The 111,146-nt window shown below is 62.1% G+C and carries 113 protein-coding genes and 1 pseudogene (2 of these 114 only partly in view); 69 read left to right on the top strand and 45 right to left on the bottom strand.

Translation table 11 applies throughout. The annotated features are described in order from the left end of the window. Positions 1-510: the 5' portion of a response regulator transcription factor gene (locus tag FSY45_RS06540; RefSeq protein WP_003068182.1), read on the bottom strand. It extends 177 nt beyond the left edge of the window; 510 of the gene's 687 nt are visible here — the first part of the coding sequence; its start codon is at positions 508-510; the stop codon falls past the left edge of the window. 12 nt (positions 511-522) lie between these two features. Continuing rightward, positions 523-1,716, bottom strand: a complete 1,194-nt coding sequence (locus FSY45_RS06535) for a sensor histidine kinase KdpD (protein ID WP_046461574.1) — start codon at positions 1,714-1,716, stop codon at positions 523-525. A 388-nt stretch (positions 1,717-2,104) separates the two neighbouring features. Between FSY45_RS06535 and FSY45_RS06530 the strand changes: the two genes are divergently transcribed. The 8 genes from FSY45_RS06530 to FSY45_RS06495 all read left to right on the top strand — a co-directional run bounded on the left by FSY45_RS06530 (position 2,105) and on the right by FSY45_RS06495 (position 10,596). Next, positions 2,105-3,040 (top strand): LysR family transcriptional regulator, encoded by a 936-nt coding sequence (locus tag FSY45_RS06530; RefSeq protein ID WP_003060536.1) that lies wholly within the window; start codon positions 2,105-2,107, stop codon positions 3,038-3,040. A gap of 84 nt (positions 3,041-3,124) precedes the next feature. Continuing rightward, the gene (locus tag FSY45_RS06525) at positions 3,125-3,571 is read left to right on the top strand and encodes a DUF2214 family protein (RefSeq protein WP_003068186.1); all 447 of its coding nucleotides are present in this window, start codon (positions 3,125-3,127) and stop codon (positions 3,569-3,571) included. Positions 3,572-3,948: 377 nt separating this feature from the next. Continuing rightward, positions 3,949-5,658 (top strand): arginine--tRNA ligase, encoded by a 1,710-nt coding sequence (gene argS, locus FSY45_RS06520; RefSeq protein WP_003068188.1) that lies wholly within the window; start codon positions 3,949-3,951, stop codon positions 5,656-5,658. A gap of 101 nt (positions 5,659-5,759) precedes the next feature. Next, complete coding sequence (locus tag FSY45_RS06515; RefSeq protein ID WP_046461575.1) at positions 5,760-6,464, top strand: SPOR domain-containing protein; 705 nt, start codon at positions 5,760-5,762, stop codon at positions 6,462-6,464. A 168-nt stretch (positions 6,465-6,632) separates the two neighbouring features. Continuing rightward, on the top strand, positions 6,633-7,283 hold the full coding sequence (locus FSY45_RS06510; protein WP_012840180.1) for a thiol:disulfide interchange protein DsbA/DsbL: 651 nt from the start codon (positions 6,633-6,635) through the stop codon (positions 7,281-7,283). Between the two features lie 130 nt (positions 7,284-7,413). Beyond that, positions 7,414-8,070: a lipopolysaccharide transport periplasmic protein LptA gene (lptA, locus tag FSY45_RS06505; RefSeq protein WP_046461690.1), complete on the top strand. Its 657-nt coding sequence runs from the start codon at positions 7,414-7,416 to the stop codon at positions 8,068-8,070. After that, the gene (gene lptB, locus FSY45_RS06500; RefSeq protein WP_003068196.1) at positions 8,067-8,849 is read left to right on the top strand and encodes an LPS export ABC transporter ATP-binding protein; all 783 of its coding nucleotides are present in this window, start codon (positions 8,067-8,069) and stop codon (positions 8,847-8,849) included. Before lptA ends, lptB begins: the two co-directional genes overlap by 4 nt. 145 nt (positions 8,850-8,994) lie before the next feature. Further along, the gene (locus FSY45_RS06495; protein ID WP_148747972.1) at positions 8,995-10,596 is read left to right on the top strand and encodes an RNA polymerase factor sigma-54; all 1,602 of its coding nucleotides are present in this window, start codon (positions 8,995-8,997) and stop codon (positions 10,594-10,596) included. A 189-nt stretch (positions 10,597-10,785) separates the two neighbouring features. Here the strand turns inward: FSY45_RS06495 and FSY45_RS06490 are convergent, their stop codons facing one another. The 3 genes from FSY45_RS06490 to FSY45_RS06480 all read right to left on the bottom strand — a co-directional run bounded on the left by FSY45_RS06490 (position 10,786) and on the right by FSY45_RS06480 (position 13,470). Then, positions 10,786-11,706, bottom strand: coding sequence for an aspartyl/asparaginyl beta-hydroxylase domain-containing protein (locus FSY45_RS06490; RefSeq protein ID WP_080746150.1), 921 nt, complete (start codon positions 11,704-11,706; stop codon positions 10,786-10,788). Between the two features lie 135 nt (positions 11,707-11,841). After that, a complete protein-coding gene (locus FSY45_RS06485) occupies positions 11,842-13,074 on the bottom strand; it encodes a DUF711 family protein (RefSeq protein WP_046461577.1) in 1,233 nt (410 codons plus the stop codon). A 57-nt stretch (positions 13,075-13,131) separates the two neighbouring features. Next, positions 13,132-13,470: a tRNA-binding protein gene (locus FSY45_RS06480; protein WP_003068205.1), complete on the bottom strand. Its 339-nt coding sequence runs from the start codon at positions 13,468-13,470 to the stop codon at positions 13,132-13,134. Positions 13,471-13,649: 179 nt separating this feature from the next. Here FSY45_RS06480 and FSY45_RS06475 point away from each other — a divergent pair, with 179 nt between their 5' ends. Both FSY45_RS06475 and FSY45_RS06470 read left to right on the top strand, forming a co-directional pair. After that, positions 13,650-14,948 (top strand): class I SAM-dependent RNA methyltransferase, encoded by a 1,299-nt coding sequence (locus FSY45_RS06475; RefSeq protein WP_046461578.1) that lies wholly within the window; start codon positions 13,650-13,652, stop codon positions 14,946-14,948. Next, the gene (locus FSY45_RS06470) at positions 14,945-15,436 is read left to right on the top strand and encodes a putative toxin-antitoxin system toxin component, PIN family (protein WP_046461579.1); all 492 of its coding nucleotides are present in this window, start codon (positions 14,945-14,947) and stop codon (positions 15,434-15,436) included. Before FSY45_RS06475 ends, FSY45_RS06470 begins: the two co-directional genes overlap by 4 nt. A 120-nt stretch (positions 15,437-15,556) precedes the next feature. Here the strand turns inward: FSY45_RS06470 and fos are convergent, their stop codons facing one another. Together fos and FSY45_RS06460 are read right to left on the bottom strand one after the other, a co-directional pair. Continuing rightward, positions 15,557-15,967 carry a fosfomycin resistance glutathione transferase gene (gene fos / locus FSY45_RS06465; protein WP_046461691.1) on the bottom strand — a complete coding sequence of 137 codons (411 nt, stop codon included), beginning with the start codon at positions 15,965-15,967 and terminating at the stop codon, positions 15,557-15,559. A 52-nt stretch (positions 15,968-16,019) separates the two neighbouring features. Further along, the gene (locus FSY45_RS06460; RefSeq protein WP_046461580.1) at positions 16,020-16,823 is read right to left on the bottom strand and encodes an SDR family NAD(P)-dependent oxidoreductase; all 804 of its coding nucleotides are present in this window, start codon (positions 16,821-16,823) and stop codon (positions 16,020-16,022) included. Between the two features lie 239 nt (positions 16,824-17,062). Between FSY45_RS06460 and FSY45_RS06455 the strand changes: the two genes are divergently transcribed. After that, a complete protein-coding gene (locus tag FSY45_RS06455; protein ID WP_003068215.1) occupies positions 17,063-17,380 on the top strand; it encodes a multidrug efflux SMR transporter in 318 nt (105 codons plus the stop codon). Between the two features lie 122 nt (positions 17,381-17,502). Beyond that, positions 17,503-18,639 carry a 3-deoxy-7-phosphoheptulonate synthase gene (locus FSY45_RS06450; protein ID WP_012840171.1) on the top strand — a complete coding sequence of 379 codons (1,137 nt, stop codon included), beginning with the start codon at positions 17,503-17,505 and terminating at the stop codon, positions 18,637-18,639. A gap of 100 nt (positions 18,640-18,739) precedes the next feature. Here the strand turns inward: FSY45_RS06450 and FSY45_RS06445 are convergent, their stop codons facing one another. The 5 genes and pseudogenes from FSY45_RS06445 to ureE form a co-directional block, all read right to left on the bottom strand. After that, the gene (locus FSY45_RS06445; protein WP_003068219.1) at positions 18,740-19,255 is read right to left on the bottom strand and encodes a GNAT family N-acetyltransferase; all 516 of its coding nucleotides are present in this window, start codon (positions 19,253-19,255) and stop codon (positions 18,740-18,742) included. Positions 19,256-19,880: 625 nt separating this feature from the next. Next, positions 19,881-20,540 carry an urease accessory protein UreG gene (ureG, locus tag FSY45_RS06440; protein WP_003068221.1) on the bottom strand — a complete coding sequence of 220 codons (660 nt, stop codon included), beginning with the start codon at positions 20,538-20,540 and terminating at the stop codon, positions 19,881-19,883. Positions 20,541-20,572: 32 nt separating this feature from the next. Further along, positions 20,573-20,905: an antibiotic biosynthesis monooxygenase gene (locus FSY45_RS06435; protein WP_046461581.1), complete on the bottom strand. Its 333-nt coding sequence runs from the start codon at positions 20,903-20,905 to the stop codon at positions 20,573-20,575. Between the two features lie 13 nt (positions 20,906-20,918). Continuing rightward, positions 20,919-21,635 carry an urease accessory protein UreF gene (locus FSY45_RS06430; RefSeq protein ID WP_046461692.1) on the bottom strand — a complete coding sequence of 239 codons (717 nt, stop codon included), beginning with the start codon at positions 21,633-21,635 and terminating at the stop codon, positions 20,919-20,921. Next, positions 21,622-22,140, bottom strand: a pseudogene (gene ureE / locus FSY45_RS06425) (urease accessory protein UreE); the annotation flags it as partial. The pseudogene ureE and the gene FSY45_RS06430, both read right to left, overlap by 14 nt. Before the next feature lie 109 nt (positions 22,141-22,249). Here ureE and FSY45_RS06420 point away from each other — a divergent pair. Then, positions 22,250-22,756 (top strand): gamma-glutamylcyclotransferase, encoded by a 507-nt coding sequence (locus tag FSY45_RS06420; RefSeq protein ID WP_003068229.1) that lies wholly within the window; start codon positions 22,250-22,252, stop codon positions 22,754-22,756. Here the strand turns inward: FSY45_RS06420 and ureC are convergent. From ureC to FSY45_RS06395, 5 genes are all read right to left on the bottom strand, one after another. After that, positions 22,741-24,483, bottom strand: a complete 1,743-nt coding sequence (gene ureC, locus FSY45_RS06415) for an urease subunit alpha (RefSeq protein ID WP_046461582.1) — start codon at positions 24,481-24,483, stop codon at positions 22,741-22,743. The two genes, FSY45_RS06420 and ureC, sit on opposite strands and share 16 nt — an antisense overlap. A gap of 23 nt (positions 24,484-24,506) precedes the next feature. Continuing rightward, the gene (locus FSY45_RS06410; RefSeq protein WP_046461583.1) at positions 24,507-25,178 is read right to left on the bottom strand and encodes a LysE family transporter; all 672 of its coding nucleotides are present in this window, start codon (positions 25,176-25,178) and stop codon (positions 24,507-24,509) included. 6 nt (positions 25,179-25,184) lie between these two features. Next, positions 25,185-25,508, bottom strand: coding sequence for an urease subunit beta (locus FSY45_RS06405; protein ID WP_003068236.1), 324 nt, complete (start codon positions 25,506-25,508; stop codon positions 25,185-25,187). 54 nt (positions 25,509-25,562) lie between these two features. Next, positions 25,563-26,180 carry a HupE/UreJ family protein gene (locus FSY45_RS06400; protein WP_046461584.1) on the bottom strand — a complete coding sequence of 206 codons (618 nt, stop codon included), beginning with the start codon at positions 26,178-26,180 and terminating at the stop codon, positions 25,563-25,565. 64 nt (positions 26,181-26,244) lie between these two features. Beyond that, entirely contained in the window at positions 26,245-26,547 is a 303-nt protein-coding gene (locus FSY45_RS06395) for an urease subunit gamma (RefSeq protein WP_003068240.1), read from the bottom strand. Positions 26,548-26,612: 65 nt separating this feature from the next. Between FSY45_RS06395 and FSY45_RS06390 the strand changes: the two genes are divergently transcribed. From FSY45_RS06390 to urtE, 9 genes are all read left to right on the top strand, one after another. Further along, positions 26,613-26,843, top strand: coding sequence for a hypothetical protein (locus tag FSY45_RS06390; protein WP_012840162.1), 231 nt, complete (start codon positions 26,613-26,615; stop codon positions 26,841-26,843). Further along, positions 26,836-28,905, top strand: coding sequence for a TonB-dependent receptor (locus FSY45_RS06385; protein ID WP_223305680.1), 2,070 nt, complete (start codon positions 26,836-26,838; stop codon positions 28,903-28,905). The genes FSY45_RS06390 and FSY45_RS06385 overlap by 8 nt, the downstream gene beginning before the upstream one ends. Positions 28,906-28,919: 14 nt before the next feature. Next, positions 28,920-29,651, top strand: a complete 732-nt coding sequence (locus tag FSY45_RS06380; RefSeq protein WP_046461694.1) for a DUF4198 domain-containing protein — start codon at positions 28,920-28,922, stop codon at positions 29,649-29,651. Then, complete coding sequence (locus tag FSY45_RS06375) at positions 29,651-29,881, top strand: hypothetical protein (protein WP_046461585.1); 231 nt, start codon at positions 29,651-29,653, stop codon at positions 29,879-29,881. Before FSY45_RS06380 ends, FSY45_RS06375 begins: the two co-directional genes overlap by 1 nt. Before the next feature lie 256 nt (positions 29,882-30,137). Then, positions 30,138-31,406, top strand: a complete 1,269-nt coding sequence (gene urtA / locus FSY45_RS06370; protein WP_046461587.1) for an urea ABC transporter substrate-binding protein — start codon at positions 30,138-30,140, stop codon at positions 31,404-31,406. 106 nt (positions 31,407-31,512) lie between these two features. Continuing rightward, positions 31,513-33,126 (top strand): urea ABC transporter permease subunit UrtB, encoded by a 1,614-nt coding sequence (gene urtB, locus FSY45_RS06365; RefSeq protein ID WP_046461588.1) that lies wholly within the window; start codon positions 31,513-31,515, stop codon positions 33,124-33,126. A 165-nt stretch (positions 33,127-33,291) separates the two neighbouring features. Beyond that, complete coding sequence (gene urtC / locus FSY45_RS06360) at positions 33,292-34,500, top strand: urea ABC transporter permease subunit UrtC (protein ID WP_046461589.1); 1,209 nt, start codon at positions 33,292-33,294, stop codon at positions 34,498-34,500. Then, the gene (gene urtD / locus FSY45_RS06355) at positions 34,497-35,372 is read left to right on the top strand and encodes an urea ABC transporter ATP-binding protein UrtD (RefSeq protein ID WP_046461590.1); all 876 of its coding nucleotides are present in this window, start codon (positions 34,497-34,499) and stop codon (positions 35,370-35,372) included. The genes urtC and urtD overlap by 4 nt, the downstream gene beginning before the upstream one ends. Positions 35,373-35,532: 160 nt before the next feature. Continuing rightward, complete coding sequence (urtE, locus tag FSY45_RS06350) at positions 35,533-36,225, top strand: urea ABC transporter ATP-binding subunit UrtE (protein WP_046461591.1); 693 nt, start codon at positions 35,533-35,535, stop codon at positions 36,223-36,225. Positions 36,226-36,302: 77 nt separating this feature from the next. Here urtE and FSY45_RS06345 read toward each other — a convergent pair whose 3' ends face one another. Together FSY45_RS06345 and FSY45_RS06340 are read right to left on the bottom strand one after the other, a co-directional pair. Beyond that, positions 36,303-37,292 carry a TauD/TfdA family dioxygenase gene (locus FSY45_RS06345; protein WP_046461592.1) on the bottom strand — a complete coding sequence of 330 codons (990 nt, stop codon included), beginning with the start codon at positions 37,290-37,292 and terminating at the stop codon, positions 36,303-36,305. 27 nt (positions 37,293-37,319) lie between these two features. Beyond that, complete coding sequence (locus FSY45_RS06340) at positions 37,320-38,387, bottom strand: tripartite tricarboxylate transporter substrate binding protein (protein WP_223305681.1); 1,068 nt, start codon at positions 38,385-38,387, stop codon at positions 37,320-37,322. A 166-nt stretch (positions 38,388-38,553) separates the two neighbouring features. Here FSY45_RS06340 and FSY45_RS06335 point away from each other — a divergent pair, with 166 nt between their 5' ends. Continuing rightward, complete coding sequence (locus FSY45_RS06335; protein ID WP_046461594.1) at positions 38,554-39,384, top strand: urease accessory protein UreD; 831 nt, start codon at positions 38,554-38,556, stop codon at positions 39,382-39,384. Between the two features lie 28 nt (positions 39,385-39,412). Here the strand turns inward: FSY45_RS06335 and FSY45_RS06330 are convergent, their stop codons facing one another. The 3 genes from FSY45_RS06330 to FSY45_RS06320 all read right to left on the bottom strand — a co-directional run bounded on the left by FSY45_RS06330 (position 39,413) and on the right by FSY45_RS06320 (position 44,251). Continuing rightward, positions 39,413-40,720 (bottom strand): hypothetical protein, encoded by a 1,308-nt coding sequence (locus tag FSY45_RS06330; RefSeq protein WP_046461595.1) that lies wholly within the window; start codon positions 40,718-40,720, stop codon positions 39,413-39,415. 89 nt (positions 40,721-40,809) lie between these two features. Then, complete coding sequence (locus FSY45_RS06325) at positions 40,810-43,161, bottom strand: cytochrome P450/oxidoreductase (RefSeq protein ID WP_046461596.1); 2,352 nt, start codon at positions 43,159-43,161, stop codon at positions 40,810-40,812. A gap of 103 nt (positions 43,162-43,264) precedes the next feature. Next, positions 43,265-44,251, bottom strand: a complete 987-nt coding sequence (locus tag FSY45_RS06320) for a tripartite tricarboxylate transporter substrate binding protein (RefSeq protein ID WP_046461597.1) — start codon at positions 44,249-44,251, stop codon at positions 43,265-43,267. Positions 44,252-44,481: 230 nt separating this feature from the next. Here FSY45_RS06320 and FSY45_RS06315 point away from each other — a divergent pair, with 230 nt between their 5' ends. Further along, on the top strand, positions 44,482-45,324 hold the full coding sequence (locus tag FSY45_RS06315) for an IclR family transcriptional regulator (protein WP_255443205.1): 843 nt from the start codon (positions 44,482-44,484) through the stop codon (positions 45,322-45,324). Between the two features lie 3 nt (positions 45,325-45,327). Here FSY45_RS06315 and FSY45_RS06310 read toward each other — a convergent pair whose 3' ends face one another. Continuing rightward, the gene (locus FSY45_RS06310; RefSeq protein WP_046461599.1) at positions 45,328-46,155 is read right to left on the bottom strand and encodes an IclR family transcriptional regulator; all 828 of its coding nucleotides are present in this window, start codon (positions 46,153-46,155) and stop codon (positions 45,328-45,330) included. 147 nt (positions 46,156-46,302) lie between these two features. On the opposite strand from FSY45_RS06310, the gene FSY45_RS06305 reads away from it, so the two are divergent. From FSY45_RS06305 to FSY45_RS06285, 5 genes are all read left to right on the top strand, one after another. Continuing rightward, positions 46,303-47,259: an MBL fold metallo-hydrolase gene (locus FSY45_RS06305; RefSeq protein ID WP_003068272.1), complete on the top strand. Its 957-nt coding sequence runs from the start codon at positions 46,303-46,305 to the stop codon at positions 47,257-47,259. 254 nt (positions 47,260-47,513) lie between these two features. Then, a complete protein-coding gene (locus FSY45_RS06300; RefSeq protein WP_034362896.1) occupies positions 47,514-49,184 on the top strand; it encodes an FAD-dependent oxidoreductase in 1,671 nt (556 codons plus the stop codon). Positions 49,185-49,351: 167 nt separating this feature from the next. After that, positions 49,352-49,618 (top strand): DUF2783 domain-containing protein, encoded by a 267-nt coding sequence (locus tag FSY45_RS06295; protein ID WP_003068276.1) that lies wholly within the window; start codon positions 49,352-49,354, stop codon positions 49,616-49,618. A 96-nt stretch (positions 49,619-49,714) separates the two neighbouring features. Then, positions 49,715-50,689 (top strand): tripartite tricarboxylate transporter substrate binding protein, encoded by a 975-nt coding sequence (locus FSY45_RS06290; protein ID WP_187427536.1) that lies wholly within the window; start codon positions 49,715-49,717, stop codon positions 50,687-50,689. A 107-nt stretch (positions 50,690-50,796) separates the two neighbouring features. After that, the gene (locus FSY45_RS06285) at positions 50,797-51,435 is read left to right on the top strand and encodes a response regulator transcription factor (protein ID WP_003068280.1); all 639 of its coding nucleotides are present in this window, start codon (positions 50,797-50,799) and stop codon (positions 51,433-51,435) included. A 126-nt stretch (positions 51,436-51,561) separates the two neighbouring features. Here the strand turns inward: FSY45_RS06285 and FSY45_RS06280 are convergent, their stop codons facing one another. From FSY45_RS06280 to FSY45_RS06265, 4 genes are all read right to left on the bottom strand, one after another. Then, entirely contained in the window at positions 51,562-51,963 is a 402-nt protein-coding gene (locus FSY45_RS06280; protein WP_003068282.1) for a GFA family protein, read from the bottom strand. A 40-nt stretch (positions 51,964-52,003) separates the two neighbouring features. Continuing rightward, positions 52,004-52,417, bottom strand: a complete 414-nt coding sequence (locus FSY45_RS06275; RefSeq protein ID WP_223305684.1) for a hypothetical protein — start codon at positions 52,415-52,417, stop codon at positions 52,004-52,006. A gap of 112 nt (positions 52,418-52,529) precedes the next feature. Then, positions 52,530-53,066, bottom strand: a complete 537-nt coding sequence (locus tag FSY45_RS06270; RefSeq protein ID WP_046461601.1) for a DUF2867 domain-containing protein — start codon at positions 53,064-53,066, stop codon at positions 52,530-52,532. Positions 53,067-53,244: 178 nt separating this feature from the next. Further along, positions 53,245-55,908: a PAS-domain containing protein gene (locus FSY45_RS06265; RefSeq protein ID WP_003068288.1), complete on the bottom strand. Its 2,664-nt coding sequence runs from the start codon at positions 55,906-55,908 to the stop codon at positions 53,245-53,247. Between the two features lie 215 nt (positions 55,909-56,123). Here FSY45_RS06265 and FSY45_RS06260 point away from each other — a divergent pair, with 215 nt between their 5' ends. Continuing rightward, positions 56,124-57,440, top strand: coding sequence for a dicarboxylate/amino acid:cation symporter (locus tag FSY45_RS06260; RefSeq protein ID WP_003068289.1), 1,317 nt, complete (start codon positions 56,124-56,126; stop codon positions 57,438-57,440). 114 nt (positions 57,441-57,554) lie between these two features. Here the strand turns inward: FSY45_RS06260 and FSY45_RS06255 are convergent, their stop codons facing one another. Beyond that, positions 57,555-58,373: an RIO1 family regulatory kinase/ATPase gene (locus FSY45_RS06255; protein ID WP_046461602.1), complete on the bottom strand. Its 819-nt coding sequence runs from the start codon at positions 58,371-58,373 to the stop codon at positions 57,555-57,557. 68 nt (positions 58,374-58,441) lie between these two features. Continuing rightward, positions 58,442-60,190, bottom strand: coding sequence for an FMN-binding glutamate synthase family protein (locus tag FSY45_RS06250; RefSeq protein ID WP_148747971.1), 1,749 nt, complete (start codon positions 60,188-60,190; stop codon positions 58,442-58,444). A 194-nt stretch (positions 60,191-60,384) separates the two neighbouring features. Between FSY45_RS06250 and FSY45_RS06245 the strand changes: the two genes are divergently transcribed. Then, positions 60,385-61,182 (top strand): YecA family protein, encoded by a 798-nt coding sequence (locus FSY45_RS06245; protein WP_003076152.1) that lies wholly within the window; start codon positions 60,385-60,387, stop codon positions 61,180-61,182. A gap of 284 nt (positions 61,183-61,466) precedes the next feature. Here FSY45_RS06245 and FSY45_RS06235 read toward each other — a convergent pair whose 3' ends face one another. Further along, entirely contained in the window at positions 61,467-61,775 is a 309-nt protein-coding gene (locus FSY45_RS06235; RefSeq protein ID WP_148747970.1) for a helix-turn-helix domain-containing protein, read from the bottom strand. An 83-nt stretch (positions 61,776-61,858) separates the two neighbouring features. Between FSY45_RS06235 and FSY45_RS06230 the strand changes: the two genes are divergently transcribed. The 22 genes from FSY45_RS06230 (at position 61,859) to FSY45_RS06120 (ending at position 81,310) form a co-directional block, all read left to right on the top strand. Further along, positions 61,859-62,179: a hypothetical protein gene (locus tag FSY45_RS06230; protein ID WP_148747969.1), complete on the top strand. Its 321-nt coding sequence runs from the start codon at positions 61,859-61,861 to the stop codon at positions 62,177-62,179. Then, entirely contained in the window at positions 62,176-62,445 is a 270-nt protein-coding gene (locus FSY45_RS06225; RefSeq protein WP_148747968.1) for a hypothetical protein, read from the top strand. Before FSY45_RS06230 ends, FSY45_RS06225 begins: the two co-directional genes overlap by 4 nt. A gap of 208 nt (positions 62,446-62,653) precedes the next feature. Then, positions 62,654-63,754, top strand: a complete 1,101-nt coding sequence (locus FSY45_RS06220; protein WP_187427535.1) for a phage/plasmid replication protein — start codon at positions 62,654-62,656, stop codon at positions 63,752-63,754. Further along, the gene (locus tag FSY45_RS06215) at positions 63,751-64,059 is read left to right on the top strand and encodes a hypothetical protein (protein WP_148747966.1); all 309 of its coding nucleotides are present in this window, start codon (positions 63,751-63,753) and stop codon (positions 64,057-64,059) included. Before FSY45_RS06220 ends, FSY45_RS06215 begins: the two co-directional genes overlap by 4 nt. A gap of 157 nt (positions 64,060-64,216) precedes the next feature. After that, complete coding sequence (locus tag FSY45_RS06210; protein WP_148747965.1) at positions 64,217-64,441, top strand: hypothetical protein; 225 nt, start codon at positions 64,217-64,219, stop codon at positions 64,439-64,441. Positions 64,442-64,459: 18 nt separating this feature from the next. Then, positions 64,460-64,657 (top strand): hypothetical protein, encoded by a 198-nt coding sequence (locus FSY45_RS06205; protein WP_148747964.1) that lies wholly within the window; start codon positions 64,460-64,462, stop codon positions 64,655-64,657. 49 nt (positions 64,658-64,706) lie between these two features. Beyond that, positions 64,707-66,143 carry a virulence factor TspB C-terminal domain-related protein gene (locus FSY45_RS06200; RefSeq protein WP_148747963.1) on the top strand — a complete coding sequence of 479 codons (1,437 nt, stop codon included), beginning with the start codon at positions 64,707-64,709 and terminating at the stop codon, positions 66,141-66,143. Next, complete coding sequence (locus tag FSY45_RS06195) at positions 66,140-66,427, top strand: DUF2523 family protein (RefSeq protein WP_148747962.1); 288 nt, start codon at positions 66,140-66,142, stop codon at positions 66,425-66,427. Before FSY45_RS06200 ends, FSY45_RS06195 begins: the two co-directional genes overlap by 4 nt. Positions 66,428-66,430: 3 nt before the next feature. After that, on the top strand, positions 66,431-67,489 hold the full coding sequence (locus tag FSY45_RS06190) for a zonular occludens toxin domain-containing protein (protein ID WP_148747961.1): 1,059 nt from the start codon (positions 66,431-66,433) through the stop codon (positions 67,487-67,489). Positions 67,490-67,762: 273 nt separating this feature from the next. Then, positions 67,763-68,422: a recombinase family protein gene (locus FSY45_RS06185; RefSeq protein WP_255443204.1), complete on the top strand. Its 660-nt coding sequence runs from the start codon at positions 67,763-67,765 to the stop codon at positions 68,420-68,422. A gap of 674 nt (positions 68,423-69,096) precedes the next feature. Beyond that, on the top strand, positions 69,097-69,276 hold the full coding sequence (locus FSY45_RS06175) for a Flp family type IVb pilin (protein WP_046461604.1): 180 nt from the start codon (positions 69,097-69,099) through the stop codon (positions 69,274-69,276). Positions 69,277-69,288: 12 nt separating this feature from the next. Beyond that, the gene (locus FSY45_RS06170) at positions 69,289-69,717 is read left to right on the top strand and encodes a prepilin peptidase (protein ID WP_179627014.1); all 429 of its coding nucleotides are present in this window, start codon (positions 69,289-69,291) and stop codon (positions 69,715-69,717) included. 22 nt (positions 69,718-69,739) lie between these two features. Next, positions 69,740-70,276 (top strand): TadE/TadG family type IV pilus assembly protein, encoded by a 537-nt coding sequence (locus FSY45_RS06165; RefSeq protein ID WP_046461605.1) that lies wholly within the window; start codon positions 69,740-69,742, stop codon positions 70,274-70,276. Between the two features lie 48 nt (positions 70,277-70,324). Beyond that, positions 70,325-71,314, top strand: coding sequence for a Flp pilus assembly protein CpaB (cpaB, locus tag FSY45_RS06160; RefSeq protein ID WP_046461606.1), 990 nt, complete (start codon positions 70,325-70,327; stop codon positions 71,312-71,314). A 3-nt stretch (positions 71,315-71,317) separates the two neighbouring features. Then, entirely contained in the window at positions 71,318-72,682 is a 1,365-nt protein-coding gene (locus FSY45_RS06155) for a type II and III secretion system protein family protein (RefSeq protein WP_046461607.1), read from the top strand. Positions 72,683-72,710: 28 nt separating this feature from the next. Continuing rightward, positions 72,711-74,054 (top strand): histidine kinase, encoded by a 1,344-nt coding sequence (locus FSY45_RS06150; protein ID WP_223305685.1) that lies wholly within the window; start codon positions 72,711-72,713, stop codon positions 74,052-74,054. Then, a complete protein-coding gene (locus FSY45_RS06145) occupies positions 74,051-75,385 on the top strand; it encodes a CpaF family protein (protein ID WP_039050191.1) in 1,335 nt (444 codons plus the stop codon). The genes FSY45_RS06150 and FSY45_RS06145 overlap by 4 nt, the downstream gene beginning before the upstream one ends. Next, positions 75,378-76,346: a type II secretion system F family protein gene (locus FSY45_RS06140; RefSeq protein WP_046461697.1), complete on the top strand. Its 969-nt coding sequence runs from the start codon at positions 75,378-75,380 to the stop codon at positions 76,344-76,346. Before FSY45_RS06145 ends, FSY45_RS06140 begins: the two co-directional genes overlap by 8 nt. Beyond that, entirely contained in the window at positions 76,346-77,299 is a 954-nt protein-coding gene (locus tag FSY45_RS06135; RefSeq protein WP_046461610.1) for a type II secretion system F family protein, read from the top strand. Before FSY45_RS06140 ends, FSY45_RS06135 begins: the two co-directional genes overlap by 1 nt. After that, entirely contained in the window at positions 77,296-78,960 is a 1,665-nt protein-coding gene (locus tag FSY45_RS06130; protein WP_046461611.1) for a tetratricopeptide repeat protein, read from the top strand. The genes FSY45_RS06135 and FSY45_RS06130 overlap by 4 nt, the downstream gene beginning before the upstream one ends. Before the next feature lie 17 nt (positions 78,961-78,977). After that, positions 78,978-79,403 carry a DUF3613 domain-containing protein gene (locus tag FSY45_RS06125; RefSeq protein ID WP_046461612.1) on the top strand — a complete coding sequence of 142 codons (426 nt, stop codon included), beginning with the start codon at positions 78,978-78,980 and terminating at the stop codon, positions 79,401-79,403. A 20-nt stretch (positions 79,404-79,423) separates the two neighbouring features. Further along, positions 79,424-81,310 carry a TadG family pilus assembly protein gene (locus FSY45_RS06120; RefSeq protein ID WP_080944462.1) on the top strand — a complete coding sequence of 629 codons (1,887 nt, stop codon included), beginning with the start codon at positions 79,424-79,426 and terminating at the stop codon, positions 81,308-81,310. Positions 81,311-81,316: 6 nt separating this feature from the next. Here FSY45_RS06120 and FSY45_RS06115 read toward each other — a convergent pair whose 3' ends face one another. From FSY45_RS06115 to apaG, 6 genes are all read right to left on the bottom strand, one after another. After that, positions 81,317-81,808 carry a CinA family protein gene (locus tag FSY45_RS06115; protein WP_046461613.1) on the bottom strand — a complete coding sequence of 164 codons (492 nt, stop codon included), beginning with the start codon at positions 81,806-81,808 and terminating at the stop codon, positions 81,317-81,319. 23 nt (positions 81,809-81,831) lie between these two features. Continuing rightward, on the bottom strand, positions 81,832-82,425 hold the full coding sequence (locus FSY45_RS06110; protein WP_080944463.1) for a phosphatidylglycerophosphatase A: 594 nt from the start codon (positions 82,423-82,425) through the stop codon (positions 81,832-81,834). A gap of 22 nt (positions 82,426-82,447) precedes the next feature. Continuing rightward, positions 82,448-84,064, bottom strand: a complete 1,617-nt coding sequence (locus FSY45_RS06105; protein WP_046461614.1) for a DUF4139 domain-containing protein — start codon at positions 84,062-84,064, stop codon at positions 82,448-82,450. Between the two features lie 187 nt (positions 84,065-84,251). After that, entirely contained in the window at positions 84,252-85,229 is a 978-nt protein-coding gene (gene thiL, locus FSY45_RS06100) for a thiamine-phosphate kinase (protein WP_046461615.1), read from the bottom strand. A 62-nt stretch (positions 85,230-85,291) separates the two neighbouring features. Then, positions 85,292-87,259 carry a site-specific recombinase gene (locus FSY45_RS06095; RefSeq protein ID WP_012840120.1) on the bottom strand — a complete coding sequence of 656 codons (1,968 nt, stop codon included), beginning with the start codon at positions 87,257-87,259 and terminating at the stop codon, positions 85,292-85,294. A 19-nt stretch (positions 87,260-87,278) separates the two neighbouring features. Further along, the gene (gene apaG / locus FSY45_RS06090; protein WP_003068330.1) at positions 87,279-87,686 is read right to left on the bottom strand and encodes a Co2+/Mg2+ efflux protein ApaG; all 408 of its coding nucleotides are present in this window, start codon (positions 87,684-87,686) and stop codon (positions 87,279-87,281) included. Positions 87,687-87,717: 31 nt separating this feature from the next. On the opposite strand from apaG, the gene rpe reads away from it, so the two are divergent. The 3 genes from rpe (at position 87,718) to speE (ending at position 90,682) form a co-directional block, all read left to right on the top strand. Beyond that, a complete protein-coding gene (gene rpe / locus FSY45_RS06085) occupies positions 87,718-88,398 on the top strand; it encodes a ribulose-phosphate 3-epimerase (RefSeq protein ID WP_012840118.1) in 681 nt (226 codons plus the stop codon). A gap of 196 nt (positions 88,399-88,594) precedes the next feature. Then, complete coding sequence (locus tag FSY45_RS06080) at positions 88,595-89,278, top strand: phosphoglycolate phosphatase (protein ID WP_046461616.1); 684 nt, start codon at positions 88,595-88,597, stop codon at positions 89,276-89,278. Between the two features lie 138 nt (positions 89,279-89,416). Beyond that, positions 89,417-90,682, top strand: coding sequence for a polyamine aminopropyltransferase (gene speE / locus FSY45_RS06075; protein WP_046461617.1), 1,266 nt, complete (start codon positions 89,417-89,419; stop codon positions 90,680-90,682). Between the two features lies 1 nt (position 90,683). Here the strand turns inward: speE and FSY45_RS06070 are convergent, their stop codons facing one another. Beyond that, positions 90,684-91,289: a chalcone isomerase family protein gene (locus tag FSY45_RS06070; RefSeq protein ID WP_046461618.1), complete on the bottom strand. Its 606-nt coding sequence runs from the start codon at positions 91,287-91,289 to the stop codon at positions 90,684-90,686. Positions 91,290-91,734: 445 nt separating this feature from the next. Here FSY45_RS06070 and trpE point away from each other — a divergent pair, with 445 nt between their 5' ends. The 6 genes from trpE (at position 91,735) to trpC (ending at position 96,252) form a co-directional block, all read left to right on the top strand. Continuing rightward, a complete protein-coding gene (gene trpE / locus FSY45_RS06065; RefSeq protein ID WP_046461699.1) occupies positions 91,735-93,234 on the top strand; it encodes an anthranilate synthase component I in 1,500 nt (499 codons plus the stop codon). Continuing rightward, positions 93,231-93,560 (top strand): chorismate mutase, encoded by a 330-nt coding sequence (locus FSY45_RS06060; RefSeq protein WP_003068340.1) that lies wholly within the window; start codon positions 93,231-93,233, stop codon positions 93,558-93,560. The genes trpE and FSY45_RS06060 overlap by 4 nt, the downstream gene beginning before the upstream one ends. Positions 93,561-93,564: 4 nt before the next feature. Further along, a complete protein-coding gene (locus FSY45_RS06055) occupies positions 93,565-94,146 on the top strand; it encodes an aminodeoxychorismate/anthranilate synthase component II (RefSeq protein WP_046461619.1) in 582 nt (193 codons plus the stop codon). Between the two features lie 111 nt (positions 94,147-94,257). Further along, positions 94,258-95,301 carry an anthranilate phosphoribosyltransferase gene (gene trpD / locus FSY45_RS06050; RefSeq protein WP_122974798.1) on the top strand — a complete coding sequence of 348 codons (1,044 nt, stop codon included), beginning with the start codon at positions 94,258-94,260 and terminating at the stop codon, positions 95,299-95,301. Next, positions 95,298-95,459 carry a hypothetical protein gene (locus FSY45_RS27780; protein WP_187427534.1) on the top strand — a complete coding sequence of 54 codons (162 nt, stop codon included), beginning with the start codon at positions 95,298-95,300 and terminating at the stop codon, positions 95,457-95,459. The genes trpD and FSY45_RS27780 overlap by 4 nt, the downstream gene beginning before the upstream one ends. Further along, positions 95,452-96,252: an indole-3-glycerol phosphate synthase TrpC gene (gene trpC / locus FSY45_RS06045; RefSeq protein WP_003068349.1), complete on the top strand. Its 801-nt coding sequence runs from the start codon at positions 95,452-95,454 to the stop codon at positions 96,250-96,252. The genes FSY45_RS27780 and trpC overlap by 8 nt, the downstream gene beginning before the upstream one ends. 21 nt (positions 96,253-96,273) lie before the next feature. Here trpC and FSY45_RS06040 read toward each other — a convergent pair whose 3' ends face one another. Beyond that, entirely contained in the window at positions 96,274-96,678 is a 405-nt protein-coding gene (locus tag FSY45_RS06040; RefSeq protein ID WP_046461700.1) for a winged helix-turn-helix domain-containing protein, read from the bottom strand. 172 nt (positions 96,679-96,850) lie between these two features. Between FSY45_RS06040 and FSY45_RS06035 the strand changes: the two genes are divergently transcribed. Then, positions 96,851-97,588, top strand: coding sequence for a uracil-DNA glycosylase (locus tag FSY45_RS06035; protein ID WP_046461620.1), 738 nt, complete (start codon positions 96,851-96,853; stop codon positions 97,586-97,588). A 20-nt stretch (positions 97,589-97,608) separates the two neighbouring features. Here FSY45_RS06035 and FSY45_RS06030 read toward each other — a convergent pair whose 3' ends face one another. From FSY45_RS06030 to FSY45_RS06015, 4 genes are all read right to left on the bottom strand, one after another. Then, positions 97,609-98,535, bottom strand: coding sequence for a DMT family transporter (locus tag FSY45_RS06030; protein ID WP_223305687.1), 927 nt, complete (start codon positions 98,533-98,535; stop codon positions 97,609-97,611). Positions 98,536-98,638: 103 nt separating this feature from the next. Continuing rightward, positions 98,639-99,493: a Wzz/FepE/Etk N-terminal domain-containing protein gene (locus tag FSY45_RS06025; RefSeq protein ID WP_046461621.1), complete on the bottom strand. Its 855-nt coding sequence runs from the start codon at positions 99,491-99,493 to the stop codon at positions 98,639-98,641. A gap of 126 nt (positions 99,494-99,619) precedes the next feature. Beyond that, positions 99,620-100,708 carry a tRNA preQ1(34) S-adenosylmethionine ribosyltransferase-isomerase QueA gene (gene queA, locus FSY45_RS06020; RefSeq protein WP_046461622.1) on the bottom strand — a complete coding sequence of 363 codons (1,089 nt, stop codon included), beginning with the start codon at positions 100,706-100,708 and terminating at the stop codon, positions 99,620-99,622. 87 nt (positions 100,709-100,795) lie between these two features. Continuing rightward, a complete protein-coding gene (locus tag FSY45_RS06015; protein WP_034362846.1) occupies positions 100,796-102,007 on the bottom strand; it encodes an HD-GYP domain-containing protein in 1,212 nt (403 codons plus the stop codon). 148 nt (positions 102,008-102,155) lie between these two features. Here FSY45_RS06015 and recG point away from each other — a divergent pair, with 148 nt between their 5' ends. The 5 genes from recG to ubiA all read left to right on the top strand — a co-directional run bounded on the left by recG (position 102,156) and on the right by ubiA (position 107,930). Then, positions 102,156-104,339: an ATP-dependent DNA helicase RecG gene (recG, locus tag FSY45_RS06010; RefSeq protein ID WP_148747960.1), complete on the top strand. Its 2,184-nt coding sequence runs from the start codon at positions 102,156-102,158 to the stop codon at positions 104,337-104,339. 142 nt (positions 104,340-104,481) lie between these two features. After that, on the top strand, positions 104,482-105,447 hold the full coding sequence (locus FSY45_RS06005; RefSeq protein ID WP_003068373.1) for a LysR substrate-binding domain-containing protein: 966 nt from the start codon (positions 104,482-104,484) through the stop codon (positions 105,445-105,447). Positions 105,448-105,513: 66 nt separating this feature from the next. Beyond that, complete coding sequence (locus FSY45_RS06000) at positions 105,514-106,050, top strand: Dps family protein (RefSeq protein ID WP_003068377.1); 537 nt, start codon at positions 105,514-105,516, stop codon at positions 106,048-106,050. Between the two features lie 99 nt (positions 106,051-106,149). After that, complete coding sequence (locus tag FSY45_RS05995) at positions 106,150-106,998, top strand: phosphatase PAP2 family protein (RefSeq protein ID WP_046461624.1); 849 nt, start codon at positions 106,150-106,152, stop codon at positions 106,996-106,998. A gap of 50 nt (positions 106,999-107,048) precedes the next feature. Beyond that, entirely contained in the window at positions 107,049-107,930 is an 882-nt protein-coding gene (gene ubiA, locus FSY45_RS05990; RefSeq protein ID WP_046461625.1) for a 4-hydroxybenzoate octaprenyltransferase, read from the top strand. Between the two features lie 85 nt (positions 107,931-108,015). Here the strand turns inward: ubiA and proC are convergent, their stop codons facing one another. Together proC and FSY45_RS05980 are read right to left on the bottom strand one after the other, a co-directional pair. Next, positions 108,016-108,855: a pyrroline-5-carboxylate reductase gene (proC, locus tag FSY45_RS05985; protein WP_046461701.1), complete on the bottom strand. Its 840-nt coding sequence runs from the start codon at positions 108,853-108,855 to the stop codon at positions 108,016-108,018. 70 nt (positions 108,856-108,925) lie between these two features. Further along, positions 108,926-110,104, bottom strand: a complete 1,179-nt coding sequence (locus tag FSY45_RS05980) for an esterase-like activity of phytase family protein (RefSeq protein WP_046461626.1) — start codon at positions 110,102-110,104, stop codon at positions 108,926-108,928. A 100-nt stretch (positions 110,105-110,204) separates the two neighbouring features. On the opposite strand from FSY45_RS05980, the gene aqpZ reads away from it, so the two are divergent. Beyond that, positions 110,205-110,903 carry an aquaporin Z gene (gene aqpZ / locus FSY45_RS05975; protein WP_003068393.1) on the top strand — a complete coding sequence of 233 codons (699 nt, stop codon included), beginning with the start codon at positions 110,205-110,207 and terminating at the stop codon, positions 110,901-110,903. 110 nt (positions 110,904-111,013) lie between these two features. Here aqpZ and glpK read toward each other — a convergent pair whose 3' ends face one another. Next, positions 111,014-111,146, bottom strand: the 3' portion of a protein-coding gene (glpK, locus tag FSY45_RS05970; RefSeq protein WP_046461627.1) for a glycerol kinase GlpK. It continues 1,364 nt past the right edge of the window; only the last 133 of its 1,497 coding nucleotides appear in the window; its start codon lies off the right edge, out of view; it ends in the stop codon at positions 111,014-111,016.

Raw genomic sequence — 111,146 nt, 5'->3', positions numbered from 1 at the left:
GCTGACGGTTTCGCCCTGGGCCTGCAAAAAGCACTCCATCAGCATCAGGTCGGTGGCGCCCAGCTCTACGCTCTGGCCATCGGGGGCGGTCAGCAGACTGCGGCGACTGTCCAGCTTCCAGGCCGTGGCCGTCCGGGCCGTGGTCATGATGCGCCGGTGCACTGCGCGCACGGCCAGTTCCACCTGCTCGAAGGTCACGGGTTTGGTCAGATACATATCTGCACCGGCGTTGATGACCTCGGCAAATACTTCGGGCCCCAGGCGCCCCGAGACAATCAGCACGCCGGCCTGGCTGCGCTTGCGGATGATGCGCAGCAGCTCGGTGCCAGCCACCCCGGGCAGCATCAGGTCCAGTACATAGAAATCAAAGCGATAGGGTGCGTCGTCGGTCAGCAGGTCGCTGCTGTCGCTGTATGCCGTGACCTCCACGCCCTGGCCGCGCAGATGCTGGGCCAGAAATTCGCAGTACTCGGTGTCGTCGTCGACCAGGGCAAGAGTGGCAGGCAGCATGGGCGGCGGACCTCATTCGGCAAGACCTTGGGGAATGACCAGGCGCATGATCGTGCCATGCGGGCTGTGCGGCAGAGCTTGTACTGTACCTTGGTGCAACTGCAAGACCGAATGCACGATGAACAGGCCCAGGCCGGCCCCGGGGCGGCTGTGGTTGCCGCGCGAGCCTTTTTCGAACAGACGCGGGAGCAGCTCCTCGGAAATGCCGGGACCCTGGTCCACGACTTCCAGAATCAGCGCCAGCGGCTCGTCGGACTCGGAGATGCGCAGCTGCACCCGGGTATCTGCGGGCGCATAGGCCAGGGCGTTGTTGAGCAGATTGCGAAGCGTCAGCCGCATCAGCGCCGGATGCAGCTGTACGGTGCGTGCCGTGGTCAGCCATTGCACATCGATGCGCGGGCGCAGGTCGGCCGCAATATCGTGCAGCACCAGCTTGATCAAGGTCGGCAGATCGGTCTCGCTGGAGGCTCCGGCCTTGCCGCCCGCGGCCAAAATCGTGCCGGCGGTCAGGGTGTTGTCCAGTGTGCCTATCACCTGCTGCAGCACATGCTCGGCGCGCAGCAAGGCCCTGGCGGCGGGCGCGGCATCGGCCAGATGCAGATCTTCGATGGCCTTGAGCGTGGCCTGCATGGCAGCCGAGGCATTGTTCAGCGGCTGGCGGATTTCATGGGAGAGCAGCTGAAGCATCTCGTTGTGTTCGCTCAGCATGGCCGTGCGCCAGTCCAGCAGGGTACGCAGCCTGTCGAGCTCGCCCGCGTCCTGGCGGCTGCTGCGCAGTTGCTCGTGCAAGGCCTGCAGCTGCTCGCGCTGGCGTGCAATGACTTCGCCACACGCATATTCGCGTCCTATGTCGCTGAGCTGCATCAGCACCTCGTGCCGGCCCTGGGCATCGGCTGAGCCGGGCGTGAGCTGTATGCGGCGGTGCTGCTGCGAACCGGAATCACCGGGCCGTATGTCGTCATATTCCTGGTGCAAGCCCTGGGCGGCGGCGGTAAAGCGCGGGCCGTGGACTTGCCAGATCTGGGCTGGCAGCAGACCCTGCAGCGGCTGGCCGATGGGGCTTGCGTCCTCGGGTATATCCAGCCATTGGCACCAGGCGGGAGTGGCCATGAGCAGCAGCCCTTCGGCATTCCAGAGCGCACAGCCCTGGCCGGAGCGGCCCAGCAGATCGGCCAGATGGGCGGCAGAAACGGGTGAAAAGCTCATGACGGCGGGCGGCAGCGGATTTGTAAATGTGTTTTGCAAATCATAGGTTTAACGTCTGGCTCTGCCCAAGAGCTCATGGCGCCGGCGAATAAGCGATATTCCTGCCTCAGGGAAAACGGTAAATTTTGATATAAACATATATAAACATCAAAGATTCACTGTCAACTTGTGACTTCTAAGTAAGATATATCGCAATGAAGTCGCATGCGGGACAGGCATGCAGCGCTGATTGATGACTTTTATAGTGATAGCAGTCAGCGCTCTTGTTTAAAGAACTTTCGATAAAAACATTTGAGAAATCAAGACTGCTTGTGCGGTATGTGCTCTTGTATTAATAGTGCACGCTACCGCAGCAGGAGACAACACGGACCAGACAGGAGCAGCGGTCATGGACAAACTCAAGGCATTTGAGTCTTTTGTATCGGTAGCGACCAGGGGCAGCTTGACGGCTGCCGCCAAGGCCGAAGGTGTGGCGCCCGCCATCATGGGGCGCCGTCTGGACGCTTTGGAAGAGCATCTGGGCGTCAAGCTCATGGTGCGCACCACGCGTCGCATCTCGCTGACCCATGAAGGCAGCGCCTTCCTAGAGGATTGCCAGCGCCTGCTCTCCGATGTGTGCAATGCCGAGGCCAGCGTGTCGGCCGGCGGTGTCAAGGCCACGGGCCATCTGCGCATCACGGCGCCTGCCGGTTTCGGGCGCCGCCATGTGGCGCCGCTGGTGCCGCGTTTTCGCGACCTGCATCCCGATGTCACCATCTCGCTGAACCTCAGCGACCGCGTGGTCGATCTGGCGGGCGAGGGCTTCGATTGCGCGGTGCGCGTGGGGGATCTGCCGGACTCGGCCCTGGTCAGCGTGCGCATTGCCGACAACCGCCGCCTGTGCGTGGCCACGCCCGGCTATCTGGAGCGCCGTGGCACGCCCAAGCATCCTAGCGAGCTGACCCAGCATGACTGCCTGACGCTGTCGTCCGACGCCTCGCAGACGCGGGGCTGGGCCTTCCGCATCCCGCATCCCGAAAGCGGCACCAGCGAGGTCGTGCACTTCAAGCCGGGCGGCCCGCTGGACTGCTCCGATGGTCAGGTGCTGCACGACTGGTGCCTGGGGGGCTGGGGCATTGCCTGGCGCAGCACCTGGGAGGTGGAGGCCGAGATCGCCGCCGGCCGCCTCGTGCCCGTGCTGGAAGAGTTTGCCGCGCCTCCCAACGGCATCTTCGTGGTCTTCCCCCAGCGCAAGCACATGCCGCTGCGCGTGCGCATGTGGATCGACTACCTCAAGCATCACTACAACCAGCCGGACTTCTTTCGTCTCGGCGTGGATCTCTGAGCGGGCCTGAAACGGTAGACAATGGACCGGTCGCCGTGGCCTGATCGGGGCCGCTGAACCCGTCCTTTTTTCTACTGTGAAGCCATGACCTTTGAAGCTGTTCTTGCCAGCGCCCATCTGCTGGCGATTCTGACCCTGGTGGTGTTTCTGACCAGCCAGGCCGCCCTGTGCCGTGTGGAATGGATGAATGCCGCCGTGGTGCAGCGCCTGGCCAGGCTGGACATGATCTACGGCATTGCCGCCGTCATCCTGCTGTTGACCGGTATTGCGCGCCTGGTCTGGGGCGTCAAGGGCATGGGGGCCTATATGGCCTCGCCGCTGTTCCACCTCAAGATGACGCTGTTCGTCATCGCCTTTTTGCTCTCGCTCAAGCCCACGCTGACCTTCCGCCGCTGGAAGAAGGCGTTGGATGCGAGCGGTCAGCTGCCGGCGCCCGAGGAGGTCAGGCAGACGCGCAAATGGGTGATGTGGCAGGGCCATGTGGTGCCGGTGATCGCCGTGGTTGCCATCTTCTGGGCGCGCGGCATGTAGGCTGCGCTAGGCAATTCGAAAGGCAAAGGCCGCTGCAAAGCGGCCTTTTTCATGTCTGCGGTAGGTGGTCCAGAGGCGCAATATGTGCTTGGGCGTGTAGGTATTGATGCCAGATCCTGGTGGTTGATGTCGCGCTCGCAGGTGTTGCAGTTGAAGGTGTAGCCGGCAAACAGGTTCCAGCCGCAGCTGAGCTCGCCGCTGAACGTGGGCATGGTCTGCATTCGGGGTTCAAGCGAGAATGACTTCCATTTGCGCAATGACTGGGTGTGGCCGGCGAAACATGCGGATACCGCCCTGCAGCCTGTGAACCGGCCCTGGAACAAGGGTGTGGCGCCAGCGATTCGGCAGGACTTGAATCCGGCACGTAAAATCCCGCGATGCTCTCCGTCAAACAGGAATTGCTCGCAGCCCTGGCTGCTGAGCTCGAAACACTCTCGCCCGGCGCCGGCGCACGCGCTGCGTTTGAAAACCCCAAAGTGGCAGCCCATGGCGATTTCGCCTGCACGGCGGCCATGCAGCTGGCCAAGCCTCTGAAGGCCAACCCGCGCGCCCTGGGCGAGCAGCTCAAGACCGCGCTGGAGGCTACAGCCGCCTTCCAGCAGTGGGTGGATGCGATCGAGATCGCGGGTCCGGGCTTTCTCAATATCCGCCTCAAGCCTGCTGCCAAGCAGGAGGTGGTGCGCGAAGTGCTGGCGCAAGCCCAGAAGTTCGGCTACCAGGCCGATCGCGGTGAAAACATCCTCGTCGAGTTCGTCTCCGCCAACCCCACCGGCCCTCTGCATGTGGGCCATGGCCGCCAGGCTGCGATTGGCGACGCCATCAGCAACCTCTATTCCACCCAGGGCTGGAAGGTTCACCGCGAGTTCTATTACAACGACGCGGGCGTGCAGATCGACACCCTGACCAAGAGCACCCAGCTGCGCGCCAAAGGCTTCAAGCCTGGTGACGAATGCTGGCCCACCGACAGCGAAAACCCGCTGGCCAAGAATTTCTACAACGGCGACTACATTGCCGACATCGCCAAGGCTTTCCTGGCCAAGGAAACCATCAAGGCCGATGACCGCGAGTTCACCGCCAACGGCGATGTCGAGGATTACGACAACATCCGCCAGTTCGCCGTGGCCTATCTGCGCAACGAGCAGGACAAGGACCTGCAGGCCTTCAACCTCAAGTTCGACGAGTACTACCTCGAGTCCAGTCTCTATGAAAACGGTCATGTCGAAGCGACGGTCAACCGCCTGATCGCCAACGGCAAGACTTATGAGCAGGACGGCGCGCTGTGGCTCAGGTCCACCGACTACGGCGACGACAAAGACCGCGTGATGCGCAAGACTGACGGCGGCTACACCTACTTTGTGCCCGATGTGGCCTATCACATCCAGAAGTTCAAGCGCGGCTTCACCAAGGTGGTGAACATTCAGGGTACGGACCACCACGGCACCATTGCCCGCGTGCGTGCCGGCCTGCAGGCTGCCGATGTAGGCATCCCCGAGGGCTACCCCGACTACGTGCTGCACACCATGGTGCGCGTGGTGCGCAACGGCGAAGAGGTCAAGATCAGCAAGCGCGCCGGCTCCTACGTCACGCTGCGCGATCTGATCGAGTGGACCAGCAAGGACGCCGTGCGCTTCTTCCTGCTCTCGCGCAAGCCCGACACCGAGTACACCTTCGACGTGGATCTGGCCGTGGCCCAGAACAACGACAACCCCGTGTACTACGTGCAGTACGCCCATGCGCGCATCCAGTCCGTGCTGCGTGCCTGGCAGGAGGCCGGTGGTGCAGGCCTGGCGGCACTCAAGGATGTGGACCTGTCCGCTCTGGAAGGCCCGCAGGCCCAGGCGCTGATGCTGCTGCTGGCCAAGTACCCCGAGATGCTGACCGCTGCGGCCGAAGGCAACGCACCGCACGACGTGACCTTCTACCTGCGCGATCTGGCCTCCAGCTATCACAGCTACTACGACGCAGAGCGCATTCTGGTGGACGACGAAAAGGTCAAGCTCGCACGTCTGGCCCTGGTCGCTGCCACGGCCCAGGTGTTGCACAATGGTCTGGCGGTGCTGGGTGTGAGCGCACCCGAGCGCATGTAATCCCAGTTTCCTGTCCATCGATCACCTTGCCGGCCTTGCCTGTCAGGGGTCGATGGATCTGAGAATGGAATAACTGAAGCAGAAAGCGTTAAGCGACTGATATGAAGAACCAGCAACGCGGTGGAACCATCCTGGGGCTTATCTTTGGCATGGTCATCGGTCTGGCTGCGGCCCTGGCCGTGGCCATCTATGTGACCAAGGTGCCGGTGCCCTTCCTCAACAAGGGTGGAAACAACACTCAGCGCGATGCGGCCGAGGCCGAGCGCAACAAGAACTGGGACCCCAACGCACCGCTGCAGAGCCGCCAGCCGGCACCGCCCCCGGTGACACCACCAGTTCCCCCGAGCGACGTGACGGTGTCGCCGCCCACGCCTGCGGTACAACCTACCGCAACCGGCGGAGTCACCACGCCGCCGCCACCCTCTGCGCCGGAGAAGCCTGCCAAGCCTGCATCGGGTGATCCGCTGGGTGATCTGGTCAAGGAACGCTCCGCCGCAGCCGACAAGGCAGACAAGGCGCGTGCAGACAAGGAAAAGGCGGCCGCGCAGACGGCATCCTCTTCGGACTCTGCGTTCAACTACTTTGTGCAGGCCGGTGCTTTCCGCGGCCAGAGCGAAGCGGAAGCGCAGCGTGCCAAGCTGGCCATGCTGGGCTGGGAGTCGCGCATCAGCGAGCGTGAGCAGAACGGCATCACCGTTTTCCGCGTGCGCGTGGGGCCGTTCAGCAAGCGTGACGACGCCGAGCAGCTCAAGGGCAAGCTCGACGGTGCGGGCGTGGACTCGACTCTGGTGCGCGCGGCCAGATAACAAGGCCCTGAGACGCGGAGCGCCTTCCCCTCGGAACGAGGGCACCTTAGGTGCGAGGCAGCCCTTGCTTGAGGCCTCTGGCTTGTGCCATTGGTAGTTTTGACAAAGCTGAACTTTTTTGGGCCTGTTGGCTCTGATACTGCAGACCTGATACAGGAGTTTGTTTAGATGAAACGTCGCGAATTCTCTCTGGCTGCCTCGGCAGCTGCTGCCGGTGCCCTGAGTCTGGGTGCCTCCTCCAGCTGGGCCCAGGGCGCTGCGCCCAAGGAAGGCAAGGACTACATCAAGCTCGGCAAGCCCGCCAGCGTGAGCGCGCCGGCCGGTAAGGTCGAGGTGGTCGAGTTCTTCTGGTACAGCTGCCCGCATTGCAATGCCTTCGAGCCCCAGTTCGAAGCCTGGGCCAAGACCCAGCCTGCCGATGTGGTGGTGCGCCGCGTGCCCGTGGCCTTCAATGCCTCTTTCGTGCCCCAGCAAAAGCTCTACTACGCTCTGGAGGGCATGAACCTGCTGCCCCAGCTGCACGCCAAGGTGTTCCGCACCATCCACGTGGATCGCAATCTGCTCAAGACCGACGACGCCATCTTTGACTGGGTCGGCAAGCAGGGCGTGGATCTGGCCAAGTTCAAGGAAGTCTACAACTCCTTCACCGTGGCCAACCAGGCGCGCAAGGCCGCTCAGCTGCAAAACGAATATGACGTGGAAGGCGTGCCCGCCATGGGTGTGGCCGGCCGCTACTACACGGACGGCACCAAGGCCGGCAATATGGACAATGTGCTGCGCGTGGTCAATGCGCTGGTCGCCTCCAGCCGCAAGGCCTGAGATCAGCCGGCAGACGTCAGTGACGTTTGACGCCCAACAAGCCCGCCGTCGTGCGGGCTTTTTTGTGGGTGTTTTTTACGCAAGTTGCAAAAAGGGAATGACTACAATGGATGCAAGAAACGTGCCTTCCATGAAAAAAACACTCCTACCTCTTGCGCTGGCCTGCGCCCTGGCAGCAGCGACCGGCATTGCCCATGCCGAAAAAGCCGACAGCGCCAAGCCCATGAATATCGAGGCGGATGCGTTGCGTCATGACGAGCTGCAGCAGACCAGTGTCTTTACTGGCAATGTGGTGATGACCAAGGGCTCCATCGTGCTGCGCGGTGCTCAGCTCGATGTGCGGCAGGACGCCGAGGGCTATCAGTACGGTGTGATCAAGGCCGAGGCCGGCAAGCGTGCCTTCTTCCGCCAGAAGCGCGATACCGTGGCCGGTCAGCCCGAGGAGTTCATCGAGGGCGAAGGCGAAGTCATCGAGTACGACGGCAAGGCCGATATCGTCAAGTTCATCCGTCGTGGCGAGATGCGCCGCTACCGTGGCGGTCAGCTCAGCGATCAGGTCACGGGCTCCATCATCGTCTACAACAACATTACCGACGTCTATACCGTCGATGGCCAGAAGACCAGTGGCGGCCTGCCGAGCTCCTCCGTGGGACAGGGTGGCCGTGTGCGCGCCATCATGGCGCCCAAGGATGGAACGCCGGGAGCCCAGCCTAAGCCTGCAACACCTGCCACGCAGCTGCGCCAGAGCATGACGCTGGGCGGTGAGAAAGCCGACGAGAAGAAATGAGCGAGCCGACTTTCTCCAGCAGCCGCAGCGGCGAGTCCGACAGCCGCCTGGAGGCCAAGCATCTGGCCAAGTCCTACGGCAGCCGCAAGGTGGTCAAGGATGTGTCCCTGTCCGTGCAAAAAGGCGAGGTGGTCGGTTTGCTCGGCCCCAACGGTGCGGGCAAGACCACATCGTTCTACATGATCGTGGGCCTGGTGCGCAGCGACGGCGGCGAGATCTTCATCGACGGCCAGCCAGTGGGCGGCATGCCGATTCACCAGCGTTCGCGCCTGGGCCTGTCCTATCTGCCCCAGGAAGCCTCCATCTTTCGCAAGCTCAGCGTGGAAGACAATGTGCGCGCCGTGCTGGAGCTGCAAAAGGACGAGCAGGGCAAGACGCTGACGCAGGGCGAGATCGAAAAGCGCCTCACGGGCTTGCTGCAGGAGCTGCGCGTAGAGCATCTGCGCCAGTCGCCGGCGCTGGCGCTGTCCGGCGGTGAGCGCCGTCGCGTGGAAATTGCCCGCGCCCTGGCCACGCAACCGCGCTTCATTCTGCTTGACGAGCCGTTTGCAGGCATCGACCCGATTGCGGTGATCGAGATCCAGCGCATCATCGGCTTCCTCAAGGAGCGCGGCATCGGCGTGCTGATCACCGACCACAACGTGCGCGAGACGCTGGGCATCTGCGACCACGCCTTCATCATCAGCGACGGCCATGTGCTGGCCGAAGGCACGCCCGAGGAGATCGTGGAGAACGCCGATGTGCGCCGCGTCTATCTGGGCGAACATTTCAGAATGTGATGACCCCCACGCTCCCTCACTTTGTGTGGTCGCTGCCCCCGGAAGGGACCCTGACCGGCAGCGCCGAGGTTTGCCTTGGGGCAGCCCGGCGGCAAACCCATAGCACTGCGCGCGTTTGCAATGATTGTCTGGGGGCCGCGCCTCGATGAAGCCAGGTCTCTCGCTACGCGTTTCGCAGCATTTATCGCTTACGCCGCAGCTGCAGCAATCCATTCAGCTGCTGCAGCTCTCCACCCTGGAGCTGGCGCAGGAAGTCGAGCAGATGCTGGTCGACAACCCTTTTCTGGAACGTGCGGGCGATGAGGCAGAAACTGCGGGAGATGCTCCTGTAGATGTAGCTACTAGCGCCAGTGAATACAGTACTTCAGATGGTATTCATGTTGAAAGGGATGCATCGCAAGCGCAACAAGCTACTGAAACGGTAGCGGAGACATCAAGCCCCGAAACCCCTGAAACGCTGAACTGGGAGGCCGAGGGCATGGACGGCCAGGACGGGGAATGGGGCGGCGAATCCAGCAGCGAGTGGGATACGCCCTCGGCCAGCAGCTCCACGCGCAACCGCGATGGCGACGACGAAACCGATGCCATCGATCTGGCGCGCGAGCACCAGAGCCTGACCGACTTTCTGCACCGTCAGGCGCTGAGCCTGCATCTGGGCGCGGCGGACATGGCGGCGCTGCGCTTTCTCATCGAGTCGCTCAGCGACGACGGCTATCTCGAGGATTCCCTGCAGGAGCTGGCGCAGAGCCTGGCCGGCGACGACCTGGAAGAGCGCGAGGAGCTGGAGCAGCACTTTGCCATTGCGCTGAAGCTGCTGCAAAGCCTGGAGCCCGTGGGAGTGGGCGCGCGCGATCTGGCCGAGTGCCTGCAACTGCAGCTGCGCGATCTGATCCGCACGGCCGAGGACGAGGGCACGACCGAGGCGCATATGAACCGGCTGCTGCTGGCGCAGGCCATCTGCGCGCAGCCCATGGACTTGCTGGCGCGGCGCGATCTGCGCAAGCTCACCAGCCTGTGCGGCGCGCGCGAGGAACAGCTGCGCGAAGCCATGGCCCTGATCGCCAGGCTGGAGCCGCGTCCGGGTCGGCGCTTTGTCGATGTGGAGCGCCATATCGTGGTGCCCGATGTCATCGTGCGCCCGCTGCGGGCCGGCTCGGGCCGGGTGGACTTCTCCGTGCAGCTCAACCCCGAGGTCATGCCGCGTCTGCGCGTGCACGACATCTATGCCAGCGTGCTGCGCCGCCACAAGAACAGCGACGGCCATGCGGCGCTGCAGCAGCAGTTGCAGGAGGCGCGCTGGTTCATCAAGAACATCCAGCAGCGCTTCGACACCATCTTGCGTGTTTCCGAAGCCATCGTGGAGCGGCAGAAGAACTTCTTTGTGCATGGCGAGCTGGCCATGCGCCCGCTGGTGCTGCGCGATATCGCCGACACGCTGGGCCTGCACGAGTCCACCATCAGCCGCGTGACCACGGCCAAGTACATGGCCACGCCCCAGGGCACTTTCGAGCTCAAGTATTTCTTCGGCTCGGGCCTGGGCACGGAAACCGGGGGCAGTGCCTCCAGCACGGCCGTGCGTGCGCTGATCAAACAGTTTGTCGATGCCGAAGATGCCAGAAAGCCGCTGTCGGACGCCAAGCTGGCCGATATGCTCAAGGAGCAGGGCATTGAGTGTGCGCGCCGCACCGTCGCCAAATACCGCGAGCAGCTCAAGATACCCACGACCACGCTGCGCAAGGCGCTGTAGGGCACCGCAGAAACAAGAAAGCCGCTGATGCATCACACAGCGGCTTTCTTGTTCTGTATTTAGGGCGGGAGCCTTGATAAGGCATTCCTCAAGCAAGGGGCAGCGAGCAAGAGCCGCCCTTGCGGCGATGCTGCCGTCCCCCTTGGGGGCGCCCGGCAAGGGGAAGGCGCGTAGTGCCTCAGGGGGTTATCAAGAAACCAACCACCAGATAAACCAGACCAGCACGCCGATCATCAGGCCGAACTTGAGGATCTTGTAGAAGGTCGGATTCCAGTCGCGGAAGGCACGGCGGTACTTGCCCGCATAGAACGAGATCTTGAACAGCTTGCTGATCATGCCGCGCGGATCGCCCTCGTTGTTGGGCGAGCTGGCGGCGGCCACCACGTTCTTGCCCAGCCAGTGATTGAGCCACTGGGCAAAGCCATTGGTCATGGGGCGCTCCACATCGCAGAACAGCACGATGCGGTTGCCTTCCGAGCGGTTCTCGGCCCAGTGCATAAAGGTCTCGTCGAAGATCACGCCTTCGCCTTCGCGCCAGCTATAGGGCTGGCCGTCGACCTCGATCATGCAGCGGTCGTCGTTGGGCGCCAGCACGGCCAGGTGATAGCGCAGCGAGCCCGCATAGGGGTCGCGGTGCAGATTGAGCTTGGCGCCGGGCGGCAGCTCGGCAAACATGGCGGCCTTGACGCTGGGAATCGATTTCACCAGGGCCGTGGTCTTGGGGCACAGCTCCATGGCCGAAGGGTGGGCGTCGCCGTACCACTTGAGGTAGAAGCGCTTCCAGCCGGTCTTGAAGAAGGAGTTGAAGCCTGCGTCGTCGTTGTTGGCGGCGGCCTTGATCTGCATGTTCTTTTGCAGATTGACGGCTTCCTCGCGGATCTCGCGCCAGTTGGCCTGCAGCGGCGCCAGCTCGGGGAAGGTGCTGGTGGGCAGATAGGGCGTGCGCGGCACCTTGCTGAACATCAGCATGAAGACGTTGAACGGCGCTGTGAACGTGGAGTGGTCAAACAATTGCTTGACCACCTTGTGGCGCACCTTGCCGCGCAGATGCATGTACAGCCCGCAGCCAAAGAAGAGCAGCACCAGTGCCAGAACGATAATTTTTGCCATAAGGGCCAATTTTACCGGGGGCACCCCGGCGGCCACCATGGGGGCAGGTCAAACAGAACCGGGGTAGGGGAATATCAAAAGCAATAGCTGCCGGCGCTTGACGGCCAAGCGCAGCAGCCGGTCGGGATCAGATACTCAAGGCAGGGCCAGTACGGCGCAGTTGCACAGATCGGCGCTCTCGAAGGCCGTTGTGTCGCCCGCTTTGAGCCCCGGCACGGGGAACAGGCGCACCGTCAGCGGCTTGTTGAGGCGAAAAGCCATGGTGCCCGTATCGCGCATGACGGCAGCGATCTGCTCGGCGCTGCTGTCGCCCGGCACGGGCACGGTATCGAGGCCGATGCCGCAGACGCTGCTGTAGGTCAGCAGGGCGCGGATATCGAATTCATCATTCAGACTGGCCTGGGCCAGGCCTTGGTCCTCGGTCACGGCCAGCATCAGGCCGCTGAAGCCGATCTGTGTCACGCCGTTGACCGATTTGAAGACGCGGGTCAGCAGGGCCGAGGCTTCCACCGTGCCGCTGGCGCCGAAATAGGGCACGCCCAGCAGTTGGTAGACATCGACCATGGAGGCGCAGGACTTGGATGGCGCGGCCGAGGTGTCCATGCCAGCGATATGCCAGCCCTCGGCCAGCGTCACGCCGTCGGCGCAGCGCTGGATGGCAGTGGCATGCTCGTTCAGGGTCTGGCTCAGGCGATCGAATGCGAGCTTGAACCACGCCGCGTGATCGAGCTGCTGGCGCTGCTGCTGCAGCTCCTGCAGTTCAGCCACCATGAGGTCTGGCGTTTCCAGGCCCAGCACCAGGGCGCCGTGGTGCTTGCCGCGGTGGTAGCTGGCCGGGAAATAGGGAATGCCGGGCGCGCAGTTGAAATTGACTGTGAAGTTGAAATTGCCTTCGCCGCGCGGCGTGGTGCGCGCGATTTGCTGAATCGCCTGCACGCTGTGGGCCAGCAAGTCGGTCTGCAGAAAGCCATGTTCATCCAGATCGATGTTCACGCAGGCATTGCACAGGTCGCCATAGGCGGCAATCAGCTGCGGCAGCAGCGCCACTTCCTGCGCATTGCGCGCTTCGCCCACGGCAAAGCGGATGCGGCGTTTGCCAGTGTTGATGGCCTTGAGCGTTTCGGCAATGCGCTGCAGGCCGGCGAGGGCGCTGTCTATGCCGTGGACGTCTAGGTATTCGCCGAACGGGTTGCTCACAATGCGGATGGACTGCACCTGATAGCCCCGGGCCTCGATGGCATCGGCCACGGCATCGCATTGCTGCTTGGCCTGGGTCAGGCCGGCCTGCCACTGTGCCTCATCGGCGCTCAGGTTGACAAAGGCGGTGACGGTGCGCACGCGCACCAGCGGGTTGAAGCTGATATTCATAGCAGTATCCATAGGCAGGAGAATGGCTGGCGGCCATTTTGCCTCTGAATATGCCGATCACAGCAGGCGTGTGCCCAGCGGCACCTCCTTGTCGGGCACGCACAGGGCCACGGCTCCCGTGGCGTCGTGAAAACCGGTCACAAGACATTCGCTCATCAAGGGCCCAATCTGCTTCTTCGGAAAGTTGATCACGGCCACCACCAGCCGTCCTATCAGCTCCTCGGGTTGGTAATGCTCGGTGATCTGCGCGCTGGACTTGCGCTGGCCCAGCTCGGGACCCAGGTCCACCAGCAGCTTGTAGGCGGGTTTGCGGGCCTCGGCAAAGACCTCGGCCTGCAGCACGCGGCCCACGCGCAGCTCCACCTTCATAAAGTCGTTCCAGCTGATTTCTTCCATGTCGTCATTGCTCCTTGGCCTGGCATCATGCCTTGGGTCCTGCGAGCATCTGTAGAGCAACGCTTGTCGTGCGCGGGCACCGGAAAAGGCCTAGCGCGTATGCTTATGCCCTGTAAAGCGCACAACAGGCTCCCGTGAGCGTCCGGCGCCTGCGCCGTTGCTGGCGCGCACTGATTTCTATGAACCAACTGCATTTGTTTCTGCCCTGCGCCGCCGGCGTCGAGGGCTTTCTGGCCGACGAGGTCCACGCCATCACCGGCGCCAGCGGGCAGGATCTGCTCGTGGGCCGGGGCGGCGTCATGCTGCGCGGCATGTGGCGCGATGCCATGCTGCTCAATCTGCACAGCCGTCTGGCCCAGCGCGTGCTGATCGAGCTGTCGCACACCATGTACCGCAGCGAGAACGATCTGTACCGTGCCGCCAGCGAGGTGGCCTGGGAGATCTGGTTCACGCCCAAGGAAACCTTCAAGATCGAGGTCACGGCCCAGCACAGCCCGCTGACCAGCCTGAACTTTGCGGCGCTCAAGGTCAAGGACGCGATCGCCGACCGTTTTCGCGCCAAGCGCAACGGCGTGCGTCCCAGCGTGGAGACCCACCACCCCGATGTGCGCGTGCACCTGCACCTGACGACCGACGGCGCGACCATCTATATCGACACCTCGGGCGAGGCGCTGTTCAAGCGCGGCTGGCGCGAGGACAAGGGCGATGCCCCGCTCAAGGAAACCCTGGCCGCGGCCATGATTGCTGCCTCGGGCTGGAACCCGCATGGCGACAATCCCCAGCCGCTGTACGACCCCTGCTGCGGCAGCGGTACCCTGGTGATCGAGGCCGCGCAGATCGCGCGCAGGATTCCGGCCGGCATTCTGCGTCGCTTTGCGTTCGAGAAGCTCGTGCCCTTTCAGCGTCATGTCTGGGAAGCCATGCTGGATGAGGCCGAGGGCCAGATCCTGCCCGAATCGCCGGTGGGCATTTACGGCTCGGACATCGCTTTTCGCATGGTGGACTTTGCCCAGCGCAATGCCGAACGTGCGGGTGTGTCCGATACCGTCAGCCTGCGCGGCGGCGATGCATTGCAGCGCATGCCGCCCAGCGAGCAGCCCGGCATGATGCTGCTGAACCCGCCCTATGGCGAGCGTATCGCGGCCGCCGGCAGCGCAGGCCGCAATGCGGCCGAGCGCATGGGCCAGGTCGAACGCGCAGGCCGTGAAACCGCGCAGACCGAGGACGGCGGCGAATTCTTCAACCAGCTGGCCAGCCACTGGAAGAAGAACTACAGCGGCTGGAGTGCCTGGATGCTGACGCCCGACCTCAAGCTGCCCAGCAAGATGCGCCTCAAGGAGTCGCGCCGCACGCCCATGTGGAACGGCCCTATCGAGTGCCGTCTGTTCCGCTTCGACATGGTCAAGGGCGCGGTCAAGCCACGCAGGCCCGCGGACGATGCTGCTCAGAGCGGCAAGCCGGAAGGCCGGCCTCAATGAAGATCGCTCCCCTGCGCTGGCCGGCCTGCAACGCCGGCTACGACGGCCCTTTGCCGCGTCCCATGATTCTGGACACCAATGTGGTGCTGGACATGCTGATCTTTGACGACCCGTATATTCCCGCCATCCGTGAGCTGGTCGCCCGTGGCGAGGTGCGCTGGATTGCCGATGAGGCCCAGCGCATCGAGCTGGGTCGTGTGCTGCACTACAGCCAGATTGCGCCGCGCGTCAGCTACTACGGCAAGACGCCCGAAGGCGTGATGGCCGCTTTTGATGCAGCCGTCGAATATGTGTCCGCCGCACCCAAGATTCGCTTCACCTGCACCGATCCCGACGACCAGCATTTCCTCGATCTGGCCAGCCAGCACAAGGCCTTGCTGGTCAGCAAGGACAGGGCCGTGCTCAAGCAGCGCAAGCGCGTGGCAACGCACTATGGCGCGACGGTGGGCAATGTGGTGGTGATGGAAGAGGAGCGGCTGGCCGCCTAGTGTGGCGAAGCAAGGCGTGCACCCCGGTATTGACTGGCAGCGCTACTTGGAGCTGCTGTGTCAAACAGGCTCTTGCACCTGTTTTGGCCTGAGTATTGCCTCCGTTGCCTGCTTGTTGGCTCAGTCGAAAAACCGCATGCCCGCATAAGGCCGCAAGCGGCATTGCGCCAGGCGGCTTTCCAGCGAACCGACATGGGCTTCGAGCTGGTGGCCGTCCGGGTCCAGAAAGTAGAAGGAATCGCCTTCGCTGTGGTTGCTCTTCCACTCCCGGACCCCGCATGACCTGGCATGCTCCACAAAGTGCGCGAAGTCCTGCTGAGCGATGGTGAATGCGTAGTGGGTGTAGTCAGAGCTGCAGGCCTGTCTTCGCTGTTCGTCTGACGACAGGCACAGCCACAGATTGCCGAGTCCCAGATAGGCACCCGTATCCCACTGCGCGCGTAGACGAAATCCCGGCACCTGCACGTAGAAGTCAACGCTGCGCTGCAGGTCCGCGACGGCAAGCGTGAGGTGATTCAATCCGGTAAGCATGGTGGCGATGGGCATGGGCAACACAAGGCGTGGAGTGTGCCATTGCCGTGCATCACTTCGTTCTGGGCAGCCACGGCACGCCGTTGATATGGCTGCCGCCATCGACAAACAGCGTATTGCCCGTGACATAGCGGCAGTCTTCGCTGGCCAGGAATAGGGCCGCGCCGCCAATGTCCCGCTCGGGATCGCCCATATGGCCCATGGGATTCAGGCGCAGCATGTCGGCTGCGTTCTCGGGCTGGCTCGCCGCAAATCTTTGATAGGCTTCGGTGGCGGCGCCGGGACACAGGGCGTTGCAGCAGATGCCAAAGGCCGCCCATTCGCGCGCGGCAGAGCGGGTGAGCGTGCGCAGCGCTTCCTTGGCCATGTTGTAGTCCACAGAATAAGGGTGGGCGTTGACGCCGTTGAGCGAGCACATATTGATGACCCGGCCCCAGCGCCGCTCCTTCATGCCGGGGAAGACTGCCTGCATGGCCCAGAGCGCCGATTGCGCACCTATGCGCCAGGCCCAGTCGGAATCGAGATCGCCGAGCGTTTCGACCCTGGCAAAGCCGGGCTGGCTGCCGGGACGCCGACCCCAGGCATTGTTGACGAGGATGTCGATGTGGCCGAACTGCGCCAGGGCGGCATCGACCATGCTCTGCACGGCGATATGCTCGCTCACATCGGCCACGGCATGTCCCACCTGAACGCCAAATTCGGCGCGGATTTCTGCGGCGACCCTGGCACAGGTTTCGGCATTGATATCGGCCAGCCACAGGCTGGCGCCTTCCGCCGCAAAGCGGCGTGCCACGCCTTTGCCAATGCCGGCACCTGCGCCCGTGATCAGGGCTACGCGGTCTTGCAGTCGGGTCATTGTTCAGCTCTCGTCGTTCCATGGACGAGTCACTGTGCGGTGCCGCCGGCGTTGCGGCATCGTCGAATCGGACGAGAAATCGGCCCATGATTGTGGCGGCCGAACCACCCATGGCTGGCCCGGATTTGCCCATGCGGATTAGGATTCATGCCGCAGGGACGACCTTGCCGGACCATGCGATGCATGGCCTGTATTCCTGCCGGGACGGCCTGGCCATTCGATCTTCAAAGAGGTTTTCTATGGCTTGGGTTTATCTGCTGGTGGCCGGCGTTCTGGAAGTGGTCTGGGCCTTCACCATGAAGCAGTCCCATGGTTTCACCAACCTTAAATACAGCGCCATCACCATCGTGGCCATGATCGCCAGCTTCGGTCTGCTGTCGGTGGCCATGCGCACGCTGCCCCTGGGCACGGCGTATACGATCTGGACCGGAATCGGCGCCGTGGGTGCATTCCTGGTGGGCGTCACGGTGCTGGGCGAGCAGCTCAGCGCCATGCGCGTGGGAGCGGCCGTCCTGATCGTCAGCGGTCTGGTGCTGATGAAGCTGTCAGCGGAGTGAATGCCCGGGCTTCGTCCCGGACAGAGCTGCAGTTCCATGCGGAACTCGCTCTCGATCTCCTGGTGTGAATGGCTGCGGGGGACGAACGCGTGGGGTGAAGCGCATGGCGCGACAATAACGGGATGACATCCTCCACGACGCCCCTGCATCCCAGCGCAGCTTCGGCCCGCAAGGCCCAGCCCAAACTGACCACGCTGGACAAGACCCGCATTGACGACACACGCATCAAGATCGTGCGCCCGCTGCTGACTCCGGCACTGCTGGAAGAGTGGCTACCCGTGACCGAAGAGGCGCAGCAGCTGGTCGAATCCAGCCGTGCCGCCATCTCGCGCGTGCTGCATGGCCAGGATGACCGGCTGGTGGTGGTGGTCGGACCCTGCTCCATTCACGATCACGATCAGGCCATGGATTACGCGCGCCAGCTCAAGGTCCAGGCCGATGCGCTCAAGGACGATCTGCTGATCGTGATGCGGGTCTACTTCGAGAAACCGCGCACCACCGTGGGCTGGAAGGGCTATATCAACGACCCGTACCGCGACGGCAGCTTTGCCGTCAATGAAGGGCTGGAGCTGGCGCGCCGCCTGCTGCTCGATGTGCTGGCGCTGGGCCTGCCTGCGGGCACGGAATTCCTGGATCTGCTGTCGCCGCAGTTCATCAGCGACCTGGTCAGCTGGGGCGCGATTGGTGCGCGCACCACGGAGAGCCAGAGCCATCGCCAGCTGGCCAGCGGTCTGAGCTGCCCTGTGGGCTTCAAGAACGGCACCGACGGTGGCGTGAAGGTGGCCAGCGATGCCATTTTGGCCGCCCAGTCCTCGCATGCGTTCATGGGCATGACCAAGATGGGCCAGAGCGCGATCTTCGAGACACGCGGCAATCAGGACTGCCACATCATCCTGCGCGGCGGCAAGGCTCCCAACTACGACGCTGCCCATGTCCAGGCTGCATGCGAAGTGCTGGAAAAAGCGGGCTTGCATCCGCAGGTGATGATCGACTTCTCGCATGCCAACAGCAGCAAGCAGCACCGTCGCCAGATCGATGTATCAGCGGATGTGGCCGAGCAGATTGCCGGGGGCGACACACGCATCACCGGCGTGATGATCGAAAGCCATATTCACGAAGGCCGTCAGGACATTGTCGAAGGGCAGGAGTTGCAGTACGGTGTCTCGCTCACCGATGCCTGCATCAGCATGGAGCAGACGACGCCGGTGCTGGAGCAACTGGCAGCCGCCGTGCGCGCACGGCGCCTCAAGGCGGCCTGAGGCCGGGCACACGAAGCTGGATGAACAAGAGGCGCCGCGGCGCCTCCTGTTCTTTTCAAGGGGAGAGTCCTTTTGGACATCGGGCGGAATGCCCGTATCTTCAAAGCTCCAGCGTCAGCTTGAGCATGTCCTTGTGCTGCACGCCACGCTCCCACAGCGGGGTGGTGTAGTTCTGCAAAAAGAAGTCGCGCTCGATGTCGGTGACGCGAAAACCCAGGCGTTGATAGAACAGCAGCTGGTCGCCAAAGCTGCCAGTTCCCACTTCCAGCTGTTGTACGCCGCGTTCGCGCATCTCACGGATGGCGCGCTGCAGCAGGGCCGAACCTATGCCCTTGCTCTGCCAGGCCGTGGATACGGCCATATTCATCAGCTCCCATCGGTGAAGGCCGTCGCCCTCGGGGACCAGCACGCATACGCCGATCAGGGCGCCGAGGCCGCTGGGCGTGAACTGGGTCGTCTGGCGCGCTCCAAAACAGGTGGAGCCGGGCAGATAGCGCTTGACGCGCTCGCGCGAGGGGTCGGCCAGCAGCAGCAGATGCCAGGGGGCTTCTGCGGGGTTCATGGTGGTGATATGCCAGGAGTCGGTCGTGCCCGGGCCGGCCAGCGTGGAGCTCATGCGCGCACTCCCTTGCGGCGGAAGGCGGGCGCTGCATATCGGCCGGGCTGGATGTCGGCATTCACTCGATGGGACGAAAGCCCGTCCATCTGCTGCAAACCACAATCTCGCGCCATTTCCACTTTCCACCTGCGGGAGTTGTGAGCCCGCCACAAATATTGTCAACAGGCCATAGCGTAGCAGTCGGCGGACAAATTCGGTGACGTACTGGTGAAAAGTACAGCGTACTGCGGCAATTTTGATGCAGGAATCTCGCAAATATTGATTTGCACAGGCCTCGCAACCGCGTGAGCGAGCACTTCAAGGCAGTGCACTGACGAGCCTGACGCCCTTTGCGCAGGACGGGCTTTGCAAAAACAAAGATCGTGGTTTATACTTAGTCGCAAGGGTTAACCCTTAAGGTTTAACCCGCGAATGACAGTACATGAGATGCGTGCTGTCCATCGCTTGAAGTGCATCTCTTGATTTCATAGAAAGTTCATCATGCGCCAAGCTATCAACTCCCTGATCGAATTCATCCAGGAAGCTCGCGAGTTCCATCTGGACCTGGCCAACCAGTAATCACGTACTGGTTAGAGAAACAGCCGCCGCTCTAGGCGGCTTTTTTTCGTCCTGAAAGAGGTGCTCAGGCCGCCAGCAGGCCCTGTTTCTCTATGAAGGCCACCACCTCGTCCAGACCTTCCAGTGTCTTGAGGTTAGTCATCACAAAGGGCTTGAGACCCTTGGGCGTGGTGCGCTGCTTGATGGTGTCGCTGCGCATGATGTCCAGATTGGCGCCCACATGGGGAGCGAGGTCGGTCTTGTTGATGACGAAGAGATCGCTCTTGGTAATGCCGGGGCCGCCCTTGCGTGGAATCTTCTCGCCTGCTGCCACGTCGATCACGTAGATGGTCAGATCGGACAGTTCGGGGCTGAAGGTGGCAGCCAGGTTGTCGCCGCCCGATTCGATGAAGACGATGTCGGCATCGGGGAAGTCCTTGAGCATGCGGTCGATGGCTTCCAGGTTGATGGAGGCATCCTCGCGAATCGCCGTGTGCGGGCAGCCGCCGGTCTCCACCCCCATGATGCGCTCGGCGGGCAGGGCGCCGCTGATGGTCAGCAGGCGCTGATCCTCCTTGGTGTAGATGTCGTTGGTGATGGCAACCAGGTCCCATTTGCCGCGCATGGCCTTGCAAAGCATCTCCAGAATCGTGGTCTTGCCCGAGCCCACGGGCCCGCCTATGCCCACGCGCAGCGGCGGCAGCTTCTTGGTGCGGTTGGGGATATGGTGCAGTGCGGTCGACATGGTGAGTTCTTTAGTGAATGAGAGGGTTGCGATCAGCGGGCCTTGCCGTAGGCACGCTCCACCTTGGCAATGCGCAGCTCGAAATGCTGGTACCAGGTGGTGTGACCTTTTTCCTGGGCGATCTGGTGTTCGGCGTTGTGCTTCCATTGACGGATGGCTTCCTCGCTTTCCCAGTAAGACACGGTGATGCCGAAGCCTTCGGCATCGCGGGTGCTTTCTGCGCCCAGATAGCCTGCCTGCTGGCCGGCCAGCTCCACCATGCGGTCGGCCATCTCGCCATAGCCCTGGTCCGTCTGGGTGCGCAGGGAGGTGAAGATGACGGCGTAGTACGGTGGCTGGGGTGTGGCGGCAAACAGAGCAGACATGGCGGATGGAGGTTCAGCTACGGAAAAGTCGAGAATACTGGTGTTCATGCTGGGCCGAGAGAATGGCCAGCATGGGCGAAAAAGCCTGTCTTGCGTTGTCCGGCAATGCCAGCGCGTATTCGACGGCGGCGGGAATCTCGGAAGTCAGTCGCGCCAGGATGCGCTGGCCGGCGCTCTGGCCCAGGGGGACGGCCTTGATGGCGGCCTGAACCATGTTCTCGGCCCAGCCAAAGGCATAGGCCAGCAGCGCATCGCGCGGTGTGGCGCCGGTGCATTGGGCTGCCAGCGAGAAGGCGATGGGGTAGCTGGCATCCTGCGCGGCCAGCCAGTGGACGCAGGCCAGCGGGACTGCTTCGTCGGCGTAGCGGTTTTTCAGCCACTCGGTCAGCGAGCGGCCCATCTGCTCGGTCTGTAGGCGCAGCTCGCTGGTTTCGCGCGTGACTCTTACCCACTGGTTGAGGCTGGCAATGCGCGCCAGATCCTCGCTTTTCCAGGCCGGCATGGCCTGCGCAATCACGGCCATGTCCCCGCGAGACTGGGTCAGATGCAGCTGCTGCACCAGCCAGCCGGCGGCCTCTGCCTCCGTTGTGACCAGCGTCGCATTGATGGCCGCTTCAAGCCCTTCCGAGTAGGAAAAACCGCCGATGGGCAGGGCCGGCGAGGCCAGCCACATCAGCTGCAGAAAGCTCTGCGCGCCCAGAGCCAGCAATGGCTCAGTGGGCGTGGTCATGCGAGTGTCCATGGCCGTGATGATGGTGGCTGTGGCCATCATTGGTCACATGGCCGCCATAGGCGCCTCCTTCGGGCTCGAAAGGCAGGTCGGCTTCGACCACCGTCATATGCATGCTGCGCAGCATATCGGCCAGAACGTGGTCGGGTTCGATCTTCAGATGGTCGGGCTGCAGCTCTATCGGCACATGGCGGTTGCCCAGGTGGTAGGCCGCGCGCATCAGGTCAAACGGCGTGCCATGCTCGGCGCAGGCCGTGATCTGCAGCACTTTTTGCGGTGCGGCCAGCACGCGGATCAGGCTGCCGTCTTCGGCCACCAGCACATCGCCGCCGCGCACGGCCTGGCCGCGTGGCAAGAAGACGGCCAGCTCGCGACCCTGGCTGTCGGTGGCAGCAAAGCGGCTCTTCTGACGCACGTCCCAGTCCAGTTCCACGGACGCGGCGCGTTTGAGGATGACGGTGGAAAGGCCCTGGCCCTGGAGCAGCAGTTTGTTGGCAGTGAGCATGGTGAATTCACAATGAAATAAAAGGCCCGAACCAGATTGGCGCGCATGTTGCATGCCCTGCGCATATCAGTGATTTTGATGGACAACTCTTTTGGAAACTTCGACAGAAATGGCAGCCCCGACCTCTTTGCATGATGCGCCTGCCGACTGGCAGGGCTGCGGCGCAGCCTATGTGGCGGTGTATGGCACTTTGCGTGCCGGTGGCATCAACGATATTGCAAGGCTCCAGCCAGGCGTTGCCTGTGTCGGCAGGACCCAGCTGACCGGCACTTTGCATGACCTTGGCTGGTACCCGGGCCTGAGGCTGCAAGGCTCGCAGGCCGTGCTGGCCGAGGTCTACCCCATGGACGCAGCGCTGGAGCGGGCCATGGACCGCATCGAAGGCCTGTGGCCCGAAGACCTGGGCGAATACGCCAAACGCATTCTGACCCTGCCCGTGATGCTGACCCAGGGCGGTCAGCAGTCCATCACCGTGCTGGTCTACGAAGCCTTGCCCGCCACCGTGAGCGCTGCGCCGGAGCTTGCCGTCAGTGACTGGCTGGCCTGGTTTGAGGGCAAGGGCATGCAGCATCCGGATTCGGAGTTTCAGCTCAACACCGCTCAGAACAGAAAATAGCGCTGTGCCATGGGCAGGCTGACCGCAGGCTCGCAGGTCAGCAGATCGCCATTGGCGCGCACGGCATAGGTCTGGGCATCCACCTCCATATGTGGCGCCAGATCGTTGTGGATCATGTGCTGCTTCTTCACATTGCGTATGCCCTTCACCGCCGACAAGGTCTTTTGCAGCCCGAAGCGCTGGCCGATGCCGGCGGCAAGCCCTGCCTGGGAGACAAAGGTCAGCGAGGTCCTGGCAAGCGCCCCGCCAAAGCTTGCAAACATGGGGCGGTAATGCACGGGCTGAGGCGTGGGAATGGAGGCGTTCGGATCGCCCATGGCCGCCATGGCGATGCTGCCGCCCTTGAGTATGCAAAACGGCTTGACGCCAAAGAAGGCGGGCTTCCAGATCACGATATCGGCCCACTTGCCCACCTCGATGCTGCCCACCTCGTGGCTGATGCCATGGGCAATCGCGGGATTGATGGTGTATTTGGCGATATAGCGCTTGACGCGGAAGTTGTCGTTGCGCGCGCCGTCGCCGCTCAGGGCGCCGCGCTGCAGCTTCATCTTGTGCGCCGTCTGCCAGGTGCGCAGAATGACTTCGCCCACGCGACCCATGGCCTGGCTGTCGGAGCTGAACATGCTGATCGCGCCGATGTCGTGCAGGATGTCCTCGGCCGCAATCGTTTCCTTGCGGATGCGGCTTTCTGCAAAGGCCAGGTCTTCGGCAATGCCGGCGTCCAGGTGGTGGCAGACCATGAGCATGTCCACATGCTCGTCCAGCGTGTTGATGGTGTAGGGGCGCGTGGGGTTGGTGGAGCTGGGCAGCACATTGGCCTCGCCCACCACCTTGAGGATGTCGGGCGCATGGCCGCCACCCGCGCCTTCGGTGTGGAAGGTGTGAATGGTGCGCCCCTTGAAGGCGGCCACGGTGTCCTCCACAAAGCCGGACTCGTTGAGCGTGTCGGTATGGATGGCGACCTGGGTGTCGGTGTCCTCGGCCACATCGAGACAGTTGCTGATCGCTGCCGGCGTGCTGCCCCAGTCCTCGTGCAGCTTGAGGCCGATGGCACCGGCACTGATCTGCTCGTGCAGGCCGCCGGGCAGGCTGGCATTGCCCTTGCCCAGAAAGCCCAGATTCATGGGGAAGGCGTCGGCGGCCTGCAGCATGCGTTCCATATGCCAGGGGCCTGGCGTGCAGGTGGTGGCGAAGGTGCCGGTGGCCGGGCCGGTGCCTCCGCCGATCATGGTGGTCACGCCGCTGGTCAGCGCTTCTTCGATCTGCTGCGGGGCAATGAAATGGATATGGGTGTCGATGCCGCCTGCGGTGACGATATTGCCTTCGCAGGAGATGATCTCCGTGCCCGGGCCGATGATGATGTTCACGCCCGGCTGGGTGTCGGGGTTGCCGGCCTTGCCTATGGCCACGATGCGGCCGTCCTTGAGGCCGATGTCGGCCTTGACGATGCCCCAGTGGTCCAGGATCAGTGCGTTGGTCAGCACGGTATCGACCGCGCCACCTCCGTCAGGGCCGGTTCCCGTCCCGTCGCGTGTGCGCTGGCTTTGCGCCATGCCGTCGCGGATGGTCTTGCCGCCGCCGAACTTCACTTCCTCACCATAGCCGCCAGCGGCCAGGGTGTAGTCTTTTTCGACCTCGACGATGAGCTCGGTGTCGGCCAGGCGCAGACGGTCGCCCACGGTGGGGCCAAAGGTTTCTGCGTAGGCTCGTCGGTCCATGGTGGCCATTGAGGAATCTCCGATTCAGGTGTTCAGCGCAGGGACTGCTGCTGGGCCGCCGGTGGCAGGGCGGCGGGGCTTGTGCCGAGCAGGTCGCGCAACGTGCCCAGTGCCAGGGCCAGCAGCAGTGCGGCGCAGCAGCGGTAGGTAAAACGGCTCCAGTGCGCGGCAGCGCGACGGAAAAGCCGGTCCACCAAGGCAGCGCAGACAAAGCACCAGAGCAGGGACGAAGTCATGAATCCCGCGAAGAACAGCCCGTAATCGCTGGCGCCGGGGTGGGCCACGCCCACCGCCCCCAGGGCGCTGCCCATGGCGGCCCAGTAGGCCAGGTTCTGCGGGTTGGTCAGCGACAGGGCCATGCCGCGGCGCAGGGCCTGTTTCTGCGTGGCGGCGGCGGTGGCAGGGGCATCGAGCCGGTGTTCGGTACGCGCGGCCTGCCAGCTGTCCCAGGACAGCCAGAACAGGTAGGCGGCGCCCGCCAGACCAATCGGCCAGCGCAAGGCGTCGACCTGCATGACCAGACCAATGCCGGCCAGGCCCAGCAAGGCCCAGCTTGCATCACCCACCAGCGAACCCAGCTGCACGGCCAGCGCCGGACGATAGCCGCCGCGCACACCTTGGCGCACGGTCTCAGCAAACACCGCTCCGGGCGCTGCGTTGAACACCAGGCCCAGCACAAAAGCAGAAGCAAACAGCATCAGCATGGCAGGTCAGTCCCTGGAATCTGCGGGCAGTGGGCCCTGGACCAGACCGCGAAAACCATAGATCTGGCGATCGCCGCCGATTTCGACCAGCTCCACCGTGCGCTGCTGGCCCGGCTCGAAGCGCACGGCCATGCCGCTGGCAATATTCAGTCGCATGCCGTGGGCGGCGGCGCGGTCGAAATCCAGACCCGCATTGGTTTCGGCGAAGTGGTAGTGCGAGCCGACCTGAATCGGCCGGTCGCTGGCATTTTTCACCACCAGCGTGAGCGTGCGGCGGCCGGGGTTGAGTGCATGGCTGCCCTCGTCAAGAATCAGTTCGCCGGGGATCATCTTTCGCCTCCTTGCGCAAAGGCCTTGTGCTGCGTTGTGCCAGGGTGTTTCATATCAGGCCAGTTTTGTCAGCATGAAAGCGCCGAGCGCGGCAGTGGCTGCACCGCCGAACCGGGCCAGCCACTGGTGGCGCTGCATGAGGGCATGACCGAGCACCATGCCGGCGATATGCAGTGTGGCCGAGCCCAGTGCAATGCCCACCAGCGCGCCGACGGCTGCCAGGCCGCTGTCTCCGGCCAGCTCAAAGCCGTGCGCAGCGCCGTGGAAGAAGGCAAACACTGCGGCCAGGGAGGCGGCGGCGGCCCAGGGCATTTTTTGCTGAACCAGCACCAGCAGGCCCAGCACCAGCACCGATGCGGCAATCATGGGCTCCACGCCCGGCACCCACAGGCCGGCAAAGCCGGCCACGGCCCCCGCCACCAGAAGGGCCACAAAGGCCGCAGGTGCACGCCAGGCCGTGCGCAGGCCGGGCATGGTCAGCGCACTCCAGGCACCCACGGCCAGCATGGCGGCCTGATGGTCAGCACCGGTAAACGGGTGGGCAAAGGCATGACCCAGGCTGTCGAGAAAGTGGTGATGGCCGCCTGCATCGGTGCCCATATGTGCGAGGGCGGACAGGGGCAGTGCAGTCGCCGCGGCGGCTGTGGTGGCAAGGAGCTTATTGAATTTCATAGCTATCTGCGCTTGATGGATAAGGGTTTGATGGCTGAAAGGCTTGAAGCCTCTGGAGGCTGCTTCAGGCGATGGGCTCATGCACGGTGACCAGCTTGGTGCCATCGGGGAAGGTTGCTTCGATCTGGATGTCGGGAATCATTTCGGGGATGCCCTCCATCACATCGGCGCGGGTCAGCACGCTGCGGCCTTCGCTCATGAGCTGGGCCACGGTCCTGCCATCGCGTGCACCTTCCATCACAAAGGCACTGATCAGCGCCACGGCCTCGGGGTAGTTGAGCTTGAGGCCACGAGCCATGCGCCGCTCGGCCAGCAGGGCCGCAGTGAAGATCAACAGCTTGTCTTTTTCGCGTGGTGTCAGTTCCATCTTCTTCAATCCCTCAGTCGGCACGCGCATCCGGCAGGGCTGAATGAACGCGAGGAGTCAGTTTCATGCCCTTTTATGTAGCAAGTGCCATGCCAAAGGCCAGTCTTTATTGCCAGCCTGCAGGCAAGCCGCCGCAGGTGTTTTGCACCTTGTTGGTGCTGTCGGCACGCAGTTGTGCACCACGGCGTATCGGTGAGGCAGCGATGGTGCTTTGTGGTGCATTGTCGATCCGTAGCGGTGCATTGCATGGCACGAACTTTGCTGTTCTGGTGCATGTACAAAAGACCATTGAATAGGGGATTCGCTCAGGGCCTGGGTACCACGGCAAGACTCGGAGTGCTGGCCTTGGGCGGTACGCTGTGGATGGCTTCAGCCGTACAAGCGCAAACAGCCGAGGAAGGCGACAAGGTATTGCCCGAGGTGAGGGTGAGTGCCATGGTCAAGGGACAGGCACTGGATGAGGCGCAACGCGCGTTTTCCGTCACCGAGTTCAGGCGCGACGAAATTCGCGAGCAGCCCAGACAGGAGGTGGAATCGTTGTGGAGCCAGGTACCTGGCATGCATGTCAATCACTACCAGCTCAGCGGTGTGGCCAACGGGCTGGTGCTGCGCGGCTTTGGCGGCGGCGGCCACGGCGGCGATGTGGCGGCCACACTGGATGGAATCCCGCTCAACGAAGCCATGTCGCATGCGGATGGCTATTTCGATCTCAATGTGGTGGTGCCGCTGGAGCTGGACAAGGTCAATGTCTATCGCGGTCCCGTGTCGGTGCTGCAGGGCAATTACAACCGCGCAGGGTTGCTGGAGCTGCGCACGCGGCGCAACGGCAGCTATGCGGAGTTCGATGTCAGCGCCGGCTCGCATGGCATGTTCGATGCACAGGCCGCTCTCGGGCGCGAGCTGGAAGGCGGGGATCAGCTCAACCTGGCGACTCAGCATGCACGCGGTGATGGCGCGCGGCCCAGCGCGGGCTATGAGCGAAGCACCATCAGCGGTACCTGGAAGCACCATGTGCATGAAAAGCTCGATATCTCGCTGTCCGGTCGCTGGCATGAGGCGCGTGGCGACTCGCCCGGCTATCTGACCGAAGCGCAGTGGCGGCAGGACCCACAGGGCAAGGACAGTCGCGTGGAGGGTGATGGTGCCAACAAGCACTTTGGCACGCTGCGCCTGGATGCGCAGTACGCACTGGATGCCGATACCCGGCTGCTGGGCTTTGTCTACGGCACGCAGCAGGATTTTGTGCGCTGGTTCACCCGCCCGCGCAGCACCACCTGGATGCAGCGCGAGGAGCGCTATGACCGCAGCGTGCTGGGAGTGGGCCTGAATCTCAGCGGCAAGTCGCTTCTGGCGGCGCGCGAGCTGAACTGGATGCTGGGCCTGGAGCAGGTGCGCGAGTCCACGGACTATGGCTACTGGGATGGATTGCTGGATCGCCGGCGTACCGGCCCTGCATTGAATGATCGCAATACGCGGCTCGACAACACGGCGATCTACGGCCAGGCTGGCTGGCATCCAACGGCCTGGTTGCAGACCACGGCGGCCCTGCGCTGGGATCACTTTGACGGCCGCTGCCGTCTGCTGGGAGCGGAGGCCGGTGGCGATGAATGCAATCGCATGCATGGCCGCAGCCATGCCAGCCCCAAGCTGGGAGCACTGGCGCAGCTCAATGCCCGCACAGCCGTGCGTGCCAGTTGGTCGCAAGGCTTTGCGCTGCCCAGTGACTTTGCCAAATACGCGCTGCGCAACAGCGATCTGCACGCCAATGTCTTTCGCCAGAGCGAGCTGGGCGTGGAGTGGAAACCATCAGGCCATTGGCTGATCGATGCCTCGCTCTACCGCATCAGCTCCAGCCATGAAATACGCAGCACGGCACCTGGTGAGTATGAAAACCTGGGCGCGACCGTGCGCAAGGGTGCAGAGCTGCAGCTGCACTGGCTGCCCAGCCGCAACTGGCATGTGGAATGGACTTATGGCCACAATCGCTCCGAAGTCACGCAGAACGCGGATGCCGCACTGCTGGGCCGGCGCGTGGTGGCCGTGCCCGAGTACACGAGCACCGTGCATGCGCGCTGGATGCCGCGCAGCGATGTCACCGTGCATGGATTGCTGCGCCATGTGGGGCGTGCGCCCATCAACGCCAGCAATACCGAATGGGCCGGCAGCTTTCGCTGGCTGGACCTGGGTCTGCAATACCGATTGCCCGCAAGCCTGGCGCGTAATGCCAGCCTGAGCCTGTGGCTGCGCAACGCCGCCAACACCCGCTATGCCAGTACCACCACCATGATTGCCGGCCAGCGTCTGGTCGCCCCCGGCGCGCCGCGCAGCGTGCAGCTGGGCCTGCAATTTTCCTTATGATTTCCGGAGCTTCCATGTCTGTTTGCAGCACACGTAAAAACATCATCGCGCGCATTCTGTGCACCACGGCCGCAGCCTGGCTGCTATGCGCCAACCCGGTTTCTGCCCATAACGTCTGGCTGGAGCCTGATGCGCAGGGCGGCTATGTCTTGCAGTTTGGCGGTCATGAAGGCAGGACAGAAGCCTTCGATCCGGCCAAGCTGCAGCGTGTGCATGCCTATGACCTGCGCGGACGTGAAGTGCCCAGCGCCATACAGAATGTGCAGGGTGGCATCCGCATCAAGCCCGATGCCAGTGCTGCGCTGATCGCTGTGGAACTCGATAACGGCTATTTCAGCAGTACGGGTGCCGAGGGCGCCATATTGCCTCTGCCCATGGACCAGAACCCCGGTGCGGTGCGCGGCGTGCATGCGCGCAAGTTCCACAAGACCGTGGTGCGCTGGGGCGCCGTCATGCAAAGGCCGCTGGGGCAGATGTTCGAGGTGGTTCCGCTTCAGGGGCAGTCTCCCCATGCCGGTCAGCCGCTCAGGCTGCAGGTGTTGCTGCATGGCAAGCCGCAGTCTGGCGTGAGGCTGTCCTGGGGTGAGAAGGGCTCTCCCACGATGACGGACGCGCAGGGGCTGGCGACCATGACGCCTGCTGTCGGCAGCAATACGCTGCAGGCCATACTGCGTCAGCCTGTGCAGGGCGACCCCATGACAACCGAGAACAGCTACGAGTATTTGCTGCGCTTTGCCGTGCATTGATGAAGCTGCGCTCCGTCGGCCTTCGCACCGGAGAGCAGATTCTGCAAGGCATCCGCGAGGCGAGGATTTGGCGTGCAGATCAGCAAGCTGCATGTCTATGCGGTGCAGGACGGCAAGGCCTGCAAACAACTCGATCCGCGTTGCTGCAGGCTGAGATCAAGACTGCTCTCGATCCGTGGACTGGCAAGCTGCGCAGCGCGGCCTTGCCGGCATGCCTGCAGCTGGTCTGAGTCGACAGGCTGTCGTGCACTTCAATAGTGCCGGCTGGTTTGCGCGGTCTGCATCTGGTGCATGCGGCACTGCAATGGTGCCTGCATGTGGCCGATGTTGATCGCACAAAGTTGCATTCGGCCTGTGCTCGGCAAAAAAGCGGCAGCAGCGCCGCCGTATGCAGTGAGCAAGCCATGGCGGGTGGTGCTGGCACGGTAATTGCACTTCAGTTTTTGCGGTCAATGTGACCGAACAAAACCTCCTGGGAGTGCTGAAATGAATCGTCGCGGAACCCTCACAACACTGGCTGCATCCATGGCTCTGGGCCTGGGCTTGACTTCTCAGGTGCTGGCTGCAGACACCATCAAGGTGGGTGTGTTGCACAGCCTCTCGGGAACCATGGCCATCTCCGAGACCGTGCTCAAGGACATGGTGCTGATGGCCATCGACGACATCAATGCCAAGGGCGGCGTGATGGGCAAAAAGCTCGAGCCCGTTGTGGTGGACCCCGCCTCCAACTGGCCGCTGTTTGCCGAAAAAGCCAAGCAGCTGATCACCCAGGACAAGGTGGCCGTGGTCTTCGGTTGCTGGACCAGCGTGTCGCGCAAGTCCGTGCTGCCGGTGTTCGAGCAGAACAACGGCCTGCTGTTCTACCCCGTGCAGTACGAGGGCGAGGAACTCTCCAAGAACGTCTTCTACACCGGTGCCGCGCCCAACCAGCAGGCGATTCCCGCTGTCGAGTACCTGATGAGCAAGGAAGGCGGCGGTGCCAAGCGCTTTGTGCTGCTGGGCACGGACTATGTGTATCCGCGCACCACCAACAAGATTCTGCGTGCCTTCCTCAAGTCCAAGGGCGTCAAGGATTCCGACATCATGGAAACCTACACTCCCTTCGGCCACAGCGACTACCAGACCATCGTGGCCGATGTGAAGAAGTTCTCCACGGGCGGCAAGACCGCTGTGATCTCCACCATCAACGGTGACTCCAACGTGCCCTTCTACAAGGAGCTGGGCAATGCCGGCCTCAAGGCCAAGGACGTGCCGGTCGTAGCCTTCAGCGTGGGTGAGGAAGAGCTGCGCGGCGTGGACACCAAGCCTCTGGTCGGTCACCTGGCGGCATGGAACTACTTCATGAGCGTGAAGAACCCGACCAACACGGCCTTCATCAAGCAATGGGGCGATTACGCCAAGGCCAAGAACATCGCCGGCCACAAGGACAAGCCGCTGACCAACGACCCGATGGAAGCCACCTGGGTCGGCATCCACATGTGGAAGCAGGCCGTGGAGAAAGCCAAGAGCACGGATACCGACAAGGTGATCGCCGCCATGGCCGGCCAGACCTTTACCGCACCCAGCGGCTTCACCCTGAAGATGGACGAGAAGAACCACCATTTGCACAAGCCCGTGATGGTTGGCGAGATCAAGGCAGACGGTCAGTTCAGCGTGGTCTGGAAGACCAAGGGTCCGATCAAGGCCCAGCCCTGGAGCCCGTATATCGAAGGCAACGACAAGAAGAAGGACGAGCCCAACGGCAAGAGCTCCTGATTCGCTCCCTCGGACTGGAGAGGTCTGGTGGGTTCTCCAGTCCTGAAAAGATAGCTGCTTGCGCTTTATTGGCAATGGATGCAGCGCTAAATATCCGAGATTTTTTATGAAACTACTGCGCAAGTCATGGCGGCTGGTATGGGCCGCTGGGCTGGGCTCCTTGCTGAGCTTTGCCAGTCACGCACTGACGACCGAGCAGGCCTATGCCATGGCGGCGGCAGACGACTCCGAGCAGCGCGTGCAGGCGATCAATCAGGCCGTGCTGGCGCCGGATGCACAGACCGACGGCGGTCGCCTGTCGGCCTATCTGGGCGCGCTCGCCAACGATGAAGTGCGCGTGTCCCAGGGCAAGGTCTATGTGATGAGCGGCGACGTGGTCACCGACCCGGTGACCGGCCAGGCCGCCCAACTCCCGGCGGATGCCGAGGAGGTCGTCAGCAACAATTACCTGCGCTCGGTCATCGACACGGCGCAGGCCGCGCTGGCGCTGGGCGGCAGCGATGTGCAGGCGCGCCGCAAGGCCGCCGAGCAACTGGCCTCCGAGCCGGATGCCGAGCGCCTGCCGCTGATAGAAAAAGCGCTGGCTGCTGAACAGGACGGGCAGGTCCGAGCCCTGCTGGAGCGCAGCCTGGCTGCCAGCCTGCTGGGCAGCGACGACGCTGGGCAGCGCCTGAAGGCGGTTCAGCAGCTGTCGCATCAGCAGACGCCGGAGACGCAGTTGCTGCTGAACCAGCGCCTGTCCGAAGAGTCCGACCCCGGCGTGCAAAAAGCCATCAAGGCCGCGCTGGCCGGCATTGCCGAAGGCCTGGCCTGGGGGGACAGGCTGGGGGCGATCTTCAGCGGCATCAGCCTGGGTTCCGTGCTGTTGCTTGCGGCGCTGGGTCTGGCTATCACCTACGGCCTGATGGGCGTCATCAATATGGCGCATGGCGAGCTGATCATGATCGGCGCCTATGCCACCTATCTGGTGCAGCTTCTGTTCCAGCGCTGGCTGCCCGAGGCCTGGTTTGGCGGGTATCTGGTGGTGGCGATTCCCGTGGCCTTTCTGGCCTCGGCGCTGGTCGGTGCGGTGCTGGAGCGTGGCGTGATCCGCTTTCTCTACGGCCGCCCGCTGGAGACCTTGCTGGCCACCTTCGGCATCAGCCTGGTGCTGCAGCAGACCGTGCGCAGCCTTTTCGGAGCGCAGAACGTGGGCGTGGAAAACCCGGCCTGGATGAGCGGCGGGATCGCGCTGCTGCCCAATCTGACACTGCCCTGGAACCGCATCGCCATCATCGTCTTTGCGTTCGCCGTGCTGGCGGGCGTGGCCTTCATGATCGCCAGAACGCGCCTGGGCCTGTTCGTGCGCGGCGTGACGCAGAACCGCGCCATGGCTTCCTGTGTGGGCGTCAACACGGCACGCACCGACACCTATGCGTTTGCGCTGGGCTCGGGCATTGCCGGGCTGGCCGGCTGCGCCCTGAGCCAGATCGGCAATGTAGGCCCGGATCTGGGGCAGAACTACATCGTGGACAGTTTCCTGGTGGTGGTGCTGGGCGGTGTGGGGCAGCTGGCGGGCACCGTCTATGCGGCTCTGGGCCTGGGCGTGCTCAGCAAGCTGCTGGAAGGCTGGACCGGTGCCGTGCTGGCCAAGATCGCCGTGCTGCTGTTCATCGTGGTCTTCATTCAAAAGCGTCCACAAGGCATCTTTGCCCTGAAGGGCCGCAGTGCGGAAACATGAAGCACCCCCTGAGTCGCTTCGCGCCTTCCCCCGCTCTCGCATTGCTGCGCGCTGCGGGCAGGGGACGACACCCTCGCTGCGGGGCGGCCCTTGCTCGGTGTCTCGTACCTGGGCCGCGCCAGTTGCGCAGGCCATGTGCCTTGCTCGACATGAGGGAAAACTGACATGACAACCCAATCCATATCCATCGAACTGCCCAAGCCCGCGCCGCTGCTATCCGCCAAGGGCTGGACGGCATTTCTGCTGGCCCTGACCATGGTCTGCGCCGTGGCTCCCGCACTCAATCTGTGGGTGCCCGAGGACAGTGCGCTGCACTTGTCCGACTACATGCTCGGCCTGCTGGGCAAGTTCATGTGCTATGCCATCTGCGCGCTGGCGATTGACCTGATCTGGGGCTATACCGGCATACTGAGCCTGGGGCACGGTCTGTTCTTCGCACTGGGCGGCTATGTGATGGGCATGTACCTGATGCGCGAGGCCGCAGGCCCCGATGCATTGCCCGCCTTCATGGGTTTTCTGGACTGGAAGGAACTGCCCTGGCACTGGACGCTGTCGGGTAGCTTTGCCGCCACCGTGCTGCTGGTGTTTCTGGTGCCGGGCCTGATCGGCGGGCTGTTCGGCTACTTCGCCTTTCGCTCGCGCATCAAGGGCGTGTACTTCTCCATCATCACCCAGGCCCTGACTTACGCCGCCATGCTGCTGTTCTTCCGCAACGAGACCGGTTTCGGCGGCAACAACGGCTTCACGGGCTTCAAGACCCTGCTGGGTTTTTCCGTCAACTCGCAAGCCATGCATGTGCTGCTGTTCGCGCTGTCGGGGCTGGCGCTGCTGGGCTGCTTTCTGTTCTCGCGCTGGCTGATACGAAGCAAGTACGGCCGTGTGCTGCAGGCCGTGCGCGACGCCGAATCGCGCACCATGTTCTGCGGCTACAACCCGCTGCCCTACAAGCTGTCGATCTGGGTCATCTCGGCCATGATGTGCGGCCTGGCGGGCGCGCTCTATGTGCCACAGGTGGGCATCATCAACCCCAGCGAGATGAGCGTGGGCAACTCCATCGAAATGGCGGTGTGGACGGCTGTGGGCGGACGTGCCTCGCTGGTCGGCCCCATCATCGGCGCGTTTGCCGTCAATGGCGGCAAGAGCTGGCTTACCGTGGCCGCCCCCGAATACTGGCTGTACGTGCTGGGTGCGTTGTTCATCGTCGTGACCCTGTTCATGCCGGGAGGACTGATTCGATTGCCGCAGCAGCTTCGCCAGTGGCGTGAGAAGCGCAAGGCCCAGGTCAAGGCGCCGTTGAACCAGACTGCAGCCGCAGCTGCCAAAACCGCTGCCGAACCGGCTTCTGCCGATGCCATCGAAGGAGTGCGCGCATGACCCCCGATCTGATGCAGGACGGCGAGCAGCGCCTGGCCTCCTACCAGCAGCGCGAAGCCGCGCTGCGCACCGAATCAGGCGGTCGCAGCGCCAGTCTGGCGCGCCCCGTGGTTGCCGGCGAAGTGGATGTGACCCACGGCCGAATTCTCTATCTCGAGGACGTGCATGTGAGCTTCGACGGCTTCAAGGCCATCAACGGTCTGAGTCTCGATATCGCGCCCGGCGAGCTGCGCTGCATCATCGGTCCCAATGGCGCGGGCAAGACCACGATGATGGACATCATCACCGGCAAGACCCGGCCCGACAGCGGCACGGTGTTCTTCGGCTCCACCATCGATCTGCTGCGCTACAAGGAGCCCGAGATCGCCGCCATGGGCATTGGCCGCAAGTTCCAGAAGCCCACGGTGTTCGAGCAGCTCAGCGTGTTCGAGAACCTGGAGCTGGCGCTCAAGACCCACAAGGGCATTGCCTCCTCCATGCTGTTCAAGCTCAGCGGCGCGCAGAAGGACCGTATTGCCGAGGTGCTGCACACCATTCATCTGGCAGGCAGCGTAACGCGCCAAGCCGGGCTGCTCAGTCACGGACAGAAGCAGTGGCTGGAGATCGGCATGCTGCTGGTGCAGGAGCCCAAGCTGCTGCTGCTCGACGAGCCTGTGGCCGGCATGACCGACGAGGAAACGGTGCGCACGGCCGAGCTGTTTCTGACGCTCAAGGGCAAGCATTCGCTGATGGTGGTGGAGCACGACATGAGCTTTATCGACACCATCAGCGAGAAGGTCACGGTGCTTTGCGATGGCTCGGTACTGGCCGAGGGAACGCTGGCCGAGGTCCAGGCTGACGAGCGCGTGATCGAGGTGTATTTGGGACGTTAACCCCCTGAGCCGCTTTGCGGCTTCCCCCTTTCTCTTCGGAAGGGGGACGACACCTTCGCCGCGAGGCGGCTCTTGCTCGGTGTCTCTGGCCCGATGAGCGCTGTGGGTTAATCAAATTAGATAGCTGCTTGCGCATGCTGTGTAAGCGTTAGAGGTCGAAATGCTTAAAGTTCAGAACCTGCATCAGTACTACGGCGGCTCGCACATCCTGCGGGACGTGAATTTCACGGCCGAGATCGGCAAGGTCACGGTGCTGCTGGGCCGCAACGGCGTGGGCAAGACCACCTTGCTCAAAAGCCTGATGGGGCTGGTTCCCATCAGAAGCGGCGGCATTGAATGGCAGGGCCGCGATATCGCGCGCAGGACGCCCTATGAGCGCGCGCGCAGCGGCATCGGCTATGTGCCCCAGGGGCGGGAAATCTTCTCGCGGCTGTCGGTGGAGGACAATCTGCGCATGGGTCTGTCCTATTGTTCGGCAGGCACGCGGATTCCGGGCGAGCTGTACGAGCTGTTCCCCGTGCTGGGGCAGATGCTGCACCGCCGTGGCGGCGATCTCTCGGGCGGGCAGCAGCAGCAGCTGGCCATTGCGCGCGCACTGGCGCCGCAGCCCAAGATCCTGATCCTGGATGAGCCCACCGAGGGCATACAGCCCAGCATCATCAAGGACATCGGCCGCGTGATCCGCATGCTGGCCAATCGCGGAGACATGGCCATCCTGCTGTGCGAGCAGTACTACGACTTTGCCGAGGAGTTGGCTGACTACTATGTGGTGATGGAGCGCGGCGAGGTCATCGCATCGGGCCCGGGCAGCGAGATGCAGCAGAAGAATGTGCGCTCGCTGGTGGCGATTTGAACATCGGGCGAAGAAAAAAAGGTGCCGCAAGCGGCACCTCAAAGCCTCAGGCCATGCCCGGAGGACAACTCATTTCGTCAATACGCTGCGCCGTGCGCGGCCAGCACCGGATTGCCCTGTATGGCAGTGCTGGCGCGGCCGTCCGCGCCCCGGGGCACTTCGCCCACCAGCGTGGTGCGGTAGAGCTGGCGATCGAACTCCAGCGCAAAGATATCCTGTGGTGCCACATGGGCCGTGGAGCGGTTGTCCCAGAAGGCCAGCGAGCCGGGTTCCCACTTGAAGCGCACGGTGAACTCGCTGCTGACGGCATGCTCCCAGAGCAGCTCCAGCAGCACGCGCGATTCGCGAGTATTGAGTTCCACGATGGACTTGAGAAAGCCGGGGCTGATGTAGAGCACCTTCTCGCCAGTCTCGGGATGGATCGTGACCAGCGGGTGTTCGCTGATCAGGGTGTTGTCGCGCACCAGATCCAGATATTCCTGCGATGCCGTGGCTCCCTGTGGGGCGCTGAAGCGGTGCTCGCCACGCAGGCCCTGCAAAAAGGCCTGCAGCGGTCTGGAGAGCGCTTCGTAGGCAGCTGCCAGATTGGTCCATTGCGTGTCGCCGCCATAGGGCGGAATCGTCACACCGCGCAGAATCGATGCGGCAGGCGGGTTGTGGGCGGCCGTCACGTCGGCATGCCAGCCGGTCCAGGGGCGCTGTTCGGCCTGGCCGCTGTGGCGGTTGGCCTTGCGGTGCTTGGCAATCGAATACAGCTCGGGAAAGCCTTCGACATGACCGAAGACGGGGTGGCCGGGCGTCAGCTCGCCAAACTGGCGCGAAAAGGCGATCTGCTGCTCGTGGCTGAGGTGCTGGTCGCGAAAGAAGATCACCTTCCAGCGCAGCAATGCCGAGCGGATGGTGTGCACTTCGGCGGCACTCAAGGTCTGCTTCAGATTGACGCCGCTGATCAGCGCGCCGATATGCGCCGACTGCGGTGTGATGCGGATATGCGGAGTGATGTTGCTTGCGGAGCTCAGACGTTCGTCCAGATGCTGCAGCGGAGCGTGGGGCAGGGGCATGTTCATGGGGTTTTTCCTGATGAGAGCGGGGCTTCAACGCGCCTGGGCAATACGGGAGGCGCTGGGCGGCAGCAGGCCCAGCTCGGTGAGAAGTGCATGGCTGCGTTCGACCTGGGCATGCAGTGCGCGAGCCGTGTCCTGCGGGCCGAGGAAGATGGGCTCCCACTGGTTCAGCGCCACAAACTCCTTCCATTCCCGGGTTTCGGAAACCTTGCGCAGCGCATTCACCCAATACGCCTGTTGCGCGGTGCTGGCACCGGGCGCCGTCATCACGCCCTGAAACGAATCGCTGACATAGTCGATGCCCTGCTCCTTCCAGGTGGGCGACTGGGCGAACACGCCTTCAAGCCGCTTGTCGGCGGCAATCGCCAGCACGCGCACGCGGCCCGACTGCAGATAGGGCAGCAGGTTCGGCGTGGTGGCCGAAACCACATCGAGATGGCCGCCTGCCAGCGCCACCATGGATTCGGCGGAGGATTTGTAGGGGACGATGCGCAGCTTCTGGATATTCACGCCGCCCTGCTGCAAGGGCTGGGCCACGCCCAGATGGATGTGATTGCCCAGCGTGGTGGCGATGCCGATGGAGTATTTCTCGGGGTCCTTGCGCAGCTGGGCGATCAGGTCCTGGGCATTGCGCAGCGGCGAATCCGCACGCACGACCACGGTGGTGAACTCGCGCAGCAAGGTCACCAGCGGCGTGCCTTTCTGCAGGTGCGCGGGCAGGGCATTCTGCGCCAGGCTGTTGCCGTAGCTGGTGCTCAGCGTCATCAGCGTGTGGGCGTCGCCAGGGTGGCGGTGCAGGCTTTCCAGCGCGGCGATCGCATGCGCGCCGGACTTGTTGCTGACCACGAACTGCGGTGCATGGCCATCGCGTGCCAGCAGCTCGGTGAGCTTGCGGGCCGCCTGATCCAGCGCCGCGCCGGCTCCGCTGGGGACAATGAATTCCGTGGACTTGCTGGGCTTCCAGGCCTGTGCCGCTGCGCCGCCGGCTTGCGCGGCAGCAGGGCCAGTTGCCAGCGTGCAGCACAGCACCGCCATCGATGTCAGCCACGGGGACAGAGTGCGATGCAGGCGGAAATGCGTTACGGTAGCGACCGACATGAATGCTCCTGAAATCAATCGCCATATGCTTGACAAGCTGGCGTGCGAGAGACTGTAGAAGCGCTGCTGCGATACAACAACGAATGAATTTTCATGAGTTAGTAAGCAAAAGAGCTGAGCTACCCGGGCCTGAGCGGCAGGCCTGCTTGAAGAGGCGAGAAAGACAATGACCTGGCATGCGCAACTGGCGCTGAACTATTCCCTGCAGGCCGGCAAGACCTCGGTGCATTTCACGCACGATGGTCCGCTGCGCATCCTCAAAAGTCTGTATCCCGAAGGTCCTGCCATCTGCCACAACGTGCTGGTGCACCCACCGGGCGGGCTGGTGGGCGGCGATGTGCTGGACATTGATGTCCATGTCGCAGAAGGTGCGCATGCGCTGGTCACCACGCCCGGTGCCACGCGCTTTTACAAAAGCAACGGGCAGCAGGCCATGCAACGCACCCGGTTGCGTCTGGACCCCGGTGCGAGGCTGGAGTGGCTGCCGCTGGAGGCGATTGCCTACAACGCCTGCGATGCTGTCAACCAGCTGGAGTTCGACCTCGCCGAAGACGCGCAACTGCTGACCTGGGATGTGACGGCGCTGGGCCTGCCGCTGGCGGACCACCCCTATACCTGCGGCAGGTTCGAGCAGCACATCGAATGGCCGGGCCGTTTTCTGGAGCGCGGCGTGATTGATGCACAGGACGAACTGCTGCTCAACGGCGATCTGGGGCTGGCCGGGCATCGCTGCCTGGGCAGTCTGATCTTTGCCAGCGGCTCAGCCATGGCGCGCCATCAGCGCGAAGCCTTGCTGGAAGGCACGCAGGAGCTGCTTGCCAAGGCCGCTCCGGCGGTGTTGAGCGGTGTCACCGCTCCCAATGAAAACATGCTGGTTCTGCGCTGTGCATCACCTGTGGTGGAGCCTGTGATGATGTTGTGGAAAACCGTGTGGGGTTTTTGGAGAAAAGAACTCTGGGGCCTGCAGGGCAGCACGCCGAGAATCTGGTCCATGTGATCGCTGTTGCGCGGGCCTCGGCGCCGTTTCAGCGCACCAACTGTTTTCTGCATCGGGCCAGCTCGGCCTCGGTCCAGTTCAGGCGTTCGCGCAGTTGGGGGCAGGCGGCACCGGCGTTTTGCGGCTCGCGTTCCGTGCAGTGCTCCTCGACCATGGATATCAGGGTGCGCGTGTGGCGGTTCTGCTCCAGGGTGCAGGCGTGCGTACCTGCTTCGGCTCGCGTTCCGCCTTGCGAGCGTGTGCCGGGCGGCACGGCCGTCCAGCCCCGGTTGTGCCAGGGCGAGAAGGAGGCTGAAGGCGTGATCTCTATGTCATTCACGCGTCCTTCCAGGCCGGGAAATGTGGACAGCATGGCGGCTGCCACCAGGGCCGGGTCGCTCATGCGTCCCAGGGCGGTATCGCAGTCCATGACATCGGGATTCAGGCCCGGCGGCAACAGCCTCAGCACGCCATAGATGCGGGTGGCATCGGTTTCCAGTTCCTTGACGCTGCGTCCATTGCTGCCCGGCACCAGTCCCATGCCGACCAGTTGGTACTGCGTGTCGCGCAGGGCGGTATCGGGGCCGGTGTGGATCTCGACCTCGCCCGAGGCCCGGCCCGCGAACATTAGCAGCCTGAAGGCATCCGTGGAGAACAGCGCCTGCACCTCCAGGTGGCAACGGGCAGGGGCGGCGGGACGCAGCACGCTTGACCAGTCCTTGGCGGCGTCGCGGTGGACCAGCATGGCCGTGCGCGGCAGCATCGCCACGGTTATCCGTGCCTTGTCCAGGTTTACGGTGGCCGCCACGCTGGCGTCGATGGAGTCGGCCGTGGAAAATTGCGCCAGTGCCTTGAAGCCGGGCTGCATCACGGACAGTCTGTCGTTGCCGACCACACCGCCTGTGGCGATCTCCAGGCGCCCGTCCGCAAAGCGGTAGTAGCTGGGCACTTCGTCGGTCTCGGTATAGCTGCCGTGGCGCGTGGAGACGCGGTAGCGGATCTCGCGTCCGCCCATTTCCATGAAGGGGCGCAGCGTCTCCAGCAGGGCCTGGCGTGTGGCGGCATCTTCCTGGCGCAGTGTGATCTCTACGCGTGTCGAGCCATAGCCCAGCAGCTTGTCGAACGCATGGCGCATGACGGCCTGATTCGGAAAAGTGATGACTGCCCCCACCATGCCCGCCAGGGCCGCGACGCCGCCCAGCACCAGCGGCCAGGTCGAACGCTCGTCAGCGCGAGTGCCAGTCATGGCGCTCCAGATGGCTTGCGCGCCATGGCTCAGCCAGGTGGTGGCCATGAAGGCGATGAGCGCTGCAGTCGGCGCCCACACAAGAATCAGCAGTATTTGCAACAGGCCCATATGGGCAGTGATTCTAGGCAGAAGCCATGCATGGCCTGGCTGCAGCAGCTCGCCTGGGGCTACCCGCCCGGGGCAGCCCGCCGGGGACGCTACAGCGCCAGAACGATTCTGGACTCCTGCGTCCTGGCGCGCGAGCAGCAGCTCATCATCTTGGTGCAGGCCGTGCGCTCGGCACGGGTCAGCACCATGTCGCGATGATCGATATCGCCTTCGAGCACCGGCACCTCGCAGGAGCCGCACAGGCCTTCGCGGCAGTCGCACTCGATATCGATATTGGCACTGCGCAGCGCATCGAGCAGGGTTTCATCGTTGCGCACCTGCAGCGTGATGCCGGATTCGCGCAGCTCGACTTCAAAGCCGTGCTCCTTGTCCGGGTCCAGCGCTCCCAGGGTGCTGGAGAAATGCTCCACGCGCAGACTGTCCTCGGGCCAGTGCTGGCTGGCCTCGGCCAGCCCGTCGAGCATGCGCTGCGGACCGCAGGCATAGATCTGTGCGCCGGGCCTGACCTCGGCCAGCAGTGCCGCGTAATCGGCACGCCTGCCTTCCGCGCCCACATAGATCTGCAGACGCTCGCCGTGCATTGCCTGCAATGCATCCAGGAGCGCCATGCGCTCGCGCTGGCTGCAGCTGTAGTGGATTTCATAGGGGATGCCCAAGGCCTGGGCGCGAGCCGCCATGGCCGCAACCGGCGTGATACCTATGCCGCCGGCGACGAGAATCAGCTGCTGCGCGCCTTCGTCGAGCCTGAAGTGGTTGCGCGGGCCGCGCATCTGCACCTTCATGCCGGCCTGCAGTGCCCCATGTATCCAGGCCGAACCGCCACGGCTGTGCTCCTCGCGCAGCACGGCGATCTCGTAGGTATCGGCTTGCTGCGGATCACCGCATAGCGAGTACTGGCGCGAGATGCCGGTGTCGCCGCAGTGCAGGTCGATATGCGAGCCCGGGGTCCAGCGTGGCAGCTCGCGTCCGTCGGGCGCCTTGAGGCGCACGCGCAGCACGTCCTGCGCAATCAGCTCGGTGCTGTCCACCAGCATGCTGCGGCTGACGCCGCCCTGCGAGGATTCGCCGATGCGCACCGGCTGTTGTTCGGCCAGCACGGCGGGGTTGGCGCGCTCGGGGTTGCGGCTCACATCCCATTGCACCCACAGATGTTCGGGGCCGCGGAACGAGGTGTTGGGCACATAGGTGAAGCGTTGCTCGGCCAGCTGCATATGAGGCAGGCGGCGCGTGAACTCTTCAAGGAAGATCTGCATTTCCATGCGGGCCAGATTCTTGCCCATGCACTGGTGGGAGCCGTAGCCGAAGGTCAGGTGATCGCTGGCATTGTCGCGGTGGATGTCGAACAGGTCGGCATCGACAAAATGCTGCTCGTCGTGGTTGGCCGAAGAGGTGACGATGAGCAGCTTGCTGCCGGCCGGAATGGCCTGACCGCCGACCACCACATCCTTGGTGGCCAGGCGCCGCCAGGCGGCTACCGAGCCGTTGTGGCGCAGGCATTCTTCCACGGCGTTGGGGATCAGCGAGGGATCGGCGCAGATTTCCTGCCAGACCTTGGGGTGCTGCAGCAGCAACTTGAGGGCATTGGCCGTGGCGTTGGCCGTGGTTTCGTGGGCGGCGACCAGACCGGCCATCATCATGGAGTGCAGATAGGAGTCGGTGACGACATCGGGCAGTTCCTTCTGCTTGCGAATGCCGTATTGCATCCAGCCTTCGGCATCGGGGTCGGCGCGCATCTTGTCGAGAATCCGGCCCGCGTGCTGCCAGAAATTGCCCACGGCATGGGCCACGGCCACCTGCTCCTCGGCCCGGGGGCGTCCCCAGGTGTTGACGGTGTGGGCAATGCTGTACTGGCGCAGCGTGTCCATATCGTCTGCGGGCACGCCCAGGAAATGCATGGCCACCGTCAGCGGCACTTCCCACAACATCTGATCGACGAGATCGGCGCGGCCGTCGTCGATGAAACGGTCCACATATTCGCGGGCCAGCCGGCGCACCATGGGCTCGTGGTGCTTGAGCTCTTCGGGCGTGAAGGGCTGCATCAGCGCGCGGCGGCGCGGCATGTGGGCGGGCTCGTCCTCGTTGACCAGGGTGCGGTTCAGCGCAAAGCCGTAGCTGGCGAGCACGGCATTGGCTTCATCGCCTGTGGGCGTGATCTTCTCCAACGCGATCGAGGGACTGAAGGTCAGGTTGTCGCGGAAGATGGCCTTGATGTCGTCGAAGCGCGTGACCACCCAGTAGCCCAGCTGCGGGCTGTAGAACACGGGCTCCTGTTCGCGTGCCCAGCGCACATACTCGGGCGGGTCCTGCTGGTAGCCGTCGGCAAAGGGATCGAAGCCGGCGGCCCCGTGGCTGATGGGGCAGCCCGTAGGGCCGCTCTGGCCGGTGGGCTTGCCGAACTGGCTGTGATCGATGGGGCAACGGCTGGGGGTGGAAACGGTCATGGCTCGCTCGCAAACGCAAAGAGGCAGGAGATGGCATAAGCCATCGGACGAGAGCGCAGAGGCGGCCTGCCGCCAGCCTCTGCGGCATGGATCAGCGGGGCAATCAGTCCAGCGTGATGTTCAGATCCTTGATCAGCTTTTGCCAGCGTGCGCTTTCGCTGTGGATCAGTGTCTGGAACTGCTCGGGCGTGTTGCCCACGGGCTCCACGCCAAAGTCGATGAGCTTTTGCTTGACGGCAGGCTCGTTGATGGCGGCGACCACCTGCTTGTTCAGCGCCGTGACGACATTGGCCGGTGTCCTGGCCGGGGCCGCCATGCCGACCAGGGCCGCAGCCTGCACGTCGGGCAGGCCCAGCTCGCCGAAGGTGGGCACATCGGGCAATTGGGGCAGGCGCGTGGCATTGGCCACGGCCAGCGGACGCACCTTGCCGCCCTTGATGAAGCCGGCGCCGGCGGCCAGGTCCACCATCATCACGGGAATCTGACCGCCTGCCACATCTGCCAGCGCCGGAGCCGCACCGCGATAGGGCGCATGGGCGAGCTTGAGGCCGGCCTCGGACTTCAGCAGTTCCATGGCCAGGTGATGGGGGCTGCCCGCACCGGCGGAGCCGTAGTTCACGCCCTCGGCACTGGCCTTGGCGGCGGCAATGAACTCCTTGGCGGTCTTGGCCTTCTCGGCGGGGCCGGCCACCAGAATCATGGGAAAGCGGCCCATGAGCGTGACGGGCGTCAGATCCTTGCCGGGGTTGTAGCTCAGGCTCTTGTAGAGCACCGGGTTGAAGATCAGCGTGCCGTTGTCGGCCGACAGCACGGTATAGCCGTCGGCCGGTGCGCGCGCGGTCTCCGAGGCGCCTATGGCCGTGTTGCCGCCCGGGCGGTTGTCCACGACGATGGGTTGATGGGCCTGGGCGCCCCAGGCCTGGCCTATGGTGCGGGCCAGGAAGTCCGAGCCGCCGCCTGCTGCGTAGGGCACGATCCAGCGCACGCTCTTGCTCGGGTACTTGTCCTGGGCCATGACGGTGCCGGGGGCTGCGGCCAGCCAGAGCATGCTGGTGGCCAGAACCGAGGCGGTGAAGAGGCGTTTTTTCATTGAGGGTGTCTCCTGGGCTGTGGTGTTGTTTGCTTGCGGGTTAACCAAGCTTCACTCCGCCTGCGATTCCGCTTTAATACGGAAATTGTTTTGCGTAATTTTTATACGCATAGCGTAAATATGCTTCAAGGGATTACCCGAGAGCCAGCACGAGACATGCGTGAAAATGTCTTCAACGGCTTACGAGACAGGCGCAACCGGCTATGAAAATCGAGAAGAAGACTTTGGCGATGGCGAAGCGGCAAGCAGCCAGCCCCGCAGCAAGAGTGGCGTTGCAGAATGCCCGGCAAGAGCCGGATCAACGTCGCCAGCGTGTGCAGGCAGCGGAGACCTGTCTGGCCGTGCTCAAGGCACTGGCCGGGCTGGGCGGGCGTGCCAGTCTCACGGCCATCGGAGCTGCCGTCGATGAAAGCCCGGCCAAGGTGCATCGCTATCTGGCCAGCCTCATGGCCGAGGGCCTGGTGGAGCAGGATCGTGGTGGCACCCAGTACGCGCTCGGACGCGAGGCCATCCATATCGGCCTGGCTGCGATGCGCCAGAACGATCCTGTGCGCATGTCCGAGCCGGCCCTGCAGCATCTGCGCGAGTCCTTGCAGGTCACGAGTTTTGTCGCGGTCATGGGCAATATGGGCCCCACCATCGTACGTTTCGAAGAGCCCAGCCTGCCCATTACCGTCAATGTGCGTGTGGGTTCGGTCATGTCCATGCTGTGGTCGGCCACGGGGCGGGCCTTTTTTGCCTTCATGGAGCCGCAGCCCGAGGTCGAGGCGCTGCTGGCGCGCGAATTGGAGGCCGCCAGCCCCGAGCATCGCCGTCTGCTGCATGCGAGCAAGCCTCTGGAGCAGCTGCGCAGCGAGATTCGCGCAGCCGGCTGTGCGGCGATCCGGGACTTGAATCTGCCTGGCATCAGCGCCGTTGCGGCGCCCTTGCTCGACTACAACGGTCATGTGGTGGCCGTGCTCTGCGCGCTCGGGGCCAGCGGCGGCTTCGACCCCGATCCGCAGGGCCGCATTGCCCAGGCTGTACGCGAAGAGGCGCGCAGTATCAGTGCTTCGCTGGGCTACCGAGCCTAGGTCTCAGGCCCTGGTCAGCACAGCCGGGGCTCCGAGGCGCAGGGATAGCTGACGGGCCTGGGCCTGCAGTTTCTGGGCCGGCAGACCAGCGGGGTCCAGCGTCAGCGTGACCGAAGGGCCGATGGCGGCAATCGCCAGCACCAATTGGCCGAAGCCGTCGAACACCGGCACCGCCAGCGCGCTTACGCCCGACAGCAACTGGTTCTCGACCACGCTCAGGTGGTTGCGGCGAATGGCGTCCAGTTCCTTGGCAAACGTCGGTTCGTCCAGGCTGTGGCCTTCGGCCTGCAGCAGCGGTGCGATACGGGCCGGGTCGCCGAAAGCCGCAAAAATCTTGCCCGTGGCGGTATGGCGCAAGGAGGCCGGCGTGCCGTGGCGCATGGCCACATATACATGGGTCGGGCCTTCCTCGACGCGGATGATGGTCGGCCCCTGGCCGCTCCACATGGAAACCGACACGGTGTAGCCCACCTCTTGCGCCAGGGCGGGCAGCTCGGCAATCGCCATGCGCACGGGATCTGCCTGCTGCAGGCTGATGAGCCCCATCTGAATGGCCAGCGGCCCCAGGCCGTAATGGCCGCTGACGCGATCCTGCTCCATCAGGCCCAGCTTGCAAAAACTCACCAGATAAGGATGGGCCTTGGCGGCCGTCATCTCCGCCTCGCGTGCCAGATCCTTGAGCGCCATGCGCCGGCCCGTGCGCGCCAGCACCTTGAGCAACTGGCCGCCAACTTCCACGCTCTGTATGCCGCGCGGTGCGCGCGCGGGTTCGTCGTCACTGGATTCAAGCATCAAACGGGCGTCGGTCGAAGAAGAGTTGGCATGAGGCATGACGGCATTGTGACGGTGGAAAAGCGGCTGGAAAGTCTCAAGGGTTTTTCACTATGACGAATCGATTGTGCAATGTTGAATTTATATCTAGCATTCAGAAATTCGATAAAGCTGAATGCATTTGTTTAAAACAAAGAGATTGCAACGATGAGCACCAAGACCTTTGCCTCCGCCGCCGACCTTGAAGTCAAGAAGGTGAGCTTCGACAAGCTCTCCGAACATGCTTATGCCTACACGGCCGAGGGCGACCCCAATACCGGCATCATCATTGGCGACGACGCCGTGATGGTCATCGACACCCAGGCCACACCCGTCATGGCCGAGGACGTGATCCGCCGCATCCGCGAGGTCACGGACAAGCCCATCAAATACGTCACGCTGTCGCATTACCACGCGGTGCGCGTGCTGGGTGCCTCGGCCTACGGCGCCGAGCACATCATTGCCAGCCAGGACACCTACGACCTCATCGTCGAGCGCGGCGAGCAGGACAAGGCCAGCGAGATCGGCCGCTTTCCGCGCCTGTTCCAGAACGTCGAGAGCGTGCCCGATGGCATGACCTGGCCGACCATGACCTTCACCGGCAAGATGACGCTGTGGCTGGGCAAGCTCGAGGTGCAGATCCTGCAGCTGGGCCGTGGCCACACCAAGGGCGATACCGTGGTCTGGCTGCCACAGGAGAAGGTGCTGTTCAGCGGCGATCTGGTCGAGTTCGATGCCACGCCCTATGCCGGCGACGCCTATTTCCAGGACTGGCCGCAGACGCTGGATGCGATTGCCGCCCTCAAGCCCGAAAAGCTGGTGCCCGGCCGCGGTGCGGCGCTGCAGAACGCCGCCGAAGTGCAGGCCGGCCTGGCGGGCACGCGCAACTTCATCAGCGACCTGTGGGCCGAGGTCAAGGCCGGCGCCGATGCGCGTCAGGACTTGCGCAAGGTCTACGAGGCAGCCTTTGCCAAGCTGCAGCCCAAATACGGCCATTGGGTGATCTTCAACCACTGCATGCCGTTTGACGTGACACGTGCCTATGACGAGGCATCGGGCCACGCCGACCCGCGCATCTGGACTGCCGAGCGCGACCGCGAGATGTGGCTGGCGCTGGAAGGCTAGTCGCCTCCTGGGCCGCCCGGCTGGCAGTCTCTTGCGCAGGCGCGGCGGTCTACGGCGAAGCTATCTAAAACAGGAGCTGCTTGCGCTTGATTTGTAATGAATTCAAATAGAAAAAACATTGAATTCAATGCCTGGAGAGCGGCAGCAGCTATCAAAAAAACAGAGTTTGAATCCGGTCGCAAAGAGCCGGAGGGGCGGCTTTTGCCCCAAGAAACAGATCCACGCTTTTCAAGGTTTGCGCACCGATGAACGCCATGTCCACCACCGCCATTTCTCTTGACGCCCTGCGCGGCAGCGCCGCCGACATCCAGTCCATCCAGATTCCTTATCGGCGTCATGCGGACCAGGATGCCGATGCGCCGGCTCGCCACCCCGTGGTGGTGGTCGGCGCCGGGCCCGTGGGCCTGTCGCTGGCCATCGATCTGGCCCAGCGCGGCCAGCCGGTGGTGGTGCTCGACAACGACTGCAAGCTGTCCACGGGCTCGCGCGCCATCTGCTTTTCCAAGCGCACGCTGGAGATCTGGGACCGCCTGGGTGTGGGCCAGCCCATGGTGGACAAGGGCGTGTCCTGGAATTTGGGCAAGGTGTTTGCCAGGGATCAGTCGCTCTACCAGTTCGACCTGCTGCCCGAAGCCGGCCACGAGCGCCCGGCCTTCATCAATCTGCAGCAGTACTACGCCGAAGCCTATCTGGTCGAGCGCGCCCTGCAGCTGCCGCTGATCGATCTGCGCTGGCACAACAAGGTCACGGCGCTGGCGCCGCGCGAGGATGGGGCGGAACTGACAGTGGAAACGCCCGAGGGCGATTACCGGATCGATGCCCAGTGGGTGCTGGCCTGCGACGGATCGCGCTCGCCCTTGCGCGGCCTGCTGGGCCAGGAAAGCCACGGCCGCATCTTCCGCGACCGCTTTCTGATTGCCGATGTGAAGATGCATGCGGACTTCCCAACCGAGCGCTGGTTCTGGTTCGATCCGCCGTTCCATCCGGGCCAGAGCGTGCTGCTGCACCGCCAGCCCGACGATGTCTGGCGCATCGACTTCCAGCTGGGCTGGGAGGCCGATCCCGAGGAGGAGAAAAAGCCCGAGAACATCCTGCCGCGCATCCGCGCATTGCTGGGCAAGGACGCGCACTTCGAGCTCGAATGGGCCAGCGTCTACACCTTTGCCTGCCTGCGCATGGACCGCTTCGTCCACGGCCGCGTGGTCTTTGCGGGCGACAGCGCGCATGGCGTATCACCCTTCGGCGCACGCGGCGCCAACAGCGGCGTGCAGGATGCCGAGAACCTGGCCTGGAAGCTCGACCGCGTGCTGCGCGGTCAGGCCGATTCTGCGCTGATCGCGAGCTACGGCGCCGAGCGCGAATACGCGGCCGACGAGAACATCCGCAACTCCACGCGCGCCACCGACTTCATCACGCCCAAGAGCGAGATCAGCCGCCTGTTTCGCGATGCGGCGCTGGAGCTGGCGCGCGAGCATGAGTTTGCGCGTCGCATCGTCAACAGCGGTCGTCTGTCGGTGCCGGCCACGCTGCATCATTCCTCGCTCAACACGCCGGACAGCGAGGTCTTCGCAGGCTCGCAACTGCCCGGCGCCGTGCTCAGCGATGCGCCCATGCGCCGTCCCGGCAACAGCCAGACCACCTGGCTGCTGCGCTCCCTGGGCCCGGACTTCACGCTGCTGCATTTCGGCCCCACGCCGGCCTGGGCGCGCGAGCTGACCGGTGTGCTCAATCTCTCCATTGCCGCCGAGGGCGATGCCGGGGCCGCGCAAGCCGATCTGCTGGATGCCCAGGGTCTGGCCGCGCAGCGCCTGGATGCGCGCCCCGGCACCAGTTACCTGCTGCGCCCCGATCAGCATGTCTGCGCGCGCTGGCGCCGTCCCGACGAGGCTGCCGTGCGTGCCGCGCTGCAGCGCGCCGGCGGTTGAAATGAAGGCTCCCCCTGAGGCGTCCTCTCTTGCTACGCGGGAGGGGGCATGCGGGCAACCGACGACAGCCTCGTTGCGGGGCGGCGTGGCCGGCCCAAGTCCTTGCTCGCTGTCCCTGGTGGAGTGCAACACCCTCTGAGGATTCCCCCCTTTTTTAGGAGACTGCCATGCTGCTGTCCACTCACCCGAATCTGCAGGCCTGCGACGATTTCTATGAAGCCCTGATCGCCACGCATCAGGGCCTGGAAACCGCGCAAAGCCACGCCCTCAATGCCCGCCTGGTGCTGCTGCTGGCCAATCACATCGGCCATCAAGAGACCTTGCTGCATGCGCTCGAACTGGCCCGCGCCAGCGCAGGATTCGCTCCTGCCGGTGCGGACCCGGCCGAGCGCGGTGCCGTGACACCGGTTGCCCCGGTACACGCTGCCGCTTGAGATGCAGCAAGCCGCCGGCCTGGCGGCAGCTGCGCCATCCCCTAAAGGCCCCGTCACCAAAATCTATTCAAGGGGCCATGAATCAAGGAGACAAGGATGATGCAACGTAAACAGTTTCTGGCCGCACTGGCCTGCTCGACGCTGGCATGGGCTGCAGGGCCGGCCGCCATGGCGCAGGAAAAGCCCCTGGAATGGGTCATAGGCTACGCCGCAGGCGGGGGCTCCGACGTGGTGGCCCGCGTGATTGCCGAAGCCATGGGCCGCAATCTGGAGCGCCCCATCGTCATCAACAACAAGCCTGGTGCGGGAACCAATATCGCGGCCGAGTACAGCGCGCGCTCGCATGACTACGGCAACCTGATGTTCACGGCCGACTTCGCCACGCTGGCTGCCAATCCGTTTCTGTTCCGCAAGCTCAACTACAACGCCGAAAAGGACTTCAAGCCCGTGGGCATGCTGGTGCGCTTTCCCATGCTGCTGGTGGTCAACAACGATGTGCCAGTCAGCAATCTGAGCGAGTTTGTCGCCTGGGCCAAGCAGCAGAAGACCGGCGTGAGCTGGGGCTCGGCCGGCCTGGGCAGCCCTCATCATCTGGTTGGCGAGCTGTTCCGCGAAGAAGCCGGTCTGGGCAATATGACCCATGTTCCTTATCGCGGTGCTGCGCCGGCAGTGCAGGATGTGATCGGTGGCCAGATACCTGCCATGTGGGCCGATAGCGCCACCATTATTCCCTTCCTCGGCGAGAAAAAGCTCAAGGCCATAGGCGTGGCCAGCCCGGCCCGCATCGATGTGCTGCCCAAGGTCGCCACCTTGCAGGAGCAGGGCCTCAAGGGCTTCGAAGGCTATGCCTGGCAGGGCGTCGTCGTGCCCAAGGGCAGCTCGGCCGAGGTGGTCAGGAAGTTCAGCCAGTCGCTGCAGTTTGCGCTGGCCGACACGCGCACCAAGGCCCGTCTGGCAGCCATGGGGGTAGAGCCCATGCCCGGCAGCTCCGAGCAGATGGAGAAATTCGTCAGCAACGAACGTAGCAAATGGGGCCGCGTGATCACGGCCAACAACATCAAGCTCGATTGAGAGCCGGACTCAGTGGGCCGCAGCCTGGGTGACGGACAGGCCCGGGCGCTGCGGGATATGCGTTTTTGCAGATGCAGCGCCGTGCCAGCCGTGGCAGACTCCGGGCCATGTCCGAGCCCACTCTTCTCGTTGCCGACGATCACCCGCTGTTTCGCGCAGCGTTGATCCAGGTGCTGCACGACCGCTTTCCGCAATTTCGCATTGTGGAGGCGGCCAGCGCCCAGACCCTGGGCGCAGCGATGCAGGAGAATCCTGAAATCGAGCTGGTGCTGCTGGACCTGGCCATGCCCGGCGCGCGCGGCTTCTCGTCCCTGCTGCATCTGCGCGGCGAATATGCGCAGGTTCCGGTGATCATCATCTCGTCCAATGACGACCCTCGCATCATCCGTCGCGCCCAGCAGTTCGGGGCGGCAGGCTTTATCTCCAAGTCTGCGGCTGCAGACGATATGAGTGCCGCCATTGACGATGTGCTGAGCGGGGATATCAGCTTTCCCTCCATGGTGGCCGAGCGCTCGGAGGCCGATGCGGCCCTGGCCGCTCGTCTGGCCCAGCTCACGCCCCAGCAGTTTCGCGTGCTGCTGTGCATTGCCGACGGGCTGCTCAACAAGCAGATCGCGCACGAACTGGGCCTGGCCGAGAACACCGTCAAGGTCCATGTGACGGCGATTCTCAAGAAGCTCGAATGCTATTCACGCACCCAGGCGGCAGTGCTGGTCAAGAGCCTGGAAAACGATCACGAGGTTTGATTGCCCTGGTGCCTCAAGAGTCATCTGTCTTGATAGCTTGCTGCGCTTTGTTGGCCATGGATTGAGGCCTTTCTGACCTCGTTTCTGTGCAGCTTGCCGCTGCAAACTGTCGTCGCAGTTCGATGGCTATAAGTGCGCGAAAAACTCCGGCGTTGCATCCCAGCGATCGTGCATGCCATCGACATACGTGACGGGAATTCGCGAAAGCTCCTCTTCCGACAGCTCTTCCAGGCAACCGATATTGATGCCGTACATCTGGCCTATCGGCGTGTCGTGGCCCACACCAAAGACGCGGATGCCGCAGCGCCTGCAGAAGAAATGCTGGTTCTTTTGCGAGCCAAACACATAGAGGGTGAGTTCCTTCTCACCCGTAATAAGGCGGAAATTTTCGGGGCTGGCGATGGCGGGCCAGAACCGGCTGCGCCTGCAGATGGAGCAGTTGCAGCGATAGCTGGGCTGGCTCAGGTCCAGGCCGACTTCAACCTGAACCCGGCTGCAATGGCAGCTGGCACGATAGGATTTCAGCATCTGGCGACCCCCTGTGTTGAGACGGGCTGCCATCGAGATGTCAGCCTTGATCGAAGCTTAGATAGTTCAGATGCTCCTGGATACGCCAGACCGCACACCATGCGTTGATATCGCTGCCGTGGGAGAAAAAGATCTCCCAGCAATGATCGACCTCGTCCTGAAAAACCTGTCTCGCCGCATTGATGAAGCGATGACAATGGGCTTGGAGCGGGCCTTGGGCATCTTGCGCATCGATCAGCCAGAGGAAATCCTCTTGCCAGTCGGCGTCGCACGATACTTCATGCACGGATTTCAGACGCAGCCTGCTGACCACATCGGGCCAATGAGCGAGATCGATCCGGCAGCGCACAGCCAGGCGGTCGTCAATGCCGCTGCCTCCGGCATAAAAGCCCAGCGCATAGTGCAAGTCTTCCTCTGCAGGCGCAAAGCCGATCAGATTGGCAATGAGTGACATGGGCTTTTCCACGCACATGTCTTTGCTGCTGTGTCGATGAGCCAGGCTGTCATAGTCGCGCATGTCTTTGGCAACCGTCTAGGCAAGAGCAGGCATGCACAGGTGTGTCTCCTCATGCAGCATGGGTTGGCCCTCCCAGGGAGGACAGAACGGCAGGAGCGATCAGCCTGTGCATGGGTTTGACGGGCAGCATGTAGAGGTGCCCCAGTGCGTTCTTGACATGCACGACGGTGGTGACGGTGATGACGGTGTCCAGGGAGCTGATGTCGCTCTTGCGGTGAATGCTGAGCACGACCTTCAGATGCTTGTCGTCGTCGCCGATAAGGGCTTCATCAAAGGTGTTTTCGAACACCGTGAAGATGCCGACCCTATCGCCGGGGCCGTAGCTGGCTGCTGGTTTTCCGGGCTTCAGGGCCGACAAGGTGCCCAGGTTCTTGAGTCCCACCAGACCGCCGACCAGATTGCGCGCACGCATGCAGATTTCAATCCAGCGCGGCGTTTTCCGCGCGGCAAGAATGAAGTGCTCCAGTGCAGACAGACCTGTGGCGTCCGAGACGATGCTCCAGGAGTCGTGAAAGCTGGCCCCGGCCAATCGCTGTGCGATGCGGCTGCCGGGCGGAACGGCGGATTCAACGGGATGATGGTGCATGCTGTCTCTGTCAGGGTTGAACGGCCCGCGTGCCTGAAAGCCGCAGAGGCTGATGCAGCATATCGAAGAATCCGCCACTCGGCTTGTACAGTCATGGCGTGCAGACCGCTTTTGCTCCTGAATTCATAGCTGTAGCGCAATGCACTGAAAGCACCGCAGCTGGAAGTGACTTTGGCTTTCAGGCGCTCCCGCCTTCTCGTCCGCGCAAAAAGGTCTGGCTCATCAGCGCCCGCAGCGCCGGCGGCCTGACCGGCTTGGCCAGAAAGCCCCAACCGCGTTCAGCAGCCTGGCGGCGCAGGGTGCTATCGCCTTCAGCGGTCAGCAGGATGACCGGAGGCTGCTGCCCCCAGCGCTCGCAGAGCTGGGCATAGATATCGGGGCCGTAGAGCTGGCCCAGATGCACATCGAGCAGCACCAGTTGTGGGGCATTGCCGGGCGCAGCATAGGCCAGGGCTTCGGGGGCGTTGGCGGCCAGCGGCACATCGCAGCCCCAGCGCTCGAGCAGGGCGCAGGTGGCGTCGCGGGTGGCGGGATCGTCCTCCACATACCAGACTGTGCCACCCTGCAGCGGACTGTCCACGCGGGCGCTGGGAGAAGGCTGCTGCGATACCGGCGTCAATGCAGCGGCCTGGCCCAGTGGAACCTTGACCCAGAAGACGCTGCCCTTGCCCAGGGTGGAGCGCAGGCCGATCTCATGGTCCAGCAATCTGCCCAGGCGCTCCACGATGGCCAGGCCCAGGCCGGTGCCGCGGTCGTCGGCATGGCCTTCGTCGAGGCGGCGGAACTCTTCGAAGATTTCCTTTTGCAGGCTCTGGGGAATGCCAGGACCCTGGTCATGCACCTCGATGCGCACCTGGTCACCCTGGCGGCGACAGCCCACGACGATACGGCCCTTGCGCGTATAGCGGATGGCGTTGGAGACAAAGTTCTGCAGTATGCGACGCAGCAGGGCTTCGTCGCTGCGCACGATCAGCCGGCTGGGCATGCAGTGCAGGCTTAGGCCTTCGTTCTCGGCCTGCAGCGCAAAATTGTTGTGCACCACTTCCAGCAAAGAGTTGAGCGCGAAGTCACGCACGCGGACTTCGAGCTGGCCCGATTCCATGCGCGAGATGTCGAGCAGGCTGGTGAGGATGGCGTCCTGAGAGGCCAGTGCCTTGTCCACCCGCTGGGCCAGTTGGCGGCCGGCCTCATCGTGCAGATAGGTGGGCAGCAGGCTGGTGAAGATGCGCGCCGCATTCAGCGGCTGCAGCAGGTCATGCACGGCCGAGGCGACAAAGCGGGTCTTGTAGCGGTTGGCGCGCTCGGCCTCCTGCTTGGCCTGGGCCAGGTCCCGGGTGCGGTCGGCAATGCGCTTTTCCAGCGTATCGGCGAGATTGCGCAGCTCGCGCGCCGTGTTCTTGTAGCTGGTGATGTCGGCATAGCTGGTGACAAAGCCGCCATCGGGCAGGGGGTTGCCGCGAATCTCCAGCACCGTGCCGTCGCCCTTGGCGCTTTCGTGCAGATGGGGGCTGCCGCTGCGCAGATGCTGGAGCCGACGCTGGATCGCAGGCTCCACATCGCCCTTGCCCAGCAGGCCGCGCCTGGCGTTGTGGCGTATCAGGGCCTCGATGGGCTGGCCCACATGCATGAGCTCGGGCGGGTAGCGGAACAGCTCCACATAGCGCGAGTTCCAGGCCACCAGCCGCAGCTGCGGGTCCACCACCACCACGCCTTGCGGCAGATGCTGCAGACTGCGCGAGAGTCCGGTGTCGGCCTGCTTGGCGGCCTGGACAATGCCGTCCTGGGCCGTGCGCAGCTCCTGCGCATGCTGGTGCAGCACGGTCTCCAGCTCCTTGCGACTGCGCTGGCGCAGGGCCGCCAGGCGCTGGCGCTGGCGGATATAGAGCACCAGCAGCGAGGCGGCCAGCCATAGGCCGCCGGCGGCCACTGCCGCCCAGTGACTGGCCGTCTGGCTGTGGACGATGTCGTGCAGCAGATGCAGCTGCCATTGGCTTTCGGGGAGTTCCATGCGCAGCCAGAGCATGGGGTCGACCAGCGGAGGCTGGCTGAAATGGGCCAGCATGCCGATGCCCGCAGGCTGCCGGCTGGTGCGGTAGCCGAGCGGAATCAGAGCCTGGCCCGCGTATTGATGGGTGTCCCGCACCTCCTGCTGGTCGTTGCTGGACAGCGGCTCCAGCAGGCGGTAGCGCCATTCGTCGCGGTTGGAGAGAAAGACCACGCCATGCTCGTCCGAGGCGAAGACGATGTCGGGCGACTGGCTCCACTCGCCTTCGAGCTCCTGAAACAGGATCTTGATGGCGATGAGCCCAAGCACCGAGCCGTCATCATCATGAATGGCCTGGGAGAGAAAGTAGCCGGGCAGTCCCGTGGTCATGCCGATGCCGTAGAAGCGGCCACTGCCCTGGCTCAGCGCCTGGGTCACATAGGGGCGAAAGCTGTAGTCCTCGCCCACATTGCTGTGCGAGTCGCGCCAGTTGCTGGCGGCCAGGGCCTTGCCGCTTTTGTCGATGAGGGTCAGCGTGGAAGCTCGGCTGGCGCCGTTGGCCTGCTCCAGCTTGTGGTTGAGCCTGTCCACCTCGGTGGCGCTGAGCGGGTGGCTGAGCGCGCTCTTGAGTTCGGCATCGAGCGCCAGCACCTCGGGCAGGGTGCGGTAGCGGTCCACGCGCTGCACCATTGCCTGGGCATAGAGCGTGAGCTGGCGTTGCACGCTTTCGCTTTCATCGTGCAAAGAGGTTTGCAGCGCGACGCGGCTGGCGGCCCACATGCTCAGCAGCATGCCGCTGAGCACGATGACAAGGGTCAGAAACAGTCGGTTTCGGGCAAGGTTTCGCGCAAGACGCATGACGAGAGTGGGTGATCAAGGAGTCCAGTGTGGCTCTGGAGCCGGTTCAGTGCGAATTCTGAGGCCTAGGGATTTCCCTAAGTTGGTGCATGCTCTCCAAGGGAGCGCGTACGGACCTAATACCAATGGGTTATCGGCACAAAAAGGGCGCGGGAGTACAAACGGCAGCAATTCGGCGCACCACGGTGGTGCGCCCGCAATTTTGGAGATGCAGCGTGCACACTCTGCCCACAGAATCTGCTCCGCGTGAGCACTTGCCGTTCTACCGTCAGCTCTACTTCCAGGTGGTGTTCGCCATCATCGTGGGCGTGCTGCTGGGGCATTTCGAGCCCGCCTATGGCGAAGCCATGAAGCCCTTTGGCGATGCCTTCATCAAGCTCATCAAGATGATCATCGCGCCGGTGATCTTCCTGACCATCGTTACCGGCATTGCCAGCATGACGCACCTGAGCGCCGTGGGCCGTGTGTTCGGCAAGGCCATGGCGTATTTCCTGACCTTCTCCACGCTGGCGCTGGTCGTGGGCCTGATCGTGGCCAATGTCATGCAGCCCGGTGCCGGCATGCATATCAATCCCGCCGATCTGGACCAGACTGCCGTCAAGGGCTATGTGGCCAAGTCGCATGAGATGACGCTGACCGGCTTCGTGATGGACATCATCCCCAAGACGCTGATCAGTCCGTTCGTGGGTGACAACATCCTGCAGGTGCTGCTGGTGGCCGTGCTGTTCGGCGTGTCCCTGGCCATGGTCGGCGAGGCCGGCAAGCCCGTGCTGAACTTCTTTGAAGCCCTGACCAAGCCCGTGTTCAAGCTGGTCAACATCGTGATGAAGTTCGCTCCCATCGGTGCCTTTGGCGCCATGGCCTTCACCATCGGCAAGTTCGGTCTGGGCTCGCTGGTCAACCTGGCAGAGCTGGTGCTGACCTTCTACATCACCTCGGCCCTGTTCGTGCTGGTGATTTTGGGTGCCGTGGCGCGCTTTTGCGGCTTCTCCGTGATCAAGCTGATCAAGTACCTCAAAGACGAGCTGCTGCTGGTGCTGGGTACATCGTCTTCCGAATCGGCTCTGCCTTCGCTGATGCACAAGATGGAAAAGGCCGGCTGCAGCAAGTCCGTCGTCGGTCTGGTCGTGCCTACCGGCTACTCCTTCAACCTGGACGGCACCAATATCTATATGACGCTGGCTGCGCTGTTCATTGCCCAGGCGACCGATACCCATCTGACCCTGGGCCACCAGATCGCGCTGCTGCTGGTTGCCATGCTATCGTCCAAGGGCGCGGCGGGCGTGACGGGGGCTGGCTTCATCACCCTGGCCGCGACCCTGGCTGTTGTGCCCGAGGTGCCCGTGGCCGGCATGGCACTGATTCTGGGTGTGGACCGCTTCATGTCCGAATGTCGTTCGCTGACCAACTTCATCGGTAACGCCGTCGCCACCGTGGTGGTCTCCAAGTGGGAAAACGCGCTGGACTACGAAAAGCTGGATGCTGCTCTGGCAGGCAAGGAAGAGAACGAGGCGGTGTCCGCTCACGCTTGAGCACGCACAGGCCTCAATCCAAAAAGCCCCGATCTGATGGTCGGGGCTTTTTCATGGATTTCAGGCTTTAAGCCCAGCCGGGGAAGGCGCTGATAGCTATTGATTTGATTGCATTCAGGCGGAGTGTGAGGTCGTCGTCAGCAAGTCATGCGCCGCCAGCACACGCAGGGTGTCGCGCCCCAGGCTATTGCTGCGGGGCAGAAAGCGCACCCAGCTCAGTTTGTTGACGGTGCGCTCCAGCACCTGCCGGGCCTCGGCGGGAAGCTGCTGCACAAACTGCTGCCAGGTCTCCCGGGCCTGCTCCAGCGCACCAGCCTGCTGCAGAAACAGCGCTGTGGACTGGGCGTAGTTGAGCGCATCGCGCGCCATGCAGACGGCTTGCGGTAAATGGGCTGCAGGGTCGTCTTCAAAGTCGATGAAGCCTATGACCCCGTCGGCGCAGACCACCATATTGCGCGCCACGGCCTGACTCAGCACCTCGCCGCGGGCATGTGCCTGCTGTATGGCCTCCAGGCCTTTTCGCCAGAGCTCCAGCGTGGGCTGCGCGCCCCGGGCAATCGCTTCTTCGATGGCATTGCTCAGCGATGGAGCTTCTTCGCCCGGGCGGCCCAGATGGCGCATCACAAAGGCCTGGTCGTCCGTGGCCAGCACTTGCGGCACGCGCAGCCCCTTGGCCTTGAAACTGCGCAGGCGGCGCACCTCGGTTTGCAGGGACTCGGTCCCTCCGGGGTTGGGCACGGGCTGCAGCACGGCGGCCCTGAACAGCTTGGCCAGCGTGCTCAGCAGCCAGTAGTTGAGGGCCGGGTTGCCTTGGTTGGCGCGCTTGACCCAAAGGGTTTCATGCGCCAGTTCATAGCGCATGATGCTGTGAGGCTGGTCCAGATGCTCGCGCAGAAATGCCTGGTAATCGATGGCGTTCTGCGCAGAGGGCATCTGCTCTTGGGCGGAAATATCCTGAGATGGCACGGCGTGGGATCTGTCGGGCGCGTGGCTCTGGCTTCTCAGGTCCAGATGCCGTTGCGCTGGGGAAAAGCTTGCGATTGTGCCGTGTTGTCGGCGCCGCCCGCAGCTGACGGGCGCAACACAGGCTCTTGCAGGGGCTGAAAGCTCTGTGCCGTGGCCAGCGGCCAGTAGTTCTGGAAGACCTTGTGCTGGCGCTCCAGGTTCTGGAGCAGGCAGCCTGGTTTCACGCGCAGTATCAGGTTGGACAGCAGACTGACCTGGGTGTCGTCCAGCCGGCGCACGATATGGTGGGCCGTGATCTCGTTGGGATGCCTGAGGCCGGCGGCTTGAACCAGCTCCTGCAGCGCATGCAGGGTGTTGCGGTGGAAGTTGGCGACGCGCGTGGCCTTGTCGGGCACGACCAGCGCCTGCTGGCGCACGGTGTCTTGCGTCGTGACGCCCGTGGGGCAGGTGCCGGTGTGGCAGCTCTGGGCCTGGATGCAGCCCAGCGCCATCATGAAGCCGCGCCCCGAATTGCACCAGTCGGCACCCAGGGCCATCATGCGGGCAATGTCAAAGGCCGTGATGACCTTGCCTGCCGCACCGATCTTGATGCGCTGGCGCAGGTTCACGCCCAGCAGCGTGTTGTGCACCAGCAGCAGGCCTTCCTGCAGCGGCACACCCACATGGTCGACAAACTCCACAGGCGCTGCGCCCGTGCCGCCTTCGGCGCCGTCTACGACTATGAAGTCGGGCGTGATATTGGTTTCCAGCATGGCCTTGACCATGGCAAACCATTCCCAGGGGTGACCGACGCAGAACTTGAAGCCCGTGGGCTTGCCGCCTGAAAGACGGCGCAGCCTGGCGATGAACTGCATCAGCTCCACAGGGGTGGAGAAAGCGCTGTGGCTGGAGGGCGAAATGCAGTCCACGCCAACCGGTATGCCGCGTGCTGCTGCGATTTCGGGAGTGACCTTGGCTCCGGGAAGCATGCCGCCATGGCCGGGTTTGGCGCCCTGGCTGAGCTTGATCTCGATCATCTTGACTTGCGGATCGGTGGCGTTGGCGACGAATCTTTCTTCGCTGAACGTGCCGTCCGCATTGCGGCAGCCGAAATAGCCCGAAGCCACTTCCCAGATCAGATCGCCGCCATGCATGCGGTGGTACTGGCTGATCGAGCCTTCGCCCGTATCGTGGATGAAGCCGCCCATCTTCGCGCCCTGGTTCAGCGCCTGGATGGCGTTGCCCGACAGCGCGCCAAAGCTCATGGCCGAGATATTGAAGACGCTGGCGTGATAGGGGCGGGTGCAGGGATCCACCCCTTCGGCCGGTTGCTCCTGCGTGCCGCCAATCCAGAGGCGGAAGTCATGCGAACTGAGCTTGGTGGGTTGCAGGGAGTGGTTGACCCACTCATAGCCCTGCTGACTCACGTCGAGCTGGGTGCCGAACGGCCGGTTGTCGACCTGACCCTTGGCACGCTGATAGACCAGCGAGCGCTGGGCGCGCGAGAACGGCTGGGCCTCGGTATCGCCTTCGATGAAGTACTGGCGAATCTCGGGGCGTATGAATTCGAAGATGAAGCGCATATGCCCCATGACGGGATAGTTGCGCAGTATGGCGTGCTGCTTTTGCAGTAGATCCCAGATGCCGAGAAGCACCAGCAGCAAAGACGCAATCAACCACCCAAGTCCCTTGCCCGCCGTGGTCAGCGTGTAGAGCGAAATGCCCAGCACGAGCGCGGAAATGAAGAGGGCGCCATAGCGCAGGGGCAGACTATTGAAGAAGCGATGCACTGCAGATACTCCCATGGCAGGGTGTGTTGATGGCGGCCCGCTAAAATTCAGCCTGTACGGGGGCATCCGTCCTGGATGCTTTGTCCCCTTGGTCCATCGCCCGGCCCTGCACTTCGATAGTGATGAAATGGTTCGGGCCATCATAAAAGCCTTTCCCTATGCAAGAACAAGCACCTAACTCCGCCGCAGAAGACGCGGCTCTCGCCGACATGCCCGAGGGCGCGCTGAGCAATGATCAGCTCGAAGAGCTGGACGCGCTGCTCGACGAGCTGCGCACCCGCGGCGACGAAATTCCCCAGTGGGAATTCTGTGACGGTTTCCTGACCGCTCTGGTCTGCACACGCCGTCCCATTGCCGCTGCCGAATACATGCCCATGCTGCTGGGCGATGGCGAAGCCCTGCAAGTGGCCGAAGGCCAGCCTCTGCCCAAGCTGGAAGTCTTCAAGGACGAGGCCCAGCAGGCACGTTTCATGGAACTGTTCGAGCTGCGCCTGGCCGAAGTGCGCGAGCAACTGGATGCCGACATCAAGTCCCTGGCCGACGACGCAGCCTTCCAGCCCGAGGCGCTGGATACGCGTGGCGCCATTGCCATCCTGCCCGAAGCCGAGCAGGCCGAGCTGGCCGGCGAAGAAGTGCCGTCGTTCTCTCAGGTCTGGGCGCTGGGCTTCATGTTCGTGGTGGAGAACTGGGCCGACGAATGGGCTGCGCCACGCGACAAGGAAGCAGCCCAGTTGCTGGACGCGGCCATGGAGTTCATCGTCAACCTGACCGAGGACGACACGGACGAGCCGGCTCTGAATCTGTACGACGAAGCCGGTCCTGCCTCGACCAGCCAGGAACGTGTGGATGCCTTTGGCGAAGCCATCTGGGCCGTGTATGACCTGTACCGCCTGTGGAAGAGCATGGGCCCACGCCAGGAAACCATCGTCAAGGGCGAGCAGCCCGGCCGCAACGACCCTTGCCCCTGCGGTAGCGGCAAGAAGTTCAAGAAGTGCCACGGAGCCTGACCAGAGCCATCGCCTGAGGCGCTTTGCGCTTTTCCCCAAGGGGCGGCAGCACCGCTGCAGGGCGGTCTTTGCTTGCTGCCACCGAGTTAGGAACAGTGGCGTTGCAAAGGCCTTCTATAAAAGCGTCTCGGTTGCTGGGGTGCTCAAAAAGCCGCGCGATATTTGCGCAGGCACTTGCGTGCAGTGTGAGTTAGTGGGATAGATGACGCATTTAGGTGAACGCATACGCGCCCGGCGACAGGCGCTGGGTTTGAGTCAGGGACGGCTGGCGCAGATGGCGGATGTCACAGCCTCCGCCAGTTGTTAGGAAAAGCTGCCAGCATGGCCTTCAGGCCCTCGGCGGCTTTTTTTTCGTCCTCGTTTTCGGAGTCGTCCAAGTCTTCGAGCATCGCGGCCACGAACGCATGCGCAGGATCTTCACCCAATACGGCGCGAAGCTTCCCTCTCACTCTCCAGTTCACATGACGCTTGCCTTGCTTCATCTGCGTGATGTGGCTCTTTGGCATTCCTATGACTTCGGCTAGTCGCGTCTGACTGCCGAGCGCCTCTGCGGCTTTCTCAATTAGCTGGCTGATTTCCTCATCAGTTGCCATTTTGATAAATCCTTTGTAACATCGAGTTATCAAATTGATAAATTAATCAATTTGGTTACCCAAAGTTTACAGGAGCCGCCAGCATGCCTATCACCCGCGCTACGCCCCCCAAAAGTCCTCTGCCTGGTCAAGAAGACCAAAGCGCTCGCCTGGCGGCTTCCGCCGAGGTCGGCCAGGTGGAGGGCACCACTCAGCCGGCCGATCTTCGAGAGCTATTCCGACTCTTCTTCGATATGCCTTCGGTCAGGGTGTGCATTGCAATAAACGTGCTCGTTCTTATCGTCGTAGTTTCTAGTGCGGTGTTACCCGGGATGATCGCCAAAACGCCATTTGCTGTGGTCACTGACTGGGCAGATTTCGCGCGCTTCGTGTTCCTCTACTGGGTAGGCAGGGTTCCATCATGACCGGCCAGCCCTACACCCACGCAGCACACTATGAGCGCTCTGTTGCACTTGCAAAGCTTGGTCGGGTGCTCACCGATCAACACGTTCAGGTCTTGAAGCATGGCGTGCACTACTGCGCGCGCATTCGCTCGTCCTGGACGACTCCAAGCGGCTTGGACTGCTGGACGGTCGAGACCATCCATCCGGAAATTGCGCATTTCACGGTGCCCTGCAAGAACGTTCGCCTCTGCGGCGACGAGTTTTGCGCTTGCATTCTCGGGGGCTAGCCATGAGCAAGAACCGCACTCAGTGGCTCCAGATCGCCAAGTTCCTGCAGGAACAGGCACCAGCACGCAAGAGCGTGTCTGCGCGTCTGCATTCCAAGGCTGCGACCAAAAGCGGGCAAGCGAAGCGCCGCACGCTTTTGAGCGCTGCCGCCGCAGTTTTCATGGGAGGTGCTAGTAACACCTCCCAAACGGCTCAAAAATGAGCCAAATGAAGCCGGAACCCACCCTGATGGACTGCCCGTTCTTCATCGATTGGATCACCATAAGCCAGAGCTTCGACTACGACCTGCCTTTGGTGTCTGCTGGTGTCGTCTGGTCTGTCAATGTGCATGGCGAAGTGGAATGGCAGACCGTCCGCGCTGCAACTGTTGAAGGCTCTCATGACACCTCAATACAGGTTCGTTGCGATGGTCGCACCGTTCGCCTCTCTGGCAACGTTTCGCGCTTCGGTCGTTCCGACAACGTCTTCGGCTACGACCTCGCGGCTTGCATACGTCGCTGCAGCAACATCGTTGCTCAGTTCGGACTGCCCCCATTCACTGCGGGCCAGAAGTACTACCGCCATACGAAGCCCCGCGCTGACAGGCGATTTTTCAACCCGAACGGCACCCTCCATGCGGTTTCCAGCGGCCACTCCCTTGCTGAGTTGGCTCCTGCGTGGACCGGTGCCCGCATCAGCCGGTTAGACCTCACGGCCAATTTTGAAACCGGCTCCATGAGCAACGCGCGCGCCTACCTGGAATGGCTGGGCACGCAGCAAACGTCAGCACGCATCAAGGTCGGTGTGCATGGCGATGGTGAAACCGTCGACTGGGGCCGTGGCTCCCGCCGGATTTACTCCAAGGCCTATCTAAAAGCTCCTGAGCTGCTCCGTCACAACGGCCCGCGCCAGCTCATCGAGTATTGCGAAGACGCGGGTGTCGTGCGGTTCGAAGTGACCGTGAAAGCAAACCAATTGCAGACCATGGGCTGCGACTACCTCGGAGGGCTTGATATGGGCCAGCTGGTAAATCTTTTCGAGGAACGGCGCACCGTTCTGACCCGCGCAGAGCACACGCACGACGACCTCGAACAACTTCCCAACACATTGCGCCGCACGGCCCGTGATTGGCTCGCAGGTGATGACCTGCGTGGCCGCATGAGCCTTGCCACCTTCAAGCGTCATCGCGCAGGGCTGCTGCCCTACGGCATTGACATTGCGGTCAAGCGCAACGTTGTTGAGTTCAAACCGCGCATTCGGGTGATTGAAGTCCGCCCGGCTGTCGCTCCCTCCTGGTACGACTTCAATGAAAGGCTCGCAGCAGCATGAAAGCACTCCTGATCGGTCACGAATTTTCCGAAGGCATCTCCAAGAAAACCGGCAAGGGCTATGCCATTGGCCGTCTGTACGCAGCTGTGAAGCTGGACGCAGCAAACGGCAATGCCAAGGGCGCTATGGGCGCTCAGTACGACACAACCCCCGAGGTGGTGCGCTCGATCGCTCACAACCCCTTGCCCCTCGAAGTCGAGCTGGAGATTGAAGAGGTCATGCGCTTTGGCAACAAGGAATCGCGCGTCGTCGGCGTCAAGCCCGTTCAGCGTGCAACAGGTACTGCTGTCAAGGCAGCAGCCTAACCATGCCCGGCAACAGCTTTCACCTCTACCTGTTGGCTCTGTGCCTTCTGGCATTGGCGTTGTCACTTCTTACCAGTTGAGCGGAAAGATTGAAGCCTGAAGACCTGCGTGCAGGTCTTTGGGCTGCAATTTTGCAGTGGAGCAAAAGGAGAAAACCATGCTCGAAAAAACCCGCGCAATCGCGCTGAAGTACGGCCCCAAGGTGGGCACTGTGGTGCTGATGGCTGGCACCTCTGCAGTGGCTTTTGCCGCTGAAGCAGACATCGACGGTCAGATCACCGCTGTCGGCACAAAGATCCTGGCTGCCGCCACTGCTGTCGTCGGCATCATGTTGGCCTTCTGGGGCGCCAAGCGTACCGGCCAAAAAATGGGCTGGTGGTAAACAAAGCAGGGGGCCGCGGTGTCTGAATCCACTACCACCACGACCACCCCTGAGCCTGGCACAACGACCATCGTTGTACAGGTTCAGCCGGCCCCTGCCAGCTCGGAAAACGTGGCCCTGTACATGGATGTGTTCTGGGCCTTCTTCGCCATCCTGATCGCGCTGATGGGCTGGAAAAAGGTGCAGAGCATCTTCGATAACCCATATGAGAACTAGCCATGTTCACCAGTCCGCTCGAACTGCTGATTGTTGGGGGCCTACTGATATGCCTGTTCGTCTTCTTCAAGTAACGGCCCTAGCGGCCTTTTTTTGCGCCTCTGCACGTGCTGCGCCGCTGCAAATTCCGACTAACGTGCCCATCGTCGAAGTCGCTCAACAGACCAACACCTATAACTACACGCCGGTTAACGAAACCAACTCCACCATCAAGCGTGTGGTGCCCATCTCTGATGCCCTTGTTACCGGGCAGAGCGTGTCCGATGTAGAGCCAAAGGTCAGTACCACTCGTCGTCTGCCCATTGGTACTGGTGCTGATGTCACTTCGAGTGTAAAAATTCCCAAGAGGAACATCGCGCGAGGGCTGATAAGGGCAGCAAAGGTCGTTGGTGGTCCGGGCGGTCTTGTTGCTGGTCTTGCCCTGGAGGCACTCATCGACTATGGCCTCAAGAATGTGTCTGTTGGCTCTGATGGGCGCCTGATTGGACGTAGGGAGAGCGATGCCTACTACCCCCAATCTGATGGCTATCTCTGGCGTCAGAACTACACCTTCACTGGCGGCTATTACGGCCCTGAGGCTGCATGCGTTGGCCTAACGCCAGAGGGGCCTGAGAACTGGAAATTTCAGCAGATTGTTGATTTCGGGCCTGACCTTAAAGCGTGCCGTTACGTCAAGCCAGATGGCAATGTAAATCAGCCGTTTTCCGTCATTCGCGTTGCGCCCTCAGATTGCAAACCGGGCTATTACGTGGACAAAGGGGTCTGCACCGGCACCAAGCCTCTTTCCGAGATGAGCGAGCAGGAAGTAGAGGATTGGATTGCGTCACGCGATGGCTGGCCCACGTCTTCATCAGTCGCTCTCGCAGAGATGCTGAAGTATCCCGACACGCGAAGAATCATTCAGGACTATCCGAGCAATGGCGTTGAGATAAACGGCCCTGCCAGCGTAAAAGGCAAGTCCACCACCTCGACTGAGTCCGTTCAGCTTGTTCCTGGCACGACGACTGTTGCTCCACCTGGCACAACAACTGCGACTCAACCAGGCACAAAAACCACCACCACAACGGCAACTCACCCAATCACATATTCGGGTAGCAGTGTCTCTCACTCGACGGTCAACAACACGACCACCAACATCACCAACAACACGACCAACGTCACAACGACTGAGAGCAAAACGGAAGAGGTCAAGGACGATAAAGAGCCGGATCAGTGCCAAAAATATCCCGACACCATCGGCTGTAAAGAGGTTGAGTTCGACACCCCTGAAGGCGAGATCCCGCGCAAGCAAATCGACGTGTCCTGGTCACCAGTCGACCTGGGCCTGGGCGGTGGATCTTGCCCAGCTCCTGTCCAGATCTACGAGAACAAGCAGTTCAGCTATCAGCTCGCCTGCGACAACCTCTACATCATCAAACCGATGGTGATTGCCATCGCGCTGTTTGTCGGCGGAATGATCATCTTCGGTGGAAGGGCAGATCAATGAAGCTCGGCACATTCATCCTCTCTCTGCTGCAGCCTGCATTGGCCCGCATCCTCACCGCGCTGGGCTTCTCTGTCGTGTCCATCGTGGGTATGGATGCCATTTTTGAGCAGATGAAATCGCAGCTGGCTATGAACCTCTCGGCCTTGCCCGTGGCGGTCCTGCAGCTCGTTTTGCTGGCTGGTGGCGGTACCGCTATCGGCATCGTTCTCGGCGCTATCGCAACCAAGCTACTGATCTGGAAGGCACAGCAAGCCACCAAGATTCTTGGCGTCAATCCGGGCTAAAACATGATCACCATCATCACTGGCACACCAGGCAGCGGAAAGACGCTGTACACCATCCAGAAGCTGCTTGCGCCCCTCGTCGGCACTCACGTGCCCCAAGAGGTCGACGGCGTCGTGACGCTCCACCCACGCACCATCTACACCAACATCAACGGTCTGCAGCTCGATCACGAGCTCATCGACGGCGGCGACAACGAAGGCCTGCGCAACTGGCACGAATGGGCCAAGCCCGGCAGCGTCATCGTCTTCGATGAGGTGCAAAAAGTCTGGCCTCCACGCGCCAATGGGTCTGTGGTGCCAGAAGACATCAAAGGACTTGAGACACACCGCCACATGGGTGTTGACTTCATCCTGATCACGCAAGGCCCCATGCTGATCGACCGCAACCTGCACATGCTCTGCGGCCGTCATCTGCACGTGCGTCGCGTCGCAAACCTGCCGTTTGCCACGGTCTACGAGTGGGACTTGATGAGCCGCACGCTCAACTTCAAAGCCAGCCTGCGCAAAGAGCCATACCGCTACAACAGGGCCGTCTACAAGCTCTACAAAAGTTCCAGCCTGCACACCAAGCAAGTGCGCAAGCTGCCCGTGATGCTCTGGTTCCTGCTCGCTGGTCTCGGTTTCGCGGCCTGGAAGGTGCCACAGGTCTATGACAGCCTGGTCAACCCCGTGAAGCCCGTTGTGGCCACAAACGACAAGACAGAAAAAGCACCAGGTGCAACCAAGCCCACGACCACCGCTGCAGCCTCGCCAGATGAAAAGAAAACGGCTGGTGAGGGTGAAACCACGGCTGAGCCTAAAAAGCCCGTCCTGGCCGGTTGTGTGCGATCCAAGGCCCGTTGCAGCTGCTACGACGAGAGCGGCAAAGTCTTCGCACCAGAACCTGGCACTTGCGAGCGAGAAACTGCCGCTCCAGCAATCGTCCTGGCCGGTGGCACCTTCCCTGAAAACGATGTGTACCGCGAAGCCCCGCAGCCGGTCTTCGTAGGCTCTAGAACCATGGAACGTGGTCGCCACCTGTCCGAGCTCGTGGCAGCGGGTGCAGGTCGACGTCTAAATTAAATGGCCAAGCAGTTCGCCGTCATTTTTATGACTGCTGGTTCTATCAACTGAGGGGGTATCGGGGGCCGCGCCCCTGATGTCAACCTTTGACCAGGCAGAACCCCACGCAAGAGGCTTTGAGCGCGCCGCAGCTCTAGCACGGCACTCAGATCGACGGAGGGCGAACCCCTCATTCAATAACGCCGGTCGCCACTCTCGCCTGAAAAACAGCCGCCGAAGGCGCTCTACCCTCAGCAAGTGATTGTGCTCACTTTTTGGTAGCGCATTGCCGCTATGAAAATGGAAGCACCGCAGCTAATTGCCGCTTACAAAAAGACCTGCCGAAATAGCATTCCAGCTATCAAAACAACGGAGAAGAAATTGCTGATCGGATATGCTCGCGTCTCTACTCAAGAGCAGGACACCTCAGTCCAAATTGCCGCACTAAATGCTGCTGGCGTCCACACGATTTTTGAGGAAAAAGCCAGTGGCGCTAAGTTTGATCGACCAGTGCTAAGGCAATGCTTAGCCTCGTTAAAAACAGGCGATCAGTTCGTGTTTTATAAGCTGGATCGTGTCGCTCGTTCGTTATCTGATCTTTTGAAGATCCTTGACCGTGTTGAGCGGGCCGGGGCTGCGATTCGCTCTCTGACAGAGCCTATTGATACCAGTACTCCGACTGGTCGATTGATGCTTCAAATCCTCGGTGCTATGGCTGAATTTGAGCGTTCGTTGATCCGTGAAAGGTGCATGGCTGGTCAGAAGGAAGCCATGGCAAGAGGGGTGCACTGTGGTCGTGCGTTGTCTGTCGATGCGGCAACTGCTGTTGCTATTGTTGATGCTTATGCCACTGGCCTATATACCCTGAAGGGTGTAGGTCAACGCTTTGGAGTGTCTGAGTCCGTTGTAAAGCGTCTTGTGTACAAGAAGACGAAGCCCGACTATCGCTCTTAAAACCGGTCGAAGTCTGTCCTTTAGGTACGGCATCCGCCATCTCGCAGATCGAGTCCGGAGCCATTCGCACTCTCAAGAATGACACGCTGGCAAGACTGGCCGTCGCGCTGCAGACCACGGCGCTGGAATTGATGGCAGGCCTGCATTCCGAGACCGCATCGCTACCCAGCGATGAGCAGCGCTTGCTCGACAGCTATAGAAAACTGCAGCCACCGCTGCAGGACATCGCTCTCAAACTGATTAAAGCCCTGCAGTGATTTCCGAATCACTTTATTGAGCAATCTCTTTTGTTTCAGAAAGGCCTGCTATCTGCAGGCCTTTTTGTTTTTTCATTTAAAAACAAGGGTTAACCCGATTATTGAATGTAGGACGAAATCTATTAATCTGTAGGAAATAAATGAAGATTGCGTAGATTGAACCGGAAGACATATGTGAGGGAAGAGTCAAGAAAATTGCAGATGCGTCTCGGTGTTTTGTGAAGTCTTTGTTTTTATTGGGGTTTTTCTGTGGGAGTACTCGCTTGCACATTGATTGAAATTGCCGAGAACTATGCTGCATAGTTGTTGATAGCTATTTCAAATATTTCAAGATGTTTCTGGCTTCGTAAGATTGGTCCCGCGGTGGTCGAAAACAGCCACAGCGATCTACTAACCTGATTGTTGAAGGAGCTAGTCATGAAAGACCAAATCATCAAATTCTGGCGTGATGAAGAAGGAGCAACAGCGATTGAGTATGCGCTGATTGCAGGCCTTATGGCCGTGGGACTTGTCGCTGCCCTGGGATTTTTGACTGGGGGGCTGACAACGTTCTTTACAGATCTGTCAGCCTTTATCATAACCAAAGTACCATCATAATTGATATTTATATTGATCTTGATTCTGGCATCTGCATGGGATATTCGCTATCGCAGAATTCCTAATTGGCTGATTCTGATTGGAGGTATTCTTGGCGTATTTTCCCATGCGGATATTTTCTCTATCTCCCCATTGAGGGTTACTTGGGTAGATAGTTTGATTGGAATCCTCTTGGTCATCACTGTTTTGCTGCCGTTTTGGATAGCCAAAGTGATGGGGGCCGGAGACATAAAATTCTTTATTGTGCTGTCCTTGTGGCTGGGCTGGAAGATATTGATTCCTATATGGGTTGTCAGTGTTTTTATTTCTATAATTCATTTGGTAGCTAGAAAAATATTTTTTTTGAGAAGAGATGAATTGGTATTCGTTAGGAAGAGGTTTATGCCTTATGTTGCTCATATCTCAATGGCAACGGTGACGGTTTTAATGCTAGGCAGGTAAATACAGAGGGAAGGAGGGAAGCGTGCAATTCAAAAAACAGCAAGGTGCGGCAGCAGTTGAATTTGCCATTCTCTTTCCCATCTTCTTTTTGATCTTCTACGCCATCATCACTTATGGCCTGATCTTTGCTGCACAGCAGACTCTGACTTTGGCTGCCGCCGAAGGGGCAAGAGCCGCAGTGCGATATCCCTCCGTTCCCACGGGCGGCACGATGACCAAGTCGGCCCAGTTACAGGCTCGCTTGACTGCAGCCTGTGCCACTGCGGCATTGGCGACGGATTGGCTTTCCAAAATTGGTGCTGGCTTTGGCTCAACAGGATGTAGCGCAGGTGTCAGCGATGCTGCGGGGCTGTACGCCACCTCTGGTCTATGTGGCACGGGGTCTGCATCGTTCACTGCTTCCAACGATGCCAGCCTGGTGAACTGCGTGACCATGCAGGTGAACTACAACTACGCCTCTGCACCGCTGATCCCAAGGTTGCTGGGGCCTTTGTTGAGTCTGCCCACTCCCAATTTGTTGCGGGGAAAGGCGGTCGCACAGATTAGCTTGATTGACTGAAAACGATAAAGCCTTGCTCTTTCAGGCAAAGTAAGAAGAGGGAAATCTATGGTAAATGTCGCAAAGATCGCGGTCGGGGTTTTGCTGGCAGTGGCATTGGCTCTGGGCGTTTATGGATGGATGCTCGCCAGGGCTCCTCAGGCAGCGGACCCTCAGGCTTCAGCTTCCGCCAGCGACAGCAAATCCAATGCCGGCATGAGCGTGGTGGTGGCTGCACAGGCCATTCCGGCGGGTCAGACACTCAAGGCCGAGGATCTGCAGCTCACGCAGTTGCCCGTCAAGCCCGATGGTGCTTTTGGCGAGATTCAGGCTGCTATTGGCTCCGTTCCCGCGGTGGACATTCCCAAGGGCGCGCCTGTACTCCAAGGGCAGATGGTGACGGGCCTTGCCCTCAAGGTTGCAGAAGGTGAGCGTGCCGTCGCCGTCAAGGTAGATGAAAGCATTGGCGCCGGCAATCGCATACGCCCAGGGGACTTTGTCGATGTCTTCTTTGTACTGCGCCGCGATGGCAATGAAATCGACCAGAGCCAGGCGCGCTTGCTGCTTTCGCGCAAGCGTGTGCTTGCCTATGGCGCTGCGTCAGTCGATGCCCTGACTACGGCTGAAAAAACTGACGGCAAGCAGGCCAGTGGCCCTGACAACGCACGCACAGCAGTGCTTGCAGTACCTGTGGCAGAGGTGAGCCAACTGGCCTTGGGAGGCTCCAACGGCAGCTTGGTCCTCGCACTGCGCAATCCGACGGATATGACAGAGCCGGATATGGAAAAGTTTGCGCCGCTGCCCGGCGTGCTGACTGTGGCCATGCCCAAAGGAGCTGTTGCAGCGCCGCTGGAAGGTGCTGACGCAGCGCAGGCCGGTGTGGCCATGAGCAGCCTGGCAGGGTCTGCAGGCACTTCGGCAGCGCGCATGAATGCGGCCAAGCCCATGACAGCCGGGGTTGCCAAGCCAGCAGTGCCGCGCACACGTACCGCTTCCGCAGACTCTTCCCTGCCCGTTGAATTCGTGCGTGGCGCCAACTCCCAAACCGTGCGGTATTGATCTATGAACAACAAGACTGTTTCAATCGCATCCCGCACCTTTTCGCTGAAGTCGCTGTATCTGCTCTGCAGCCTGTCCTTGAGTGTTGTCACTGTCCCGGCCCTTGCGCAGCAAGTGCCCAATGCGGGCGAAAGCAGAGCGCAGCAAGCGACAGCAGCCAGGGAAATCAAGCTGGTCATGGGCGCTCAGCATGAATTGAACCTGCCTGGCGGTGTGGAACGCATCGCAATCGGCGACGACACGATTGCGGCGGTGCATATCAAGCGCGCGGGCAAGGGTGCTGCCGCCAAGATTCTGCTGAGCCCGCTCAAGCCTGGCAGCACATCGTTCATGGTATGGCCGCGCGGTGAAGTGCAGGCGCAGACCTATATGCTCAATGTGCAGCAGCGAGTGGACCTGCGCACGGCCAAGGCCTCCAGCCTGATAGAACAGCAATTTGCCGGCGAGCTGGCGAATGCGCAGTTGGCCGACAAGGCCAAGACTGTCGATCTCTCCAGCGTTCAGCTCAAAAGCAATGTGGTGCAGGTCGATGTCAAGGTGGTCGAGTTCAACAAGACCCAGATGAAGAAGGTGGGCCTCAACCTGTTCAGCACGGCGCCCAACAGCTCGGGCTTCAGCTTTGGTATTTTTGGACGCGGGTCCTATGGCACTGGCGGCGGAAGTTCCACCACAGGCGCGGCAGCAAACCCTTTGACCCAGGCCTTCAACTTGCTGATGCAGTTCGATAAGGCCGGAATTGGCGTCAACATCGGCATGCTCGAAGGCAACAATCTGGCGCGGGTGCTGGCGGCTCCGACCCTGGTGGCCTTGTCCGGCCAAAGCGCCAACTTTCTGTCGGGCGGCGAAGTGCCGGTTCCCGTGCCTGCGGGCACGGGCATGGTGGCCATTCAGTACAAGCCTTACGGCATCGGCTTGACGGTCTCTCCGACGGTGCTGTCCAACGATCGCATCGTGCTCAAGGTGGCACCCGAGGCCAGCGAGCTGGACTATGCCAACACCATTGTTCTGAACAGCGCGACTGTTCCGTCTATCACCACTCGCCGTGCGGATACCACGGTGGAGCTGGGCGACGGCGAAAGCTTTGTGATTGGCGGCCTGGTCAGCCGCAACACCACATCAGGTACCGACAAGGTTCCTTTGCTGGGCGACATCCCGATTCTGGGTGTGCTGTTCAAGCGTCAGGAGTTTCAGCAAAAGGAGAGCGAGCTGGCGATCGTGGTGACTCCGCGCCTCGTCAAGCCGCTGGCTCGCGATGTGAATGTGGAGCCGCTGCTGCCCGGGCGCACTGAGCAGCGTGATCCTGCTGTATGGGGGCCATGGATGGCGGGCGGCCTGTCGTCCAGCGTGGCGCCAGGCTTCTCGCGCTGAGTGTCTGGGTAGAGGCATGAATATGCGCATGGACTCATCCCAACTCAATACCGCACAGCCAGGCTCGGTGAGCGGCAATGCGCGCGTGGTGCTGGTGACCCAGTCGCCATCGCACGCTTTCTGGCTGGCGAGTGTTCTGGGTAGCGATGCTGAAGTGATACCGGTGGCAGGCGATCTGGCTGCGCTTCACACTGCAATTTCGGCGCCTGGGCTTGGCGTGGTGATCGTGGATTTCTCGGCTCCCATGACGGAGGCTGCCATCGTCCTGGTCGGCGATCTGCGCGCCAGCTTTCCAGGTGTGGTGATCATGGGGTCCGGCTCTGCTGTCGAGCCCGCTTCCATGCGTGCTGCCCTGCGCTGTGGGGTGGCTGAATTCATTGACTGGGATGCGTCCGAAGGCGAGGCCAATGCGGCCATCAGGCATCAGATGCATGCACGCCGTCAGCTGCCTGCGGCTGTGGCGCTGGAGCCGGAGCCGGAAACCAAAGGTTTCTCCCTACCTTTGCTGGGGGCACGTGTAGGGATGGGGGTGACTACGCTGGCAACACATCTCGCCGTGATGTTCCAGGAGATGCATGCCTATGACATGCGAGGTAGCAAGAACAGAAAGCAGATTGCCAGGCCTTTTGGCGCAAGTCAGTTGCCGCTGGATGAGTCTGCACATGCGGCGTTGCTGGATCTGGGCTTGCCTGCACGCGATGGCTTGCTGTATCTGGGCATCGCGGGTGACTTCAGCTTTGTGGATGCGGTTCAGAATACGCGCCGCCTGGACGCGACATTGATCGAATCGGCCTTTGCCAAGCACGCCACGGGCACAGTGACTCTGGCCTGGCCTTCCGATCTGGGCATGCTGCGCGAAGTCAGCCCTGCGGCTGCAGCGGGCGTAGTCAACACGCTCAAGAGCTTGCTTGGGGTGCAGGTGATCGATCTGGGCGGCATGGTGCAGGCTGATTTTCTGGCGCCTTTGCTGCGCGAGAGCGGACAGGGCTGGGTGGTTTGTGACCAGTCGCTGGGAGGCATTGTGTCTACGGCACAGATGCTCAAGGAGCTTGATGCCAAGGGCGTGAGTCGCAGCACGCTCAAACTGGTGCTTAACCGATTCAATGCGCAAGCCGGCCTGCCCGCCAAAGAGGTCGCACAGCGCCTTGGCCTGGAATTGCTGCACGTGGTGCCGGATCGATCCACGGTTTTGCTGAATGCCGCCAGCTGTGGCCAGTTGTTGTCGCAGTCGCTGCGCGGTGATCCCTATGTGACCTGTGTCAGAAGCATGGCCAGAGCATTGCTCAGCGGAACGGTTGCGGCCAACAAGGTCGCGGCGCCAGCGTCGGGCGTTCTGGGGCAATGGGCCAAGCGATTGAGGAGAGGCGAATGAGCATGGATATTGTTTTCGCCGAAAAAAGCAGTCATTTTTCGGACTCCAAGCAACTGCTGCTGATCAAGAACGTCGCACACGAGCATTTGCTGACGCGTGTGGAGGAGCTGGGCGCGGTGTTTGCCAAATGGTCAACCAGCCGTGTGCGCCAGTTTGTGCACCAGGAGCTGGAGCAGTTTGTGCGTCAGCAGCGGTTTCCCGTCAATGACGAGGAGGTGCAATGGATTGCGCAGGCTCTGAACAAGGAGCTGTCGGGGCTGGGGCCGCTTGATGACCTGATGGCCGACCCGGAGGTCGAGGACATTCTGATCAACGGTTATCAGCGCGTATTCGTTTCGCGCAAGGGAATTTTGCAGCAGGAGGCCTTGCATTTCACCGACAACGCTCATGTGCTGCGCATCGTGCGCCGCATCATCTCACCGCTGGGCCGCCGCCTTGATGAATCCACGCCCATGGTCGATGCGCGCTTGCCGGATGGTGGCCGTATCAATGTGGTGATAGAGCCCTTGTCGCTGGACGGGCCTGCGGTGTCGATACGCAAGTTTCGCAATGATCCGCTGCGGGTTCAGGATCTGGTCGATTTCGGCACCATGGACGAAGGCATGGCCCGCTTGCTCGAACTGGCGGTGCGCGAGCGCTGCAATATTCTTATCAGCGGCGGTACCAGTTGCGGCAAGACCTCCATGCTCAATGCGATTGCGGGCTTTATCCCCGCCAATGAGCGGGTGGTGACGATTGAGGATACGGCCGAGCTGACGCTGCCTCACCCTCATGTGGTGCGCATGGAAAGCCGTCCCGGTGGCTTTGAAGGCGCGGGAGTGGTTTCCATTCGGGATCTGCTGCGCAACAGCTTGCGCATGCGCCCGGATCGTATTGTGGTGGGCGAGGTGCGCGGCGCGGAAGTGCTGGAGATGTTGCAGGCCATGAACACTGGCCACGATGGCTCCATGGCCACCATCCACGCAAGCTCTCCGCGCGAGTGTCTGCATCGCATGGAGATGCTTGCGGGCTTTGCGGGCTTTCAGGGCAGCGAGGTCAGCCTGCGCCGCCAGATCGCCAATGCGCTCGATTTCATCGTGCAGATCAGCCGTCTGCCCAATGGCAAGCGGCGCATCACATCGATCACCGAAGTCACAGGCATCATCGATAGCGTGATTGCCACGCAGGAGCTCTATCGCCACGAGCTGCTGCCCCAGAATGATGGAGAGGATCTGGAGCGTTGGACCACGCTGGGCATGGTGCCGCATACGCCCAAGCTGGCGCGCTATCGCGCGGTGCTGCAGCACGCCGGAGGCAACGGCGCAAACCATGCGGGACTGCGCCATGGCTAGCAATGCGTTTTTGCTCCTGAGTCTGGCGCTGCTGATTGCGGCTGCCGCGATTGCGCTGTGGATGCTTGCCAGCCGGCAGCAGAGGACGCACCGTATGACTAGGCATCTGGAGCAGAGCCTGGAAAAAAGCGCAGCCGCTGCGGCCGGGTTTGCTACAAAGGATGCAGCGGCATCGGCTTTTGATGGCTCCGTGGCGGATGCCTTACTGGGCAACGAGAAAAGAACAGGCTGGCCGGTTCCCGCCGTTTTGTTGGGGACGGCCAGTGCCAGACTTTTCTATGGCAGTCTGGCCTTGACTGTCGCGGCGTTTCTGATCGTTGGCTTTGCTGTTGGCTGGCTGGCTGGTAGTGCCGCGCTGGTGGTACTGGGAATTGGCTTCTTCTTTTTGCTTTATGCGCGGGCTCAGAAATACCGCGCCAGGCTCACGCAGCAACTTCCAGGCTTTCTTGATAACACGGTGCGCCTGGTGACTATTGGCAACTCCGTTCAGGCGGCCTTCCAGATGGCTGCAGCCAGCACCAAAGACCCGTTGCAATCGGTCATTGAAAAAGCCGCCAGTCTGGCCCGCGCGGGCATGGATCTGGAAAATGCGGTGGCCCATGTAGCGAGGCAGACCAGGTTGGACGAGTTGCACTTGCTGGCAGCTATTCTGCGCATCAGTGTGCGTTATGGGGGGCGGGTCGATCTGCTGCTGGAGCGTGTGGCCAATTTCATGCGCGACCGCGAGCAGGCCGAACAGGATCTCTCTGCCATGACGGCCGAAACGCGATTGTCTGCCTGGGTGCTGAGTCTGCTGCCGGTGGCCGTATGCAGTCTGATCATTTCCTTTAACGCGAGCTACTTTCTGCGCATGTGGAACGACGCTAGTGGGCGCAACTTCATCTGGGCGGCGGCGGTCCTACAAATCCTTGGTGTGGTGCTGCTCTACCGCATGGCCAAGCTAGATGAGGGGGCAGATTGATGGAGACATCCCGTCTTTTACTGATGCTGAGCGTGGTATTTCTGGCCTTGGCGGCGTTGATCGGAGCGGCTTTGATTGCCTATGCGCATCAGCGCCGTGAGCGCAGCAGTCAGGTGGTGCAGGCTGCGCTGAGCCGCAGCGGTTCAACAGCGGCGAATGCGACGACGGCGCCTGCCAGGCCCGCAGATCTGCTGCGCTCGCTCAATGGCGATGGCGACCTGCCTGCGCACTGGCTCAATACCTCGTTTGGCAAGGCGTTGGTTGCACAGGAAGACCGCATTTTGCTGAGCAAATGCGGATGGGGGTCGACTCGCGCGCAGCTGCAGTACCTGATAGCGCGTTGCGTAGTCTCTGTATTGCTTGTACTGCTTGCTGCCTTTGTTTTCTCGGGCAGCAGGCTATTTCTGCTCTACCTGTTTGCTGCGTTCACCATCGGTTTTCTGCTTCCCAAATGGGTGCTGCGCAGCGTGGCTCGTCGTCGCAGGGCCAGCGTCGCCCGCGAGCTGCCTTTGTTTGTCGATTTGTTGGGCTTGCTGCAAGGCACGGGAATGAGTCTGGACCAGACCCTACAGGTGATTGGCTCTGATTTCGGCAATGTCATGCCTGTGCTTTCGCGAGAGATACAGCTGGCCAGCCAGCAGTACAGCCGGGGCAGCACGCGTGAGCGTTCCTTTGCTCGCATGAGCGAGGTTTATCAGAACGACAACCTGGCCAATCTGACATCGCTGATGATTCAGATCGACAGATACGGCGGTGCCGTGCAGGAGCCGCTGCGCATTTTTGGCGAACGTCTGCGCGAGCAGCGCAAGGCCAAGATGAAGGAGTTGATAGGAAAGATCTCGGTCAAGATGACCGGCGTCATGGTGGTCACGTTGCTTCCGGCCTTGATCATCATTACCGCCGGACCGGGTTTTCTAGCCGTGATCCGGGCACTGGGAGGGATGACAAAATGAATAAAGAAAGCCGATATCTGATGCTGCCATTGGTGGCCGCAACCATGGCCCTGCTGTCGGGCTGCTCCGGCATGGGCAATCTGCTGGGGCAGAACCAGCCCGTGCTGTCGCCGGCGGCCAAGGCTGCGGCAGACAGGCCGCTGGAGAAGGAGGCGGTGGTCGACACACAGGACACCTACCTCTCTCTGGTCAAGCAGATGCAGTCCAAGTCGCTCTGGTATGCCTCCATCGCGCACCTGGATGCGCTTGACAAGCAGTGGGGTGCTTCCAGCGATTCGCGGCTGTTGCGTGCCGATGCATTGCGTCAGGTGGGGCAGCTCAGTGCGGCTATCCCCATTTATCAGGGCCTGCTGGGCAGCGCCAAGGATGGCGCCGCACGTTACGGCCTGGGTCGTGTGGCCGCAGAGCAGGGCGACTTTCGCAGTGCCGCTCAACAGATGGAGCAGGCGCGCATGAGCAATCCCGTGGACTCGCGCCTGCTGACCGATCTGGGCTATGCCTATCTGCGTGCGCATGATCTGAACGCTGCGCGCATTCCCCTGATGCAGGCGGCGCAGCTCAACCCCGAGGATGCACAGGTCAACGTCAACCTGAGCCTGTTCATGATGGTCAGCGGCCAGAGCGCGCAGGCCGAGGAATTCATGCGCCAGCGCAAGCTGGACGCACAGACCCAGCAACTGGTCAAGGAGCAGGCCGGGGAGTGGCTGAGGACTGCAAGCCTGGCAGCCGCAAAGCCTGCCGCGGCTGCGACCGGAAAGGTCGTCAACCTCTCCCGTCCGGAAGTGAAGACCGCGCCCGAGGCCGTGGCCAGTTCCGGAAAATCCGTCGAAGTGCCGGAGCCTGCTGCAGTGCAGGAGGTGCCCGCCGCAAAAAAGCCCGCACCGGAGCCTGAAGCCGCAAAGGCTCCGGTAGTGGTAGTCAAGGCAGCGGAGTCTGTGCCGTCTCGTTCTCATGTGCCCCAGACCCTGTTGCCGCTGCCCCAAGCGCAGCCCATGGTGGCGCGGAATGTGGAGCGGGCGCCCAGCGGTGGTCAGTGGATGGTCTCTGGCGGCAGCTTCGATGCAGGGCGACCGCGTCACCCCGGTCAGGGGGGGAGCCAGTTTGTGCCGGCAGCTCCGCAAACCTATGCCTACGTGCCGCCTGTGCCTGTGCAGACAATAGCTGCTCCTGTCGATGTAGCGGCTGCCGCGCCATTGGAAAGGGTTTCAGAGTCGAAGAAGTCTGAGGTGGCCATAATTAAAGCGCAACAAGCTCCTGTATTGATGGCAAAAATGGCACCACCCCTGGAGGTAGCCGTGGCGACGGCTTCTCAGTCCGCGAAGCAGGAGACGCCCAAGCCTGCACAGCCTCTACTTACCGAGGCGATGCCCGTAAAACTGCAGCAGACGCAGGCGGTACCGGCTCCGCGCGCCGAGCCTGCACCGCAGCCCGTGATCTCGCGCCCGACAAGATCGGCGCCGGAGGCTGCGGTGGTGATGGCTGCGGCACATCCTGCCGCCGTTCGCCAAGCCGGTGAATTCGGTAGCAAACAGGCCGTGCAAGCCCTGCTGCCCCAGCGAACGGCGGCGAGTGGCTTGTTTTTCGAGACACCTGATGAAGATGCCGGCAGCAAGCCTGCAGCTTCTGCCAAGAAGAGCGCGCCCGAGCGTGCCTGGCCCTGAACCTTCAAGGAGTCCCCATGAATACGCAGACAGCATTCACCCAACGGGCCCGCGCATTCACCCTGGCGTTGATGGCTCTCGGCATGGCCTCGGCCGCCTTGGCGCAGGCCAGCAGCAATACCGGCATCGGCACGGGCGTGACCAATATGAGTGCGCCCCGAAGTGCGGCAGCGATGCCTGCAGCATCTGCGCAGGCTGCAGTGACGCAGACACCGGCTCCAGGCAATACCTCTCTGACACAGCCTGCAAGCAATCGGGTGGGCGATGCCACCAGCTATCTGCTGGCGCTGCAGGCTAGTGGCCAGTACGCATCGCGCAATGCCTATCCCGTGACAAGCGATGTGGCCCAGCGCAGCTATCAGCGCTATCTGGAGAGCTTTACCCACAAGATCCCGGAAAGCACGGAAACACAGGTGAGCAGTAAAGCCGGCGGCAGCCGTTAGGTGGCCAAAGAGGTTCTTGCATGCAGTCATTTGCAACAGGCCTGAGCCGTACTCGCATTCGTCGCCAATCGGGCTCTGTGGCGACGCTGGGGGCGTTGTGGCTGATGATTGCCGTGATCTGCCTGGCAACCATCGATATCGGCAATGTGTTCTGGCAGAAGCGTGAGCTGCAGAAGATTGCGGATCTGGCTGCCCTGGCGGGGGCCCAGGGCGAAACCCCAGCAGCCTGCCAAGCGAATGCGGCTCGTATCGCGACATTGAACGGGATGACGGGTGTGCCGCAGGTTGAATGCGGGAACTGGACCCCAAGTCCCGGGGTGGCCGATACCAGGACGTATTTTGTGAATGGGGCCAGCCCCTTGAATGCTTCCCGTGTGACCGTTGCGCGAACGGTGCCGTATTTGTTCCTGTTTTCAGTAACTGCCGCGAATGGCCGTCAGGTCGAAGCCGTTGCAACTGCGGCGCGAAGCAGGCCGTTGGCACAGCTGAGAATCAGAAGCACCTTGCTCGTCATCGACGATAAGAAATCGGCCATTTTGAATCCGATCATTGGCGGTTTGTTGGGGGGGAATTTGAATATTCAGGCAGTGGGCTGGAACGGTCTGGCCAATGCCCATGTTTCCCTGCTCGATTTCTTCAAGGAATTGGGTGGGAAAAAAGGACTCATAGATATCAATGCGACCGTTATTGATTACGAGAAGATATTGGATGCGCCCATTTCGGCTCTGGATGTGGTCAACGTTATGCTGACGCTTTTCCAAAGGCCGATTTCCAATGGAGACTCTGCCTCCGCAGTCAATGCGGCGATTACCGCACTGAATGCCGTGATTGCAGCCAACATATCCAATGTGCAGATCACGCTTAGAAAAATATTGAATGTCAGTTCAGGCTTGCCGGAAGCTGCATTGCAGACGCAACTGAACGCCTTGAACATCATCCAGCTGCTGGCTCAGGTTTCAGGACAGAAGAATGGAGTGGCCGTCAAGGGAAATGCACTGGATATTCCAGGAGTGGCTGGCGTGAAGCTCAACCTGAAGGTGATCGAGCCGCCTCAGGCATCGGTGATTGCCGCCTTGCCCACCACCAGTGCATCCTCTTATGCCAATGCTGCAGTAGCGGTGAAGACCGCCCAGATTCAAGCACTGATATCGGTAGATCTAAAGGTGCTGGACGGCTTGTCCGGGCTCGTCAATGCACTGGGCGGTTTGATTGGCTTGCTGACCAGTGTCTCGCCTCAGCTGACAACGCTGCCCACCCGGTTCGATGTGCAGGTCGAAGGGGTTGGGGCGCAAGCTTGGGTTGAGAATGGTCAATGCTTGCCCACCAGGAGGATGAGGGTCCATGCCGAAACCTCGGTGGCCAAGATCCGGTTCGGGCGGTTCGGCAACTCTGCTGATGAGGCATTCACGAATGCCTTCAGCAAGAACCCATCGAGCTATCTGCAGCCCTTCAAGATTATCGATATAGGCCGCCAGCTTTTACTTTCCAGAGAGGCCGGCTATTACGGGGGAATAGGATTGAAGATTGACTCCTCTGAGGCCTTGAAAGATTCCAAGATATTCGATTTGAGTGCGCCCGACAGCCTGCTTTCCTTGAACAGCAACAATGAGGCATTTCAGAAATTCAGCATGAAGGGTTTGATAGCCAGCTTGCAGGGACTGTTTGGCAACAACAAGATCGAAGTCATTCAGCCTCCGTCCGGCAGCGATATCTTGGCCGGGCTGCTGGATCTTGTTACCAAGCTGGTTGCGGAAATTCTCAAAACATTGTCCACAGTGATTGCGCAAATCCTGGCACCTCTGCTGGACCCCGTATTGAATCAGCTCCTGGGACTTCTCGGGATCGATCTGGCGCAGGCCGAGTTGGAGGGGCGCATGGACTGCGGAACGGTTGCGCTGGTCTATTAGTGGCAATCAACGCAGGTTCTCAAGAACCGTCTTCAAGATGTGCGACATCGTTTCCAGACGAATCCGGGCCCGTGATCCCTGCAGATTCAGTCGCATGCTGTAGATCGATTGGCCCAGACCCCAGCCCACCCACACCGTCCCCACAGGCTTGTCGGCAGAGCCGCCACTCGGCCCTGCAACCCCCGTGACCGCAATGCTGACCTGGGCGAGTGAATGGCGAATTGCGCCTTCGGCCATGGCACGCACGACTTCTTCGCTGACGGCGCCGTGCTTTGCGATCAGCTCGGCGGGAACGCCCAGCATCTCGGTCTTGGCCTCGTTGGAGTAGGTCACGAAGCCACGCTCGAACCATTGGCTGGAGCCTGCGAGATCGGTGCAGGCTGCGGCAATCATGCCGCCGGTGCAGCTTTCGGCGGTGGCCAGCATCCAGCCTTTTTCGGTCAGTCTGGCGGCTAGTTGTCGTACCAGTTCTTCGATGCCGCTTGCTTGTGTGCTCATCGTCTCCTCCATGGCTTGCACAGTCAGAAGAAATGTCGCCAGAGAGCCACGACCAGCAGGGTGCAGAAAGCGGCTACCAGGTCATCCCACATGATTCCCCAGCCGCCGCGCGGGCCGAAGCCTTTGAACAGGCGGTCTGCCCATTTGACGGGCTGGGGCTTGACGGCATCAAAAAATCGGAACAGCGCAAAGCAGGCCAGCTGACCCCAGAAGCCCATGGGCATGCACAGCCACAGAACAATCCACATGGCGACCACTTCGTCCCAGACGATATGGCCGGGGTCGGCCACGCGCATATGCCTTGCGGTGACGGTGCAGGCCCACCAGCCTACGGGAATGCTGGCGGCAATCAGCCAGCCGATCTGTGCCGGGCTCAGCCACAGTGCCAGCACCAGGTAGGCCAGCCAGGCCCACAGGCTGCCCACCGTGCCGGGGGCGACGCGGGGCAGGCCGGAGCCAAAGCCCAGAGCAATCAGATGGGCCGGGTGTTGCAGCATGAACTTCACGCTGGGGTGGGCGATTCCCGCCGCACTCATGCCGGGGTGTGCTTTGTTATTGATAGCTGCTTGCGCAATATCGGAAGGCGCTGCAGCGCTGTTTGATGAGTCATCCGTCATGGCGTGATGATACGCGCCTGCCTTATTGCAGGCCGGAGATGGGCTGGTTTTCGGGGAAGCGGATCTGGTGCGTGGCCTGGAACTGGGCCGTGCTGCGGGCGGCCAGATTCTGCTCCCAGGCAACCATGCCGTTTTCCGCATTCCAGCTGATGGTGGCAGGCAGCGGGCTGTACTGCGACTGGACCTTGATCTGCTCATTGCGCGAAACAGGGGCCGAGTCCAGCACCTGCAGCGCGATGGGCTGGTTGTGACGGTTTTCGACGGCGTAGTTGCGCACGATGCTGCGCTCGGTCTTGCTGCTGACCCAGCCGCCGCTGCCGGTATGACTTTGCGCAGGCAGGCGGCGCACCACCACGTTGTCATCGCGGCCAAAAGACAGTCCTTGCGCCAGTGCCTGGGCGTTGCCAAAGTCCAGCCTGCCATTGCCAACTAGCGCCTCGTCACGCAGCAGCGCCACCGGGCCTGCGGGCCAGATGCCTGGCGGAGCCTGCAGCGTGGCAATCAGATAGGCCGCTTCTTCCATGGCCGGCGCGGTGCGGGTCAGCAGGCTGGTGGCGAGATTTTCCTGGCCTAGCGACAGCGTGATGCGCTCGGCGCTGGAGGGCACGCTGATCTTGTACGGCACGATGAATTGCGTGCTGTAGGCCGTGTTGATGCTGGAGACATCGAGCACCGGCAAGTCCGGTGCTGCTGCCTCTTCGCGCATTGCCCTGGCTCCGCCGCGCGCCATCATGGCGATGGGGGCTGGTGCCGGAGCGGCGGGGGGCAGTGGCTGGGCGATATCTACCATCCAGGGGCGCGGCATGACACCCTGGGTGCTGCGGCTGGGTTGGCCGGTGGACAGGCGCAGGCGCACATTGCTCCAGTCCTCGCCACTGGCCTGCACGACCAGGGCCTGGCGCTCCAGCTGCACCTGCTGCTTGGTGGTGTTCAACTGAGCGCGGTAGCTAGGCTGCCAGCTGGGGCCGCGCACCTGATAGCTCAGGCGCACATTGGCAGCGCGTGCGCTGGCCAGCTGCACGCTGACTTTCATGACCTGAGACTGCTCGGAGCCCGTGCGGTCGCGCTCTTGGCGCAGGGGCTGCAGCTGTGCCAGCAGATCCTGCTTCTGGCGCTGAATCTGGTGAGCACGCAGGCTGTTGTCGCGGCTGGTCTGGCGCAGGGCCTGGCTGGTGCCGGCGATCTGAGCGGGGCTGATTCTGGCTTCGTCGCCGGGCTTGCTCATGCCCTGCAGAAAATCGCCCACCAGCCTGGCTGCTCCTTCTTCGGCCTCGATGTTCGCGAGCTGATCCTCAAGGCTGCGAATCTGCTGGTCCAGCGGGCTGGTGCATTCCTTGGCAGCCATCTGCCTGGACTGCATCAGGGTCTTGATCTCACCCACGCGCACGCCTTCGTCGCCGCTGATCTGCAGGCTTTGCGTATCCACGCTGGCGGGCAGGCATTCAAAGCTGAGCAGGCGGGTCTGGGCTTCGATGCGTGCCTCGCGCTGTACGGCGGCGATGCCGGGATAGAGCGTGACCTCGGTGATGGGCGCGCGATTGCCCGAGACACTGAGGCTGCTGGCGTCGGCCAGGACGAGCCCGGGCAAAGCAGCTGCAATACAGACCATGGACACAGGCAGAAGACGGCTTGAACGCATTGGCAGCTCTTTTGGACAGTGGACAGGGACATGACTTACGCAAAATGGGTTCAGGCAAGACGACTGCCTCAGCAGGCAGGCCCTTGTTGCATTCCTATTTGCGTAAGTCCTAAGGGTTTGAGCTTAACCCAGGCGGTTTCCTATCCCTTTCCTTGTGCCTCTTGCGTCCGGATCACGTTCCTTGCGTTCATCCGCCGAAGTGGTCGAAGGATTTCCAGCGGTTTTGCAGCAGGGCTCCATTTGCGTCGATCACGCGCAGGCCCGGCTCGGCATCGATGCGGCCTATGCGATGCACGATCGTGCCGCTGGCAGCGCCTGCTGCCAGCACGTCGGCATGCCGGGCTACGGGGGCGGTAAAACACAGCTCGTAGTCATCGCCGCCTGCCAGTGTGCATTGCTGTTGCAGCTTTGAATCGAATTGCCATGCATCGCTGTGCGGATAGGCGGCTGCGGCCATCAAGGGCGTGGTGCAGCGGCTGTCTACCGTGGCCCCGACGCTGGACAGTTCCAGAATATGGCCGAGATCTCCGAGCAGGCCGTCGCTGACATCCAGCGCGCTGCTGGCAATGCCGCGCAGCGCCAGGCCCAGGGCCACGCGCGGCGTGGGTGCTTCCAGCCGCTGGCGGGTCTGTTGCAGCAGCTCGGCAGGCAATTGCACGCGGCCCAGCATGGCCTCCAGTGCCAGGCGTGCATCGCCCAGAGTGCCGCTGACCCAGATCTCATCGCCGGCCCTGGCGCCGCTGCGCAACAAGGCCTGGCCGGCAGGGACTTCGCCGAACACGGTAATGCAGATATTAAGCGGGCCGCCCGTGGTGTCGCCGCCGATGAGTTCGCAGTCATGGACATCGGCCAGGGTCAGCAGGCCGGTTGCAAATTCGCTGATCCAGTCTTCGTCGGCACGGGGCAAAGACAGGGCCAGCGTGAACGCCAGAGGCCTGGCGCCGCTGGCGGCCAGGTCGCTGAGATTGACGGCCAGAGCCTTGTGACCCAGCAGGCGCGGGTTCACGTCGGCAAAGAAATGGCGGCCCTCGACCAGCATGTCGCTGGAGATGGCCAGCTGCATGCCGGGGGCCGGGGCCAGTAGCGCGCAATCGTCGCCCACGCCAAGGGCGGCGCGACGTACGGGGCGCTGGAAATAGCGGCGGATCAGATCGAATTCACCCATGAAGTCTCTGGCCGCCCGCAATGCTGCGGCCTGGTGAGCCGCTGGTCGGCGGCGGTTGATGGTCAAGGCCAGAAAAAGCTCAGCGGCCTGCGCCAGAAGCGCTGGCGTATGGCCTTGTAGATGCGCGAGCGGTCCACGCCGCTGACGTTGTGGGCACGCAGGGCGACGCGGAAAGCCAGGTAGAAGCTCACTCCCACATTCAGCGCCGCATTGAATGGCAGCATGGCCACTGCCCACCACAGCAGATCGTCATGCAGCACCTCCCAGCCCAGTGATGCCACGGCCACGCCGATCTGGCCGGTGGACAGGGTGACGTGGCGTACTTCCAGCCCCAGGCCGAAGAAGGCCGCAAATGCAGGCACCAGGCCCAGCATGAAACCCAGCGAGATATTGGATGCCAGGCTGGAGACATTCTTGCGCAAGAAGCTTGCCCAGCGATCCGCGCGGCCCGTGCCCAGAAAGCGTGTGATGCGCGGGTTGTAGCGAATCACCGAATCGATGTTGCGCAGCACAAACCAGTTCTCCGCACCGCCGGCAATCAGGCTGCTGACAAACAGCAGCACGCCGGTAAAGGCGGCGAAGAGCACGGACGGCCCCAGCAGACTCAGCGAGTCCAGCACCTGGCGCGCATGCGGGGTGCTGAGCGCCTGGTGCCCGACAAGATAGGCGTAGCCCAGCGACAGCAGCAACGCCCCGGGGAAGACGATGAGCACGTTGCCCAGAATGGCGGCCACCTGGGAGCGCACCAGATGGGCGACTTCGTCGACGAATTCCTGGATGGATCCATCACTTTGGATGTCCTTGAGCTTGGCCGCCATGGCCGGCGCCGTCATGGCCGGCTGCTTGGTGGCCACCGTGAAGTGCAGCATCTGGATCAGCACAAAGCTGATGGCGTAGTTGAAGCCCGCAGCCAGCCCTGACCAGAAGACGGACAGGCCCAACGCATACAGTGCAAACTTGGCCAGCGTGGTGAAGGCCATCACAAAGCCGCCGCCCGCGGCCTTGGCGACCATCTTGCGATATTCGCTGCCGTCGCGGGTGATGTAGTGCTCGCCGGTTTCGGCACTGCGCTCGGCCACCTTGGCGGCCAGCAAGGACGAGTTGGTGGACATCAGCGCACGCACGCTTCGGCGCTCTATGCCCACGGCCACGAGGTTGGAGAGCAGCTCGGACGTCTCGTAGGCACGGTCTTCTGCCAGCAGGCAATCGAGCAGGCGGCGAATGCGCAGAATGCGCGCACGCACCTGGCGCAGGCGGAAGATCAGGCCGACGGAAATGCCTTCGGCCTCGACATAGGAGTACACCGAGGACACTGCGGCGCGGCAGGCCTCGAGCCGTTCGCGCAGCTGGGCGGCTGCGGCGTCGCGCCTGTCGGTGGTGCGCAGTGGCAGCATGACCTCCACACGCAGGTTTTCCACATCGTGGATCAGCGCATGAAACGGCTTTTCCTCGCGTGCCTGCTCGCTCATGCGCAGACGCAGCTCTGGGGCAAACCCCGTGGAGAGAATCTGGCCCGCGCAATAGGTGATGGCGTCAAGCAGGTTGCGCTCCCAGAAGCTCACGCCTTCTTCGAGCTGTTGCGGGGTCAGCAAGGTGGTGATGCGGGCCATGAGCTGGCTGTCCAGCGCATGCAGCCAGCGGGCGTCAAAACGGTCGGGGAAGACCAGCATGAACAGCTCGGAGGCGTCCTCGGTCTCGGGCGTGCTGGGCAGCAACTTGTAGCGCAGGCGCTCGGCAACCTCGCTGGCCATGGCGGTGCGCGGGGCAAAGCCGAAATCGGCCAGCAGGGCGGTGATGTCCACCGTCTCCATCAGCGTCTGGCTCCAGCGGCGCAGCCGGGCCAGGGCTTCGGGATCGGCCTCGAAGGCCTCGACGATCTGTTTCACGCGCTGCACGGCGCCTTCGACAGAGGGTTCGGCTGCGCGTATCCATTCGGCCAGATGGATCAGCCACAGATGGCGTTGCGCAAGGCCAGCATCGGGGTCCAGGGACGCCAGCAGGCCGGGCAGGTCAAGAGTGCTTTTCTTCATGCAAATGTGGGTGCTTGCCTCAGTGCAGAACGCGCTTCTCGGGCATGGGCATGGGGTCGCCGGAGTCATTCATCTGCAATACGAAGAGCGGAATCTCGCACTCGAAGGTCTCGCCCTCGTGATTCACGCAGAGATAGCTGCCGCGCATGGTACCCGTGGGCGTGCGCAGCTGGCAGCCGCTGCTGTACTCGAAGGATTCACCGGGCTGCAGCAGCGGCTGTCGGCCCACCACGCCCAGGCCTTTGACCTCTTCGACATGGCCCAGCTCGTTGGTGATGATCCAGTGCCGCGCAATCAGCTGCGCGGGCACCTCACCCGTGTTGGTGACGGTAATGGTGTAGGAAAACACATAGACGCCGGCGGCCGGAGCGGATTGCTCGGGCAGGTAGGCGGGCTGGACTTGGACCAGAAACTCATTCATCGGCATGAGCTAATGGTAACTGCGACAATTGCAATCCATGAGCCCCACCTACCGTATTGCCCCCTCCATCCTGTCAGCCGACTTCGCCCGTCTGGGTGAAGAAGTGCGTAATGTCATTGCGGCCGGCGCCGACTGGATCCACTTTGACGTGATGGACAACCATTACGTGCCGAATCTGACCTTCGGCCCCATGATCTGTCAGGCTTTGAAACCCCATTCGGTCACACCCGATGGCAAGCCCGTGCCCATCGACGTGCATCTGATGGTGCAGCCCGTGGACGATCTCGCCACGGCCTTTGCCAAGGCAGGAGCGGACTACATCAGCTTTCACCCCGATGCATCGCAGCATGTGCACCGCAGTGTTCAGAACATCAAGGCCCACGGCTGCAAGGCCGGTCTGGTGTTCAATCCCGCCGCGTCGCTGGAGGTGCTGGACTGGATGATCGAAGACATCGACCTGATCCTCTTGATGAGCGTGAACCCCGGTTTCGGCGGTCAAAGCTTTATTGATAGCACGCTGCGTAAGATCGAAAAGGCCCGCAAGTTGATCGATGCTTCTGGCAAAGACATTCGCCTGGAAGTGGACGGCGGCATCAAGGAAGCCAATATCCGCGCCGTGGCCGATGCCGGTGCCGACACCTTTGTGGCTGGCAGCGCCATCTTCGGCAAGCCGGATTACAAGGCTGTCATCGACACCATGCGCAAGAATCTTGCCTGACTCCCGCTTAAGGTGCTGCGCCCCGCAGCTCCTTTGCATTGAGGCGGCGAAGCCGCCCAGGTCTGGCTCGCTGTCCTGGCTTCGGCTGCGCTCGATGCAAGAGCGCGGCTATTGGAGTCGGGGTATGAAAGTTTTAGTGTTTTTGGCTGCAAGCCCAATATTGAAAAGCGCATGCAGCTATTGAATTAATAGTTGTATGAAGCTGAATCTGCCTGCTCCCGCCGCCGCCCTGGAACTGGATGCCGTCATGGTCGACCTCGATGGCACCATGGTGAATACGCTGGGCGACTTTGCCGAAGCGCTCAACCGTATGCTGGCCGATCTGCAACTGCCGGCCATAGCGCCGCAGATCATCGAGAACATGGTGGGCAAGGGCAGCGAGCATCTGATCCGCTCCGTGCTGGCGCATGTGGAGGCGCCGGACATCGATGCCCTGTATCCCCGCGCCTGGCAGCGTTATGAGCACCATTACCTGACCATCAACGGCCAGTTTGCCGATGTCTATCCGGGCGTGGCCGAAGGTCTGCAGGCACTCCAGTCCCTGGGGCTGCGCATGGCCTGCCTGACCAACAAGCCTTTGTCCTTTGCCCAGCCCCTGCTGGCCGCCAAGGGGCTGGACGGCTTTTTCGACTGCGTGTTCGGTGGCGACTCCTTCCCGCGCAAAAAGCCCGACCCCATGCCGTTGGTCGAAACCTGCAAGGCCTTGGGCAGCGAACCCGCACGCACGCTGATGGTGGGCGACTCCAGCAACGATGCCCAGGCCGCCCATGCCGCTGGCTGTCCGGTGGTGCTGATGACCTACGGCTACAACCACGGTCAGCCCATCACGGCGGTCGAGGCCAGGGCCCATCTGGATTCGCTGGAGCAGCTTGTGGTGTGATGCCGTCTGTTGGCCCGCATATCTGGCAAGAAAGAGTGCGGATAAGCATATTTGCTAGAGTCATTTGCTTTGTTTGAACCCATGTCGGCTCGTGCATCGCCTTGCAGCCGGCAGAGAACGAAGGAGGACTCACGCCACATGCACGGATTGCACCTGACTGCCGACCTTTACCAATGCGCAGGCCATGAGCGCTACATGCTCGATGCCGACGCCATCGCCGGGCTTTGCCGCGAACAGACCGCTGCCTCGGGGCTGACCCTGGTGGATGACACCTGGGTGAAGTTTCCGCCCTATGAAGGCCAGCCCGGCGGGGTGACGGGTACGGTGCTGCTGGCGGAGTCCCATCTGGCCATACATACCTGGCCCGAGACGGGCAGTGTCACCATTGACGTCTATGTGTGCAATTTCTCCGCCGACAACTCGGGCAAGGCCCGCCGTCTGATGGAAGGCGTGATCGAGGCTTTTGCGCCCAAAAAGGTGCTGCGCCAGCAATTGATGCGCGGAGACATCGGCATGGCGCAGCTGGCAGACAATGACGTGGACCCTGCACCCGAGCCCGAATCCGGCTGGGCCCTGGAGCAGCTCGCGCCCCATGCACGCTTTGGCTATCGCGCCACGTCGTTGCAGACGCTGCAGACCCCATACCAGAAGCTGGAGCTGCTGCAGACGCCGCAGTTCGGCAAGGTGCTGCGTCTCGATGATCGCTTCATGACCTCCGAGGGCGAGGAGTTCTTCTATCACGAGGCCCTGGTGCACCCGGCCGCCATGGCCCACCCCGCGCCGCGCAAGGCCTTGATTCTGGGCGGCGGCGACGGTGGTGCCGTGGAGGAGTTGCTCAAGCATCCGAGCATCGAGCGCGTGGTGCTGGCTGAGCTGGACGAGGCCGTGGTGCATTTTTCGCGCCAGCATCTGCATGCCGTGCATCGCGGCGCACTCGATGATGCCCGTGTTGAAGTCTGCATAGGCGACGGTCTGGCCCTGATGGAGGCAACCGATGAGCGCTTTGATCTGGCACTGATGGATCTGACCGACCCCGACACGCCAGCCAGCGCCTTGTACGCGCCCGACTCGCTGGCACGCATGAAGCGCGTGCTGGCGCCGGGCGGCGCGCTGGTGCTGCATCTGGGCAGCCCTGTCTTCCACGGTCCGCAGGTGGCAGAGCTGGTGCGCAGCCTGCGTCAGCAGTTTGCCGTGGTGCGCTGCTACGGCCTCTATATTCCGCTTTACGGCGCTTACTGGGGGCTGGCCGTGGCCTCCGATGAGCTGGATCCGCTGGAGCTGAAGGCGCAGCAAGTGGCCGAGCGCCTCAGGCAGCGCAAGGTGCGGGATCTGCAGTACTACAACGAGCAGGTGCACGGCGCGCTGCTTGCGCTGCCCAACTATTACCGCGAGCTGCTCAAGTGAGTCAGCCAGCCTCGCCCAGCAGCGCTTTCTTGAGCTGCTGATCGGCGGGCCTGGGCCCGAGCCAGATGCCCAACAGGGCATTGAAGAACTCGGGCTCCTTGAAAGCCTCGCCCTGAGGCTGGCCCTTGACGGTCACGATGGCGCCCTGGCCGGGCAGCCAGTCCACCATGAAGCTCTCGCCCGCAAGCAGTTTTTTGTGCTGGGTGAAGATCTCGCTCATGCGCATCACCCCCGGAATCAGCTTGGAGAAGGCGGCCCGCTCCATATTGTCTTCCATGCCGCGCGAGAACAGCTTGCCAAGCTCGGCCGAGTCGATATCGCGCAGCATGGTCACGCTGATGCGCTTGGGGCCGGGCTGGGCGGCGATTTCCTGCAGGCTGCGTGCCGGTTTTTCCAGATACAGGCCGGCGGTATAGACCTTGAAAACGGCCTTGTAGCGGGTGCCTGCGCCATTGAGTTCCAGCGTCCTGCCTTGGGATTGCAAGCTGGGGGCATAGATGACACCATGAAGTTTCACGGGCTCGGAGGGCATGCCTTGTGCCTGAGCGGCCGGGCAGGCAAGAGCGGCTGCCAGCAGCAGGGCTGGCATCAAACGGGCACTGGGCATGGCTGTCTCCTCGTGATTTCCGGCCGAGCAGTTCTGGTGACCGCTTCGCTTTGCGCGCCGTGGGCCCGCGTTCCGGTGAAAACGGTATGTTTGTTTTTGCCCGTGATTGCCGCAATCAGGTCTGTCCCCAGCATGGAAGTCATTGCATGGCATCGGAGCGTCATTGTTTGCGCGGCGGCGCTATGCGCTACACTGTCCGCATCATGTTCATTCATCGCACGTTCAATGCAGGTTGTGGAGACCGGGGAGCCTGGCCCTGGCGTAAGCCTGCACATCCGAACTGCTGAAGCACCCGGCACGAGCCCGGCGTGCACCCCGCGGCCCCATGCGTTGCATACTTCGGGCCAATTGGAATGAACCGGCGCATCCTTTCTTCAAACGCGTCATCTGCCCGTAATCAATCCGTGCAGATGCACCATGCGCCATGACTCCCGGAGCTTCTCCCGTGATCACGGAACTGGAATTCAAATCGCTTGCAGCCCAAGGCTATAACCGCATCCCGCTGCTGATCGAGGCCTTTGCCGACCTCGAAACCCCGCTCTCCCTCTATCTCAAGCTGGCCCATGCCAATGGTGACGGCAAGTACAGCTTCTTGCTGGAATCCGTCGTCGGCGGCGAGCGCTTCGGCCGCTACAGCTTCATCGGCCTGCCGGCACGCAGCTTTGTGCGCGCCTCGGGCTTTGGCACTGAAGCCAAGACCGAAGTCGTGACAGATGGCAAGGTGGTGGAGACAGCCGGCGGCAATCCGCTGGACTTCATCGCGGCCTATCAGCAGCGCTTCAAGGTGGCCGTCACGCCCGGCATGCCGCGCTTTTGCGGCGGCCTGGCCGGCTATTTCGGCTATGACGCCGTGCGCTACATCGAGAAAAAGCTGGAGAACAGCTGCCCGCCCGACAGCCTGGGCACGCCCGACATCATGCTGCTGCAGTGCGAAGAGGTCGCCGTCATCGACAACCTCTCGGGCAAGCTCTATCTCATCGTCTACGCCAACCCCGGCGAGGCCGAAGCCTATACCCGCGCCAAGAAGCGTCTGCGCCAGCTCAAGGACCAACTGCGCTATTCCGTCAGCGCGCCGCAGATCCGCGCCGGCGAGAGCTATCCCGCAGAGCGCAGCTTCGACAAGCAGGACTATCTGGACGCCGTGCAAAAGGCCAAGGAGCTGATCGCGGCGGGCGACTTCATGCAGGTGCAGGTGGGCCAGCGCATTCACAAGCGTTTCACGGCCTCGCCGCTGTCGCTGTACCGCGCGCTGCGCTCGCTCAATCCCAGCCCCTATATGTACTTCTACCATTTCGGAGATTTCCATGTGGTGGGAGCCAGCCCGGAGATTCTGGTGCGCCAGGAGCGCACGCCCGACGGCCAGAAGGTCACGATTCGACCCCTGGCCGGCACTCGTCCGCGCGGCAATACGGTGGAGGCCGACAAGACCACCGAGCAGGAGCTGATTGCCGATCCCAAGGAGCGTGCCGAGCATGTGATGCTGATCGATCTGGCGCGCAACGATATCGGCCGCATTGCCAGGACCGGCAGCGTCAAGGTGACCGAAGCCTTTGCCGTGGAACGCTACAGCCATGTCATGCATATCGTGAGCAATGTGGAAGGCATCTTGCAGGACGGCATGGACAATATGGACGTCTTCAAGGCCACCTTCCCTGCAGGCACGCTGACGGGCGCTCCCAAGGTGCATGCCATGGAAGTCATCGACCGGCTCGAGCCCAGCAAGCGCGGCATCTACGGCGGTGCCTGCGGCTATCTGAGCTTTGCCGGCGACATGGATCTGGCGATTGCGATCCGTACCGGCGTCATCAAGGACAACGTGCTCTATGTGCAGGCCGCTGCCGGCGTGGTGGCCGACTCCGTGCCCGAGCTGGAATGGAGAGAAACCGAGCACAAGGCCCGCGCCCTGTTGCGCGCCGCAGAACTGGTTGAGGAAGGTCTGGAATGAGCCAAGCCATTGATCTGGTGCAGCACTGCACCACCATGGAAGATGTGCGCCGCAATGTGAATGCGCTCGACGATGTACTGGTGCCGCTGCTGGTCACGCGCATCGGCTATATGCAGCAGGCGGCGCGCATCAAGGGGGACGTGGGCCAGGTGCGCGATGAGGCGCGCATCGAAGCCATCGTCAGCCGCGTGCGTGAGCGCACGGCGCAGGAAGGCGGCCAGCCCGATGTGATGGAGACCGTCTATCGCGCGCTGATGGAAGCCTGCATCGCCTACGAACACCAGGAATTTGCGCGCCTGCGTGAACCCAAGAAATCAGGGGAGTAAGACCATGAAACTGCTGATGGTCGATAACTACGACAGCTTTACCTACAACATCGTCCAGTACTTTAGCGAGCTGGGCGCTGAGGTGACCGTGGTGCGCAATGACGAAACCACGGTGGCCGAAGTCGAGGCGCTGATCGCGCGCGAAGGCATCGAGCGGCTGGTGATCTCGCCCGGCCCCTGCTCGCCCAACGAGGCGGGCATCTCGGTGGCGGCGATCAAGCATTTCGCGGGCAAGCTGCCGATTCTGGGCGTCTGCCTGGGTCACCAGAGCATCGGCGCGGCCTTTGGCGGCGACATCATCCGGGCGGGCCAGCAGATGCATGGCAAGACCAGCGTGATCAGCACCGACCAGAAGGGCGTATTTGCCGACCTGCCCAGGCAGTTCACGGTCAACCGCTATCACTCTCTGGTCATCGACCGGAACACGCTGCCCGAGTGCCTTGAAATCACGGCGACCAGCGAAGATGGTGAAATCCAGGGGGTTCGCCACCGCGAGCTGGCCATCGAGGGCGTGCAGTTTCACCCCGAGAGCATTCTGACCGAGCACGGCCATGCCATGCTGAAGAACTTTCTCGACCAGAAATAACTGTCGATTTATTGATAGCTGCTAACGTTTGCTACTGCTTGATTTCAGAATGAAAACAATGGGAAATCAAGTGAAGGTAAGCGCAAGCAGCTCCCAAAAACATAGAGAGATATTGCAATGATCACTCCCCAGGAAGCGCTGCAGCGAACCATCGAGCATCGTGAAATCTTCCATGACGAAATGCTGCATCTGATGCGCATGATCATGCGCGGCGAGCTCTCGCCCGTGATGACGGCCTCCATCATCACCGGCTTGCGCGTGAAGAAGGAAACCATTGGCGAGATCTCGGCTGCGGCCGAGGTGATGCGCGAGTTCTCCAACAAGGTGAACGTGCACGACAAGAGGAATCTGGTCGATATCGTCGGCACCGGCGGCGACGGCGCCAACACCTTCAACATCTCCACCTGCTCGACCTTTGTGATTGCGGCAGCGGGCGGCAAGGTGAGCAAGCATGGCGGGCGCAGCGTCAGCAGCAAGTCGGGCAGCGCCGATGCCATGGAGGCGCTGGGCGTCAACATCAACCTCAACGCCGCGCAGATCGCCGATTGCATACGCGATGTGGGCATAGGCTTCATGTTTGCGCCCAACCATCATCCGGCCATGAAGAACGTGGCCCCCGTGCGCAAGGAACTGGGCGTGCGCACCATCTTCAACATCCTGGGTCCGCTCACCAACCCGGCATCCGCGCCCAATATCCTGATGGGCGTGTTCCACGAAGACCTAGTCGGCATTCAGGTGCGTGCCCTGCAGCGCCTGGGAGCCGAGCATGCGCTGGTCGTCTATGGCCGCGACGGCCTGGATGAAATCAGCCTGGGCGCGGGCACGCTGGTCGGCGAGCTCAAGGACGGCGTGGTGCGCGAGTATGAAGTCCATCCCGAGGACTTCGGGCTGCGCATGGCGGGTACGCGCTCGCTCAAGGTCGAGAATCCCGAGGAGTCCAAGGCCATGCTGATGGGCGTGCTGCAGGGGGACCAAGGCCCGGCGCGCGATATCGTCTGTCTCAACTCCGGTGCCGCCCTCTATGCCGCCAATGTGGCCGGCTCTATTGAAGAGGGCCTGGAGCGTGCGCAGAAGGCCATCGATAGCGGCGCGGCACTGGCCAAGCTCAAGGAGCTGGTGGCCTATTCGCAAAAGCTTGGCCAGGCAGCGGCATGAGCCTGCTGGATGCGCCCATCTGGAGCGATGCCGGCACCTGGATCGTGCTGGGCCTCTCCCTGCTGTTCATCGTGGTGGGCATAGGCATGCACCGCGTCATCGTGAAGGTCTTGCGCAGCCCAGCGGATGCCGCCACCAACAAGGAAAACCATGTCTGACATTCTCAAGAAAATCTGCGACGTCAAGGTCCAGGAAGTTGCAGCCGCCAAGAAGGCCGTGCCGTTTGCCGAGATGCGCCGCGATGCGGAAAGCCGTGTCTCCACGCGCGATTTCGTAGGCGCCATCCGAGCCAAGATCGCCAAGGGACAGGCCGGTGTGATCGCCGAAGTCAAGAAGGCCAGCCCCAGCAAGGGCGTGATCCGTCCCGACTTCGATCCTGCCGACATCGCCCAGAGCTATATGGTGGGCGACGGCAAGATCAGTGCGGCCTGCCTGTCGGTGCTGACCGATCGCCAGTTCTTCCAGGGGCAACCAGACTATCTCAAGCAGGCTCGCGCGAGCACGCTGCTGCCGGTGCTGCGCAAGGACTTCATGGTCGACCCCTATCAGATCTACGAATCTCGGGTGATGGGCGCCGACTGCGTGCTCTTGATCGCCGCCTGCCTGGACGATGCGCAGATGGCGGAGATGGAGCAGATTGCGCACAGCCTGGACATGGATGTGCTGGTGGAAGTGCATGACGGCGAGGAGTTGCAGTGTGCTCTCAAGCTCAAGACGCCGCTGGTGGGCATCAACAACCGCAATCTACGCACATTCGAGGTCGATATTCAGACCACGATTGCCCTCAAGAAGGATGTGCCTGCAGATCGCCTGCTGGTGACCGAGTCCGGCATCCTGAGCCGCGACGATGTGAAGACCATGCGTGACGCCGGCATTGACGCCTTCCTGGTGGGCGAGGCTTTTATGCGTGCCCGCGAGCCGGGCGAGGCCCTGGCCCAGTTGTTTCAGTGAGCGATTGGCTGCTGTGCGGGTTCAGCGCAGAACCTGCACATCGGCATCCAGAAAATAGCCGGCACCACGCTTGGTCTTGAGCAGCGTGGGCGCGCGGCTCGATGCTTCGACCTTGCGGCGCAAGCGCAGCATCTGCACATCGATGGCACGGTCAAAGACATCGTCTTCGGCCTGCGTCAGATCCATGATCTGCTCACGACTCATGATTTGCCTGGGACGTTTGAGCAGGGCCAGCAGCAGCGAGAATTCGCTCTTGGTCAGTCCCACCTCATGCCCAGCAGCGCTGATGAGGCTGCGCGAGCGCAGCCTCAGCTCCCAGTCGGCAAACTTGAAGCCCTGGGGACTCAAGGTGAAAGCAGGGCGGGCGCAGGAAAAGAAGGCCTGCGCGGCAGAGGCTTGTGAGTGACTGGCAGAAGATGTGTGCATGAATAACTCCTTGTGAGCCTGAGCCGCCAGATGGTCAGCTATGTTGGAGTCGATTCTTTGCAAATTGTCAGAATGTGTCACTCACTGAAATCAGGTATTTTGAGCCTCGAAATAGGTGAGAACCCTTGAGGAAATCATTCGAGGTGGGCGTGGAAGTTGAGAGAATCCACGCATGAACTTCACTAGCCAGAGCATTAGTGCCAACACCGCTGCGCCTACCCAGTTGATGAGTGCAGATCCGCAGGACTGGCCAGTCTCAACCGGCTGGCAAGCCGTTGTCGACTCTTTCTTTGCAGGGAGCACGGGCCAGAAGCTGCTGCAGTTTTTGCAGCAAAGACTGGATGCCAGCGCCGTGATCTTTCCCCCTGCCCCCTTGAGGGCCCTGGAGCTGACACCGCCAGAGGACGTGCGTGTCGTGATTCTCGGGCAGGACCCCTATCACGGCCGTGGGCAGGCCGAAGGGCTGGCATTCTCGGTTGCCCCCGGGGTGCGCGTTCCGCCCTCGCTGCAGAACATCTTCAAGGAAATGCAGCGCGAGCTGGGCACGCCGTTTCCGGCTTTTCCCCAGCCCGGCGGCAGCCTGGTGAGCTGGGCTCAGCATGGCGTGCTGCTGCTCAATACCAGCCTGACGGTGGAAGAAGGGCAAGCCGCAAGCCATGCCAAAAAAGGCTGGGAAGAGCTGACCGATGCCATCATCCGACATGTCGCCGAGCAGGGGCGGCCCACGGTCTTCATGCTCTGGGGCTCGCACGCCCAGTCCAAGCGTGTGTTCATTCCTCAGGATCGTGGCCATCTGGTGCTGATGAGCAACCACCCTTCACCGTTATCGGCCCTGAGGCCTCCTGTGCCCTTTATCGGTAACGGACACTTCGGCAAGGCCAGGGAGTTCAAGCTCAGACACGGCTATTGAGATGGCCAGATTGGGCTGTCTCAGCGCTTTTCCCTGATTCCAAGCCAGACGCCCGTCAGGCCGCTGAGCGTCACCACCGTCATTCCGAGCAGCGATGTGCTGTCGGGAAGCTGCCCGAAAAACAGCCAGCCCATCAGCATGGCAAAGCCGATCTGGCTGTAGAGGAAAGGCGCCACGGTTGCGGGCGTGGCGTGTGTGTATGCCTGCAGCAGCATCAGGTGGCCAATGCCGCTGCAAAGGCCCATCACAGCTGCTGCCGCGTAGATCTGCCAGTCATCGATGGGCTGCCATACAAAGCCTATGAGAGGCGTAGTCAGCAGCAAGGGCAGCCAGGTCGAGTAAAGCTGGGTGGTTGGAGGTGAATCCAGGCGCGACAGGCGACTTCCGAGGACCTGGTAGGTGGTGCCCGATACCAGCAGACCAACAGGCCACAGAGCGGCCAGGCCCAAGGGCTGTCCATCGTTTTCCGGTCGGACGATGGCAATCACTGCCAGCAGACCGATCACCAGCAGCGACCAACGGGCAGGACTGACCTGCTCTTTGAAAAATAGCGCCGAGGCCACCACGATAAACAGCGGAGCCGCTGACCAGATGGCCGTGAAATTGGCCAAAGGCATGTTCTTTATGCAGAAAAAGGCGCAGACCGTGGTCAACAGCCCCGAGATCGCTCTCAGAAGCTGAAAGCTCAAGTTCCGGGTTCTCAGTGCCGAAAGGCCGTGCCGAGGCAAAACCAGCACGCTGGTGACCAGAGCCTGGGCCGTGAAGCGCAGCCACAAAACCATGAGAACCGGAAGCAGCGTTCCCGTGAACTTGGTGGCGCTATCCAGAACGGCAAACAGCGCACAGGCGAATATGGTGAGCAGAACACCGCGGATGGCAGACTGCGCTGACGGGGAAAGTGTGGGAGAGAGCCAGCCGGGGAACATGTCCGTAGCGATTTGCGACAAGAGAAGCGAGGAATTCTAGGGGGCGAAGTTGTCGGCTTTGGTTGTGACGCCCATAAAAATGCCCGCACTGTTAGGTGCGGGCACTGGATGGGGTGATGAAGGATTACCAGGGCATGGCGTTACGAATACGCGCAATTTTTTCGGCCTGCTCGGTCGAAGACTCCTTGGCGGTGCGCAGCGCTTGCCGGATGAAGACAAACAGCAGCAGCAGGAAACCGGTGCCCACAGCCGCACCAATGGCCAGCATGGACTTCTTGGGCTTGATGGAAAGTTCGGGCAGGGTCGGCATCTGGATCACATCGTCGTTGTCCAGACCTTCAAGGCGACGCTCCATGTCCAGAATCCCCTTTTGGCGATTGCTGTTCGCGGTCAGCAGTTCGCCATAGAGGCGGCTGGTGGCTTCGGTGACACTTTTCCCGGAGGAGAGATTGGCGGAGGTGTCATGCTCCAGCTTGAGCGACTCCTCCAGGCGTGTCTTCTCGGAGGCCAGCTGCACCTCCAGCTGCTTTTTTTCCAGACCGCGTGGCTTGCTCAGGGGAAACAAGGTGTCCAGCAGTGCCTGGTTGAGCTTTTGAGCCGCTTCGGGCGATTTGGCCTGCGTTGAAATATTCAGCAGCTTGTCCTGCTTGCCGACATTGACGGTGATGCGCTTGCTGAGCTTTTTATAGATTTCTTCCTTGGTCAGGCCATCGTCCAGGCCCGCAACAGGGGCAATCTGATGCAGCACGTCAGCAGACATGGCCAGGCTGGCGGCCATGGGGGCGGTAAAGCTGGAGCCGGGACGCTCCACCTGAACCGATGCGCTGCTCTCGTAGGTCTTGGGGATCGCCAGACCGATTCCGTAAGCCGCAATGCCAGCCAATAGCGGGCCGAAAATCAGAATTTTCCAGTTTTCTGCGAGAGTGACCAATAGATCCAGCAGATCCAGCTCTTCATCTTGTGGGGTTTGAACTTCCATCGATTTTTCTAAATGAATAAGCACTTTGACAAAACGATGAAATCTACCACTAAGAAAAGATTGGACCCAGTGTTTCTGTAACTCCTTATGCCAGGAGCCGGCACAGCGGCTCCAATGTGTTGCAGATCAGCGCCGGCGCTCCAGCAGCATGGAGTCTCCATAGCTGAAGAAGCGGTAATGCTGGGCAATCGCATGCTGATACATGCCCATGATGTGCTCATAGCCCGCAAAAGCGCTGACCAGCATCATCAGCGTGCTTTTGGGCAGATGGAAGTTGGTGATCAGCATGTCGACCACCTGGTACTGAAAGCCCGGTGTGATGAAGATGCTGGTGTCGCCGCTGATATTGCCGTACTTGGCCCAGGACTCCAGCGTGCGCACCGTGGTGGTGCCCACGGCAATGATGCGGCCGCCGCGCTGGCGGCAGCGCTCCATGGCGGCCAATGTGGGCAGGGGAATGTCGTACCACTCGCTGTGCATGGTGTGGTCGGCAAGGTTTTCGGTCTTGACGGGCTGGAAGGTGCCGGCTCCCACATGCAGGGTGACGCTGGCGCGCTCCACGCCCTTGGCTTGCAGGGCGGCCAGAACGGTCTCGTCGAAATGCAGGGCGGCGGTCGGTGCGGCTACGGCACCAGGGTGGGCTGCGAACACGGTCTGGTAGCGCTCGCTGTCTTCTTTTTCATCAGGGTCGTGCTCGGCGTTTTGCTGGCGCTCGATATAGGGCGGCAGCGGCAGGTGGCCGAACTGCTCCAGCAATTCATAGGGCGATTCGCCCTGGTTGCCCTTGAAGGAAAGATGGAATAGCGGCCCGTTCTCGTCCGGCCAGCGGCCCAGCAGGGTGGCTTCGAACCCTCCGTTCTTGAGGCCGCCGCAAAGATGGATCTTGGCACCGGGCAAGGGCTTTTTGCTCACGCGCATATGGGCCACGACCTCGTTGTTCTGCAGCACGCGCTCGACCAGCAGCTCGATCTTGCCGCCGCTGGCTTTTTCGCCGAAGACGCGCGCCTTGATGACCTTGGTGTCGTTGAAGACCAGCAGGTCGCCGGGCTGCAGCAGATCGGGCAGTTCGCGGAAGATGCGGTCGGTGGGAGGGAGGCTGCGGCCGTCAAGCAGGCGCGAGGCGCTGCGAACGGCGGTGGGGTGCTGGGCAATCAGGGATTCGGGCAGGTCGAAGTCGAAATCGCTGAGTGTGAATTCACGGGGGCAGGAAGACATGCGGTGCTTGAGGGCCGTACGAGGCCCGTTCCAAGTTCAATCAAACAAGTGGGCGATTGTCGCAAATCGCCATTAGGGCTGCCGGCTTCAGGGCTGAGCAGCGGCTGGATTCCAGAGCTCGTTGAGATTCCTGAAGGGCCAGTCGGCAGGGTCTTCGCGCCCGACTATGCTGTCGTTGGCCAGGGGGCAAGCCAGATCGAGAATCTCGGGTGTGATGCGGCGCTGTTGGCTGAGGCAGTAAAAGCGCCGCACTTTCGGGGTCAGCAAACAGGTCGGCGAGACATCCAGCACTACGGCAAGATGCTGCGACTGCAGCCGCACCAGCGAGCCCAGCGGGTAGATGCCCACCGTCTGGACAAACTGCTCGAAGATGGCCTTGTCGAAATGATGGGGCGCCCATTGCGCCATGCGCTGCAGCGCGATGGCCGGGTGCCAGCCCTGCTTGTAGGGGCGATCCGAGGTGATTGCGTCATAGACATCGCAGACTGCCGTCATGCGCGCCATCAGACTGATCTCGTCCTGCTTCAGTCCGTCGGGATAGCCCGTGCCGTCGACTTTTTCGTGGTGATGCAGGCAGGCGTCGGTAACGGCGTCGTCCAGCCCCTGAGGCAACAGGATTTCGTAGCCCCAGCGAGGGTGGGACTTCATGATGACCCATTCCTCGGCATCCAGCGGCCCAGGCTTGTTGAGAACATCCGGCGGCACTCTGCTTTTACCGATATCGTGCAGCAGGCCTGCGATACCGGCCTGATGCACCTGGTGCTCGTCCAGACCCATGCGGTGTGCCAGACCAATCATCAGCGCGCACACCGCAATGCTGTGCATATAGGAGTAGTTGTCCGCAGTCTTCAGTCGCGCCAGGCTGATCAGGGCGTGGGGGTTGCGCTTGATCGACTCGGCCATCTCGTCGACCAGCAGACCTGAGGCAGGCAGGTCCAGCGGACGGCCCAGGCGAACGTCCTTGAACATGGTCTTGAGCACATCACGTGCTTGCCCAATGATCTGATGGGCCTGCTGCAACTCCACGCTGGTTCTGGTGGGCCGTACCGGCGAGCTGGGCACAGCTTCGTCGCCTGGCGACTCCAAGACTTCTGCGGGCGTGATGTCGGGGGCGATGTCGGCCCCCTTGCCGGTGTCTATCCACACCTGGCGGATGGTGGTGGCAAGCAGGCGTTCCAGGTCCCTGGGCTGATCGAGCAGGAGGCGGGTACGCAAAAAGGGGTGCTCCATCCACGAGCCGCAGAACTCGTGCACAAACATCCCCGGGCGCAGGTGCTCGACATCAACTCGCTTCAACATGGATTTACGAGGAAACACATAGTAACAATTTGAGAATGGTAGCGATTTTGACGTTATTGCGCTGGCGGCAGTTGTTTGCGAACCTGAATATGCTGTATATACATACATTGCTTTCCCTGTCGCGGGGAGTGTAGTCAAGGAGTCTCAGTTGTCTGTGTCAAAAAAGCCTGTTACCGAGCCGAAGTCTGCTGTCAAGCGCGCTGCCGCTCGTGAGAAAAAGGCGGGCATGGACCAGGATGCAGCTCCCAAGAAGACCGTCAGCCCTGCGCAGCAGGCCTTGCAGAAGATGGGATTGACGCGCGATATCGATCTGGCTTTGCATCTGCCGCTGCGCTATGAGGACGAAACCCGCATCGTGCCGCTGAAGAACGCGCGTGATGGCGAGACGGTGCAGATCGAAGCCACGGTCACGCACAGCGAGGTGCAGCTGCGCCCCAGGCGCATGCTCAAGGTCACCGTGGATGACGGCAGCAGCACCTGTCTGCTGACCTTCTTCAGCTTCTATCCGTCGCAGCAAAAGACCATGGCGCCCGGGGCGCGCCTGCGCATTCGCGGCGAGGTCAAGGGCGGTTTCTGGGGGCGGCAGATGATGCACCCTGCATTCCGGGTGGCGGGCGGCGAGCTGCCCACGGCGCTGACACCGGTCTATCCAGCCACTGCCAGTTTGCCCCAGGCCTATCTGCGCCGGGCCATTGCCTCGGCGCTGTTGCGTGCCGATCTGTCCGAGACCTTGCCACCGGGGCAGTCGCCTCCCATTGCGCAGTTCTATGGTCAAAATGGACTGCAGCCGGCATATGACTTGCGCAATGCGCTCATTTTTCTGCACCATCCAACGCCCGATGTGGCCTTGGTCACGCTGGAGGACCATTCCCACCCGGCCTGGCAAAGACTCAAGGCGGAAGAGCTGCTGGCCCAGCAGCTGTCCCAGTACGAGGCCAAGCGCGAGCGCGCCCGCTTGCGCGCGCCCGTGCTCAGGCCGCAGGCCGGCATGGCTGACTTGACCCAGCAGTTTCTGGCGGAACTGCCGTTTGGCCTGACGGGGGCGCAGCAGCGAGTGGTGGGAGAGATTCGAGCCGATATGGAACGCCGTATTCCCATGCATCGTTTGCTGCAGGGCGATGTGGGCTCGGGCAAGACGGTGGTGGCAGCACTGTCTGCCGTGGCCTGTATCGAGGCCGGCTGGCAATGCGCGTTGATGGCTCCGACCGAAATCCTGGCCGAGCAGCATTTCGGCAAGCTGGTCGGCTGGCTGGAGCCGATTCTGGCGCCGCTGGGCAAAAAGGTCGCCTGGCTGGCCGGCGCCCAGAAAAAGAAGGAGCGCGCCGCGATGCTGGCGCTGGTGGAAAGCGGCGAGGCGGCGCTGGTCGTGGGCACGCATGCCGTGATTCAGGAGCAGGTGCAGTTCAAGAATCTGGCCCTCGCCGTGATCGACGAGCAGCACCGCTTTGGCGTGGCCCAGCGTCTGGCGCTTCGGCAAAAGCTCGCGGCCACGGGAATGGAGCCACATTTGCTGATGATGAGCGCCACACCGATTCCCCGTACCTTGGCCATGAGCTATTACGCCGACCTCGATGTCTCCACCATCGACGAGCTGCCGCCAGGGCGCACGCCTATCGTCACCAAGCTGATCTCGGACAGCCGCAAGGACGAGGTGATCGAGCGCATCGGTGCCCAGGTCGCCAGAGGGCGTCAGGTCTATTGGGTCTGCCCGTTGATCGAGGAGAGCGAAGCGCTGGATCTGTCGAATGCCACGGCTACCCATGAATATTTGAGCGAAATGCTGCCTGGTGTCATGGTGGGTCTGCTGCACTCGCGCATGCCCACGGCCGAGAAAAAGGCCGTGATGGAGCTGTTTTCTGCCGGCGTCATGGGAGTGCTGGTATCCACCACGGTGATCGAGGTGGGTGTGGACGTGCCCAATGCCTCGTTGATGGTCATTGAACACTCGGAGCGTTTCGGCCTCTCGCAGCTGCACCAGTTGCGCGGCCGTGTGGGGCGCGGCGCTGCAGCCTCGGCCTGTGTGCTGCTGTATTCGGTCAATGACAACGGGCGCCTGTCCGATACAGGCAAGGAACGCCTGCGGGCCATGGCCGAGACCAATGACGGTTTCGAGATCGCGAGGCGGGATCTGGAGATTCGCGGCCCGGGCGAGTTTCTCGGCGCTCGGCAGTCGGGTGCACCCATGTTGCGCTTTGCCGATCTCGAGCAGGACGTGATGCTGCTGGACTGGGCGCGCGAGCTGGCACCGCTTATGCTTGAGCAGTTTCCTGCGCTGGCTGCACGCCATGTCAGCCGCTGGCTGGGTGGAAAGGCCGAATATTTGAAGGCCTGAAATACCCAAATCTGCGTTTGAAGACGTAAAGAGTTACGTTTTTGCAGGAATATATGTAATCTTTTGCCTTGGCAATTTGTGATTGAATGCAAAAACAGGATGAATCAATGCTGTTATTGAGAATCCCAAAGACCCCCTCTCTATGACTCTTACCGAATTGAAGTACATCGTGGCCGTTGCGCGGGAAAAGCACTTTGGCCGCGCCGCCGAAGCATGCTATGTGTCCCAGCCTACGCTGTCCGTGGCGATCAAGAAGCTGGAGGAAGAGCTGGATGTCAAGATTTTCGAGCGCAGTGCCGGTGAAGTCTCGGTGACCTCGCTGGGCGAGGAGATCGTGCGCCAGGCCCAAAGCGTGCTCGAGCAGGCCAATGAGATCAAGGAAATTGCCAAGCGTGGCAAGGACCCGCTGTCAGGCGTTCTGACCCTGGGCGTGATCTACACCATAGGCCCCTATCTGCTCCCCGATCTGGTGCGCAACTCCATCAATATGACGCCGCAGATGCCGCTGATGTTGCAGGAGAACTTCACCGTCAAGTTGCTGGAGATGCTGCGCACGGGCGAGATTGACTGCGCCATCATGGCCGAGCCCTTCCCCGATACCGGTCTGGCACTGGCTCCGCTGTACGACGAGCCCTTCATGGCCGCCGTGCCCAGCACCCACCCGCTGGCGCAGAAGAAAAGCCTGTCCACCACGGATCTCAAGAACGAGACCATGCTGCTGCTGGGCGCGGGTCACTGCTTCCGCGACCATGTGCTTGAGGTCTGCCCCGAATTCGCGCGCTATGCCAGCAACTCCGAGGGCATTCGCCGCACCTTCGAAGGCTCCTCTCTCGAAACCATCAAATATATGGTGGCCGCCGGCATGGGCGTGACCCTGGTGCCGCGACTGTCCGTGCCCGAGGATGCACTGGCTCCCATTGAGCGCCGTCGCCGCGCCGATGAGCCTCATATTCGCTATCTTCCGATTCATGAGGAAGACGGCATTGCGCCGCCCACCCGCCGTGTGGTGCTGGCCTGGCGACGCAGCTTCACGCGCTATGAGGCGATTGCCGCACTGCGCAATGCCGTCTACGCCTGCCCGCTGCCGGGGGTGCAGCGTCTGTCGTAATAAGCGTGGCTTTAGCGGCTCAAAGAGGGCGGGAGCCTGGATTCGTTAAACCTGAAAGGTGAGTGCATGACCAAGCAAGGCAAGGACAAATCGCAGAAACAAAAGTCGGACGCCGCGCCGCAGGTGCCCGCAGGCATCCATATCGGCATCAGCGACGAGGACCGCGCCGCCATCGCCAAGGGGCTGTCGGCGCTGCTGGCCGACACCTATACGCTGTACCTGACCACGCACAACTTCCACTGGAATGTCACGGGGCCCATGTTCAACACGCTGCACACCATGTTCATGGCGCAGTACACCGAGCTGTGGAATGCTGTCGATCCCGTGGCCGAGCGCATCCGCGCACTGGGCCACCATGCACCTGGCTCCTATGCCCAGTTCGGCAAGCTCACCAGCCTGCCCGATGCCCCGGCCCAGCCGCCCAAGGCCCTGGAGATGGTGCGCATCCTGGTGCAGGGCCACGAGGCCGTGGCGCGCACGGCTCGCCAGCTGTTCCCACGTGCCGACAAGGCCGGCGACGAGCCCACGGCCGATCTGCTGACCCAGCGTCTGGCCGTGCACGAGCAGACTGCCTGGATGCTGCGCTCCCTGCTCGAGGAGTGAGCCGCGCCGCGGCAGCAGCTCGTCCCGGTCTTCCCCAAGCCCTGACGGGCTAGCCTCTGGAGGCCCGTCAGGGCTTTTTCGCTTTTGCTTTTGAAAGGAATGTCTGTGTTTTCTGCAGCGACTCCCGTGGTCCTGCTGGCGCAATGGGTGGACAGTCATGTCATCTGGGTGTTGCTGCTGCTACTGCTGGTTGGGGCCTGCATGCTGCGTTGCCGTGCGCAGGGCCGGGCCGAGTGGCTGTGGCAGGACCGCAGCGCGGACTTCAGGCCGGATGGCGGTCGCTTGCTAGCGGTGGCGGCACTGGCCGCTGTGCTTCTGGCCCTGCTGAGCGTCGGCGTGCACCAGTCCCAGTCGGTGCTGCCGCCTCAGGGGCTGATGGCCCTGGACCTGAAGCTGCAGCGCGCGGTGAGCGCGGCCCTGCCGCCCATGCTGCAGCCTCTGGTGCGGGCATGGACCCTGCTCGGGGATTTGCGCGTCATGGGGTTGCTGAGTCTGGTTGTGGGCCTGTGGCTGCTGTGGCGGCGCCAGGGTCTGCAGCTGCTGAGCTGGGTGGTGGCGGTGGCCGGCACCGGACTGTGGGTGCGTTTCATCAAGGGGACCATGCAGCGCGCGCGTCCGCTGGACGGGCTGGTGCATGAGGCCGGCTTCAGCTTTCCCAGCGGCCATAGCGCGGGCACGGCAGCGATTTTCGGCATGCTGGCCTGGCTGGCCGCTCGTCACCTGCCGCGGCGCTGGCGGACTTGGGTCTTTGCGGTGGCCACGCTGCTGGCCCTGAGCACGGGCTTGAGCCGCGTGCTGCTGTCCGTGCACCATGCCAGCGATGTGCTGGCGGGCCTGTGCCTGGGCCTGGGCTGGACGGCCCTGGTGCTCTGGTTGACAGACCGTGTCGAGCATGGGGGCGGCGCCATCGGGCCGCCGCAGGCCGAGGCACAATTGCCGCTGCGCTGATCGTGGCCTGGGGGCCCGGTCGTGATCTCCTGCCTTTCGGAACCCGTCTCATGTCCGCCTCCATCCCTGCTTCGCCGCGCTCCAAGCTGTCGCTGTATCTTGATCTGATCCGCTTCAACCGCCCTGCGGGTTGGCTGGTGCTGGTCTGGCCCACACTGGTGGCACTGTGGGTGGCCGGCCAGGGCTTTCCGGGCTGGCATCTGCTCGTGGTCTTTGTGCTGGGCACGGTGCTGATGCGCAGCGCGGGCTGCACCATCAACGATATTGCCGACCGCGACTTCGACAGGCATGTGAAACGCACCACCCAGCGCCCCATCACCAGCGGCCAGATCTCGGTCAGGGAGGCCGCCATGGTCGGCCTGGTGCTCACGCTGGTGGCCTTCGGCCTGGTGCTGTCCACACGCTGGGAGGCCGTGGCCTGGTCGGTGCCCGCCGTGTTGTTCACGATTCTTTATCCCTTCACCAAGCGCTTTTTTGCCATGCCTCAGGCCTTTCTGGGCATTGCCTTCAATTTCGGCATCGTGATTGCGTTTGCGGCAGTGACGGGCGAAGTCAATGCCACGGCCTGGACGCTGTGGCTGGCGAATATGTTTCTGGTGCTGGCCTATGACACCGAATACGCCATGGTGGACCGCGATGACGATCTCAAGATCGGCATGAAGACCTCGGCCATCACCCTGGGCCGTTTCGATGTCACGGCCATCATGCTGTTCTTTGTCCTGTGCTGGGGGCTGATCGCCTGGGTGCTGGCTCCCTATCAGCTGGGCTGGCCCTTCTGGCTGGGCATGGGCGTGGCAGCAGCCCAGATCGTCTGGCATTTCAGCCTGATCAAGGACCGCACGCGCGAAGGCTGTTTTGTCGCCTTCAGCAAGAGCCACTGGATTGGCGCCGCAATCTTTGCGGGTGTGGCGCTAGGGTTTGCGTTGAAATAGTCCTGTTTTGATAGCTGAAAGCGCTTGACTGATAAGCGATGAATGCCTGAATGACTCAAAAAAAACCGGCCGAGGCCGGTTTTCTTTATTTGCCGAACTCGGCGGCCAGCTCCTGTGCGCGGATCTGAGCCTTGCGCATGGCTTCGATGAAATGCTCGGGCAACTTCTGCTCCTGCATATGAGTGATGGCAGCGTAGGTGGTACCGCCCTTGCTGGTCACGCGCTGGCGCAGCACTTCGGCGCTTTCGCTGGAGCGTGCCGCCAGTTCCGAGCCGCCCGCAAACGTGGCCACGGCCAGCTTGTAGCTTTGCTCGGCGCTGAGGCCCATGTCGACACCCGCCTGGGTCATGGCTTCGAGGAACAGGAATACATAGGCCGGGCCGGAGCCGGAGATGGCCGTCACGGCATCCAGATGGGCTTCCTTGTCCACCCAGCTGAGTTCGCCGGTGCTGCCGATTACGGTCTCGATCAGGGCCTTGCCCTGGACATCGACCTCGGGGCGGGCGAACAGGCCCGTCATGCCCTTGCCCACCAGGGCCGGTGTATTGGGCATGGCGCGCACGATGCGGTGGGTGCCGGTCCAGGCCGCAATGCTGTCGGTGGTGATGCCGGCCGCCACGCTCAGGTGCAGGGCGTGGCGGGTGTGGGCGGCAACGGGAGCAGCCGCTTCCTTGAAGCTCTGGGGCTTGACGGCCCAGACCACCAGCTGGGCGCTTTGCAGGGCCTCGGTGGCGGCGGGCAGGGCGTCGATGCCGAAGCTGGTCTTGATCGCAGCGCGCGTGGCTTCAAAAGGCTCGACCACGGTGATGCTGCTGGCCGGAACGCCCTGGCGGATCAGGCCGCCGATGATGGCGCTGGCCATATTGCCGCCGCCGATAAAGGCGATGGGAGGGAAAACGGAGGTCGAGTGGTCGGTCTGGCTCATGATGGTTCGATTCGCTTTGCGATGCAGCAAGTGGGCAAGCCTGTATTCGGATTCCAGGCGCAGAACGGCACTATAAACCTGCGCCGCAGCGGCCGCGCTCCTCGCTCAATGCGATGAACTGGGTGACTTCGGCGGGATTGAAGTTGTTGTCGCTGACCAGCAGCAGCACGCGTCGGCCGTCGGGCAGCAGCGGTCCCCAGCTCATGCCCTCCAGGTTGTCCACGGACTGCAGGCCGGCATCGGCCAGGTCCAGCAGCAATTCCTTGTCTGCAGGGCGGTAGCTGCCCGGCACGAGCCGGGTTTGGCCCAGCGTATCGCTGCTTGCGTCGGCACGGGTGCTGATGCGGTAGATGCGGGCGCCGAATCGAAGCGGTGGCGCAAAGGAGCGCTCCAGCACCAGCAGGTGTTCAGGGCCGTCGGCCAGCACGGCGCTGATGCCGTTGATGGCACCGTGTTGCAGCCACAGGTCGGCAGGCAGGGCATCGGGCAGATAGCCAAGCTGGCGCGCGGGCTGCTGCGTGCCCATGTCATAGGCGGTGATGCGCACCGGGCCGCCCGAGTGGTCAGCTGCGGGCAGGGCCCCGTCTTGTCTGAGCGCTGCCTCCATGGCCAGCCAGAGCGTTCGGCCATCCTGGCTCAGCGCCAGACCTTCAAGCGTGAAGTTGCTGCGCGGCCCTTGGGTCTTGCTGCTCGGCAGGCGCAGCTCGGGCGGCAGCGGCCATTCGCGCAGCCAGTGTCCATCCTTGCTCGATTGCAGCAATTGCGGGCCGAATCCGCGTGTAAAGTCGCCCTCGCTGCTCCACAGCAGGGACTGTCCTCCCGGCAGCACGCGCAGGGCTTCCGCGTCGGGTGTCGCGATGCCGGGCAGGGGTTGGCGGTGGCTGGGGTAGGGGGCCTGGGCGGGGCTGAGCAGCGGTCGGGCATTTTGCAGCCTGACCTGATGCAGGCCGCTGGCGTCGTATTCGATGCGCGCCGTGTAAAAGCGCGCCGGCCCGTGGGCGGAGCGGTCGTCGCTGACCAGGTAGTACAGATTGCTGCCCGCGTCGTAGTCGATCGAGGACAGGCCGCCCACTGGTGTGTCGGCAAACAGCTTGTCGTGCTGCCAGCGGATTTCCCCAAGCAGGGACCAGGGCCGAGCCTCGGATGTGCTGCAGATGCGGTGGGGTGCGAGCGACGCCGTCGTGCAGGCAGCGAGGCAGGCGCAGATCAACGAGAGGCCCCAAAGGCAGAGCTGTCGTGGATTGTTCACATTTGTGCCTTGTACTTTTCGCTGATCGCTTTCTAAGATGCCAGCATTTCTGTGCCGCGCGGGGCTGCACGGACAACGCCATCGGAAATAGGGAGCAATCATGGCATCCAATGTCAAAAAATGGTCGGCGGAGTTTCTGGGTACTTTCTGGCTGACGTTTGGTGGTTGCGGCAGCGCGGTGCTGGCAGCGGCCTTTCCCGAAGTGGGCATCGGCCTGCTGGGTGTGTCCTTTGCCTTCGGCCTGACGGTGCTGACAGGCGCTTACGCCTTCGGTCCCGTCTCCGGCGGTCACTTCAATCCAGCGGTCTCCGTCGGTCTGGCAGTGGCGGGGCGTTTTCGCTTTGCCGAGCTGCCCGGCTACATCATTGCCCAGGTGCTGGGTGCCATTGTGGCGGCCGCCGCGCTGTATTTCATTGCCAGTGGCAAGGCCGGCGCCCAGGTGGCCGATCTGGCCACCAACGGCTACGGGGATCACTCGCCGGGCAAGTTCAATATGGCGGCGGCGTTGGTGACCGAAGTGGTGCTGACCGCAGTGTTTCTGCTGGTGATCCTGGGCTCCACCACCAAGAAGGCTGCCGTGGGCTTTGCGGGCATGAGCATCGGCCTGTGCCTGACGCTGATCCACCTGATCTCCATTCCCGTGACCAATACCTCGGTCAACCCCGCCCGCAGCACCGGCCCGGCGCTGTTCGGGCCGGCCATCGCGCTGGAGCAACTGTGGCTGTTCTGGCTGGCTCCCATCGTGGGCGCCATCATCGGTGCCGTGATCCACAAGGCGCTGCTGGGTGACGAAGACTGAGCGTTCAACGCGGCTGCTGCACAAGCAAAAAGGGATGCCTTGGCATCCCTTTTTTGATGGCTTTTTTGAGGGCTTGAGCGCTTGCCTGGCCAGCGCCCAGTGCAGCGGCTTTACTGCGCCGTGGTCTGGCGCACGGCCTGTTCCCAGCGCTGCATCAGCTCGTCGGCGCGGTCCTTGCTCAGCGTGGGCAGGAAGCGGCGCTCGGCCTTCCACAAAGCCGACAGCTCCTCGGTGCTCTGATAG

The organism is Comamonas sp. Z1 (assembly GCF_008121555.1).
Lineage (GTDB): Bacteria > Pseudomonadota > Gammaproteobacteria > Burkholderiales > Burkholderiaceae_C > Comamonas > Comamonas thiooxydans.
This window is presented reverse-complemented; position numbering and strand designations above follow the sequence as displayed.

Bases quoted from the DNA above. Each gene is read 5' to 3' on its own strand.
- FSY45_RS06535 (WP_046461574.1), bottom strand. From the start codon at position 1,716: ATGAGCTTTTCACCCGTTTCTGCCGCCCATCTGGCCGATCTGCTGGGC.
- FSY45_RS06315 (WP_255443205.1), top strand. From the start codon at position 44,482: ATGGCGAAGCGGCAAGCAGCCAGCCCCGCAGCAAGAGTGGCGTTGCAG.
- FSY45_RS06405 (WP_003068236.1), bottom strand. From the start codon at position 25,508: ATGATCCCCGGCGAACTGATTCTTGACGAGGGCAGCCATGCACTCAAC.
- FSY45_RS06525 (WP_003068186.1), top strand. From the start codon at position 3,125: ATGACCTTTGAAGCTGTTCTTGCCAGCGCCCATCTGCTGGCGATTCTG.
- FSY45_RS06335 (WP_046461594.1), top strand. From the start codon at position 38,554: ATGACCTGGCATGCGCAACTGGCGCTGAACTATTCCCTGCAGGCCGGC.
- FSY45_RS06375 (WP_046461585.1), top strand. From the start codon at position 29,651: ATGAAGCTGCGCTCCGTCGGCCTTCGCACCGGAGAGCAGATTCTGCAA.
- FSY45_RS06060 (WP_003068340.1), top strand. From the start codon at position 93,231: ATGAGCCAAGCCATTGATCTGGTGCAGCACTGCACCACCATGGAAGAT.
- FSY45_RS06475 (WP_046461578.1), top strand. From the start codon at position 13,650: ATGAACCAACTGCATTTGTTTCTGCCCTGCGCCGCCGGCGTCGAGGGC.
- FSY45_RS06140 (WP_046461697.1), top strand. From the start codon at position 75,378: ATGGCTAGCAATGCGTTTTTGCTCCTGAGTCTGGCGCTGCTGATTGCG.
- FSY45_RS06450 (WP_012840171.1), top strand. From the start codon at position 17,503: ATGACATCCTCCACGACGCCCCTGCATCCCAGCGCAGCTTCGGCCCGC.
- proC (WP_046461701.1), bottom strand. From the start codon at position 108,855: ATGAGCCAGACCGACCACTCGACCTCCGTTTTCCCTCCCATCGCCTTT.
- rpe (WP_012840118.1), top strand. From the start codon at position 87,718: ATGAGCCCCACCTACCGTATTGCCCCCTCCATCCTGTCAGCCGACTTC.
- FSY45_RS06420 (WP_003068229.1), top strand. From the start codon at position 22,250: ATGGCAGCCCCGACCTCTTTGCATGATGCGCCTGCCGACTGGCAGGGC.
- urtA (WP_046461587.1), top strand. From the start codon at position 30,138: ATGAATCGTCGCGGAACCCTCACAACACTGGCTGCATCCATGGCTCTG.
- FSY45_RS06105 (WP_046461614.1), bottom strand. From the start codon at position 84,064: ATGCGTTCAAGCCGTCTTCTGCCTGTGTCCATGGTCTGTATTGCAGCT.
- queA (WP_046461622.1), bottom strand. From the start codon at position 100,708: ATGTCTTCCTGCCCCCGTGAATTCACACTCAGCGATTTCGACTTCGAC.
- FSY45_RS06150 (WP_223305685.1), top strand. From the start codon at position 72,711: ATGGACTCATCCCAACTCAATACCGCACAGCCAGGCTCGGTGAGCGGC.
- FSY45_RS06095 (WP_012840120.1), bottom strand. From the start codon at position 87,259: ATGAAGAAAAGCACTCTTGACCTGCCCGGCCTGCTGGCGTCCCTGGAC.
- FSY45_RS06380 (WP_046461694.1), top strand. From the start codon at position 28,920: ATGTCTGTTTGCAGCACACGTAAAAACATCATCGCGCGCATTCTGTGC.
- FSY45_RS06250 (WP_148747971.1), bottom strand. From the start codon at position 60,190: ATGGGAGTATCTGCAGTGCATCGCTTCTTCAATAGTCTGCCCCTGCGC.
- apaG (WP_003068330.1), bottom strand. From the start codon at position 87,686: ATGCCGATGAATGAGTTTCTGGTCCAAGTCCAGCCCGCCTACCTGCCC.
- FSY45_RS06220 (WP_187427535.1), top strand. From the start codon at position 62,654: ATGAAGCCGGAACCCACCCTGATGGACTGCCCGTTCTTCATCGATTGG.
- FSY45_RS06000 (WP_003068377.1), top strand. From the start codon at position 105,514: ATGACCAAGCAAGGCAAGGACAAATCGCAGAAACAAAAGTCGGACGCC.
- FSY45_RS06055 (WP_046461619.1), top strand. From the start codon at position 93,565: ATGAAACTGCTGATGGTCGATAACTACGACAGCTTTACCTACAACATC.
- FSY45_RS06190 (WP_148747961.1), top strand. From the start codon at position 66,431: ATGATCACCATCATCACTGGCACACCAGGCAGCGGAAAGACGCTGTAC.
- FSY45_RS06400 (WP_046461584.1), bottom strand. From the start codon at position 26,180: ATGAAATTCAATAAGCTCCTTGCCACCACAGCCGCCGCGGCGACTGCA.
- fos (WP_046461691.1), bottom strand. From the start codon at position 15,967: ATGCTTACCGGATTGAATCACCTCACGCTTGCCGTCGCGGACCTGCAG.
- FSY45_RS06330 (WP_046461595.1), bottom strand. From the start codon at position 40,720: ATGGGCCTGTTGCAAATACTGCTGATTCTTGTGTGGGCGCCGACTGCA.
- FSY45_RS06070 (WP_046461618.1), bottom strand. From the start codon at position 91,289: ATGCCCAGTGCCCGTTTGATGCCAGCCCTGCTGCTGGCAGCCGCTCTT.
- FSY45_RS06325 (WP_046461596.1), bottom strand. From the start codon at position 43,161: ATGACCGTTTCCACCCCCAGCCGTTGCCCCATCGATCACAGCCAGTTC.
- FSY45_RS06320 (WP_046461597.1), bottom strand. From the start codon at position 44,251: ATGAAAAAACGCCTCTTCACCGCCTCGGTTCTGGCCACCAGCATGCTC.
- FSY45_RS06080 (WP_046461616.1), top strand. From the start codon at position 88,595: ATGAAGCTGAATCTGCCTGCTCCCGCCGCCGCCCTGGAACTGGATGCC.
- FSY45_RS06015 (WP_034362846.1), bottom strand. From the start codon at position 102,007: ATGTTGAAGCGAGTTGATGTCGAGCACCTGCGCCCGGGGATGTTTGTG.
- FSY45_RS06200 (WP_148747963.1), top strand. From the start codon at position 64,707: ATGCCTGTTCGTCTTCTTCAAGTAACGGCCCTAGCGGCCTTTTTTTGC.
- FSY45_RS06125 (WP_046461612.1), top strand. From the start codon at position 78,978: ATGAATACGCAGACAGCATTCACCCAACGGGCCCGCGCATTCACCCTG.
- FSY45_RS06480 (WP_003068205.1), bottom strand. From the start codon at position 13,470: ATGGAAGAAATCAGCTGGAACGACTTTATGAAGGTGGAGCTGCGCGTG.
- FSY45_RS06025 (WP_046461621.1), bottom strand. From the start codon at position 99,493: ATGGAAGTTCAAACCCCACAAGATGAAGAGCTGGATCTGCTGGATCTA.
- FSY45_RS06225 (WP_148747968.1), top strand. From the start codon at position 62,176: ATGACCGGCCAGCCCTACACCCACGCAGCACACTATGAGCGCTCTGTT.
- FSY45_RS27780 (WP_187427534.1), top strand. From the start codon at position 95,298: ATGAGCCTGCTGGATGCGCCCATCTGGAGCGATGCCGGCACCTGGATC.
- FSY45_RS06485 (WP_046461577.1), bottom strand. From the start codon at position 13,074: ATGAATATCAGCTTCAACCCGCTGGTGCGCGTGCGCACCGTCACCGCC.
- speE (WP_046461617.1), top strand. From the start codon at position 89,417: ATGCACGGATTGCACCTGACTGCCGACCTTTACCAATGCGCAGGCCAT.
- FSY45_RS06295 (WP_003068276.1), top strand. From the start codon at position 49,352: ATGCTGCTGTCCACTCACCCGAATCTGCAGGCCTGCGACGATTTCTAT.
- FSY45_RS06435 (WP_046461581.1), bottom strand. From the start codon at position 20,905: ATGTCTGCTCTGTTTGCCGCCACACCCCAGCCACCGTACTACGCCGTC.
- FSY45_RS06255 (WP_046461602.1), bottom strand. From the start codon at position 58,373: ATGCCCTCTGCGCAGAACGCCATCGATTACCAGGCATTTCTGCGCGAG.
- FSY45_RS06495 (WP_148747972.1), top strand. From the start codon at position 8,995: ATGAAGCCAGGTCTCTCGCTACGCGTTTCGCAGCATTTATCGCTTACG.
- aqpZ (WP_003068393.1), top strand. From the start codon at position 110,205: ATGGCATCCAATGTCAAAAAATGGTCGGCGGAGTTTCTGGGTACTTTC.
- cpaB (WP_046461606.1), top strand. From the start codon at position 70,325: ATGGTAAATGTCGCAAAGATCGCGGTCGGGGTTTTGCTGGCAGTGGCA.
- FSY45_RS06210 (WP_148747965.1), top strand. From the start codon at position 64,217: ATGCTCGAAAAAACCCGCGCAATCGCGCTGAAGTACGGCCCCAAGGTG.
- FSY45_RS06040 (WP_046461700.1), bottom strand. From the start codon at position 96,678: ATGCACACATCTTCTGCCAGTCACTCACAAGCCTCTGCCGCGCAGGCC.
- FSY45_RS06395 (WP_003068240.1), bottom strand. From the start codon at position 26,547: ATGGAACTGACACCACGCGAAAAAGACAAGCTGTTGATCTTCACTGCG.
- FSY45_RS06235 (WP_148747970.1), bottom strand. From the start codon at position 61,775: ATGGCAACTGATGAGGAAATCAGCCAGCTAATTGAGAAAGCCGCAGAG.
- ureG (WP_003068221.1), bottom strand. From the start codon at position 20,540: ATGTCGACCGCACTGCACCATATCCCCAACCGCACCAAGAAGCTGCCG.
- thiL (WP_046461615.1), bottom strand. From the start codon at position 85,229: ATGGGTGAATTCGATCTGATCCGCCGCTATTTCCAGCGCCCCGTACGT.
- ubiA (WP_046461625.1), top strand. From the start codon at position 107,049: ATGTCCGCCTCCATCCCTGCTTCGCCGCGCTCCAAGCTGTCGCTGTAT.
- FSY45_RS06530 (WP_003060536.1), top strand. From the start codon at position 2,105: ATGGACAAACTCAAGGCATTTGAGTCTTTTGTATCGGTAGCGACCAGG.
- urtD (WP_046461590.1), top strand. From the start codon at position 34,497: ATGACCCCCGATCTGATGCAGGACGGCGAGCAGCGCCTGGCCTCCTAC.
- FSY45_RS06510 (WP_012840180.1), top strand. From the start codon at position 6,633: ATGAAACGTCGCGAATTCTCTCTGGCTGCCTCGGCAGCTGCTGCCGGT.
- FSY45_RS06310 (WP_046461599.1), bottom strand. From the start codon at position 46,155: ATGCCTCATGCCAACTCTTCTTCGACCGACGCCCGTTTGATGCTTGAA.
- FSY45_RS06145 (WP_039050191.1), top strand. From the start codon at position 74,051: ATGAGCATGGATATTGTTTTCGCCGAAAAAAGCAGTCATTTTTCGGAC.
- FSY45_RS06430 (WP_046461692.1), bottom strand. From the start codon at position 21,635: ATGACCACGCCCACTGAGCCATTGCTGGCTCTGGGCGCGCAGAGCTTT.
- FSY45_RS06470 (WP_046461579.1), top strand. From the start codon at position 14,945: ATGAAGATCGCTCCCCTGCGCTGGCCGGCCTGCAACGCCGGCTACGAC.
- FSY45_RS06215 (WP_148747966.1), top strand. From the start codon at position 63,751: ATGAAAGCACTCCTGATCGGTCACGAATTTTCCGAAGGCATCTCCAAG.
- FSY45_RS06300 (WP_034362896.1), top strand. From the start codon at position 47,514: ATGTCCACCACCGCCATTTCTCTTGACGCCCTGCGCGGCAGCGCCGCC.
- FSY45_RS06110 (WP_080944463.1), bottom strand. From the start codon at position 82,425: ATGACGGATGACTCATCAAACAGCGCTGCAGCGCCTTCCGATATTGCG.
- FSY45_RS06410 (WP_046461583.1), bottom strand. From the start codon at position 25,178: ATGCTGATGCTGTTTGCTTCTGCTTTTGTGCTGGGCCTGGTGTTCAAC.
- argS (WP_003068188.1), top strand. From the start codon at position 3,949: ATGCTCTCCGTCAAACAGGAATTGCTCGCAGCCCTGGCTGCTGAGCTC.
- FSY45_RS06490 (WP_080746150.1), bottom strand. From the start codon at position 11,706: ATGGCAAAAATTATCGTTCTGGCACTGGTGCTGCTCTTCTTTGGCTGC.
- FSY45_RS06175 (WP_046461604.1), top strand. From the start codon at position 69,097: ATGAAAGACCAAATCATCAAATTCTGGCGTGATGAAGAAGGAGCAACA.
- urtE (WP_046461591.1), top strand. From the start codon at position 35,533: ATGCTTAAAGTTCAGAACCTGCATCAGTACTACGGCGGCTCGCACATC.
- ureC (WP_046461582.1), bottom strand. From the start codon at position 24,483: ATGGCCACCATGGACCGACGAGCCTACGCAGAAACCTTTGGCCCCACC.
- FSY45_RS06285 (WP_003068280.1), top strand. From the start codon at position 50,797: ATGTCCGAGCCCACTCTTCTCGTTGCCGACGATCACCCGCTGTTTCGC.
- FSY45_RS06305 (WP_003068272.1), top strand. From the start codon at position 46,303: ATGAGCACCAAGACCTTTGCCTCCGCCGCCGACCTTGAAGTCAAGAAG.
- FSY45_RS06275 (WP_223305684.1), bottom strand. From the start codon at position 52,417: ATGTCACTCATTGCCAATCTGATCGGCTTTGCGCCTGCAGAGGAAGAC.
- FSY45_RS06005 (WP_003068373.1), top strand. From the start codon at position 104,482: ATGACTCTTACCGAATTGAAGTACATCGTGGCCGTTGCGCGGGAAAAG.
- FSY45_RS06230 (WP_148747969.1), top strand. From the start codon at position 61,859: ATGCCTATCACCCGCGCTACGCCCCCCAAAAGTCCTCTGCCTGGTCAA.
- FSY45_RS06460 (WP_046461580.1), bottom strand. From the start codon at position 16,823: ATGACCCGACTGCAAGACCGCGTAGCCCTGATCACGGGCGCAGGTGCC.
- FSY45_RS06115 (WP_046461613.1), bottom strand. From the start codon at position 81,808: ATGAGCACACAAGCAAGCGGCATCGAAGAACTGGTACGACAACTAGCC.
- FSY45_RS06345 (WP_046461592.1), bottom strand. From the start codon at position 37,292: ATGAACATGCCCCTGCCCCACGCTCCGCTGCAGCATCTGGACGAACGT.
- FSY45_RS06270 (WP_046461601.1), bottom strand. From the start codon at position 53,066: ATGCACCATCATCCCGTTGAATCCGCCGTTCCGCCCGGCAGCCGCATC.
- urtB (WP_046461588.1), top strand. From the start codon at position 31,513: ATGAAACTACTGCGCAAGTCATGGCGGCTGGTATGGGCCGCTGGGCTG.
- FSY45_RS05995 (WP_046461624.1), top strand. From the start codon at position 106,150: ATGTCTGTGTTTTCTGCAGCGACTCCCGTGGTCCTGCTGGCGCAATGG.
- lptA (WP_046461690.1), top strand. From the start codon at position 7,414: ATGAAAAAAACACTCCTACCTCTTGCGCTGGCCTGCGCCCTGGCAGCA.
- lptB (WP_003068196.1), top strand. From the start codon at position 8,067: ATGAGCGAGCCGACTTTCTCCAGCAGCCGCAGCGGCGAGTCCGACAGC.
- FSY45_RS06390 (WP_012840162.1), top strand. From the start codon at position 26,613: ATGCCCTTTTATGTAGCAAGTGCCATGCCAAAGGCCAGTCTTTATTGC.
- FSY45_RS06185 (WP_255443204.1), top strand. From the start codon at position 67,763: ATGAAAATGGAAGCACCGCAGCTAATTGCCGCTTACAAAAAGACCTGC.
- trpC (WP_003068349.1), top strand. From the start codon at position 95,452: ATGTCTGACATTCTCAAGAAAATCTGCGACGTCAAGGTCCAGGAAGTT.
- FSY45_RS06515 (WP_046461575.1), top strand. From the start codon at position 5,760: ATGAAGAACCAGCAACGCGGTGGAACCATCCTGGGGCTTATCTTTGGC.
- FSY45_RS06195 (WP_148747962.1), top strand. From the start codon at position 66,140: ATGAAGCTCGGCACATTCATCCTCTCTCTGCTGCAGCCTGCATTGGCC.
- FSY45_RS06445 (WP_003068219.1), bottom strand. From the start codon at position 19,255: ATGAGCTCCACGCTGGCCGGCCCGGGCACGACCGACTCCTGGCATATC.
- FSY45_RS06245 (WP_003076152.1), top strand. From the start codon at position 60,385: ATGCCCGAGGGCGCGCTGAGCAATGATCAGCTCGAAGAGCTGGACGCG.
- urtC (WP_046461589.1), top strand. From the start codon at position 33,292: ATGACAACCCAATCCATATCCATCGAACTGCCCAAGCCCGCGCCGCTG.
- FSY45_RS06280 (WP_003068282.1), bottom strand. From the start codon at position 51,963: ATGCTGAAATCCTATCGTGCCAGCTGCCATTGCAGCCGGGTTCAGGTT.
- FSY45_RS06120 (WP_080944462.1), top strand. From the start codon at position 79,424: ATGCAGTCATTTGCAACAGGCCTGAGCCGTACTCGCATTCGTCGCCAA.
- FSY45_RS06130 (WP_046461611.1), top strand. From the start codon at position 77,296: ATGAATAAAGAAAGCCGATATCTGATGCTGCCATTGGTGGCCGCAACC.
- FSY45_RS06155 (WP_046461607.1), top strand. From the start codon at position 71,318: ATGAACAACAAGACTGTTTCAATCGCATCCCGCACCTTTTCGCTGAAG.
- FSY45_RS06135 (WP_046461610.1), top strand. From the start codon at position 76,346: ATGGAGACATCCCGTCTTTTACTGATGCTGAGCGTGGTATTTCTGGCC.
- FSY45_RS06340 (WP_223305681.1), bottom strand. From the start codon at position 38,387: ATGTCGGTCGCTACCGTAACGCATTTCCGCCTGCATCGCACTCTGTCC.
- FSY45_RS06035 (WP_046461620.1), top strand. From the start codon at position 96,851: ATGAACTTCACTAGCCAGAGCATTAGTGCCAACACCGCTGCGCCTACC.
- FSY45_RS06455 (WP_003068215.1), top strand. From the start codon at position 17,063: ATGGCTTGGGTTTATCTGCTGGTGGCCGGCGTTCTGGAAGTGGTCTGG.
- FSY45_RS06265 (WP_003068288.1), bottom strand. From the start codon at position 55,908: ATGCGTCTTGCGCGAAACCTTGCCCGAAACCGACTGTTTCTGACCCTT.
- FSY45_RS06290 (WP_187427536.1), top strand. From the start codon at position 49,715: ATGATGCAACGTAAACAGTTTCTGGCCGCACTGGCCTGCTCGACGCTG.